At 70.3% G+C, this 110,582-nt stretch carries 112 protein-coding genes and 3 pseudogenes (2 of these 115 only partly in view); 86 read left to right on the forward strand and 29 right to left on the reverse strand.

All coding sequences use genetic code 11. The annotated features are described in order from the left end of the window. Positions 1-733, reverse strand: the 5' portion of a protein-coding gene (locus ACIBST_RS18155; RefSeq protein WP_397172884.1) for an EamA family transporter. It extends 167 nt beyond the left edge of the window; the window shows 733 of its 900 coding nt (coding positions 1-733); the start codon lies at positions 731-733; its stop codon lies off the left edge, out of view. A gap of 183 nt (positions 734-916) precedes the next feature. On the opposite strand from ACIBST_RS18155, the gene ACIBST_RS18160 reads away from it, so the two are divergent. Further along, positions 917-1,837, forward strand: a complete 921-nt coding sequence (locus ACIBST_RS18160; protein ID WP_397172886.1) for a LysR family transcriptional regulator — start codon at positions 917-919, stop codon at positions 1,835-1,837. Positions 1,838-1,910: 73 nt separating this feature from the next. On the opposite strand, the gene ACIBST_RS18165 is transcribed toward ACIBST_RS18160, so the two are convergent. Beyond that, entirely contained in the window at positions 1,911-2,771 is an 861-nt protein-coding gene (locus ACIBST_RS18165) for a DMT family transporter (RefSeq protein ID WP_358290276.1), read from the reverse strand. 243 nt (positions 2,772-3,014) lie between these two features. On the opposite strand from ACIBST_RS18165, the gene ACIBST_RS18170 reads away from it, so the two are divergent. The 5 genes from ACIBST_RS18170 to ccsA all read left to right on the forward strand — a co-directional run bounded on the left by ACIBST_RS18170 (position 3,015) and on the right by ccsA (position 7,514). After that, positions 3,015-3,653 (forward strand): histidine phosphatase family protein, encoded by a 639-nt coding sequence (locus tag ACIBST_RS18170; protein ID WP_397172888.1) that lies wholly within the window; start codon positions 3,015-3,017, stop codon positions 3,651-3,653. 71 nt (positions 3,654-3,724) lie between these two features. After that, positions 3,725-4,288, forward strand: coding sequence for a TlpA disulfide reductase family protein (locus ACIBST_RS18175; RefSeq protein WP_352322525.1), 564 nt, complete (start codon positions 3,725-3,727; stop codon positions 4,286-4,288). Then, positions 4,281-5,003, forward strand: a complete 723-nt coding sequence (locus ACIBST_RS18180; RefSeq protein ID WP_397172889.1) for a cytochrome c biogenesis CcdA family protein — start codon at positions 4,281-4,283, stop codon at positions 5,001-5,003. Before ACIBST_RS18175 ends, ACIBST_RS18180 begins: the two co-directional genes overlap by 8 nt. After that, positions 5,003-6,565, forward strand: coding sequence for a cytochrome c biogenesis protein ResB (locus ACIBST_RS18185; RefSeq protein ID WP_397172891.1), 1,563 nt, complete (start codon positions 5,003-5,005; stop codon positions 6,563-6,565). Before ACIBST_RS18180 ends, ACIBST_RS18185 begins: the two co-directional genes overlap by 1 nt. Further along, positions 6,555-7,514 carry a cytochrome c biogenesis protein CcsA gene (ccsA, locus tag ACIBST_RS18190; protein ID WP_397172893.1) on the forward strand — a complete coding sequence of 320 codons (960 nt, stop codon included), beginning with the start codon at positions 6,555-6,557 and terminating at the stop codon, positions 7,512-7,514. The genes ACIBST_RS18185 and ccsA overlap by 11 nt, the downstream gene beginning before the upstream one ends. Here the strand turns inward: ccsA and ACIBST_RS18195 are convergent. Beyond that, positions 7,511-7,798: a PLDc N-terminal domain-containing protein gene (locus tag ACIBST_RS18195; protein ID WP_352322521.1), complete on the reverse strand. Its 288-nt coding sequence runs from the start codon at positions 7,796-7,798 to the stop codon at positions 7,511-7,513. The two genes, ccsA and ACIBST_RS18195, sit on opposite strands and share 4 nt — an antisense overlap. Positions 7,799-7,921: 123 nt before the next feature. Between ACIBST_RS18195 and ACIBST_RS18200 the strand changes: the two genes are divergently transcribed. Further along, the gene (locus tag ACIBST_RS18200; protein WP_397172895.1) at positions 7,922-8,899 is read left to right on the forward strand and encodes a hypothetical protein; all 978 of its coding nucleotides are present in this window, start codon (positions 7,922-7,924) and stop codon (positions 8,897-8,899) included. Positions 8,900-8,909: 10 nt separating this feature from the next. Then, positions 8,910-9,152, forward strand: coding sequence for a hypothetical protein (locus tag ACIBST_RS18205; RefSeq protein WP_397172897.1), 243 nt, complete (start codon positions 8,910-8,912; stop codon positions 9,150-9,152). Between the two features lie 207 nt (positions 9,153-9,359). Here the strand turns inward: ACIBST_RS18205 and ACIBST_RS18210 are convergent, their stop codons facing one another. Further along, positions 9,360-9,581 (reverse strand): BldC family transcriptional regulator, encoded by a 222-nt coding sequence (locus tag ACIBST_RS18210; RefSeq protein WP_026214226.1) that lies wholly within the window; start codon positions 9,579-9,581, stop codon positions 9,360-9,362. A gap of 257 nt (positions 9,582-9,838) precedes the next feature. On the opposite strand from ACIBST_RS18210, the gene ACIBST_RS18215 reads away from it, so the two are divergent. After that, positions 9,839-10,057: a DUF4229 domain-containing protein gene (locus ACIBST_RS18215; protein ID WP_397172899.1), complete on the forward strand. Its 219-nt coding sequence runs from the start codon at positions 9,839-9,841 to the stop codon at positions 10,055-10,057. Here ACIBST_RS18215 and ACIBST_RS18220 read toward each other — a convergent pair. After that, entirely contained in the window at positions 10,054-11,259 is a 1,206-nt protein-coding gene (locus tag ACIBST_RS18220; RefSeq protein WP_397172901.1) for a hypothetical protein, read from the reverse strand. The genes ACIBST_RS18215 and ACIBST_RS18220 overlap by 4 nt on opposite strands. A 150-nt stretch (positions 11,260-11,409) precedes the next feature. Here ACIBST_RS18220 and ACIBST_RS18225 point away from each other — a divergent pair, with 150 nt between their 5' ends. The 18 genes from ACIBST_RS18225 (at position 11,410) to ACIBST_RS18310 (ending at position 30,685) form a co-directional block, all read left to right on the forward strand. Further along, complete coding sequence (locus ACIBST_RS18225; protein WP_397172903.1) at positions 11,410-12,126, forward strand: demethylmenaquinone methyltransferase; 717 nt, start codon at positions 11,410-11,412, stop codon at positions 12,124-12,126. Positions 12,127-12,734: 608 nt separating this feature from the next. Continuing rightward, a complete protein-coding gene (locus tag ACIBST_RS18230) occupies positions 12,735-12,941 on the forward strand; it encodes a DUF397 domain-containing protein (protein ID WP_397172905.1) in 207 nt (68 codons plus the stop codon). Between the two features lie 183 nt (positions 12,942-13,124). Beyond that, positions 13,125-14,378 (forward strand): geranylgeranyl reductase family protein, encoded by a 1,254-nt coding sequence (locus tag ACIBST_RS18235; RefSeq protein ID WP_352322514.1) that lies wholly within the window; start codon positions 13,125-13,127, stop codon positions 14,376-14,378. A 64-nt stretch (positions 14,379-14,442) separates the two neighbouring features. Next, on the forward strand, positions 14,443-14,838 hold the full coding sequence (locus ACIBST_RS18240) for an NADH-quinone oxidoreductase subunit A (RefSeq protein ID WP_397172907.1): 396 nt from the start codon (positions 14,443-14,445) through the stop codon (positions 14,836-14,838). Positions 14,839-14,840: 2 nt separating this feature from the next. Next, the gene (locus ACIBST_RS18245; RefSeq protein WP_352322512.1) at positions 14,841-15,392 is read left to right on the forward strand and encodes an NADH-quinone oxidoreductase subunit B family protein; all 552 of its coding nucleotides are present in this window, start codon (positions 14,841-14,843) and stop codon (positions 15,390-15,392) included. A 98-nt stretch (positions 15,393-15,490) separates the two neighbouring features. Continuing rightward, positions 15,491-16,096 carry an NADH-quinone oxidoreductase subunit C gene (locus ACIBST_RS18250; protein WP_397173529.1) on the forward strand — a complete coding sequence of 202 codons (606 nt, stop codon included), beginning with the start codon at positions 15,491-15,493 and terminating at the stop codon, positions 16,094-16,096. Then, positions 16,093-17,418, forward strand: coding sequence for an NADH-quinone oxidoreductase subunit D (locus ACIBST_RS18255; RefSeq protein WP_397172909.1), 1,326 nt, complete (start codon positions 16,093-16,095; stop codon positions 17,416-17,418). The genes ACIBST_RS18250 and ACIBST_RS18255 overlap by 4 nt, the downstream gene beginning before the upstream one ends. Continuing rightward, the gene (gene nuoE / locus ACIBST_RS18260) at positions 17,415-18,071 is read left to right on the forward strand and encodes an NADH-quinone oxidoreductase subunit NuoE (RefSeq protein WP_357692398.1); all 657 of its coding nucleotides are present in this window, start codon (positions 17,415-17,417) and stop codon (positions 18,069-18,071) included. The genes ACIBST_RS18255 and nuoE overlap by 4 nt, the downstream gene beginning before the upstream one ends. Next, positions 18,068-19,360: an NADH-quinone oxidoreductase subunit NuoF gene (gene nuoF / locus ACIBST_RS18265; RefSeq protein WP_352322509.1), complete on the forward strand. Its 1,293-nt coding sequence runs from the start codon at positions 18,068-18,070 to the stop codon at positions 19,358-19,360. Before nuoE ends, nuoF begins: the two co-directional genes overlap by 4 nt. Then, on the forward strand, positions 19,357-21,744 hold the full coding sequence (locus ACIBST_RS18270) for an NADH-quinone oxidoreductase subunit G (RefSeq protein WP_397172912.1): 2,388 nt from the start codon (positions 19,357-19,359) through the stop codon (positions 21,742-21,744). The genes nuoF and ACIBST_RS18270 overlap by 4 nt, the downstream gene beginning before the upstream one ends. Continuing rightward, positions 21,741-23,045 (forward strand): NADH-quinone oxidoreductase subunit NuoH, encoded by a 1,305-nt coding sequence (gene nuoH / locus ACIBST_RS18275; RefSeq protein ID WP_397172914.1) that lies wholly within the window; start codon positions 21,741-21,743, stop codon positions 23,043-23,045. Before ACIBST_RS18270 ends, nuoH (ACIBST_RS18275) begins: the two co-directional genes overlap by 4 nt. Continuing rightward, positions 23,032-23,547: an NADH-quinone oxidoreductase subunit NuoI gene (gene nuoI, locus ACIBST_RS18280; protein WP_352357245.1), complete on the forward strand. Its 516-nt coding sequence runs from the start codon at positions 23,032-23,034 to the stop codon at positions 23,545-23,547. Before nuoH (ACIBST_RS18275) ends, nuoI begins: the two co-directional genes overlap by 14 nt. Beyond that, positions 23,540-24,322 carry an NADH-quinone oxidoreductase subunit J gene (locus ACIBST_RS18285; protein ID WP_352357243.1) on the forward strand — a complete coding sequence of 261 codons (783 nt, stop codon included), beginning with the start codon at positions 23,540-23,542 and terminating at the stop codon, positions 24,320-24,322. Before nuoI ends, ACIBST_RS18285 begins: the two co-directional genes overlap by 8 nt. Next, positions 24,319-24,615 carry an NADH-quinone oxidoreductase subunit NuoK gene (nuoK, locus tag ACIBST_RS18290; RefSeq protein WP_352322504.1) on the forward strand — a complete coding sequence of 99 codons (297 nt, stop codon included), beginning with the start codon at positions 24,319-24,321 and terminating at the stop codon, positions 24,613-24,615. Before ACIBST_RS18285 ends, nuoK (ACIBST_RS18290) begins: the two co-directional genes overlap by 4 nt. A 10-nt stretch (positions 24,616-24,625) precedes the next feature. Then, positions 24,626-26,539 (forward strand): NADH-quinone oxidoreductase subunit L, encoded by a 1,914-nt coding sequence (gene nuoL / locus ACIBST_RS18295; RefSeq protein WP_397172916.1) that lies wholly within the window; start codon positions 24,626-24,628, stop codon positions 26,537-26,539. Continuing rightward, positions 26,539-28,098, forward strand: coding sequence for an NADH-quinone oxidoreductase subunit M (locus tag ACIBST_RS18300; protein ID WP_352322502.1), 1,560 nt, complete (start codon positions 26,539-26,541; stop codon positions 28,096-28,098). Before nuoL ends, ACIBST_RS18300 begins: the two co-directional genes overlap by 1 nt. Then, positions 28,095-29,684: an NADH-quinone oxidoreductase subunit NuoN gene (gene nuoN / locus ACIBST_RS18305; protein ID WP_397172918.1), complete on the forward strand. Its 1,590-nt coding sequence runs from the start codon at positions 28,095-28,097 to the stop codon at positions 29,682-29,684. Before ACIBST_RS18300 ends, nuoN begins: the two co-directional genes overlap by 4 nt. A gap of 11 nt (positions 29,685-29,695) precedes the next feature. Further along, the gene (locus tag ACIBST_RS18310) at positions 29,696-30,685 is read left to right on the forward strand and encodes a polyprenyl synthetase family protein (protein ID WP_397172920.1); all 990 of its coding nucleotides are present in this window, start codon (positions 29,696-29,698) and stop codon (positions 30,683-30,685) included. Here ACIBST_RS18310 and rarD read toward each other — a convergent pair. After that, the gene (gene rarD / locus ACIBST_RS18315; RefSeq protein ID WP_397172922.1) at positions 30,647-31,576 is read right to left on the reverse strand and encodes an EamA family transporter RarD; all 930 of its coding nucleotides are present in this window, start codon (positions 31,574-31,576) and stop codon (positions 30,647-30,649) included. The genes ACIBST_RS18310 and rarD overlap by 39 nt on opposite strands. 169 nt (positions 31,577-31,745) lie before the next feature. On the opposite strand from rarD, the gene msrA reads away from it, so the two are divergent. Continuing rightward, positions 31,746-32,408, forward strand: coding sequence for a peptide-methionine (S)-S-oxide reductase MsrA (msrA, locus tag ACIBST_RS18320; protein WP_397172924.1), 663 nt, complete (start codon positions 31,746-31,748; stop codon positions 32,406-32,408). Positions 32,409-32,657: 249 nt separating this feature from the next. Here msrA and ACIBST_RS18325 read toward each other — a convergent pair. Then, positions 32,658-33,695: pseudogene (locus tag ACIBST_RS18325) on the reverse strand (ATP-binding protein); the annotation flags it as partial. 324 nt (positions 33,696-34,019) lie between these two features. On the opposite strand from ACIBST_RS18325, the gene ACIBST_RS18330 reads away from it, so the two are divergent. The 4 genes from ACIBST_RS18330 (at position 34,020) to ACIBST_RS18345 (ending at position 38,411) form a co-directional block, all read left to right on the forward strand. Next, entirely contained in the window at positions 34,020-35,237 is a 1,218-nt protein-coding gene (locus tag ACIBST_RS18330; RefSeq protein ID WP_397172925.1) for a hypothetical protein, read from the forward strand. A gap of 219 nt (positions 35,238-35,456) precedes the next feature. Beyond that, complete coding sequence (locus ACIBST_RS18335) at positions 35,457-35,933, forward strand: hypothetical protein (RefSeq protein ID WP_397172927.1); 477 nt, start codon at positions 35,457-35,459, stop codon at positions 35,931-35,933. Between the two features lie 564 nt (positions 35,934-36,497). Next, a complete protein-coding gene (locus ACIBST_RS18340) occupies positions 36,498-37,007 on the forward strand; it encodes a hypothetical protein (RefSeq protein ID WP_397172929.1) in 510 nt (169 codons plus the stop codon). Positions 37,008-37,322: 315 nt separating this feature from the next. Next, positions 37,323-38,411 carry a hypothetical protein gene (locus tag ACIBST_RS18345; protein WP_397172931.1) on the forward strand — a complete coding sequence of 363 codons (1,089 nt, stop codon included), beginning with the start codon at positions 37,323-37,325 and terminating at the stop codon, positions 38,409-38,411. Positions 38,412-38,467: 56 nt separating this feature from the next. Here the strand turns inward: ACIBST_RS18345 and ACIBST_RS18350 are convergent, their stop codons facing one another. From ACIBST_RS18350 to ACIBST_RS18365, 4 genes and pseudogenes are all read right to left on the reverse strand, one after another. Continuing rightward, positions 38,468-38,947 (reverse strand): erythromycin esterase family protein, encoded by a 480-nt coding sequence (locus ACIBST_RS18350; protein ID WP_397172933.1) that lies wholly within the window; start codon positions 38,945-38,947, stop codon positions 38,468-38,470. After that, positions 38,902-39,192, reverse strand: a pseudogene (locus ACIBST_RS18355) (hypothetical protein); the annotation flags it as partial. The pseudogene ACIBST_RS18355 and the gene ACIBST_RS18350, both read right to left, overlap by 46 nt. Positions 39,193-39,288: 96 nt before the next feature. Further along, positions 39,289-39,861: a DUF4262 domain-containing protein gene (locus tag ACIBST_RS18360; protein ID WP_397172935.1), complete on the reverse strand. Its 573-nt coding sequence runs from the start codon at positions 39,859-39,861 to the stop codon at positions 39,289-39,291. Positions 39,862-39,984: 123 nt separating this feature from the next. Then, positions 39,985-40,581, reverse strand: coding sequence for a hypothetical protein (locus ACIBST_RS18365; protein ID WP_397172937.1), 597 nt, complete (start codon positions 40,579-40,581; stop codon positions 39,985-39,987). 167 nt (positions 40,582-40,748) lie between these two features. Here ACIBST_RS18365 and ACIBST_RS18370 point away from each other — a divergent pair, with 167 nt between their 5' ends. The 4 genes from ACIBST_RS18370 (at position 40,749) to ACIBST_RS18385 (ending at position 42,733) form a co-directional block, all read left to right on the forward strand. Beyond that, positions 40,749-40,946, forward strand: a complete 198-nt coding sequence (locus tag ACIBST_RS18370) for a hypothetical protein (protein ID WP_397172939.1) — start codon at positions 40,749-40,751, stop codon at positions 40,944-40,946. A gap of 320 nt (positions 40,947-41,266) precedes the next feature. Further along, the gene (locus ACIBST_RS18375) at positions 41,267-41,539 is read left to right on the forward strand and encodes a hypothetical protein (RefSeq protein WP_397172941.1); all 273 of its coding nucleotides are present in this window, start codon (positions 41,267-41,269) and stop codon (positions 41,537-41,539) included. Positions 41,540-41,731: 192 nt separating this feature from the next. Then, a complete protein-coding gene (locus tag ACIBST_RS18380; RefSeq protein ID WP_397172943.1) occupies positions 41,732-42,373 on the forward strand; it encodes a GNAT family N-acetyltransferase in 642 nt (213 codons plus the stop codon). Between the two features lie 153 nt (positions 42,374-42,526). Further along, entirely contained in the window at positions 42,527-42,733 is a 207-nt protein-coding gene (locus ACIBST_RS18385) for a hypothetical protein (protein ID WP_397172945.1), read from the forward strand. A 27-nt stretch (positions 42,734-42,760) separates the two neighbouring features. On the opposite strand, the gene ACIBST_RS18390 is transcribed toward ACIBST_RS18385, so the two are convergent. Next, positions 42,761-43,183 carry a MarR family winged helix-turn-helix transcriptional regulator gene (locus ACIBST_RS18390; protein WP_397172946.1) on the reverse strand — a complete coding sequence of 141 codons (423 nt, stop codon included), beginning with the start codon at positions 43,181-43,183 and terminating at the stop codon, positions 42,761-42,763. Positions 43,184-43,253: 70 nt separating this feature from the next. Between ACIBST_RS18390 and ACIBST_RS18395 the strand changes: the two genes are divergently transcribed. Continuing rightward, positions 43,254-43,643, forward strand: coding sequence for a PPOX class F420-dependent oxidoreductase (locus ACIBST_RS18395; RefSeq protein WP_397172948.1), 390 nt, complete (start codon positions 43,254-43,256; stop codon positions 43,641-43,643). Positions 43,644-43,653: 10 nt separating this feature from the next. On the opposite strand, the gene ACIBST_RS18400 is transcribed toward ACIBST_RS18395, so the two are convergent. Further along, entirely contained in the window at positions 43,654-44,247 is a 594-nt protein-coding gene (locus ACIBST_RS18400; RefSeq protein WP_397172950.1) for a helix-turn-helix domain-containing protein, read from the reverse strand. A gap of 93 nt (positions 44,248-44,340) precedes the next feature. On the opposite strand from ACIBST_RS18400, the gene ACIBST_RS18405 reads away from it, so the two are divergent. The 3 genes from ACIBST_RS18405 to ACIBST_RS18415 are packed head-to-tail and all read left to right on the forward strand — an operon-like array spanning position 44,341 to position 46,869. Further along, a complete protein-coding gene (locus ACIBST_RS18405; protein ID WP_397172952.1) occupies positions 44,341-45,294 on the forward strand; it encodes an NAD(P)/FAD-dependent oxidoreductase in 954 nt (317 codons plus the stop codon). Between the two features lie 25 nt (positions 45,295-45,319). Next, positions 45,320-45,679, forward strand: a complete 360-nt coding sequence (locus ACIBST_RS18410; protein ID WP_397172954.1) for a thioredoxin family protein — start codon at positions 45,320-45,322, stop codon at positions 45,677-45,679. Then, the gene (locus ACIBST_RS18415) at positions 45,676-46,869 is read left to right on the forward strand and encodes an MFS transporter (protein ID WP_397172956.1); all 1,194 of its coding nucleotides are present in this window, start codon (positions 45,676-45,678) and stop codon (positions 46,867-46,869) included. Before ACIBST_RS18410 ends, ACIBST_RS18415 begins: the two co-directional genes overlap by 4 nt. 28 nt (positions 46,870-46,897) lie before the next feature. Here ACIBST_RS18415 and ACIBST_RS18420 read toward each other — a convergent pair whose 3' ends face one another. After that, positions 46,898-47,500 (reverse strand): hypothetical protein, encoded by a 603-nt coding sequence (locus ACIBST_RS18420; protein WP_397172957.1) that lies wholly within the window; start codon positions 47,498-47,500, stop codon positions 46,898-46,900. A gap of 159 nt (positions 47,501-47,659) precedes the next feature. Between ACIBST_RS18420 and ACIBST_RS18425 the strand changes: the two genes are divergently transcribed. The 5 genes from ACIBST_RS18425 to ACIBST_RS18445 all read left to right on the forward strand — a co-directional run bounded on the left by ACIBST_RS18425 (position 47,660) and on the right by ACIBST_RS18445 (position 55,426). Continuing rightward, positions 47,660-48,757, forward strand: a complete 1,098-nt coding sequence (locus tag ACIBST_RS18425; protein ID WP_397172959.1) for a helix-turn-helix domain-containing protein — start codon at positions 47,660-47,662, stop codon at positions 48,755-48,757. Further along, on the forward strand, positions 48,754-49,299 hold the full coding sequence (locus ACIBST_RS18430; protein WP_397172961.1) for a DUF3368 domain-containing protein: 546 nt from the start codon (positions 48,754-48,756) through the stop codon (positions 49,297-49,299). The genes ACIBST_RS18425 and ACIBST_RS18430 overlap by 4 nt, the downstream gene beginning before the upstream one ends. A 113-nt stretch (positions 49,300-49,412) precedes the next feature. Continuing rightward, a complete protein-coding gene (locus ACIBST_RS18435; RefSeq protein ID WP_397172963.1) occupies positions 49,413-50,624 on the forward strand; it encodes an NAD(P)/FAD-dependent oxidoreductase in 1,212 nt (403 codons plus the stop codon). After that, positions 50,621-51,538 (forward strand): RNA polymerase sigma-70 factor, encoded by a 918-nt coding sequence (locus ACIBST_RS18440; protein ID WP_397172965.1) that lies wholly within the window; start codon positions 50,621-50,623, stop codon positions 51,536-51,538. The genes ACIBST_RS18435 and ACIBST_RS18440 overlap by 4 nt, the downstream gene beginning before the upstream one ends. Before the next feature lie 144 nt (positions 51,539-51,682). After that, on the forward strand, positions 51,683-55,426 hold the full coding sequence (locus ACIBST_RS18445) for a S8 family serine peptidase (RefSeq protein ID WP_397172967.1): 3,744 nt from the start codon (positions 51,683-51,685) through the stop codon (positions 55,424-55,426). A gap of 35 nt (positions 55,427-55,461) precedes the next feature. Here the strand turns inward: ACIBST_RS18445 and ACIBST_RS18450 are convergent, their stop codons facing one another. From ACIBST_RS18450 to ACIBST_RS18460, 3 genes are read right to left on the reverse strand one after another with little or no spacing between them, the layout of a single operon-like run. Then, positions 55,462-56,415 (reverse strand): helix-turn-helix domain-containing protein, encoded by a 954-nt coding sequence (locus tag ACIBST_RS18450; protein ID WP_397172969.1) that lies wholly within the window; start codon positions 56,413-56,415, stop codon positions 55,462-55,464. Between the two features lie 30 nt (positions 56,416-56,445). Further along, the gene (locus ACIBST_RS18455) at positions 56,446-57,276 is read right to left on the reverse strand and encodes a hypothetical protein (protein ID WP_397172971.1); all 831 of its coding nucleotides are present in this window, start codon (positions 57,274-57,276) and stop codon (positions 56,446-56,448) included. Between the two features lie 32 nt (positions 57,277-57,308). Then, entirely contained in the window at positions 57,309-57,731 is a 423-nt protein-coding gene (locus tag ACIBST_RS18460) for a hypothetical protein (protein ID WP_397172973.1), read from the reverse strand. Positions 57,732-57,885: 154 nt separating this feature from the next. Here ACIBST_RS18460 and ACIBST_RS18465 point away from each other — a divergent pair, with 154 nt between their 5' ends. From ACIBST_RS18465 to ACIBST_RS18535, 15 genes are all read left to right on the forward strand, one after another. Continuing rightward, positions 57,886-58,305 (forward strand): VOC family protein, encoded by a 420-nt coding sequence (locus tag ACIBST_RS18465; protein WP_358290129.1) that lies wholly within the window; start codon positions 57,886-57,888, stop codon positions 58,303-58,305. A gap of 40 nt (positions 58,306-58,345) precedes the next feature. Next, entirely contained in the window at positions 58,346-58,705 is a 360-nt protein-coding gene (locus ACIBST_RS18470) for an MmcQ/YjbR family DNA-binding protein (RefSeq protein WP_397172975.1), read from the forward strand. Positions 58,706-58,727: 22 nt separating this feature from the next. Further along, positions 58,728-59,222, forward strand: a complete 495-nt coding sequence (locus ACIBST_RS18475) for a GNAT family N-acetyltransferase (RefSeq protein ID WP_397172977.1) — start codon at positions 58,728-58,730, stop codon at positions 59,220-59,222. 231 nt (positions 59,223-59,453) lie between these two features. Further along, entirely contained in the window at positions 59,454-59,831 is a 378-nt protein-coding gene (locus tag ACIBST_RS18480) for a hypothetical protein (protein WP_397172979.1), read from the forward strand. Positions 59,832-59,849: 18 nt separating this feature from the next. Next, complete coding sequence (locus tag ACIBST_RS18485) at positions 59,850-60,764, forward strand: DMT family transporter (RefSeq protein ID WP_397172980.1); 915 nt, start codon at positions 59,850-59,852, stop codon at positions 60,762-60,764. Further along, positions 60,764-61,393, forward strand: coding sequence for a GntR family transcriptional regulator (locus ACIBST_RS18490; protein WP_397173531.1), 630 nt, complete (start codon positions 60,764-60,766; stop codon positions 61,391-61,393). Before ACIBST_RS18485 ends, ACIBST_RS18490 begins: the two co-directional genes overlap by 1 nt. Positions 61,394-61,465: 72 nt before the next feature. Beyond that, positions 61,466-61,816, forward strand: a complete 351-nt coding sequence (locus tag ACIBST_RS18495) for a hypothetical protein (RefSeq protein ID WP_352364750.1) — start codon at positions 61,466-61,468, stop codon at positions 61,814-61,816. Between the two features lie 270 nt (positions 61,817-62,086). Beyond that, a complete protein-coding gene (locus tag ACIBST_RS18500; protein ID WP_397172981.1) occupies positions 62,087-63,541 on the forward strand; it encodes a sugar transferase in 1,455 nt (484 codons plus the stop codon). 2 nt (positions 63,542-63,543) lie between these two features. Beyond that, entirely contained in the window at positions 63,544-64,611 is a 1,068-nt protein-coding gene (locus tag ACIBST_RS18505; RefSeq protein WP_397154511.1) for a glucose-1-phosphate thymidylyltransferase, read from the forward strand. Then, positions 64,608-65,537 (forward strand): dTDP-glucose 4,6-dehydratase, encoded by a 930-nt coding sequence (rfbB, locus tag ACIBST_RS18510; RefSeq protein ID WP_397172982.1) that lies wholly within the window; start codon positions 64,608-64,610, stop codon positions 65,535-65,537. Before ACIBST_RS18505 ends, rfbB begins: the two co-directional genes overlap by 4 nt. 13 nt (positions 65,538-65,550) lie before the next feature. Then, positions 65,551-66,402: a dTDP-4-dehydrorhamnose reductase gene (rfbD, locus tag ACIBST_RS18515; protein WP_397172984.1), complete on the forward strand. Its 852-nt coding sequence runs from the start codon at positions 65,551-65,553 to the stop codon at positions 66,400-66,402. Beyond that, positions 66,387-67,346, forward strand: a complete 960-nt coding sequence (locus tag ACIBST_RS18520; protein WP_397172985.1) for an endonuclease/exonuclease/phosphatase family protein — start codon at positions 66,387-66,389, stop codon at positions 67,344-67,346. The genes rfbD and ACIBST_RS18520 overlap by 16 nt, the downstream gene beginning before the upstream one ends. Before the next feature lie 52 nt (positions 67,347-67,398). Further along, complete coding sequence (locus tag ACIBST_RS18525) at positions 67,399-68,169, forward strand: WecB/TagA/CpsF family glycosyltransferase (RefSeq protein ID WP_397172987.1); 771 nt, start codon at positions 67,399-67,401, stop codon at positions 68,167-68,169. Beyond that, positions 68,166-69,281, forward strand: a complete 1,116-nt coding sequence (locus tag ACIBST_RS18530) for a hypothetical protein (protein ID WP_397172989.1) — start codon at positions 68,166-68,168, stop codon at positions 69,279-69,281. The genes ACIBST_RS18525 and ACIBST_RS18530 overlap by 4 nt, the downstream gene beginning before the upstream one ends. Before the next feature lie 69 nt (positions 69,282-69,350). Continuing rightward, entirely contained in the window at positions 69,351-73,163 is a 3,813-nt protein-coding gene (locus ACIBST_RS18535; RefSeq protein ID WP_397172991.1) for a LamG-like jellyroll fold domain-containing protein, read from the forward strand. On the opposite strand, the gene ACIBST_RS18540 is transcribed toward ACIBST_RS18535, so the two are convergent. Continuing rightward, entirely contained in the window at positions 73,160-73,990 is an 831-nt protein-coding gene (locus ACIBST_RS18540) for a glycosyltransferase (RefSeq protein ID WP_397172993.1), read from the reverse strand. The two genes, ACIBST_RS18535 and ACIBST_RS18540, sit on opposite strands and share 4 nt — an antisense overlap. Continuing rightward, positions 73,984-74,541 carry a dTDP-4-dehydrorhamnose 3,5-epimerase gene (rfbC, locus tag ACIBST_RS18545; protein ID WP_397172995.1) on the reverse strand — a complete coding sequence of 186 codons (558 nt, stop codon included), beginning with the start codon at positions 74,539-74,541 and terminating at the stop codon, positions 73,984-73,986. Before rfbC ends, ACIBST_RS18540 begins: the two co-directional genes overlap by 7 nt. 96 nt (positions 74,542-74,637) lie before the next feature. Between rfbC and ACIBST_RS18550 the strand changes: the two genes are divergently transcribed. The 10 genes from ACIBST_RS18550 to ACIBST_RS18595 all read left to right on the forward strand — a co-directional run bounded on the left by ACIBST_RS18550 (position 74,638) and on the right by ACIBST_RS18595 (position 84,701). Then, entirely contained in the window at positions 74,638-75,843 is a 1,206-nt protein-coding gene (locus ACIBST_RS18550; protein WP_397173533.1) for a class I SAM-dependent methyltransferase, read from the forward strand. After that, the gene (locus ACIBST_RS18555; RefSeq protein WP_397172996.1) at positions 75,840-76,619 is read left to right on the forward strand and encodes a sugar phosphate nucleotidyltransferase; all 780 of its coding nucleotides are present in this window, start codon (positions 75,840-75,842) and stop codon (positions 76,617-76,619) included. Before ACIBST_RS18550 ends, ACIBST_RS18555 begins: the two co-directional genes overlap by 4 nt. Then, positions 76,616-77,263: a PIG-L deacetylase family protein gene (locus ACIBST_RS18560; RefSeq protein WP_397172998.1), complete on the forward strand. Its 648-nt coding sequence runs from the start codon at positions 76,616-76,618 to the stop codon at positions 77,261-77,263. Before ACIBST_RS18555 ends, ACIBST_RS18560 begins: the two co-directional genes overlap by 4 nt. After that, complete coding sequence (locus ACIBST_RS18565) at positions 77,263-78,279, forward strand: NAD-dependent epimerase/dehydratase family protein (RefSeq protein ID WP_397173000.1); 1,017 nt, start codon at positions 77,263-77,265, stop codon at positions 78,277-78,279. The genes ACIBST_RS18560 and ACIBST_RS18565 overlap by 1 nt, the downstream gene beginning before the upstream one ends. Then, positions 78,276-79,550 carry a DUF4910 domain-containing protein gene (locus ACIBST_RS18570; RefSeq protein ID WP_397173002.1) on the forward strand — a complete coding sequence of 425 codons (1,275 nt, stop codon included), beginning with the start codon at positions 78,276-78,278 and terminating at the stop codon, positions 79,548-79,550. Before ACIBST_RS18565 ends, ACIBST_RS18570 begins: the two co-directional genes overlap by 4 nt. Further along, a complete protein-coding gene (locus ACIBST_RS18575) occupies positions 79,538-80,527 on the forward strand; it encodes a hypothetical protein (RefSeq protein WP_397173004.1) in 990 nt (329 codons plus the stop codon). The genes ACIBST_RS18570 and ACIBST_RS18575 overlap by 13 nt, the downstream gene beginning before the upstream one ends. Before the next feature lie 68 nt (positions 80,528-80,595). Then, positions 80,596-82,011 (forward strand): oligosaccharide flippase family protein, encoded by a 1,416-nt coding sequence (locus ACIBST_RS18580; protein WP_397173006.1) that lies wholly within the window; start codon positions 80,596-80,598, stop codon positions 82,009-82,011. A gap of 15 nt (positions 82,012-82,026) precedes the next feature. Next, positions 82,027-82,905, forward strand: a complete 879-nt coding sequence (locus ACIBST_RS18585) for a glycosyltransferase family 2 protein (protein ID WP_357994053.1) — start codon at positions 82,027-82,029, stop codon at positions 82,903-82,905. Between the two features lie 7 nt (positions 82,906-82,912). After that, positions 82,913-83,734, forward strand: a complete 822-nt coding sequence (locus ACIBST_RS18590) for a hypothetical protein (RefSeq protein WP_397173008.1) — start codon at positions 82,913-82,915, stop codon at positions 83,732-83,734. Positions 83,735-83,855: 121 nt separating this feature from the next. Further along, on the forward strand, positions 83,856-84,701 hold the full coding sequence (locus ACIBST_RS18595) for a hypothetical protein (protein ID WP_397173009.1): 846 nt from the start codon (positions 83,856-83,858) through the stop codon (positions 84,699-84,701). A gap of 6 nt (positions 84,702-84,707) precedes the next feature. Here the strand turns inward: ACIBST_RS18595 and ACIBST_RS18600 are convergent, their stop codons facing one another. Further along, positions 84,708-85,835: an acyltransferase family protein gene (locus tag ACIBST_RS18600; RefSeq protein WP_397173011.1), complete on the reverse strand. Its 1,128-nt coding sequence runs from the start codon at positions 85,833-85,835 to the stop codon at positions 84,708-84,710. Between the two features lie 142 nt (positions 85,836-85,977). Here ACIBST_RS18600 and ACIBST_RS18605 point away from each other — a divergent pair, with 142 nt between their 5' ends. The 3 genes from ACIBST_RS18605 to ACIBST_RS18615 are packed head-to-tail and all read left to right on the forward strand — an operon-like array spanning position 85,978 to position 88,988. Further along, positions 85,978-86,856: a hypothetical protein gene (locus tag ACIBST_RS18605; protein WP_397173013.1), complete on the forward strand. Its 879-nt coding sequence runs from the start codon at positions 85,978-85,980 to the stop codon at positions 86,854-86,856. A 9-nt stretch (positions 86,857-86,865) separates the two neighbouring features. Further along, positions 86,866-87,597, forward strand: coding sequence for a hypothetical protein (locus ACIBST_RS18610; protein WP_397173015.1), 732 nt, complete (start codon positions 86,866-86,868; stop codon positions 87,595-87,597). After that, positions 87,594-88,988: an O-antigen ligase family protein gene (locus ACIBST_RS18615; protein ID WP_397173017.1), complete on the forward strand. Its 1,395-nt coding sequence runs from the start codon at positions 87,594-87,596 to the stop codon at positions 88,986-88,988. The genes ACIBST_RS18610 and ACIBST_RS18615 overlap by 4 nt, the downstream gene beginning before the upstream one ends. Here ACIBST_RS18615 and ACIBST_RS18620 read toward each other — a convergent pair. Both ACIBST_RS18620 and ACIBST_RS18625 read right to left on the reverse strand, forming a co-directional pair. Then, the gene (locus tag ACIBST_RS18620) at positions 88,877-89,425 is read right to left on the reverse strand and encodes a dTDP-4-dehydrorhamnose 3,5-epimerase family protein (RefSeq protein ID WP_397173018.1); all 549 of its coding nucleotides are present in this window, start codon (positions 89,423-89,425) and stop codon (positions 88,877-88,879) included. The genes ACIBST_RS18615 and ACIBST_RS18620 overlap by 112 nt on opposite strands. A gap of 71 nt (positions 89,426-89,496) precedes the next feature. After that, entirely contained in the window at positions 89,497-90,420 is a 924-nt protein-coding gene (locus tag ACIBST_RS18625) for a glycosyltransferase family 2 protein (RefSeq protein ID WP_397173020.1), read from the reverse strand. 106 nt (positions 90,421-90,526) lie between these two features. On the opposite strand from ACIBST_RS18625, the gene ACIBST_RS18630 reads away from it, so the two are divergent. From ACIBST_RS18630 to ACIBST_RS18640, 3 genes are all read left to right on the forward strand, one after another. After that, positions 90,527-91,342 carry a 2OG-Fe(II) oxygenase gene (locus ACIBST_RS18630; protein WP_397173022.1) on the forward strand — a complete coding sequence of 272 codons (816 nt, stop codon included), beginning with the start codon at positions 90,527-90,529 and terminating at the stop codon, positions 91,340-91,342. Beyond that, positions 91,339-92,259, forward strand: coding sequence for a hypothetical protein (locus ACIBST_RS18635; protein ID WP_397173023.1), 921 nt, complete (start codon positions 91,339-91,341; stop codon positions 92,257-92,259). The genes ACIBST_RS18630 and ACIBST_RS18635 overlap by 4 nt, the downstream gene beginning before the upstream one ends. Positions 92,260-92,422: 163 nt before the next feature. Then, positions 92,423-93,859, forward strand: a complete 1,437-nt coding sequence (locus ACIBST_RS18640; RefSeq protein ID WP_397173025.1) for a hypothetical protein — start codon at positions 92,423-92,425, stop codon at positions 93,857-93,859. Between the two features lie 18 nt (positions 93,860-93,877). Here the strand turns inward: ACIBST_RS18640 and ACIBST_RS18645 are convergent, their stop codons facing one another. The 6 genes from ACIBST_RS18645 to ACIBST_RS18670 all read right to left on the reverse strand — a co-directional run bounded on the left by ACIBST_RS18645 (position 93,878) and on the right by ACIBST_RS18670 (position 100,194). Next, on the reverse strand, positions 93,878-94,534 hold the full coding sequence (locus tag ACIBST_RS18645; protein WP_397173026.1) for a hypothetical protein: 657 nt from the start codon (positions 94,532-94,534) through the stop codon (positions 93,878-93,880). 60 nt (positions 94,535-94,594) lie between these two features. Next, positions 94,595-95,518 (reverse strand): NAD-dependent epimerase/dehydratase family protein, encoded by a 924-nt coding sequence (locus tag ACIBST_RS18650; RefSeq protein WP_397173028.1) that lies wholly within the window; start codon positions 95,516-95,518, stop codon positions 94,595-94,597. 61 nt (positions 95,519-95,579) lie between these two features. Further along, a complete protein-coding gene (locus tag ACIBST_RS18655) occupies positions 95,580-96,626 on the reverse strand; it encodes a 2-oxoacid:ferredoxin oxidoreductase subunit beta (protein ID WP_397173030.1) in 1,047 nt (348 codons plus the stop codon). After that, the gene (locus ACIBST_RS18660) at positions 96,619-98,463 is read right to left on the reverse strand and encodes a 2-oxoacid:acceptor oxidoreductase subunit alpha (protein WP_397173032.1); all 1,845 of its coding nucleotides are present in this window, start codon (positions 98,461-98,463) and stop codon (positions 96,619-96,621) included. Before ACIBST_RS18660 ends, ACIBST_RS18655 begins: the two co-directional genes overlap by 8 nt. A 120-nt stretch (positions 98,464-98,583) precedes the next feature. Then, the gene (locus tag ACIBST_RS18665; protein ID WP_352322479.1) at positions 98,584-98,673 is read right to left on the reverse strand and encodes a putative leader peptide; all 90 of its coding nucleotides are present in this window, start codon (positions 98,671-98,673) and stop codon (positions 98,584-98,586) included. Between the two features lie 33 nt (positions 98,674-98,706). Beyond that, a complete protein-coding gene (locus tag ACIBST_RS18670; protein WP_397173034.1) occupies positions 98,707-100,194 on the reverse strand; it encodes a polysaccharide deacetylase family protein in 1,488 nt (495 codons plus the stop codon). A gap of 85 nt (positions 100,195-100,279) precedes the next feature. On the opposite strand from ACIBST_RS18670, the gene ndhC reads away from it, so the two are divergent. From ndhC to ACIBST_RS18700, 6 genes are all read left to right on the forward strand, one after another. Continuing rightward, complete coding sequence (gene ndhC / locus ACIBST_RS18675) at positions 100,280-100,651, forward strand: NADH-quinone oxidoreductase subunit A (RefSeq protein ID WP_387678251.1); 372 nt, start codon at positions 100,280-100,282, stop codon at positions 100,649-100,651. Between the two features lie 44 nt (positions 100,652-100,695). Further along, a complete protein-coding gene (locus tag ACIBST_RS18680) occupies positions 100,696-101,841 on the forward strand; it encodes a M48 family metallopeptidase (RefSeq protein ID WP_397173036.1) in 1,146 nt (381 codons plus the stop codon). An 86-nt stretch (positions 101,842-101,927) separates the two neighbouring features. Next, the gene (locus ACIBST_RS18685; RefSeq protein ID WP_397173038.1) at positions 101,928-102,443 is read left to right on the forward strand and encodes an NADH-quinone oxidoreductase subunit B; all 516 of its coding nucleotides are present in this window, start codon (positions 101,928-101,930) and stop codon (positions 102,441-102,443) included. Then, positions 102,440-102,982, forward strand: a complete 543-nt coding sequence (locus tag ACIBST_RS18690) for an NADH-quinone oxidoreductase subunit C (protein ID WP_397173039.1) — start codon at positions 102,440-102,442, stop codon at positions 102,980-102,982. The genes ACIBST_RS18685 and ACIBST_RS18690 overlap by 4 nt, the downstream gene beginning before the upstream one ends. Continuing rightward, positions 102,975-103,916 carry an NADH-quinone oxidoreductase subunit NuoH gene (gene nuoH / locus ACIBST_RS18695; protein WP_397173041.1) on the forward strand — a complete coding sequence of 314 codons (942 nt, stop codon included), beginning with the start codon at positions 102,975-102,977 and terminating at the stop codon, positions 103,914-103,916. The genes ACIBST_RS18690 and nuoH (ACIBST_RS18695) overlap by 8 nt, the downstream gene beginning before the upstream one ends. A 79-nt stretch (positions 103,917-103,995) precedes the next feature. Then, a complete protein-coding gene (locus ACIBST_RS18700; RefSeq protein WP_397173043.1) occupies positions 103,996-104,940 on the forward strand; it encodes a hypothetical protein in 945 nt (314 codons plus the stop codon). Positions 104,941-105,516: 576 nt separating this feature from the next. On the opposite strand, the gene ACIBST_RS18705 is transcribed toward ACIBST_RS18700, so the two are convergent. Beyond that, complete coding sequence (locus tag ACIBST_RS18705) at positions 105,517-106,752, reverse strand: serine/threonine-protein kinase (RefSeq protein WP_397173045.1); 1,236 nt, start codon at positions 106,750-106,752, stop codon at positions 105,517-105,519. A gap of 315 nt (positions 106,753-107,067) precedes the next feature. On the opposite strand from ACIBST_RS18705, the gene ACIBST_RS18710 reads away from it, so the two are divergent. From ACIBST_RS18710 to ACIBST_RS18725, 4 genes and pseudogenes are all read left to right on the forward strand, one after another. Beyond that, complete coding sequence (locus ACIBST_RS18710) at positions 107,068-108,585, forward strand: 4Fe-4S binding protein (protein WP_397173535.1); 1,518 nt, start codon at positions 107,068-107,070, stop codon at positions 108,583-108,585. Further along, positions 108,582-109,142, forward strand: a complete 561-nt coding sequence (locus tag ACIBST_RS18715) for an NADH-quinone oxidoreductase subunit J (RefSeq protein ID WP_352322488.1) — start codon at positions 108,582-108,584, stop codon at positions 109,140-109,142. Before ACIBST_RS18710 ends, ACIBST_RS18715 begins: the two co-directional genes overlap by 4 nt. Then, positions 109,142-109,438: pseudogene (gene nuoK, locus ACIBST_RS18720) on the forward strand (NADH-quinone oxidoreductase subunit NuoK); the annotation flags it as partial. The gene ACIBST_RS18715 and the pseudogene nuoK (ACIBST_RS18720), both read left to right, overlap by 1 nt. Positions 109,439-109,599: 161 nt before the next feature. After that, positions 109,600-110,582, forward strand: partial view of an NADH-quinone oxidoreductase subunit L gene (locus ACIBST_RS18725; protein WP_397173047.1) — the 5' portion only. The gene runs 961 nt beyond the window's last position; 983 of the gene's 1,944 nt are visible here — the first part of the coding sequence; it begins with the start codon at positions 109,600-109,602; the stop codon falls past the right edge of the window.

Raw genomic sequence — 110,582 nt, forward strand, 5'->3', positions numbered from 1 at the left:
TGCCGAACACCGGCACCAGCAGCGTGTACGGCGCCACGGTCGAGGCGTCGTACCGGCGCAGCAGCCAGCCCCACACGCCGAACCCGCCGAGCGTCGAGACGAAGGCCACGTAGGCCAGCGACAGCCAGCCCTCGGCGGGGGCCGTCAGCACGGGCGGCCCCTCGACCAGCAGCGACAGCAGCAGCAGGGGCGGCGCCGAGAAGGCGCTCACCCAGACCATGAACCGCAGCGAGTCCGGCGGCGCGGCCCTGCGCTGCACCACGTTGCCGAGCCCCCAGGCCGCGGCGGCGGCCACGCACAGGGCGAAGGCGCCCAGCGGGCCGGACACCCCGAAGTCGAACGCGACCAGGGCCAGGCCGCCGAAGGCGACCGCCAGGCCGAGGACGCGGCGGGCGGTGAGCCGCTCGCCGAGCAGCGTGACCGCGAACAGCACGGTGAACAACGCCTGCATCTGCAGGACGAGAGAGGTCAGTCCGGCCGGCATGCCCGCTCGCATGCCCACCAGCAACAGGCCGAACTGACCCACTCCGAGAGTGGCCGCCACCCCGGCGACCCAGCGCCACGGGACTCCCGGCCGGCCCGCGAGCAGCAGGGCGGGGAACGCCGCCAGGGTGAACCTGATCCCCGCGTACAGCAGGGGAGGGAAGTGCTTCAGGCCGACCTGCATGACGACGAAGTTGAAGCCCCACACGGCCGCGAGGCCGACGGCGAGGGCGAGGTGGCGGGGGCTCACGCAGAGCGGGTCTTCTGGTACCGGTTGCGCTGCTCGCGAGCCTGCTCGGCGAGGACCTTCAGGTACGAGGTGGAACGGATCTCGGGCTTCCTGCTCTTAATGATTCGCATGCATATATTTTCATCTGCTTCAGATACAAGGACAAGCGAGACTTTCTACGCTAAACCCTTTAGTCTGGCTTACATGTTGGACCTGAACCGGCTCAAGGCACTTCACGCCGTGCACGTGTACGGGTCGGTCGGCGCGGCGGCCGACGCGCTCATGGTCACGCCGTCGGCCGTCAGCCAGCAGATCGCCAAGCTGGAGCGGGAGACCGGCGCGCGGCTCATGGAGCGCAGCGGCCGGGGCGTGCGGCTGACCGACGCCGCCGGGCTGCTGGCCGAGCACGCCGAGCGCATCCTGGCCCTGGTCGAGACCGCGGAGGCGGACTTCGAGGCGCTGCGCGGCGAGGTCGTCGGCCGGCTCAGCATCGCCGCCTTCGCCACCGCGACCCGCGGCCTGATGCCGGGCGCGGTCGTCCAGCTCAGGAGGCGCCACCCCGACCTGCACGTGCAGCTCTACGAGCGCGAGCCCGAGCGGGTGCTGCGCGAGGTGGCCAGGGGCGAGCTGGACCTGGGCGTGATGCAGGACTGGCTCAACCGGCCCATCGCCATGCCCGAGGGCCTGTCCAGGGCCACGCTGCTCGACGACGTGGCCGACGTCGCGATCCCCGCCGACCATCCGCTGGCCGGGCGCAGGGAGGTGGGGCTGGCCGAGCTGCACGGCGAGCGGTGGATCAGCTCCTCGCCCGGCACGGTCTGCCACGACTGGCTGGTCTTCACGCTGCGCAACGCCTCGCTGGAGCCGGAGATCGCATGCATGGCCGACGAGTACCCCACCCAGCTCGCGCTGGTCGCCGCCGGGCTCGGCTGCGCGATCGTGCCGCGCCTGGGCCGCGACTGCGTGCCCGACGGCGTGCGGCTGGTCCCGATCATGCCGCGGCAGACGCGCCGCATCTACGCCGTGTGGCGCACCGACGCGGCCCGCCGTCCGGCGATCAGGGCCACGGTCGAGGCCCTGATCGGCGTCAGTCGCGAGCAGGAGAACGCCTGGGCGGTCAGCTGAGCACCCGGCCGGGCCGCGCTCAGCTGAGCACCCGGCCGGGCCGCGCTCAGCTGAGCACCCGGCCGGGCCGCGCTCAGCTGAGCGCGATCGCCACCACGCCGCCGAGGATCACGCCCGCCGCCAGCAGCCGCCGCCGCAGGTCGCCCTCGGCCAGCAGCCGCCCGCCGAGCAGCACCGCGATCAGCACGCTCACCTCGCGCGCCGGCGCCACCACGCTCACCGGCGCCATCGTGAACGCGATCAGGACCAGCAGGTACGACAGGAAGATCAGGAACGCCGCCCCCACGATCCGCGACCGGTGCTCCCGCCACACGGACCCGACCAGCCGCCGCCTGGCCCCCGCGACGAACGGCGTGAGCGCCAGCGCCCGCCCGACCTCGCCGAGGTAGTTGAGCATGATCGGCGCCACCGCGAACGCGCTGACCACCTGCGAGTCCCACACCGTGTACCCGGCGATGAACAACCCCACGACCAGCCCCGACACCAGCCCCCGCAGGTCGCCACGCCCGGCCGCGCCGCCGCTCATCATGAACACCCCGACCCCGACGAGCACGATCCCGGCCACGCCGGCCGGCGCCGGGTGCTCGTCAAGGAACAGCACGGCGACCAGGCTGGCCAGCATCGGCCCCGTCCCGCGGGCGACGGGGTAGACCAGCGACAGGTCGCCGGCGCCGTAGCCGCGCTGGAGCAGCACGAAGTAGCCCAGGTGCAGGGCCGTGCTGCCGCAGATCACCGCGAGGTCGCCCCACGACAGCCGGGCGCCCGTGACCAGCAGGAACCCGGCGAACAGCGGGCTCCACACCACCGTGGCCACGACCCCGACCAGCCAGAGGAAGACGATGCCGTCCGCCTGGGACGCCTTCTTGCTCAGCAGGTTCCAGGTGGCGTGCGCGACGGCGGCGACGAGAATGAGGACCAGCGCCCAAGGGCTCATCCGGGCGACTCCTTCCAGGGGTGACGGAGAGGAGCCTCCAGGCTTTTGTCCCGTCAGCTGTACGGCCCGGCGCGGGCCGCGGCGCCGCTCGGACCTGTCTTCCGGCCCTGGTTGTGTGACGGGGGAGGCGGACCGGACGCGGAACCCTAGGCGCAGTCGTCCCGACCCTACCCCCGCGCGAAATGCCGGACCAGGCAGCCCCTGACTATGACCGGCATCGAAACGGATAGGCTGTGGCACACCATGGCTGAAACCACCGTCGTCCACCTTTTGCGCCACGGTGAGGTGCACAATCCCGGCGGCATCCTGTACGGCAGGCTGCCCGGCTACCACCTGTCCGACACCGGCAGGCTCATGGCCGAGACGGTCGCCAAGGCCGTCGGCGGCCGCGACATCGTCGCGATCCACAGCTCGCCGCTCGAACGCGCGCTGGAGACCGCGGCCCCGCTCGCCGACAAGCTCGGCCTCGACGTGACCAAGGACGACCGCCTGCTCGAAGCGGCGAACATGCTGCAGGGCCGGCCGGTCGGCCAGGGGCTGGCCATCCTTCGCAACCCGCGCAACTACCGCTATTTCTGGAACCCGCTGCGCCCGTCGTGGGGCGAGGCGTACCCGGCGATCGTGGCGCGCATGAAGGCGGCCGTCGACGACGCCAGGGCGGCCGCGCGCGGGCACGAGGCCGTGCTGGTCAGCCACCAGCTCCCGATCTGGACGATCAGGATGGCCGCCGAGGGCCGCCGGCTCTGGCACGACCCGCGCCGCAGGCAGTGCGCGCTGGCCAGCCTCACCACCTTCACCTTCGAGGGCGACCGCCTGGTCAGCGTCGGCTACAGCGAGCCGGCCGGGTCGCTGAGTTCGGGGCCGTCGATACCAGGGGCCTGATGTCCGGGCCATGTGTCCCCGCCGGTAGAGTTGCAAGCTCTACCGGTTGTAGTACAAGGAGATCATCCTCCGTGCGCGCGACGTCCATCTCCCTCGTTCTCCTGGCCGCGCTGGCCGCGGGCTGCGCGGCAAACCAGAGCGGGCAGCCCCAGGTGGGCGACACCCGGTTCGTCGCGGGCGACGGCAAGATGCAGGTCTTCGACGCCGCCGACCGCAAGGCGGCCCCGCCGGTCGAGGGCCCCACGCTCGACGGCGGCACGGCCTCGCTGGCCGCCCACAAGGGCAAGGTCGTGGTGATCAACTTCTGGGCCTCGTGGTGCGGCCCGTGCCGGGCCGAGGCGCCGGTGCTCAAGGAGGTCGCCGCCAAGACCAAGGGCGACGTGCAGTTCCTCGGCATCGACTTCAAGGACCGCCAGGCCGACGCCCTCGCCTTCGAGCGCACCGAGCAGACCGGCTACTCCCACATCTTCGACCAGCCGGGCAAGGTCGCGCTGTCCTTCCAGGGCACCGTGCCGCCCGCGGCGATCCCGTCCACGCTGGTCATCGACAAGCAGGGCCGCATCGCGGCCAGGGCGCTCGGGGCGGTCAAGTACACCGACCTGATGAACACGGTGACCAAGGTGCGCGATGAGTGACGTCGTCGCCTCCGGCTCGTTGCTGCTCGCGGTGCCGATCGCGCTGCTGGCCGGGGTGGTGTCGTTCCTGTCGCCGTGCGTGCTGCCGCTGGTGCCGGGCTATCTGTCGTACGTGACGGGCATGAGCGCCGACCCCAAGCGGGGGCGGCTGGTGCTCGGCACGGTGCTGTTCGTGGCCGGGTTCGCGCTGGTGTTCGTGCTCAGCGGCGCGCTGTTCGGCGGGCTCGGCTCGATCATGCTGGGCAACGCCGAGGTCATCACGCGGGTGCTCGGCGTCCTGACGATCCTGCTCGGGCTGGCCTTCCTCGGCGTGCTGCCCGGCCTGATGCGCGACGTGCGCATCCACAAGCTGCCGGCCGCGGGCCTGGCCGGCGCGCCGCTGCTCGGCGTGGTGTTCGGCCTCGGCTGGACGCCGTGCATCGGCCCCACGCTGGCCGTCGTGCTCACGCTCGGGCTCAACGAGGGCAGCGCCTCGCGCGGCGCGCTGCTGGCCGTGGCCTACGCGCTGGGCCTCGGGCTGCCGTTCGTGGCCGCCGCCCTGGCCTACAGCAAGGCCCTGCGCACGTTCCAGGTCGTGCGCAGGCACACCCGGCTGATCACCAGGATCGGCGGGGGCATGATGGTGGCCGTCGGGCTGCTGCTCGTCACCGGACTGTGGGGTGCGATGATCGCGGCCATGCAGGGGCTCATCGGCGCGTTCGAGCCGGTGATCTGATGAGCGTCGACGAGCTGGTGCGCGAGGAGCGCGAGCCGCGGCAGGCCGGGATGGGGCCGGTCGGCTGGCTCCGGTGGGGCTGGCGCACCCTCACCTCGATGAAGACCGCGCTGATCCTGCTCTTCCTGCTGGCGCTCGGCTCGATCCCGGGCTCGCTGGTGCCCCAGCGCAGCGTCGAACCCGACAAGGTCGCCCAGCTCTACCAGCAGAACCCCACCCTGGCCGAGTGGTACGACCGCTTCCAGCTCTTCGAGGTGTTCACCTCGGTCTGGTTCGCCGCCGTCTACCTGCTGCTGTTCACCTCGCTCGTCGGCTGCATCATCCCGCGCACCGCCACCTACCTGCGCGAGCTGCGCCGCAAGCCGCCCGCCGCGCCCAAGAACCTGTCCCGGCTGCCCCACTCCGACTCCTTCGAGGGCGACCTCACGGTGGAGGAGGCCGCGGGGCGGCTGCGCAAGATGCGCTTCCGCGTCGTCACCGGCGACGGCTGGGTGGCCGCCGAGAAGGGCTACCTGCGCGAGACCGGCAACCTGTTCTTCCACGTCGCGCTCATCGGCATCCTGCTCGCGGTCGGCTTCGGCTCCCTGTACGGCTACCGCGGCAACGTCCTGGTCGTCGAGGGCGACGGCTTCGCCAACACCGTGGCCGCCTACGACCGGTTCATCCCCGGCAGCCGGGTCTCGGCCGAGTCGCTCCAGCCGTTCTCGTTCGAGCTGACCGACTTCAAGGCCACCTACCAGGTCGAGGGCGACAAGAAGGGCCAGGAGCTCGACTACTCCGCCTACCTGAAGGTGCACGACGAGCCCGGCGCGCCCGCCCGCGACTACGAGCTCAAGGTCAACGACCCACTGGAGGTCGACGGGACGCAGACGTACCTGATCGGCCACGGCTACGCGCCCGTCTTCAAGGTCACCGACGGCAAGGGCCAGGTCGCCTACGAAGGGCCCGTGGCCTGCCTGATCGACCAGAAGTCCACGCTGACCTCGTCGTGCGTCGTCAAGGCGCCCGACGCGCAGCCGTCCCAGCTCGGGTTCCTGCTGCGGTTCCTGCCCACCAGCGTGCCGCTGACCGACGGAAACTACGCCTCGGCCTTCCCCGGCGAGCTCCAGCCGCAGGTGCAGCTCCTCGGCGGGTACGTGGGCGACCTCGGCATGCGGTCGGGCAAGCCGCAGTCGGTCTACAAGATCCTGCCCGACGAGCTCGACGGCAAGGTCGTCCCCGTGGTGCGGGGATCGTTCGCGACCAAGCCGCTGTCGGTGGGGGAGTCGACCGAGCTGCCCGGCGGGGCGGGCAAGCTGGAGTTCACCGGCGTCAAGGAGTGGATCACGCTCCAGACCGCCTACGACCCCGGGCGCGTGCCGGCGCTGATCGCCGCCGCCGTCGCGGTGGTCGCCATCGCGCTGTCGTTGATGATCCGCCGCCGGCGCGTCTGGGTGCGGGTCAGGGAAGGGCGGGTCGACGTCGGCGGCCTGACCCGTACCGAGGGCTCCGCGGCGGGCTTCGCCGAGGAGTTCGCCGAGATCGTCAAGGCTCTATCAGCAGGAGAACAGCATGTCCGCTGAGCAATTGGCCGGGCTGAGCGACAACTTCGTCGTCGGCGCCGTCCTGCTCTACATCATCGCCATGGTGGGCTTCGCGATGGAGCTGGCCTTCGGAAGGGCCGTCATGGGCAAGGCGGCCGTGAAGCGGGCGGCCCGGCAGCCCGTCACGGTCGGCGCCCCCTCGGACGGCGAGGCCGCGCCCGAGGCCGAGGCGCCCGTCGCCGAGCCCGAGCCCGTCATGGCGGGCGGGGCCAGGGCCGGGCGGGTCGCGCTCGTGCTGGCCTGGATCGGCTGGGCCGCCAACCTCGGCGCCATCGTCACCCGCGGCCTGGCGGTCGGCCGGTGGCCGTGGGGCAACATGTACGAGTTCGTGGTGGCCATCTGCTTCGCCGCCGTGACCGCGTTCCTGTTCACCCAGGTCCGCCAGAACGTGCGGTTCCTGGGCGCGTTCGTGATGATCGCCGCCACGCTCGGGCTCGGGTTCGCGGTCAAGGTGCTCTACACGGCGGCCGGGCCCGTGGTGCCGGCGCTGAACTCGTACTGGATCGCGATCCACGTCACTGCGGCGATCCTGGCCAGCGGGCTGTTCACGCTGGCCGGCGTGTCGGGCGTGCTGTTCCTGGTGCGCGGCGAGGGGCTCTCGCGCCTGCCCAGCCGCGACGACCTGGAGCGGGTGGCCCACCGAGCGATCGTGCTGGCCTTCCCGCTGTGGACGTTCGCCGTCATCGCCGGCGCGCTGTGGGCCGACCGCGCCTGGGGCCGCTACTGGGGCTGGGACCCCAAGGAGGTCTGGTCGTTCATCACCTGGGTGGCGTACGCGGCTTACCTGCACGCCAGGGTGACGGCCGGCTGGCGGGGCAGGGCCGCCATGATCGTGCAGCTGCTGGCGTTCGGGTGCCTGATCTTCAACCTGGTCGGCGTCAACATCTTCATCTCCGGCCTGCACAGCTACGCCGACGTCAGCGGTTAGTCCTCGCCGCGCATCCGCCGGTCGAGATCTCTCAGGAAGTCGGGGTCGTCGTCCGGGCCCTTCGGCGCGCCCGGGCCCGGCGGCACCGGCCACGGGTCGCGCTCGGCCCTGGGCCGCCCGCGCAGCATCCAGATCACACCGCCGAGCAGCGGGACCAGCACGACGATGAGGACCCACAGCGCCTTTGGTACGTTCCGGACCTCTTCCTCGGGTGCGGTGATGACGTCGAAGAGCGAGAAGAGCCAGAAGGCCAGCAACGCCAGGCCGATCAGAACACCTGCCATGCCCGAACTGTAAGCCATCCGCGACGTGATCGTGTCGGACGATGTCCCGTTTCGGATGACTCGGGAAGATCGGCGTCGTACCGTGGAACCCGGTTCGCCATGGACGCGGCGTGAAGGGGTGCGATGGCCTTTTCTCACGACAAGGGCCGACATCGGCGCGGCCGTTGGTGGCGCCGCGGGTCGTACCTGTTCTCGCGGCGTGACGAGGCTCCTCCAGACGCGGACCGTTCCTTCTGGTCCCGGCGGAAGGAGAGCCGCCCGGAGCCCCCGAGAGAGCAGCTCAAGGGCGCCGAGCGGCGCAGGGAGCAGCAGCCGGAGCGGTTCGCCCGCCCCGGCGCCCCCCAGCGGCGCGAGGTGACCTGGGACGGCCTCTCGCTGCGCGAGCGCGGGGCACGCCTGCCCGCCGCCGTCGCCGAACGCCCCCGCTACACCTGGTACGACTTCGAGCTCGACGACACGCCGCCGAGGGCCCAGCCCAACAGGCCGGAGGCCCCCTCCATCGGCGACGGCCTGCGCCACTGCGGCAAGCTGGAGAAGATCCTCCACCGCCAGTGGGACGCCCGGCACGGCCCGCCCTCCAAGGACGCCGTACGCGCCGTGGAGAGCCTGGCCCGGCTGCCCGAGCGGCTGAAGGAGCTGCTGGCCGCCGGCCTGGAAGGCATCTACGTCGGCCCCGGCGGCGTCCCCGACCTCGACGACATGGGCTACTTACGCGGCGCGCCGCTCCCGTCCGGCCGGGCCACCTGGGACATCTGCGCCGGCGCGTACGGCGACCGCAAGATCGTGGTGGGCGACCGCCCCTCACCCACGCCGGACGTGATGATGCACGAGGTCGGCCACGCCATCGACGACCTGGACTCCTTCCACGGCGAATGGGTGTCGGACTCGCCGGAGTTCGTCCGGCTCTACGAGAACGCCTTCCCCAAGCTGGCCTCGACCTTCCACCGCCAGGGCAACGGCCTGGGCCGCAAGGAGTTCTTCGCCGACGCCTTCGCCGCCATCGCCGCCCGCCAGCGCCCGGCCCTGGTCGACATGCTCGGCGGCGACACGCGGATGGCGCTCGACGTCATGCTCTTCTTCAACCGGCGCTACGGAATCTAGGTGATCAGCCATGTACGTCATCCGGCTCGCTGACGGGACCCTGCGCGTGCCGCAGAGCCTGACCAGCGAAGACGGGCGTCTGATCGGCAACGCGTACGTGGACGTGCAGCCCGGCGATCCCGAATACGACAAGTGGCTGCCCGAGTCGCTGACCGAGGAGGAGGCGGCCGAGCGCCGCAGTCGCTGGGAAGAGGAGAACGACGACCTCGAACGCGAGTTCCTGGCCTTCAAAGCCAGCCAGGAGGACGCCTGAGCGCTTTCAGGGCCGGCCACGAGGACGCCTGAGCGCCTTCGAGAAGGACAGGCGCCAGCCGCGGTCGGCGGTTGGCGCCGCCCCGTGCCTGCCGTCGGGAAGTGTGGCCCGCAGGCACGCTCGACCACGGCCTCACGACGTGAGGCGGATTGAGGTCCCGCCAGCGGTGATCCTGGCGGATCTCAGGATCACCGACTAGACGGAACGTCAGACGCGCGGGGACTCACCTGCTGGCCTGTCGGCCGTGAGAACGTCCTCGCCTCGAAGAAGGGCGTGCACTTCCGACTCGCGGAAGCGCCGGTGCCCTCCGGGGGTGCGGATACTGCTGATGCGGCCTGCCGCAGCCCAGCGCGTAACCGTCTTTGGGTCTACCCGGAAGAGGGCGGCAACCTCTCCTGGGGTCAGCAGACGCTCGCTGCTACTCTCCACCAATCTCTCCCCCTCGCATCCCGCTTCCTGCCAGCGGGCGGACAGGTAACCAGTGTGTCGAGCGAAGCCTGATTTATCCGTGGTTTTCGACAAAGATCACGGGTTGTTATCAGCTGACTGCCCGATTGTTATATGATAGAGCCTCTTTGGGGCTCTCGTGGGTGTTTCTTTACGAAACACCCTTACTGGGAACAGTAGCAGCGCTCGCGTCCGATGCGAAGAGCGACCGCTACGCAGGGACGAGTAACCTCGAACCTGTGCATCCCGTTCTCGTTTACACCGCGTCGCGGATCGGCCTGTTTGTCGTGACCCTGGGTGTTCTGTACCTCGTCGGCCTGCAAAACCCGCTGTTCCTGCTCGCAGCCGCTTTCGTGATCAGCGGCATTGCCAGCTACGTGCTGCTGTCGGGGCAGCGTGACGCAGTCAGCGCACGCCTCAGCGGCCGGATCGACCGGCCTGAGCCGCAGGACGACTAGGGCAGGGGGAACATGCCAATCCGGGCATGGTACTCCCGTCCGAGTCGCGTTGTGTCACTACCGACTAGTAGGCCGGTCTTGTGCGCCAGAAATGCCTTCACGCCGATGCCCCGCTCGCGGCCGGGATTCCAGGCGAGCGCCTTTCCGGTACGCGGATGAATGGCGCCGATGCCCTCGCGGGGCACCGCTCCCGGGCCGGCCGAGTCGCGGCCCTGCGGGTTGTCCAGCCAGCGCTGGTGACCCCCGACATAGACGGCTGAGCCGGTGACCGCCACCGCGTAGAGCGAGTCGCCGCCGGTGGCGTTGGTCCAGGTCGGCCTGACGGCCGGGCCCGCGGCGTACGTCTCGAACCGGGCGGCCGTGTCGCACATGCGGCCTCTCGGGCCCCCGGTCGTGACCACCACGAAGGAGCGGCCGTCGGGGGCGAAGTCGAGGCCGCGCACGTAGGAGGGGAACGCCTCCGCGCAGCGCTGCGCGTAGACCTCGGTGCGCCAGTCGGCGACCCTGGCCACGGGCCCGCTGACGTCGATCAGCCCGAGCTGCGGCCGGGACCGCCCGCCGAGCGTGGTGAACGAGCCGTCGACCGCCAGCCGGTCGCCCGACAGGGCGAGGGCCTGGACCTTCACCCTGGGCGTCAGCGGCTCGCCCGGCGTGACGGCGAAGCCGGGGTCGGCCACGCCGGTCGCGGCGTCGAGCCCGGCCAGGGCGACGCGCGGCCGGACGAAGTCGCCGCCGACGTAGAGCCTGGAGCCGCTCCTGACCAGGGTGGTGACCATGCCCCCCTCGATCCGGGGCATGAAGCCGTCGACGAGCTGCCCGTCGGCGACGTTGATCCGGGCGAGCGCGCGGGCGCCGACGTTGTTGACGCCGGGGAAGGCGCCGCCCACGTAGACCGTGCCGTGGTCGCCGGCGGCCAGCCCGTAGACCGGCCCGGCGACGGACGGCGCGAAGTCGCGCAGGATGCGGCCGCTCGCCAGGTCGTAGGCGAACAGGTTGGCCCGGCGCAGCGTGTACGTGCGCCCGGCGTCGCTGACCTCGCTGAACGAGCCGCCGACGACGACGGTGCCACCGACCAGCGCGATGGCGTTGACGATGCCGTCGAGGACATGGGGGGTGTTGTCGACCGGGTCGGCCGAGACCACGCGGGAGTGCGCGACGGGGGCCGAAGCGATGATCGCCGCAAGGGCGACACGGGCAAGCATTCACCAACAACTAGCAGACGTTCAGTAGTGGTGCCGCTACTTTGCGTCAATTGCCACAAGAGCCGGGCTCGCCGGCGGCCCGGTGGTGGCTGGTCAAAGGCCGTAACGCCCGGCGAATGCCCCGCTGGCCGCGTGAGTACTCTTGTCCGCATGACGCGCGCTCAGTTGGACAAGCAGCCGGACGAGGTCGCCGCGATGTTCGATCGCACCGCCCGGCGCTACGACCTGGTCAACGACGTGGCCTCGCTGTGGCAGGTCAGGCTCTGGCGCAAGGCCGTGGCCGCCGCCGTCGACGCGGGGCCCGGCGAGGTCGTGCTCGACCTGGGAGCGGGCACCGGCACCTCCACCGACAGCTTCACCGGTCTCGGCGCCCGCGCGGTGGCCTCCGACTTCTCCCTCGGCATGTTGCGCACGGGCGTGCAGCGGCACGGCGGCAACGCGCTGAGCGGGCCCGGCATCCCGTTCGTGGCCGGTGACGCGATGCGGCTGCCGTTCGCCGACGACGTCTTCGACGCGGTGACGATCTCGGTGGCGCTGCGCAACGTGCACGACACCTCGCAGGCGCTGCGCGAGATGCTCCGCGTGACCAGGCCGGGCGGCCGGCTGGTGATCCTGGAGTTCTCGCACGTCACGTTCGGGCCGTTCGACCTGGTCTACCGCGAATACCTGATGAGGTTCCTGCCCAAGGTGGCCAAGGTGTTCGGCTCCAACGACGACTCCTACGACTACCTGGCCGAGTCCATCAGGGACTGGCCCGACCAGCGGACGCTGGCCCGGACGATCGGCGAGGCCGGCTGGGAGCGGGTGGCCTGGCGCAACCTGACGATGGGCATCGTCGCCGTCCACCGGGCGTTCAAGCCCGCCTGACCGGCGGGGCGAGGGGCAGGCGGTCGCGCCCGCCATGGCGAAAGTGCCGGGAATCGTCTTCCGCCTTTCCGTCCGTTTCCGGCTTTGCGGGCTGCTCTGAGGATGTGTCGGAGGGAAGCCCTGTGCAATTCCCGCTGGGATGGCGACAGGGCCTCTTTCCGGGATGAAGCCAGGAGGATTGCCATCGCACTTTGTGGGCATATCTCTCGATTTCTCGGAAGGAGCCCCGGGTGATCGGAGAAATCGATCCGACCCCCCGCCGCCGGAAGCTCGCCGCCGAGCCGCGCCGCTCACGCCAGGCCGCAGCCGTCCGAGCAGGACGTCGCCAAGCTGCTGCGGCACTACGGGGTCGGCGGCGAGCGCGGCGACCGGCCCAGCCGCACCCCGCCGACATCCCCGAGGACGAGGAGAGCCTTCGGGTCTTCGCTGGTCTTCGGCCTTCTGGAGGACGCCGCCATGGACGAGGAGGAATCGCGCGAATTCATGGCGTCGTTGGCAGATCAATTGTAACGACATGGTTATCGCGGCGTGTCTTGCAGGCTCGGCCGATCTTCTGTTGGCTACCGTCATTGGTCCAGACCAATGAGACTCGGGAGGTGGTCCGTCCGATGAGCGGCCTTACTGTCTCGCCGGGCGGATGGCGCAGGAGCACTCTCAGCGCGGTCGCCGGCGGGTGCGTCGAGTTCGCCCGACACACGACCGGCGAGGTGCTGTCGCGTGACTCGAAAGACCCCTCGGGTCCGGTCCTGACCTGCACGCCCGGAGAGTGGCGGGCGTTCGTCGGCGGAGTGCGCAACGCCGAGTTCGAAGTCTGACGTTCCCGTGCCCGGCCCTTCGTTGACGACGGAGGGCCTTCTTGTGTCCAGGATCCGTACCCCGACTGCCACTATGTACAGGAAAAGCAGTAGACTGCGGGCCGACAAGTTTGTGAAGGGGTTCACAAAGGAACGAAGGCGCAAGACCCCGAGGCCTTCGAGCGTGTAGGACAGGACAGTCCAGTGACCGTGCCACCAGCCATACAGGCTGACGCCGACGTCATCGTCGTCGGCGCCGGTCCCGCCGGTTCCGCAACCGCCTTTTACCTCGCTCAGGCCGGTCTCGACGTGCTGCTCCTGGAGAAGACCAGGTTCCCCCGCGAGAAGGTCTGCGGCGACGGCCTGACGCCACGTGCCGTCAAGCAGTTGCTCAACATGGGCGTCGACATCGACGCGCCCGGCTGGATCAGGAACAAGGGCCTGCGCGTCGTCGGCGGCGGCCTCCGCTTCGAGCTCGACTGGCCGCAGCTGGAGCGCTTCCCCGACTTCGGCCTGGTCCGCACCCGCAAGGACTTCGACCAGATCGTCGCGGCCAACGCGGTCAAGAACGGCGTGCGCCTCATGGAGGGCGTCACCGTGACCGGGCCGGTGCTCGACGACCGCAGCGGGCACATCGTCGGCGTGCGCACCAAGGACGGCGCGACGTACCGCAGCCGGGTGGTCGTGGCGGCCGACGGCAACAGCACCCGCCTGGCGATCGGCATGGGCCTGCACAAGCGGGAGGACCGGCCCATGGGCGTGGCCGTCCGCACCTACTTCGAGAGCCCCCGCCACGACGACGACTACCTGGAGACCTGGCTGGAGCTGTGGGACGGCGACACCCTGCTGCCCGGCTACGGCTGGGTGTTCGGGGTCGGCGACGGCACCGCCAACGTCGGGCTCGGGCTGCTCAACACCAGCGCCCAGTTCGGCAACATCGACTACCGCGACCTGTTGAAGCGCTGGTGCAGGGCCATGCCGGCCGACTGGGGCTTCACCGAGGAGAACATGACGGCCCCCATCCGCGGCGCCGCTCTCCCGATGGCCTTCAACAGGCAGCCGCACTACACGCGGGGTCTTATCCTCGTGGGTGACTCCGGCGGGTCCATCAACCCGTTCAACGGCGAGGGCATCGCCTACGCCATGGAGACCGGCGAGATCGCCGCCGAGATCATCGCGAAGGCACTCAAGGACACCACTCCCGCACAGCGCGAGCGGATCCTGAGGACCTACCCCCAGGTGATGAAGGACGCCTACGGCGGCTACTTCACACTAGGGAGGTTGTTCGTCGAGGCGATTGGGAAGCCGGGTGTGATGAGCTTCGGGACCAGGCACGGCCTGCCTCACCCGAGGCTGATGCGCTTCGCGCTCAAGCTCCTTGGTAATCTCACCGACCGGCGAGGCGATGCGTCCGACATGATCATCAACGCTCTCTCGAAGGTCGCCCCACCAGCATGATTCCCACGACAGACACATCAAGCTGCGCGCCCGCGCGCGCGGCGACTCCGGAGGAGGCGTAGCGATGGACCTTTACGTGCCCATCCTGGTGCTCGCCGTTCTCGCGGGGGGCTTCGCGATCTTCTCGGTCGCCATCGCCCCCTTCACCGGTCCCAAGCGCTGGAACCGCGCCAAGCTTGACGCCTATGAATGCGGCATCGAGCCGACGCCCCAGCCGGTCGGTGGCGGACGGTTCCCGCTCAAATACATGATCACCGCGATGCTCTTCATCGTGTTCGACATCGAGATCATCTTCCTCTACCCGTGGGCGGTCTCCTTCGCGCCGCTGAAGAACGACGCCGGCGCCGTCATCTCGTCCGGCCTCGGGCTGTTCGCGCTGGTCGAGATGCTGCTGTTCATCGTCACCGTGCTCGTCGCCTACGCGTACGTGTGGCGCCGCAAGGGTCTGGACTGGGACTGAAAATGGGACTTGAAGAGAAACTCCCCAGCGGGTTCATCCTCAGCACGGTCGAAGCCGCCGCAGGATGGGCGCGGAAGAGCTCGGTGTGGCCGGCCACGTTCGGCCTCGCATGTTGCGCCATCGAGCTGATGGCCACCGGTGGCCCCCACTACGACCTGGCGCGCTTCGGCATGGAGCGCGCTTCGGCGTCTCCCCGCCAGGCCGACCTCATGATCGTCGCCGGGCGCGTGTCGCAGAAGATGGCGCCCGTCCTGCGGCAGATCTACGACCAGATGGCCGAGCCCAAGTGGGTCATCGCCATGGGCGTGTGCGCCTCCAGCGGCGGCATGTTCAACAACTACGCCATCGTGCAGGGCGTCGACCACGTCGTGCCGGTCGACATCTACCTGCCCGGCTGCCCGCCGCGGCCGGAGATGCTGATCGACGCGATCGTGAAGCTGCACGACAAGATCCAGAACATGAAGTTCGGCGCCCACCGCGCCAAGCAGATCGAGGACCTCGAACTGCGGGCGCTGCGCACGCTGCCGCTGATCGACCAGGGGGCCGGAAAGTGACCTCGCCCGACCACCTTCCCGGGAGCCCGGAGAGCGGGGAGGCCCCCGAGGCCGCCTCGGTCCCGGCCGTCCCCGAGGCGCCCGTCGCCCGGCACGGCATGTTCGGCGCGCACGACTCCGGCGACACCTCCGGCTACGGCGGTCTCGTCGTGCGCCGGGCGCCGCAGCTCTCGACCCCCCGCCCGTACGGCGGCTACTTCGACGAGCTGGTCGACGCCCTCGCCCTCGACGACGCCATCGAGCGCGTCGTGGTCGACCGCGGCGAGCTGACCCTGCACGTCCGCCGCGAGCGCCTGGTGGAGGTCTGCCAGAAGCTGCGCGACGACCCGGCCCTGCGTTTCGAGCTGTCGCTCGGCGTCTCCGGGGTGCACTACCCGCACCTGAAGGGCGAGGAGCTGCACGCCGTCTACCACCTGTGCTCGATCACCCACAACAGGCGCGTGCGCCTGGAGGTCAGCGCACCGGACGCCGACCCGCACATTCCATCGACCGTGGGCGTTTACCCTGGTCATGACTGGCATGAGCGGGAGACGTACGACTTCTTCGGAATCGTCTTCGACGGCCATCCGTCACTCACCCGGATCATGATGCCGGATGACTGGGACGGTCACCCGCAGCGCAAGGACTACCCGCTCGGCGGCATCCCGGTCGAGTACCGGGGCGCCACCATCCCCTCGCCGGACCAGAGGAGGTCTTACTCATGAGCACCGCTTATGACGAGGCGACAGAGGGCAAGGTCTACTCGGTCACCGGCGGAGACTGGGACGAGGTCGTCGGCGGCGCGCGCGACACCGAGGAAGAGCGCCTGGTCGTCAACATGGGCCCGCAGCACCCGTCCACGCACGGCGTGCTCCGCCTGGTCCTGACGCTCGACGGTGAGACGGTCACCGAGGCGCGCAGCGTCATCGGCTACCTGCACACCGGCATCGAGAAGAACATGGAGTACCGGACGTGGACCCAGGGGACCACGTTCGTGACCCGCATGGACTACCTCTCGCCGATCTTCAACGAGACCGCGTACTGCCTGGGCGTGGAGAAGCTGCTCGGCATCACCGACCGCGTGCCCGAGCGGGCGCAGGCCATCCGCGTGATGATGATGGAGCTCAACCGCATCGCCTCGCACCTGGTCGCGATGGGCACGTTCGGCATGGAGCTGGGCGCGACCACGCCGTTCCTGTTCGGCTACCGCGACCGTGAAATGATCATGGACCTGTTCGAGTACATCACGGGTCTGCGCATGAACCACGCCTACGTCAGGCCGGGCGGCGTCAGCGTCGACCTGCCCGCGGGCGCGGTCGACAAGGTGGGCGAGTTCCTCAAGGAGATGCCCAAGCGGATCAAGGACATCCGCAAGCTCCTCGACGAGAACCCCGTCTACGTGCGCCGCACCAGGGACGTGGGCTACCTCGACCTGACCGGCTGCATGGCGCTCGGCATCACCGGCCCGATCCTGCGCGCCGCCGGGCTGCCCTGGGACCTGCGCAAGTCGCAGCCCTACTCCGGCTACGAGACGTACGAGTTCGAGGTCGCCACCGAGCGCGGCTGCGACGTCTACTCGCGCTACCTCGTGCGCATGCGGGAGATGGAGGAGTCGCTCAAGATCATCGAGCAGGCTCTCGACCGCATCGCCGGCCCGCTCAAGGGCGACCCGGTCATGATCGAGGACAAGAAGATCGGCTGGCCCGCGCAGCTCGCGCTCGGCCCCGACGGCTTCGGCAACTCGCCCGACCACATCGCGCACATCATGGGCAGCTCGATGGAGGCCCTGATCCACCACTTCAAGCTGGTGACCGAGGGCTTCCGGGTCCCGGCCGGCCAGGCGTACGCGAGCATCGAGTCGCCCAAGGGCGAGCTCGGGGCGCACGTCGTCAGCGACGGCGGCACCCGCCCGTACCGCGTGCACTTCCGCGAGCCTTCCTTCTGCAACCTGCAGGGCTTCCCCGCCATGGCGGAGGGCGGCCAGGTCGCCGACGTGATCGCCGCGGTGGCTTCTATCGACCCCGTCATGGGAGGTGTGGACCGGTGACTTATTCACCGGAAGTCCGCGAGCGTCTCGAACAGGACGCCAAGGAGATCATCGGCCGCTACCCCAAGACGCGGTCCGCCCTGCTGCCGCTGCTCCACCTCGTGCAGTCGGCCGACGGCTACGTCTCCGACGACGGCAAGGAGTTCTGCGCCGAGATGCTGGGCCTGAGCAAGGCCGAGGTCACCGGCGTGGCCACCTTCTACACGATGTACAAGCGCAAGCCGGCCGGCGACTACCACGTCGGCGTCTGCATCAACGCGCTGTGCGCCGTCATGGGCGGCGACCAGATCTGGGACGAGCTGTCCGAGCACGTCGGCGTCGGCCACGAGGAGACCACCGGCGACGGCAAGATCTCGCTGGAGCGCCTGGAGTGCAACGCGGCCTGCGACTTCGCCCCGGTCATGATGGTCAACTGGGAGTTCTTCGACAACCAGACCCCCGCCTCGGCCAAGCAGCTCGTCGACGACCTGCGTGACGGCAAGGACGTGCGGCCGACCCGCGGACCGAAGAAGCTCTGCACCTTCAAGGAGGCCTCGCGCGTGCTCGCGGGCCTGCCCGACGACCAGGCGGGCGACGGCCCGTCGGCCGCCGGCCCCTCGCTGGAGGGCCTGAAGGTGGCCAAGGCCAACGGATGGAAGGCCCCCGAGGCATGAGCACCACACTGACCCCGGTCCTGACCGCCAACTGGGACCAGGCCGACTCCTTCACCCTCGACGGCTACGGCGGTGACTACAAGGCGGCCAAGAAGGCGCTGGGCATGGACCCCGACGCCGTCATCCAGGCGGTCAAGGACTCCGGCCTGCGCGGCCGCGGCGGCGCTGGCTTCCCCACCGGCATGAAGTGGGGATTCATCCCGCAGGGCGACGGCAAGCCCCACTACCTCGTCGTCAACGCCGACGAGTCGGAGCCGGGCACCTGCAAGGACATCCCGCTGATGATGGCCAACCCGCACTCGCTGGTCGAGGGCGTCATCATCACCGCGTTCGCGATCAGGGCCAACTACGCCTTCATCTACGTGCGCGGCGAGGTGCTGCACGTCATCCGCCGGCTGCACGCGGCCGTGCGCGAGGCGTACGAGAAGGGCTTCCTGGGCGAGGACATCTTCGGCTCCGGGTACAACCTGGAGCTCGTCGTGCACAGCGGCGCCGGCGCGTACATCTGCGGCGAGGAGACGGCGCTGCTCGACTCGCTGGAGGGCTTCAGAGGTCAACCGCGACTCAAGCCCCCGTTCCCGGCCGTGGCGGGCCTGTACGCCTCGCCGACTGTCGTGAACAACGTCGAGTCGATCGCCAGTGTTCCCTCGATCATCAGCAACGGCGCCGACTGGTTCGCCTCGATGGGCACCGAGAAGTCCAAGGGCTTCGGCATCTTCTCCCTCAGCGGCCACGTCACCAGGCCCGGCCAGTACGAGGCCCCGCTCGGCATCACGCTGCGCGAGCTGCTCGACATGGCCGGCGGCATCCGCGAGGGGCACCAGATCAAGTTCTGGACCCCGGGCGGCTCGTCCACGCCGATCTTCACCGACGAGCACCTCGACGTGCCGCTCGACTTCGAGGCCGTCGGCGCCAAGGGCTCGATGCTCGGCACCCGCGCGCTGCAGATCTTCGACGAGACCACCTGCGTGGTCCGCACGGTGCTGCGCTGGACCGAGTTTTACGCCCACGAGTCCTGCGGCAAGTGCACGCCGTGCCGCGAGGGCACGTACTGGCTCAAGCAGGTGCTCAAGCGCCTGGAGAAGGGCCAGGGCACCGAGGAGGACCTGTCCACGATCACCGACATCGCGGACAACATCCTCGGCCGCTCGTTCTGCGCCCTCGGCGACGGCGCGACCAGCCCGATCCACTCCTCGGTGAAGTACTTCCGCGAGGAGTACCTCAAGCACTTCGAGATCGGCGGCTGCCCGTTCGACCCGAAGAAGTCCACTCTCTGGGGTGAGCAGTGACCGTCGTAGAAACAGAAACCACCCTGGTGACCCTCACCATCGACGGGTTCCAGGTCAGTGTCCCCAAGGGCACCCTGATCATCAGGGCCGCCGAGCTGCTGGGCATCCAGATCCCCCGGTTCTGCGACCACCCGCTGCTCGACCCGGCGGCCAACTGCCGCCAGTGCCTCGTCGACATCCCCGACGCGGGCAACGGCCGCGGCTTCCCCAAGCCGCAGCCGTCCTGCGCGATCGAGGTCGCCGAGGGCATGGTCGTGCAGACCCAGCTCACCTCGCCGGTCGCCGAGAAGGCGCAGCGCGGGGCCATGGAGCTGCTGCTGATGAACCACCCGCTCGACTGCCCGGTCTGCGACAAGGGCGGCGAGTGCCCCCTGCAGAACCAGGCCATGTCGAACGGCCAGGGCGAGTCGCGGTTCCAGGAGCAGAAGCGCACGTTCCCCAAGCCGCTGCCGCTGTCCACGCAGGTGCTGCTCGACCGTGAGCGCTGCGTCCAGTGCGCCCGCTGCATCCGCTTCTCCGACCAGATCGCCGGCGACCCGCTCATCGAGTTCTTCGAGCGCGGCGCCAAGGAGCAGGTCCGGGTCGCCGACGGCAAGCCGTTCAACTCCTACTTCTCCGGCAACACGGTGCAGATCTGCCCGGTCGGCGCGCTCACCGGCGCGGCCTACCGGTTCCGGGCGCGGCCGTTCGACCTGGTCTCCACGCCGAGCGCGTGCGAGCACTGCGCGTCGGGCTGCTCCCTGCGCACCGACCACCGGCGCGGCCGGGTCACCCGCCGCCTGGCGGGCAACGACCCGCAGGTGAACGAGGAGTGGAACTGCGACAAGGGCCGCTGGGCCTTCTCCTACGCCACTCAGCCCGACCGGCTCAAGACGCCTCTGGTGCGCAACGAGGAAGGCGTGCTCGTGCCCGCCTCGTGGCCGGAGGCGCTGGCGGTCGCCGCCGAGGGGCTGGCCGCCGCCCGCGGCAGGGCCGGCGTGCTGGTCGGCGGCCGGGTCACGGTCGAGGACGCCTACGCCTACAGCAAGTTCGCCCGGGTCGCGCTCGGCAGCAACGACATCGACTTCCGCGCCCGTCCGCACTCCGCCGAGGAGGCGCAGTTCCTGGCGCACGCGGTAGCCGGCAAGGGCATCGAGATCAGCTACACCGACCTTGAGAAGGCTCCGGCCGTGCTGCTCGTCGGGTTCGAGCCCGAGGAGGAGTCGCCGATCGTCTTCCTGCGCCTGCGCAAGGCGTGGCAGAAGAAGGGCCTGAAGGTCACCGCGATCGCGCCGTTCGCCTCCGCCGGGCTGGCCAAGATGGGCGGCACGCTCATCGCCACCGCCCCGGGCGCCGAGGCCGACGCGATCGGCGACCTGGTCGGCACGCTGGCCGAGGGCACGATCGTGCTGGCCGGCGAGCGGCTGGCGACCGTGCCGGGCGCGCTGTCGGCGCTCGTCCGCCTCGGCGCCGGCTCCGGCGTCCGGCTGGCCTGGGTGCCGCGCAGGGCCGGTGAGCGCGGCGCGCTCGAAGCCGGCGCGCTGCCCAACCTGCTGCCGATCGGCCGTCCCGTGGACGACGAGGCCGCCAGGACCGAGGTCGCCAGGGTCTGGAACGTGGGCTCGCTGCCCGCCGTGCCCGGCCGCGACACCGACGGCATCATCGCCGCGGCCCGCGCCGGTGAGATCGACGCGCTGGTCGTGGCCGGCGTCGACCCGCACGACCTGGCCGACCCGGTCGCCGCGCTGGAGGCGCTGGAGAACACGCCGTTCATCGTCAGCCTGGAGATCCGCGCCAGCGCCGTCACCGACCGCGCCGACGTGGTGCTGCCGGTCGCGGCGGTGCAGGAGAAGGGCGGCACGTTCGTCAACTGGGAGGGCAGGGGCCGCTCGTTCGATGCGCCGCTGCGCGTGCCCGGCATCCAGAGCGACCTGGCCGTCATCGGCAACCTCGCCGACCGCATGGACGTGCACCTCGGCCTGCCGGACGCCAAGGCCGTCCGGCGCGAGCTGGCCAGCCTCGGCGCCTGGCGCGGGGCCCGCGTCGCCGCGCCGAGCACCGCCACCCGCGCCCAGGCCGCCCCGGCGGCCGGCCAGGCGCTGCTGGCGACCTGGCACCTGCTGCTCGACGAGGGCAGGCTCCAGGACGGCGAGCCGTACCTGGCCGGCACCGCCCGCGCCACCGAGGCGCTGGTGTCGGCGGCCACGGCGGCCGAGATCGGCGTCATCGACGGCGACAAGCTCGTCGTCGGCGGCCCCGGCCCCAACGCGGTCACGCTGCCGGTCCGCGTCGCCGACCTGCCCGACCGGGTGGTCTGGGTGCCGGCGAACTCCGGCGGCTGCTCGGTCACGCGCGACCTGCGCGCGCTGGCCGGCGACATCGTCACCATCGGGAGCGCATCATGACCCACGTTCTCGCGGCCGATCCCACCCTTGCCGACTTCGGCAAGGACCCGCTGTGGATCACCATCATCAAGGCCGTGATGCTGTTCGCCTTCCTGATGCTGGGCATCCTGTTCGGCGTCTGGTACGAGCGCAAGCTGATCTCGCGGATGCAGCACCGCTACGGCCCCAACCGGGCCGGCAAGTTCGGTCTGCTCCAGTCGGTGGCCGACGGCATCAAGATGGGTCTGAAGGAGGACATCTTCCCGCGGACCGTGGACAAGGTGCTCTACCTGCTGGCCCCCGTGATCATGGTCGTGCCGGCGTTCCTGGCCTTCTCGATCGTGCCGTTCGCGCCGATGGTCAACCTGTTCGGCGTCCAGACGCCGCTGCAGCTCGTCGACCTGCCGGTGGCGGTGCTGTTCATGCTGGCCATGGGCGCCATCTCGGTCTACGGCGTGGTGCTGGCCGGCTGGTCGTCGCGCTCGCCGTACGCGCTGCTGGGCGGTCTGCGGTCGGCGGCGCAGGTGGTCTCGTACGAGATCGCGATGGGTCTGTCGTTCGTGGCGATCTTCCTGTTCGCCGGGACGCTGTCCACCTCCGAGATCGTCAAGGCGCAGGGCGAGCAGGGCTGGTTCGTCTTCCTGCTGATCCCGTCGTTCGTGATCTACGTGATCTGCATGTTCGGCGAGGCCGCCCGAATCCCGTTCGACCTGCCCGAGGGCGAGGGCGAGCTGGTCGGCGGCTTCCAGACCGAGTACTCCTCGTCCCTGAAGTTCGCCCTCATCATGATGGGCGAGTACCTGCACACCTTCACCGCCTCGGGCATCGCGGTCACCCTGTTCCTGGGCGGCTGGCGGGCACCGTGGCCGATCTCCATGTGGGACGGCGCCAACACGGGCTGGTGGCCGGTGCTGTGGTTCTTCATCAAGTTCGTGCTGACCTTCAGCTTCATCGTGTGGGTGCGTGCCTCGCTGCCGCGCGTGCGCTACGACCAGCTCATGTCCCTGGGCTGGAAGGTGCTGATCCCGGTGAACCTGGCCTGGATCCTGCTCGTCGCCGCGGCTCGCAACGTGGTCGTCAACGAGGGCAACAAGACGGTCGGCATCGTGATCGGCGCGGTCATCGTGGTCGGCGCGCTGGCCATCTGGATGCGGTTCGACACCGTCAACCAGCGGCGCAAGGAGGCGCGCAAGGCCGAGGTGGAGGCCGAGTTCGAGCAACTGTCCGACGAGCCGACGGCCGGCGGCTTCCCTGTGCCGCCGCTCGATCTGCCGCACTACCACGGGGTGCAGCACAAGGAGATTCCCAGTGGGACTAACTGATTGGCTGAACCCCGTCAAGGGCTTCGGGGTCACCTTCCACACGATGTTCAAGAAGCCCGTCACGACCAACTACCCGGAGGTCAAGAAGCCGACGGCTCCTCGCTTCCACGGTCGTCACCAGCTCAACCGCTGGCCGGACGGGCTGGAGAAGTGCGTCGGGTGCGAGCTGTGCGCGTGGGCGTGTCCGGCGGACGCGATCTACGTCGAGGGCGCGGACAACACCGACGAGGAGCGCTTCTCGCCGGGTGAGCGTTACGGGCGCACCTACCAGATCAACTATCTGCGGTGCATCCTGTGCGGCCTGTGCATCGAGGCCTGCCCGACCCGCGCGCTCACCATGACCAACGAGTACGAGCTCGCCGACAGCAGCCGCGAGAGCCTCATCTACACCAAGGAGATGCTCCTCGCGGACCTGACGCCGGGCATGGAGCAGCCGCCCCACCCGATGCGGCTCGGCGAGACCGAAGAGGACTACTACCGGCTGGGACGAACCAATGGGTGAGACCATCACATTCTGGGTTCTCGCCGTCGTATCGGTCGGCGCGGCGCTCGGCATGGTCTTCAACAGGAAGGCCGTCTACTCGGCGCTGATGCTCGGCACCGTGATGCTCTGCCTCGCGGTGCTCTACGCCGTCCAGGACGCGCCCTTCCTCGCCGCGGTGCAGATCATCGTCTACACCGGCGCCATCATGATGCTGTTCCTGTTCGTGCTCATGCTGGTGGGCGTGGACTCCTCCGACTCCTTCGTGGAGACGCTGAGGGGTCAGCGCTTCTGGGGCGCCCTGGCGGCCCTCGGCTTCGCCGTCCTGATCATCCTGGCGGTGGGCAACGCGATCTTCTCCGGTGAGGCGGGCCTCGCGCAGGCCACGGCGCAGGGCGGCTACGTCCGCTCGATCGCGCTGCTGCTGTTCACCAAGTACGTCTTCGCGTTCGAGGTCACCTCGGCCCTGCTGATCACCGCCGCCCTGGGCGCGATGGTCCTGGCGCACCGGGAGAAGTTCACCGAGAAGGCCACGCAGAAGGACCTCTCGCGCGCCCGGTTCCTCGGCGAGCGTCCCTCGCCGCTGCCCGGCCCCGGCACCTACGCCAGGAACAACGCCATCGACATGCCGGCGCTGCTGCCCGACGGCTCGGTCGCGGAGTCGTCGGTCAACCGCTACATCGCCCGCTACGACGTCGAGCACGGCCACCTCCCCGAGGACCCGAAGCTCGCCGAGGCCATCAAGCACACGGCCGAGGATGACGCCGAGGAGACGACCAACGAGGTGACCAAGTGACGACCCACTACCTGATCCTGTCGGGTGTGCTGTTCGCGATCGGCGCGCTCGGCGTGCTGATCAGGCGCAACGCGATCGTGGTGTTCATGTGCGTCGAGCTCATGCTCAACGCCTGCAACCTCGCGTTCGTCACCTTCGCCAGGCAGAACGGCAACCTGGAGGGCCAGATCATCGCGTTCTTCGTGATGGTGGTGGCCGCGGCCGAGGTCGTCGTCGGCCTGGCCATCATCGTGACGATCTTCCGAACCCGCAGGTCCGCGTCCGTCGACGACGCCAACCTGCTGAAGTACTAAGAGGTGACTGATGCAATCTGAAATCGCTCAGATCACCCCTCACGTCGGCGGTGTGATCGGGAACGCCTGGCTGATGATCGCTCTTCCGCTCGTGGGGGCGTTCATCCTGCTGGTGTTCAACAAGTTCACCAACCGCTGGGGCCATCTGCTGGGCGTGGTCATGTCGCTGGCCTCGTTCGTGGTGGCGGTGCTCGCGTTCTTCGAGCTGATCGGGTTCGGTGCGGAGGAGCGCCGCCGGGCGGTGCACCTGTACGAGTTCATCCCCGGCATGGTCGACATGGGTCTGCTCATCGACCCGCTGTCGATCAGCTTCGCGCTGCTCATCACGGGTGTCGGATCGCTGATCCACATCTACTCCATCGGGTACATGTCGCACGACGAGCACCGGCGCAGGTTCTTCGCGTACCTGAACCTGTTCGTCGCCGCGATGCTCCTGCTGGTGCTGGCCGACAACTACGTGGGCCTGTTCATCGGCTGGGAGGGCGTGGGTCTCGCGTCGTACCTGCTGATCGGGTTCTGGCAGTTCAAGCCCTCGGCGGCGGTCGCGGCGAAGAAGGCGTTCGTCGTCAACCGCGTCGGTGACTTCGGCCTGCTGGTCGGCATGTTCATCATCTGGACGTCGTTCGGCACCCTGGCCTTCAAGGACCTCGGCGCGAAGATCGGCTCCGGCGCCGCCTCCGACGGCACCATGCTCGCCATCGGCCTGCTGCTGCTCCTCGGCGCGTGCGGCAAGTCGGCGCAGCTCCCGCTGCAGTCCTGGCTCCTCGACGCCATGGAGGGCCCGACGCCCGTGTCGGCCCTGATCCACGCGGCGACCATGGTCACCGCCGGCGTCTACCTCGTCGTGCGCTCGGGCGCGTTCTTCTTCCCCGAGGGCTCGGGCGCGGCGCTCGCCGTCGCCATCGTCGGCGCGGCCACGCTGCTCGCCGGTGCGATCATCGGTTGTGCGAAGGACGACATCAAGAAGGGCCTGGCCGGCTCGACGATGTCGCAGATCGGCTACATGATGCTCGGCGCGGGCCTCGGCCCGGCGGGCTACGCCTTCGCGATCGGCCACCTGATCACCCACGGCTTCTTCAAGGCCGACATGTTCCTCGGCGCCGGATCGGTCATGCACGGCATGAACGACGAGGTGAACATGAGGAAGTACGGCGGCCTGCGCAAGTTCATGCCGATCACGTTCGTCACGTTCTTCATCGGCTACCTGGCGATCATCGGGTTCCCGCTGCTGTCCGGCTACTTCACCAAGGACGGCATCATCGAGACCGCGGTCCACCACCAGCCGATCCTGGGCTGGCTGGCCGTGCTCGGCGCGGGCATCACCGGCTTCTACATGTCGCGGATGGTCTTCATGACCTTCTTCGGCCAGAAGCGCTGGGCCGACGACGCCCACCCGCACGAGTCGCCGCTCGTCATGACGGTGCCGCTGATGATCCTGTCGCTGGGCGCGCTCGGCCTGGGCGCCTACCTGGTGCTGAGCAACCGCCTGCTGCTGTTCCTGGCCCCCGCCGTCGGCAGGCCGGAAGTGCTGCCGGAGTTCCAGCCCGCGGCCCCGTCGGGTCTGGCCACCCTCGCGCTCGTCGCCGTCGGCGTGGTCTTCGCCTGGATGAGGTACGGCCGGGCAGAGGTGCCCTCGGTGCAGCCGCGCGGCTCCTTCCTCACCACGTTCGCCCGCCGTGACCTGTACGGCGACGCCCTCAACGAGTCCCTGTTCATGCGTCCCGGCCAGTGGCTGACCCGCATCGCGGTGTTCTTCGACAACCGCGGCGTCGACGGGCTGGTCAACGGTCTGGCGGCAGGCATCGGCGGGAGCTCGGGTCGCCTGCGCAGGCTCCAGACGGGCTTCGCGCGAACGTACGCGCTGTCCATCCTGATCGGTGCCGCCCTGCTGACCGGCGCCCTGCTCCTCGTTGGGAACATCTGATGTCACCCTGGCTCCCGATACTCATGGCGGTGCCCGTTGTGGGCGCCATCGTGGTGGCCCTGCTTCCCAAGGGCGGCGACAAGCTGGCCAAGCAGGTCACGCTGGCGGTCTCGCTGCTGACGATGGTGCTGACGGGCGTCATGGCCGCCGGGTTCAAGCCCGGTGGCGAGCGCTTCCAGTTCAAGGCGGAGTACGACTGGATCCCGAGCTTCGGCGTGAAGTTCGGGGTCGGCGTCGACGGCGTCGCGCTGGTGCTGATCGCCCTGTCGGTCGTGCTGGTGCCGATCGTCGTCCTGGCCTCCTGGCACGACGCCGACGGCGTCAGGACCGCGGACGGCACGCTGATCACGCCCAAGCGGTCGGTCAAGACGTACTTCTCGCTGCTGCTCGTGCTGGAGACGATGATGATCGGCGTCTTCGCGGCGACCGACGTCTTCCTCTTCTACGTGTTCTTCGAAGCCATGCTGATCCCGATGTACTTCATGATCGGGTCGTACGGCGGCGCCCAGCGGTCGTACGCGGCCGTCAAGTTCCTGCTGTACTCGCTCTTCGGCGGCCTGCTCATGCTGGTCGCGGTCATTGGCCTGTACGTGCTGGCGAACAAGGGCACGTTCATGTTCGAGCCGCTCGTCGGGGCCATCAAGGACCCGACGACGCAGAAGTGGCTGTTCGGCGGCTTCTTCATCGCCTTCGCCATCAAGGCGCCGCTCTGGCCGGTGCACACCTGGCTGCCCGACGCGGCCGCCCAGGCCCCGGCCGGCGCCGCCGTGCTGCTCGTGGGCGTGCTGGACAAGGTCGGCACGTTCGGCATGCTCCGCTTCTGCCTGGAGCTGTTCCCCGACGCGGCCAAGGCGTTCACGATGCCGATCGTCGTCCTGGCGGTCATCAGCATCATCTACGGCGCGATCGTGGCCATCGGCCAGACCGACATGAAGCGGCTCATCGCCTACACGTCGATCTCGCACTTCGGCTTCATCGTGCTCGGCGTCTTCGCCATGTCGTCGGTCGCCCAGTCCGGCGCGGCCCTCTACATGGTCAACCACGGCTTCGCCACGGGCGCGCTGTTCCTCGCCGCCGGGTTCCTCATCGCGCGGCGCGGCTCGCCGTTCATCGCCGACTACGGAGGCGTCCAGAAGGTCGCCCCGGTGCTCGCCGGCTTCTTCCTGGTCGCCGGTCTGGCCGGTCTCTCGCTGCCCGGACTGTCGTCCTTCGTCAGCGAGTTCATGGTGATGATCGGCACGTACTCCAGCGAGGCGCACGGCTCCGGCGCGCTGACGGTGGCCGCGATCATCTCCGCGGTGGCCGTCATCCTGGCCGCCGTCTACATCCTGTGGATGGTCCAGCGGACGCTGAACGGCCCGACCGCCGAGCCGGTCAAGGCGTTCAAGGACCTCAACGCCCGGGAGATCTGGGTGCTGGCGCCGCTGGTCGCGCTGATCATCGGGTTCGGCTTCTTCCCCAAGCCGCTGCTCGACGTGATCAACCCGTCCGTGCAGCAGACGCTGACCAACGTGCACGTACCCACTGCCACCATCGCTGAGAAGGGGACAGGTCAGTGAACGACGTCATCCAAGCGCCGACGATCGAGTACGGCACGCTGGCGCCGTTGCTGATCATCTTCGGCGCTGCCTGCATCGGCGTGCTCGTCGAGGCGTTCGCGCCCCGCTACCTGCGCAAGTCCATCCACGTCCCGCTCACGCTGCTCAGCCTGATCGGCGCGTTCGCCCTGGTCATCCTCCAGGTCATGCGCGGCGTGCCCACCCAGGCCGCCGCCATGGGCGCGGTCGCCGTGGACGGTCCCGCGCTGTTCATCTGGGGCGTGATCATCGTCCTGTCGTTCGTGTCGGTGCTGCTGATCAACGACGAGGGCCACTTCGTGGCCTCGGCGGCGGCCGTGCCGGGCAGCGCGGACGAGGAGGAGGCCGAGGCGGCCGACAACGGCGCCGGGCAGACCGAGGTCTACCCGCTGGTGCTGTTCGCGGTCGGCGGCATGCTGCTCTTCCCGGCCTCGCACGACCTGCTGACGATGTTCGTGGCCCTTGAGGTCATGTCGCTCCCGCTGTACCTGCTGTGCGGCCTGGCCCGCCGGCGCCGCCTGCTGTCGCAGGAGGCGTCGATGAAGTACTTCCTGCTGGGCGCGTTCTCCTCGGCGTTCTTCCTGTACGGCACCGCCATGATCTACGGCTACGCGGGCACCGTCTCGCTGCCCGGGATCAACGCCGCCCTGGCCAAGGGCGCGCTGCTCGACCCGCTGCTCATGGCCGGGCTCGCGCTGCTCGGCGTCGGCCTGCTGTTCAAGATCGGCGCCGCGCCCTTCCAGGCGTGGAAGCCCGACGTCTACCAGGGCGCCCCGACCCCCATCACCGCTCTCATGGCCTCCGGCACGCTCGTCGCTGCCGTCGGCGCCCTGCTGCGGGTGTTCTGGGTCGGTCTGGGCAACCTGGACTGGAACTGGCGGCCGGTCATCTGGGCCGTCGCGGCCCTGACGATGATCGTCGGCTCGATCCTGGCGATCACGCAGACCGACATCAAGCGCATGCTGGCCTACTCCTCCATCGCGCACGCAGGCTTCCTGCTCGTCGGCGTGATGGCGACGTTCGGCTCGGCCGGGCAGAACGCCCAGTCGCTCAAGTCGATCCTGTTCTACCTGGCGGTCTACGGCATCACCACGGTCGGCGCGTTCGCGGTGGTCACGCTGGTGCGCGACCCGGGCGGCGAGGCGGGACACCTGTCGCGCTGGGCCGGGCTCGGCAAGCGTTCGCCGATGCTCGCCGGGGTGTTCGCCTTCTTCCTGCTCGCCTTCGCCGGAATCCCGCTGACCAGCGGCTTCTTCGGCAAGTACGCCGTGTTCGCGGCCGCGCTGAACAGCGGCACGCAGCCCGGCGACTCGATGGGCGGCTGGATGGCCGGCCTGGTCGTGGTGGGCGTGGTGGCCTCGGCCATCGCCGCGTTCTTCTACGTCCGGGTGATCGTGCTGATGTTCTTCAGCGAGCCCGCGGCCGACGGCCCGGCGATCGCGGTGCCCAGTATGGGGACCGTGGCCGTCATCGCCGTTTCCCTGCTGGTTACCGTAGGAGTGGGCCTCTACCCGGAGACCCTCCTCGGTGTCGCCAACGACGCCGCTTCGGCTCTGTTCATTAGATAAGGGGATCTCGTATGTCTGCGCCGCCCGTGGTTGACCTTCCCATTGAGGACGAACGGTTGGCGCAGGACGTGGCCACCGGATTGGCCGCGGTCGAGAAGCTCCTGCGCTCGTCGGTGGAGAGCGAGGACGCCTTCGTCACGGAGGCGTCCAAGCACCTCATCGAGGCGGGCGGCAAGCGGTTCCGCACCCTGATGGTGCTGCTCGCGGCCCAGTTCGGCGACCCGTCCGCGCCGGGTGTCGTGCCCGGCGCGGTGGTCATCGAACTGACCCACCTGGGCTCCCTCTACCACGACGACGTCATGGACGAGGCCCCGGTGCGCCGAGGTTCGCCCTCGGCCAACGCCCGGTGGGACAACACCGTGGCGATCCTCACCGGCGACTACCTGTTCGCCCAGGCCTCGGACCTCCTGGCCGACCTCGGCCCCGAGCTGATCCGCATCCAGGCCCAGACGTTCTCCCGCCTCGTCCAGGGGCAGATCCGCGAGACGATCGGCCCGCGCGACGGCGAGGACCCCGTCGGCCACTACCTGAGCGTCCTGGCCGACAAGACGGGCTCGCTCATCGCCGCTTCCGGCCGGTTCGGCGCGCTGCTGTCCGGCGCCCCCGCCGACGTCGAGGAGCGGCTGAGCCGCGCCTGCGAGGCCGTCGGCGTGGCCTGGCAGCTCGGCGACGACCTGCTCGACGTGGCCTCCTCGGGCGCCCAGTCGGGCAAGACGCCCGGCACCGACCTGCGTGAGGGCGTCCGTACCCTGCCGGTCCTCTACGCACTCACCAGCGGCGAGCAGTCGCGGCTGACCGAGCTGCTGTCCGGCCCGGTGCCGGAGGAGCACGTGGAGGAGGCGCTCACCCTGCTGCGGGCCCACCCGGCCATGGAGCGGGCCCGCGCCGAGCTGACCGCGTGGGTCGACCGGGCCCGCGTCGACCTGTCCGCCCTGCCCGACATCCCGGCCAGGGCGGCGTTCCTAGCTCTCTGCGACTACGTGGTCGAGCGTTCGGGCTGACCGCCTGACCCGGGCGGCCGTCCGTGCCGCCCGGAGGCTGTCGTAGGTGAAGATGGCCAGGGCCAGCCACACGATCGAGAACCCGATCCACCGGCTGGGCGGCATGACCTCGCCGGCGATCGTCACCCCCACCACGAACTGCAGGATCGGCGCGATGTACTGCAGCACCCCGACGGTGCTCAACGGCACCCGGATCGCCGCCGCGCCGAAGAAGATCAGCGGCACGGCCGTGATGATGCCGGCCCCCACCAGCAGCAGCGCGTGCCCGATGCCCTCCTGCCCGAACGTGGCCTGCCCCGCGAACTCCAGATAGATCAGGTATCCGAGCGCCGGCAGCAGCAGCACCAGCGTCTCGACGGCCAGGCTCTCGGTGGCGGCCACGTTCGCCTGCTTCTTGGCCAGCCCGTACACGCCGAAGCTGACGGCGAGCGTGAGCGCGATCCAGGGGAGCCTGCCGTAGTCGAGGGTCAGCACGACCACCGCCAGCGCCGCGAACCCGACCGCCGTCCACTGCAGCGGACGCAGCCGCTCCCGCAGCACCAGCACCCCGAACAGCACGCTGACCAGCGGGTTGATGAAGTACCCGAGGGCGCTCTCGACCACGTGACCGGTGTTGACCGCGTAGATGTAGGTGCCCCAGTTGACGGTGATGACGAAGGCGGCGATCGTCAGCAGGATGAGCTTGCGCGGCTGCCGGGCCAGCTCCCTGAACCAGCTCCAGTGCCGGCGCACGGCCAGCACGACGGCGACGGCGACCAGGGACCAGACCATCCGATGAGCCAGGATCTCCACGGCTCCGGACGGTTTGAGCAGCGGCCAGTACAGGGGGAACAGCCCCCACATGGTGTAGGCGGCGATCCCGAACAGTACACCGCGCCGAAGGTCAGGCATGTAACCCATTTTCGGGCCTTACCAGCTTAAATACAAATGTGTGTCACTATACGGGAATGTTTAGGCATCCTTAACTGTTCGGGCGTTGTGTAGGCGCAATCCCGCCACCCACGTCACGCCGCCGCCCGCGACGTTGCGTAGGGTGGAGACACCTGATGGAGGTGGCACGATGGGCTGGCTGTTCGGCGGCAACAAGACATCGATGGTCCGTCCCGAGGACGCTCTGCCGGGTCGCTCGGAGGCGATGCCCGTGCCCGCGCGGCACGCGGTCCTCGACGCCCCGCTCGCCCCGCCGTACCCCTCGGGCCTGGAGGTGGCCGACTTCGGGCTGGGCTGCTTCTGGGGGGCCGAGCGCAAGTTCTGGCAGACGCCAGGGGTGGTGACGACCGCCGTCGGGTACCAGGGCGGCTACACGCCCAACCCGACGTACGAGGAGGTGTGCAGCGGTCTCACCGGGCACACCGAGGCCGTCCGGGTGGTGTTCGACCCGGCGCAGGTGTCGTACGAGGAGCTCCTGAAGGTCTTCTGGGAGGCCCACGACCCGACCCAGGGCATGCGGCAGGGCAACGACACAGGCACGCAGTACCGGTCGGCGATCTACTACCACTCGCCGGAGCAGGAGAAGGCGGCGGAGACGTCCCGCGCCGCCTACCAGCAGGTCCTCGCCCAGGCCGGCTACGGCACCATAACCACCGAAATAGCCCAGGCCAAGCCCTTCTACTACGCCGAGGACTATCACCAGCAATACCTGTACAAAGTCCCCAACGGGTACTGCGGCATCGGTGGAACGGGCGTCGCCTGCCCCGTCGGTCTGACCTCCGGCGAAGCCTGACCTGCCGAACGCGGGCCGTGCCGCCAGGACGGCCCGCCTTCGGGGACACATGAACCCGGTCCATCAGGACGTGGAAGACGCGGTCCACAATGCGGATAGTGGAAGAGCGCGCATGCGGTTCCCGAAGGGGAGCGTTTCCTGGCCCGCGTACAGGACGTACCCGGCCATGAGCCGGTCGCCCAGTTTGCGGGCCAGATGCTGCAAGCCTCTGAAGTCATCGGCACGTACGGTTTCGGTCGCCTTGACTTCTATGCCGATTATCTCGCCAGAGGCTCGTTCGAGTATGCCGTCGACTTCGACCCCATCTCTATCTCGGTAGTGATAGAGCTGTACAGGCTCCTCGGACCACGTGAGCTGGCGGGCCAGCTCGCCGAGGGCGAAGTTCTCGATCAGCGGGCCCACGGGTGCCGTTATGTCGGACACGCGGGACGGGGTCAGGCCTGCCAGATGGGCGCCAAGTCCAGAGTCGACCAGCAGCAGTTTGGGTGTCGCGATCGCGCGTGTGGTCACGTTGGATGACCAGGCCGGAATCCGCCTGATGACGTACACCAGGTCGAGCAGGTCGATATAGCGCTTCACGGTGTTTCGAGGCAGCCCGAGATCGCGGCTGATGTTGTCGATCACAGTCAAGCCGCCCATCCGTCCAGCGAGGATGTTGAGCAGACGCCGCATATCGGCGGGTCGCTCGATATCGGACATCTGCTTGACGTCTCGGTTGATCAGATCGGAGATGTAGGACTCGAAGAAACGGGCTCTTCTGCGATGGGACGGGCGGTGGACGGCCTCCGGATAGCCCCCGCGTAGCGCGCGATGCAGGTAGTCGGGACGACGCAGTCCGGTAGCCGCGACCTTGAGATCAGGACCTTGCCGGAATGCCTCGTCCACGAAGCTGTCGTCGCTCCGTTCGATCTCCCCCTGGGAGAGCGGCCAGAGTTCGATTGTCTCGGATCTGCCAGGAAGCGCGTCCGGCAAGTCCCGGAGGCCCAGAAGCCGGGCGGATCCCGTCAGCAAGAAGCGCCCTGGCCGGGGATCGGCGTCTACTTCCCGCTTGATGGAGAGAAGGAGATCCGGTACGCGCTGGATCTCATCGATGAGGAGGAGTCCGTCATGATGCACAACCCCATCGGGGTCCTGTCGCGCCGCCGCGCGTACGGCTGCCTGATCCAGGTAGATCTCGCCGGCTCCTGCCGTCTGACGCACGATCGCCTGAGCCAGAGTGCTCTTGCCGACCTGCCGGGCGCCATTGATCACCACCACACGGGTGTCGGTAAGGGCTGCCATCGCCATGGCCCCCGCGCGACGCGAGAAGAGCGCGAGTTCATCCGTGTCGACGGTGCGGAGAATACTCCCGCACCGACAGCTGATGATGGCAGATTTGCCGTACGGGCCTTGGCGGATCTGCCGCAGCTCTAATGGCGGGTCTGCCGAGCAGCGGCCCGGTTTTCCGGTGGGAAGTGTGGGAGGGGACGCCGAACAAGATTGCGAGATGTTCGCCCCGACCTCGGAGAGGCTCTGTCAAGGGTGCCGTCCACTTCAGCCTTACGCCACAGGACGCGCGGAAGCCGTTCAGAGGGCGGCCCCCGTTGTGAGTGCCCGGGTGGGCGGCATTTGATGCCTGCTGACCTCGACCGTGTCACCGCATGGGTCGTGACCGAGCCGGTCGGCTGGATCCCCGCCGACCGCTACCTCGCAGAGCTGGCCGAGAACATGTACCGGCCGGAGTGGACGTGGATCGCCGAGGTCGGCGAGCGAGTCGTGGGACGGGCGTTGTGGTGGGGGCCGAGGGACAGCGCGCACCCGGTGGCGCTTGACTGCCTCGATGTGGATCCCGCGGTGGGTGAGCGTACCGCCATCGCCGCCGAACTGATCAGACGCGCGCTGGCCGTGTTCCCGCGGCCCGTGCAGTATGCGATCAAGGTGGCCGGCGGTTGGCGTGCGGATCCGGCCACCTCGGCGGCTGTGGAGTGGCGGCGGGCGGCGGCGCGCGCGGCCGGCCTCACCCAGGAGGTGGAACGGCTGCAGTTCAAGTGGACGCCGGCCGACGGGGTACCCACGGTGGGCGGGGCGCTGCGTTTCGTCGAGGCGTCCGATGAGGAGTTCCTGGCGGTTTTCGCGAGGATCGCCGAGGGCAGCCTGGACTTCCAGACCCGTACGAGCGTGGCGGCCAAGGGCGTGGACGCGACTGCGCGCGAGGAGATGGACTTCGATCTCGGTGCGCCGGGCAAGCGGGAGTGGTGGCGGATCGCCTGGACGCCCGAGGGCGAGGTGGCAGGCATGGCGATCCCGTCGGCGACACCGTACAGCGTGAACGTGGGGTATCTCGGGGTGGTCCACGTATCCGCGGGCGCGGATACGTGGACGAGATACTCGGCGAGATCACCCGCATACGCGCGGCCAACGGAGCGCCGCGCATCACCGCCACCACCGACATGGGCAACGCGCCGGTGGCGGCCGCGTTCCTGCGTGCCGGTTACCGCAACACGGAAATCCGGATCAACCTCTCCAACGACCACCAGCCCTAAGGTCTTGTCGCCCGAAGCGGAGTGTCACCGGCGGTACCTGTACAAGTTCCTAACGGGCACGCCGCCAAATCCTGAAGCTCAGCAGTGCTCCTCGACGAGCAACAGGCGCTCACCGCTCGGCCGTGCCCACTCCGTCACCTCGATGGCCACACCGGGTTCACTCCCGGAGTGGCCGTATCGGTGCCGCTGGCGCTCTCGCTCCGCAGGAGAGTCCGCCCACGTGACCGGCCCCGACATCCGCCAGGAACCCATGCGTACCGAACGGTCAGCGAACAACTCGGCTGCGCGTTGGGCGCTGGTGCCATAGGTACGCCCGACGACCCGCGTCCACTCCTGGCCCCTGTCGTCCCACAGCCGGTCTTTGAGACGGCGATTATGGTTGCCGCCCTTCCGTTTCGCCACGGTGCCACCTTAGATCCGGAGAGACGTCTCCGGCTCTGGGCGATCACCAGTGCCTTGATGAAGGTCGTGGGTGGCTCGGGGAGGAGGCGGGCGGAGCGCGCGTGTCCGGGAAAGTGAGGGGATCATGGTTCGCATCGCTGTGTCCGGTCATCGAGGCTTGCCGGAGGAGACCGCCGTACTGGTTGACGGGGCGGTACGTGAGGCGCTTGCTGAGTACGGTCCTGGAGTCGCCGGGTTGTCCTGTCTGGCGGTTGGGGCTGATCAGATCTTCGCTCGTGCGGTGCTCGATCTCGGTGGTGTGCTGGAGGTTGTGATCCCGGCCAAGGAGTATCGGGACGGGCTGCCGGGGGAGTGCCATGCTGCGTACGACGAGTTGCTGGGCCGGGCGGTCCGGACTCACCGGCTGGACTTTGTGGAGTCCACCGCGGAGCCGCACATGACGGCCAGCGCGCGGATGCTGGACGACGCCGAGGCGTTGTTCGCCGTCTGGGACGGGCAGCCGGCCCGAGGCTACGGCGGCACTGCTGACGTCGTGGCCGAGGCACGGCGACGGGAGGTGCCCGTACGGGTGATCTGGCCCGATGGAGCTCGACGAGATTAGGAGTTCCTGGATAGGCGCTTGATGCGTCTCCAGGTGAGCTCCTGGACCTAGACATGATCTTTCTAGGCCCAGAGGCACAGGGCCCCATCGGTACTCGCCTGCTTTGCCGAGGTGCGCTCCTGTGAGCGGTGGCGATTTGTTGGCGGGCTACCTCGGCCCAGAATGCCTCTCCGTGGCGGTGGCCGCTTCTGGCATGGTGTCGTTTGCTCATCGTCACGGTCTTCTCCGGGGCGGGAGGCGGGGTGCCGGTGATCAGCCCGCCTTGCTCGGCGTGAGGTCGGCCAGGGCCTGCCGAATGTCTCCGAGTCTGATGACAGGTGTAGATCAGGCGGCGCAGAACAACTGACCGCGCTCCGGCCAGGGGGTCACGCCGCCGCACAGATAGAGCCCTACGATCGCCACTGCATTGCCGGCCGTCGCAAATGACGGGGGGCGTTCGACGATCCGGTGCTCAGTTTCTCAGCGCCGGCTCACCCAATATCGACCACCTGTCCGTACTTCCAGCCGTATCCCGTAATCCCATAGCGTCGTTTCACTCGCGACCTCATCGACAGGAGCGCACACATGAGCGCCATGCACGACTACTACCGGGCTCCCAATCGCGCCACCGCAACTTGGCGGCCGAGCGAGTTACGGGCACCGGCCAAACCCCTCTCCGACGCTCCGGCGTTCGACGTCGTGGAAACCAAGTGGATCGATCCCACCGGGTCCCTCGGCGAACTCGTGGCCGTCATCAAGGGCGTCCCCTACTCGAACGATCTGGTCGAGACCGTCACCTTGTTCCCGCCGTCCGAAGGGGCGCCGAAGACCGAAGACGAATGGCTGGCGCTGCCGGAGGATTCGCCCTATCGCGAGGGGCCGGAGATCGATGAACTCTCGGTGAGCGTGCGCGATGCACTGGCCGAGGTCGATGACGACCGCCTGCCCGAAATTGCCCAGCGATGGATGAAGGAGGATGTCTCCAGCTTCCACGATGGCGATTACGTGCTTGATCTGGTCAAGGAATTCGTCGCGCTGGCGCGAAGGGCCAAGGAGAGCGATGAACTGCTCTACTGCTGGTGGATTCCCGGCTAGTCATGATCCTGCGCAGATGCTGGATGCCGCGACGCGTGCAAAATAGCTTGCCGATGGGGCTGGCGGTATGTGCTCCGTTCCCTGTGCACCGCCGAACGGCGATCCCATGTGCCAGCTCCGCGCGTAGGCCACGACCGTGTCTGACGCAGACGGGCCAGCCTTTCCAGATCGGCTCCTTCGATCACTTCATGCGTGGCCTCGGCCACGCATGTAGCGCTGCTTGAAGCCTGCCTCCGCCATGGGCGGCGTGTATGTGGACAGCGGACATGCAGCGCTGTTGATCGAACTCGGGGAAGGCTGGGGCATACTTCCTCGATGAGGATCGATGCCCCGACATCGCTGGGGTCCATCACGTGCCCGTCCGCACGGCTGGTGGTCGCCGATACCGGTTACCTGAACTTGTGGTCAGCGGACGCGCCTCCGGCAGTGGACGAGGTCATGCTCTCCGCGATAGACGATCCCGCGTTGCGTGAGAGTATCCGCGCGTCGGCTGACCTGGCCGTGGTAGGCCCTGACGCCGAGACTGCCGCTCGCTCCTTCGATCGCCAGCGGGGTACGTGGCTCTATGACGTCCCCGGACATGCGGTCGAGCAACTGGGTGCCATATTCGCCCAGCACTGCCAGGCGCATGAATTCGATGCCTGGCTGGAACGTCAAGAACCTCGGGTGGCGCATCGTGAACGGGTCGAACGCGCGGTGCGGGCTGGCGGTTCGGAGTTCATCATGAACGGCGTTCCCATTGTGGCGATCGGCGATGTACCCACCGATCAGGAAATCGCCGTGACAGCAACCTCCCGGGATTACGGGAGCATCGGTGTGCGATGGGAGTCGGTCATCCTGACGATGCGCTCCACGCAGCCCACATCGACCAGACTCCTGGGCCATGTCGGGGTGGACGCGGCACGGCTCAGCCTCATCGATGCCGATGGATTGGCATCGTGGCGACATGAGGAGCCGATCGACGGCATGGCCGACGTCGCGTTCTGGGGACGATCGGTACAGGAGGCCGCTGCCGGCTTCGGCGCCTCGCTTCTCACCCACCCAGGGGAGGACGGAGTGTACGGATGGGCGGATCTGCCTGTCAGAGAGGCAGCCGACCGTGCCATCGCTCTGCAGGAGTGGAAACAGGCTGGTGCCGGACGGATGATCGCGGTGGATTTCCGGCCGCACTCCCACCACTGGCAGATCATGGCCCAGGTCAGAGCCGCGAAGCACGAGGCCGGAACGATCGAGGTCGATGGCACTCGGACGATGTGCCTCATGACCAGTTGGGGAGACGGGTTCTTCCCCGTCTCTGCCGACCATGACGCCGATGGACACCTTGTCCAAGTCCGGATCACGCTTGGCGACTCGCAACGTCAGGCGCAACTTGAGGAGATGTACGACCGGTCCGGTCTGGACTGATCACCATCATGGTTGCCCTGTGAAGGAGCCGTCCGAAGGCTGGAAAGCGTATGCCGTCATCGGCTCAGTGTGGCCGCCTTGACCTGGTGGAGGTGGATCACTAGGTCGTAGGAGCGGCTCAGGGGGGGGGCATGGACGGCATGGTCGGGGGACCAGAAGCCGCCGCCGATGAGGCGGGTGGGCCGGGCCTGCGCCGGCCACGTCCGAGCCGACCGCGGAGCGGTGCGCGTGTCCAGCAGGAAGTCGCGGTAGCGCACCCGGTCCAGGACATACTCGTTGTAGTCGGGGCCTGCGGCGGGGACCCACCCCTTGCAGGTCATTGGTCGTTCGGCGGGCTTGGTGTCGTCCGGGCAGGCGGCCTCGGAGGGGGAGAAGTCGTAGCCGCCCTGGCTGGAGCTGGTGCTGACGGTGACGAAACGGTCGTCGAGCCGCTTGCGCTGCTCACCGCCCATGCGAATGCGGTGTCGATCGGGGTGTAGCTCAGGTGTGCGTTCAGCCCGGACACCTGGATCTTGGCGCCCGTCGTACGGTTCCACCAGGTGACGTTGTCGGCCAGCGTTCGGTCCCGGTAGATCGCCGCCTGGCGGCGGCCGTCCGCGGGGGCCTGGTCGAAGGCGAAGACGGTGAAGGTTTGCGACAGCGCGCGGGCGTGCTGGACCGTCCATCGGTCGGCGCCCTGCTTCTGGAGGAGCTTCAGGGCCTGGGCGGCCCGCCTGGCACTGTCCTGTTCACGGAACCGCGTCTGCCGGCTGTGGCCGCCGACGACGAACTCACACGGCACACGTGGCCTGCTGGAGATGCTCGCCGATTTCCCGCATGTGGCCGCCCCGTCCAGGCCTGCCTACTGGGCGGACAGCTTCCTCCGACATCGAGATGATCAGGACGCAGAGGGATTGGGTGGCTGCATGAGCTGTGTCCAGACGCCGATGGGGTGATCCTCCGGCTTCAGCCACAGGTGAGGTTGAAGCTCGCGGTACTGCTCGTCGTATCCAGTGTCCCAGGGGAAGCGGCCTTCGCGATCGGGCCAGAGGACTTCCAGGACCGGGAAGGGCGGTCGGCGATAGAACGAGATGGCGCGACCGAAGAACTCGCGGTACCACCTGAGATCGACGTTCTTGAGGACCACGGGATGGCGGTCGAGGATATCGTGCCGCTCCTGCTCGGCCTGTGCCGGTCGGCCGGCGGCGATGTCGTTGCCGAGGTCGTTCAGCAGTTCGTGCATGAGATGTACGTCCAGGCCGAACATGGACAGTTCGGGGGAGCGGTGGGTGTGCCACAGGCCGACCGTGTAGGCGAAGCCGGGACCATGGTCGTCCTCTGGGATCATCTTCACACTCCAGCCGTGTGCCCGAATGTGTTCGACGGTCTGCTGATCCGCGCGGTCCAGCTCATCCCGATCCCCATGGTCATGGCAGAGGATGCAACGGCATTCGGGGTTGTCGGTGGGCATAGCCAGAGATTACGGGAGACTCCCGGCAGAGAAGCAGTCGGGATGCTGCCTTGTTGACGGTGTGCCCCACTGATCGATGGGGTGAGGTTTCTCGACTCCGACAGTGCCGGGACGGGCGGGGTGTCAGAACTTGCCTGTCTGTATTTCGATGTGGTGGCCCAGTTGCTTGCTCAGCTCCGAGTGGAAGCTGACGCTCAGAGGCGGCCAGCCCCAGAAGTCGAGTGCGAGCGCTCCGAGGTCGAAACCCGAGCCGAACTGCCACTCGGTGACCGGGACGGAGGCTCCGCACGAGGAGCAGGTGACACTTCCTTCGCCGGTCTCCTTCCAGGTGTCGATGCCGTCGCTGAACGGCTGCCAGGCCGCCTGGTCCGCCTCCCAGGCGTTCGGGTAGTCGATGATCACGGTGGTGGTGTCACAGCGCGGGCAGGTCGCGGAGTCCGCCTCGCTCATTCCCTGGCCGCCGACGTGGGAATCGCGTCCGACGATGACCGCCACCGGGCCCGGGATCCAGGACGGATCCGAGGAATCGGCCACTGCCCGTTGCCAGTTGGGGCCGGGCTCGTATCCGTCGTCCACTTGCAGGCTGTACATGCCGTCACTGGATCTTTCGCGCGTGATCAGCCCTTCGGCAACCATCCAGTCGACCACGCGCTCTGCGAGCGGCTCAGCCTCTTGGCCGGTCACCTCGACGTCGACGATCCGCTCGAAGTAGTCACCCATGGTTCTTCAACTCCTCCTCGATCACTGATGTCCACTGTGCCACCCCTCTGTCGACTGCGGCGGCGCAGGCGGTCGGGCTCGCGTGGGGATCAGGACGCGGGGACGAGCGGCCGACCACAGGTCGTCGAGAAGGAGGGGTCGATCGGTGATCGCCTAGCATCGTGAACATGGACGAGGCCACCACCGTAAGGCTCCCGCACGGGCAGAACCTCAGGTGCGACACGTGCCAGGGCGAGATCTTCGAGTCCCGCCAGTGGAAGCTGCAGACGACCGGAATGACCTTCATGGGCCTGGACTGGGCCAACCGAGACGCGACCTGCTTCGTCTGCACCACCTGTCGGCGGATTCACTGGTTCCACCTGTAAGAGTGCCGTGCCGCGTACGACGAGCTGCGGGGTCGGGCTCACCGGCCGGGGTTCGTGGAGTCCGGCAGGTGTGCGACTGCTGCGTGAGGGTGATCTGGCCCGACGGGGCTCGGCGCGGTTGCGGGTTTTCGGGTAGTTCGGCTGCGTTTGTGGTCGGGGGGCTGGTGAGAAACCGCATCCCCGGGAGGAAAGACGCCTGGCGGCAGGAGAAAGGAACTACACCTTGCGTCGGACCGCGGCTCGGTTCTTTGCCTTCCACCTGTCACTGTGCTGACGTCAGCGCACGTGCCGGGCCACCGGTGCGGCATCTTCTTCCCTGCGTGGAACAGGCAGGAGCCGTGAACCTAGAGGCGCAGATCCTTGAGGTGATGCTACGCGTCAAGGCGCTCGAGAGGAGCACCCGCACCGCGGACGACCTCACCATGATCAGCATCGTTCTGATGATGACCGAACTCGCCGCCTTCCAGGCCGAGCTGAAACAGGACTACGAGGCCCTGGTCGACGAGCTCGCCGTCCTGCGGCGCCAGATGAACAGCCAGGGCTGCAGTCTCCTGCGCCGTCCGGACGTTCGGCAGCGGCCGGAGAGCAACTAGCGGGCCGGTGCCGGTCGAGAAGACCTCCTGTTGTGGGGGAGACGGCGTCGTCGTCACAACAGGAGGGCTCATGTCCGGCGGTGCTCGTGGCGCTGTTTGGGATCATTGAGTGTGCAGCGAGATTTGGCGGGACGGTTGTGGGCGGACCTGGCTCGGGTTCCTGTCGTGTTTCCCGGGCGGGGAGAGGTCGCGGTGGTGGTCTCCGCCGGGTCGGGGATGTGTCCGCCCGGATGGACGGGGATCGTCGTGCTGGACGGCGGGGCGCTGGTCACGGTGCCTGACGCCGGGTTGGGCGAGCCGTTGCGTCAGGCCCTGCGCGCCGCTGTCAGCGACGACGGCGATGATCTGGCGCGGCTGTCCGAGCGGCTTTCAGAGGGGCTGGTGGTTCGCGAGGTTCTGGGGCCGGCGACGCTCGCGTACGTCGATGCCGACGCGTTCGTCCCCTGCCATGCCGGGGCGGAGGTCGAATCGCTGACGCCGGGGGACCCGGAGGTCGGCGCGCTGCTGGCGGCGGTGAGTGAGCGGGATGCCGACGAGAGCGGGCTGGCGGAGGCCGGTTCGGCGGTCTGGGTGGTTCGTGCGGGTGGGGAGGTGGTCGCCGCCGCCGGGTATCGGACGTGGCTGGACACGGCGGCGCATCTGTCCGTACTGACTGCAGAGGGGTTTCGGGGGCGGGGGCTGGCTCGGGCGGTGGCGTCGGCGGCGGTGGCCGACGCGCTCGGTGCGGGGTTGCTGCCGCAGTGGAGGGCGCGTCCGGAGGCGTCGCGGCGGGTGGCGCGGGCTCTCGGGTTCCGCGAGCTGGGGTCTCAGGTGAGCCTTCGCGTGGAGCGGTGACCGTATCGTTGGCGCGTGGGCAAAGTGTCGCCTGAGGTGTTCGAAGAAGTGTCGGTGCTTTGGGAAGAGCATCGGCACGTTCCGTTTCCCGGGCTGGCTGATCGGGATCTGTTCGCGGACCTGGTCCTGGCGGACGACGGAGTCGCGGGTGTCATGTTCTGGTACATCCGCAATGAGGGCAGGGCGCTCGACGGCCAGTTCCGGGAACGGCTCATCAGGAGCGCCCGCGACCTGCGCTGGATCCGGCGGCGGGCGCGCGGCCGGGAGGCGAGGGCGTACGTGGACCGGCTGCTGCGGATGGCCGACCTGGTCCTCGGCAGGGCCGCTGCGGACGAGCGCCACGCGCCCCCGGCCGGATGAGCAGCTTGCCCGGCGCCGGGTGCCTGGTCAGATCGCTTCGGTGAAACGGGCGAGGAGGGCGCGGAGGGTGGCGCGTTCCTCGGGGGTGAACGCGGTGGAGATGCGGCGTTCGATGATCACGGCTGCCTCGTCCGCCACCCGCAGGGCTTCGCGTCCGGCGTCCGTGAGGTGGGTTTCGAGCATGGTGCGGTGCCACTGATGGGGTGAACGCTCGATCAGGCCGTGTTCGAGCAGGTTCTTCAGTACGACGTTCATGGCCTGCGGCGTGACCAGGCACGCCCTGGCCAGGGCGGCGGCGGAGATGCCCGGGTTGGCGTCGAGGGCGAGCAGGGCGGCGTACTGGGGCACGGTCAGCCCTGCGGTCCTGACCGCGGCGTGCTTGGCCGCCATGAGTCGCTGCTCGGCGCGCTTGACGTCGAGGCCGAGCCGCTCCTCCGGGGGCATGTCCATGCATGGAGCCTACAAGTCGACAGAGGCTCAAAGCTCTTATGGTCATAAAAGCTTTGATAGTGTTCCGGGCATGTCTGTGATTCCGGAGAGCCATCTCGACCTGCTGACCCGTCCCCTGTACGTCCATCTGGCGACGTTGATGCCCGACGGCACCCCGCAGGTGACGCCCGTGTGGACCATCTGGGACGGCGAGTTCCTGCGCTTCACCACCACGAGCGACCGGCAGAAGGGGCGCAACGCCAGCGCCCGCCCGCACGTGGCCGTCTCGGTCAACGATCCCGAGCAGCCGTACCGCTACCTGGAGGTGCGGGGGACGGTCGAGCGGGTCGAACCCGACTCCCAGGGTGACTTCTTCGACGTGCTGGCCAGGCGGTACGGCCTCGACTACGCGCGGCCGGTCGGCGACGCCGAGCGCAGGGTGGTCATCGTGGTGCGGCCCACCCGCTGCACCAGCCAGTGACCGGACCCCTCTAGGAAGGCTGCCGGGGGCGCGGCTGGGCGCGCATGTGCATGCGTTCGCCCTGCCGTCCGAACAGGTTGAGCACCTCCACCGGATGATCGCCCGCGGGGCCGAACCAGTGGGGCAGGTGGGTGTCGAACTCGGCGGCCTCGCCGGGCCCCATCACCAGGTCGTGGTCGCCCACGATCAGGCGGACGCGTCCCGAGAGCACGTACATCCACTCATATCCCTCGTGCGTGACAGGCTGCGGCTGGTTCTGGTCGGCGGGGATGACCGACTTCCACGCCTGGAGCGGGCCGGGCTGGGCGGTCAGGGGCAGCACGGTCCGGCCGTTGCGGACCACCGGCTTGAGTCGGACCCGCGGGTCGCCGACCTCCGGCGCGCCGACCAGCTCGTCCAGCGGCACCTGGTGCGCCTCCGCGATCGGCAGCAGCAGCTCCAGGCTGGGCCGGCGCTGCCCCGCCTCCAGCCGCGAGAGCGTGCTCTTGGAGATGCCGGTGGCCTCGGCCAGGGCCGACAGGGTCACGCCGCGCTGCGTGCGCAGGTGTCTGAGCCGGGCGCCGACCTGGGCCAGCGTGGCGTCGATCCGGGATTGCTGCTCCATGAGGCCCATTCCACCGCCGCTTTCCCAGAAATGGCAACAGAAGTTGTCATCTCCGCGTGCCGGATCGCACCATCGGGGCCGGAGGTGATCGCCATGACTACGGCGATGAACAGCAAGGACACCGATCACGACGTGGTGGTGGTCGGGGCGGGGGCGGCCGGACTGAGCGCGGCCCTGCTCCTCGGGCGCGCGCGCCGCAAGGTGGTCGTGGTCGACGCGGGCGCGCCGCGCAACGCCCCGGCCGCGCACATGCACGGCTTCCTGTCCCGCGACGGCCTGCCGCCCGCGACCCTGCTGGAGCTCGGCCGGGCCGAGATCGACCGGTACGGCGTGCGGCTCGTGCGGGGGCGCGTGGAGGAGGTCGAACCGGGCTTCGCGGTGCGGCTGGAGGGCGGCCCGGTGCTCGGCGCCCGCCGCCTCCTGGTCGCCACCGGCCTGTACGACGAGCTGCCCGCCATCCCCGGCGTGCGCGAGCGGTGGGGCAAGGACGTCCTGCACTGCCCCTACTGCCACGGCCACGAGGTCGGCGGCCAGGCGCTGGGCGTGCTCGGCACGCATCCGGGAGCGGTCCACCAGGCCCTGCTCCTGCGCCAGTGGAGCGACGACGTCGTCCTGCTGGCCCACACTCTCGACCTGACGCCGGAGGACCGCGACCGCCTGGAGGCCCGCGGCGTGCGCGTCGTCGAAGGCCCGATCGACCACCTCGTCGTCGAAGACGGACGGCTGCGCGGCGTCGAGCTCGCCGACGGGCGGGTCCTGCCGCGCGCCGCCGTGTTCCTGTTCCCGCGCATGGTGCCGCAGGACCAGGTGCTCACCGCCCTGGGCTGCGCCAAGGACGACGCCGGCTGGGTCGTCACCGACCGGACGGGACGGACCAGCGTCCCCGGCGTCTGGGCGGCGGGCAACGTCGTCGACCCGCGCGCGCAGGTCGTCACGGCGGCGGGGATGGGCTCGGCCGCCGCGTCCGCCGTCAACGCCGACCTGGTGGACGAAGAGGTGCGGGACGCCGTCGCCCGGCGCCGCGCGACCTCCGTCCCGGCTCGCTAGCCCCCACACGCAAGGAAACCTCGTCATGCCCGCGCATGCTCCCGGCTCGGTGCGCAGCGTCACCGAGCAGAACTTCACCGAACGCGTCCTTGAGGCGGAACGTCCGGTCCTGATCCAGTTCTGGGCGGCCTGGTGCCGTCCGTGCCGGCTCGTCACCCCGATCGTGGAGAGCCTGGCGGCCGACCGCGCGGGCGAGGTGGACGTCGTCCGGGCCGACCTGGACGACCAGCCCGGCCTGGCCGCCCGGCACGGCATCAACGCCGTCCCCGCCTTCGTGGTGTACGCCGGCGGACGGCCCGCCGGTTCCTGGACGGGAGCCGCTCCCCGGCACGTACTGGACCAATACCTCACCTCGGCCCTGCGCGAGGCGGGGGCGGACCGATGAGCGCCACGGCTACCGGGCGGCCGGCGGTCGCCCGCGGCAGGCTGCCGCTGGGGGTCTACCTGCTGTCCTTCAGCCTGTTCTCGATGGGCAGCGCGGAGTTCCTGCTCGCCGGCGTCCTGCCGGCGGTCGCCGCGGACCTGCGGATCACGCTGGCCTCCGCCGGCGGGCTGATCTCGGCGTTCGCGGCGGGGGTCGTGATCGGCGGGCCGCCGCTGGCCATCATGACCCTCCGCTGGCCGCGCCGGACGACGCTGGTGGTCGCCCAGGCGGTCTTCGCCGCCTGCGTGGCGATCGGCATCCTCACCGACAGCTATCCGGTGCTGCTGGTCACGCGCTTTCTGTCCGGTCTGGCGTACGCGGGGTTCTGGGCGGTGGCGGCGGTCACCGCGATCGGGCTGGTCCCGGCGGACCGCACCGCCCGCGCGTCCGGGGTGGTCGTCAGCGGGCTGAGCCTGGCGATGATCGCGGGCGGGCCGGCCGGGGCGATGATCAGCTACTTCACCGGGTGGCGTGGCGGGTTCTGGGCGGTGACCGCCCTCACCGTCGCCGGCGCGATCCTGACGCTCGTGGCGCTGCCCGCCACGGGCGGGCACGGGCAGGCGAGCGTCCGCGGCGAGCTGCGCACGATGCGCCGGCCGCAGCTGTGGATCGTGTACGCCGTCACCCTGCTGAGCACCGCGGCCTACATGATCACCTACAACTACCTGGCGGCGTTCCTGACGGAGGTCACGGGCGTGCCCGGGGTCTGGGTGCCGGTGATCCTGACGCTGTTCGGCGTGGGGGCCTTCGCCGGATTGTCGGTCGGGGGCCGCATCGCCGACCGGCTGCCCACCCACGCGCTCCTGGCGGGGGCGCTCGGGATCGCGGTCTGCTCGGTGCTGCTGGCCGTGCTCGGGCGGCACGTCGCGGCCGTCGTGCCGCTGGTGCTGCTGCTGGGCGTCGCCGGGTTCGTGCTGAACCCGGCCATTTACGGGCGGGTGTTCGCCATCGCGTCGGGGGCGCCGACGCTCGCCGGGGCCACCACCGTCTCGGCCTTCCAACTGGGCATCAGCCTCGTGCCGGTGCTGGCCGCCGCGGCGCTGGACGCGGGGGCGGGGGTCACCGCCGTCCCGTGGATCGGCGCGGGGCTGGCCGCGCTCACGGTCGTCCCCGTCCTGCTGGACCGGTTGTCGTCGCGCAGGACGGGCTAGCAGTCGGACGGGCTAGCAGTCGGACGGGCTAGCAGACGCCGGGCAGGCCGCAGACCTTGACGGCCATCTTCCTGGCGTTCCTGGTGAGCCGGCCGGGGTCGTAGTCGCCCTCGTCGGTCCGGTAGATGATCAGCGCGCTGCCCCTGCGCGCGACGACCCCGGTGATCGTCTGGTTCACGTTGCCGTCCTGCCGGGTCCGGTAGCCCATGCCCACGGCCTCGTCCCCCGCCTTGACCCTGGTCGTCCGCCACTGGATCTTGAGCGTGGGCGCGGACGGGTCGCCCTTGCGCGCGCACCGCGCGGCCTCGGCCCGCAGGCCGGCGAGCGCGGCATGGGCGGCCCGCGGGCTCCTGTAGAGGACGAGCTGCTCGGCCGACTTGCTGGGCCCGGTGGTCCAGTGGCTGATCGTGCGGGCGGCCGTCCGGCCGCGGTCGACGGCCCGCCGATGCCCGCACGGGTTCAGCTCGAAGGGCGCGGCGAGCTTGTCGCTGATCTGGTATCCCTGCTCGGCGGCGTCGTCCGGGCTCAGCGGCACGCGCGCCTCGCGCTCGGTCAACAGGAAGTTCTTCGAAATCTCGGCCACGGCCGCCGGTGACAGGGCCAGCAGCAGGGAGAGCGTCACGCCGATCATGAACAGTTGGATGCCGCCGTAGGCGACTTCGTTCGCCGAAAAGGTCAGGCAAACGGGCGAAAGTGCGAATAGGCGGATGAATGTTTATTGGAGCGATGATTGCCGGGATTCGACTTTCCGGTCTCGCGCCTTCATCTGTAGGTGTGCGATTATCGCACTATGAAGGAGCCGGGAGAGTGGCTGGACATCGGCGAGCGCGTACGCGAGGGCCGCATGGCCGCCGACATGTCCCAGGAGGAGCTGGCCTCGGAGCTGAAGCTCGACCGGACGATGATCGCGAAGATCGAGAGAGGCGTCCGCCGGGTCGACGCGCTCGAACTGGCCAGATTGTCGGCGGTTCTCCGGGTTCCTCTTAGCTATTTCCTCGATCCGGCGCCCCTGGTGGTGTCCCGGCGCGCGGAGTTGGCCGACGACACGGTGACCGACGCGTCACGGCAGTCCCACCGCTTGGAGGTGGCGCTCTCCGCGTGGCTGGCCGACATTCGGCAGCTTGTGGACCTGGGAGTGTTCAGTCCTCCCGAAACAAGGCGCTGCCCGGAGCCGGTTCAGGACATTGCGGGTGCCCGCCGTGCGGCCCTTTGGGTGCGAGAGCGCCTGGGGCACAGGGCCGAACCCATCGATTCGCTCATGAGCGTGTGCGAACGGCTCGGGCAGTTGGTCGCGGTCGTCGAAGTGCCGGGCGAAGGCGCGTCACTGGTTGAGGGCGACATGGCCGTGGCGGTCGTCAGCAAGCACGGCGATCCCGGCCGCCGGCGCGCGACCGCGGCCCATGAGCTGGGGCATCTGATCGTCGGAGACGAATACTCGACCGACATCGGCGTCCACGCCTCCCGTGACGACAGGGAAGCGATCATCGACGCGTTCGCAGCCGAACTTCTGCTTCCGGTCGAGGCGTTCCGCGCAGCGGCCCGTACGGACGGGGCGGCGAGGCGTGAGGATCTGGTGGTTCTCGCGGCCCGGTTCAGGGCGTCCTGGTCTTTGACCGTACGGCAGGCGGTGGAGGCGGGAGCCGTCACCAGAGGCGTCGCCAAAGAGATGCGCAGGAGGAACCCCACCCGGGCGGAGCTCATGGAAGCGGTCGGCTGGGCGCCCCAGCCCGACCTGGAAGCGGTGCGAGTGCCCCCGAGCTTCGCGCATGCCGTGCTGGAAGCGTTCAAGAGATCGCTCATAACGGAGTCCCGTGCGGTCGAGCTCATGCGCGGCCAGATCGTGGCAGGCGACCTGCCGGTGCGCGAGGACACGGATTGCGAGCTGTGAGCGACCCGGGCCCGGAGCCCGTCCTGGTGTTCGACGCGATGTGCCTGAACCATTTCGCCCGCGCCGAGCGCCTCGACGTCTTGCGCGATCTCCTGGCCGGCACCGCGTGCCTGACCACCCATGTCGTCCGGGAAGAGATCCGCGCGGGGATGGAGGAGCATCCTCTCCTTCGGACGGTGCTGGACGCCGACTGGCTGGGCCTGGCGCGGCTCGACTCGCTGGAGGAGCTCAGGTGCTTCATGAAGTGGGCGCAGCGCATCGGGTCTGCTGAGCGCAACCTCGGCGAGGCCAGCGTCTTCTCCGCTGCGGAGCTGGTCCGGGGCATCGCCGTCCCGGACGATCGCGAGGCGGTGACGGTGGGGAGGGCGCACGGCCTGGACGTGCACGGCACCTTGTGGCTGCTCGCCCGCGCCACCCAGGACGGCAAGCTCAACGAAGTCGCCGCGGGGAACCTCGTGGACGCTCTGATCGCGACGGGCATGCGCCTGCCCTGCAGCGGCTCGACCTTCGGGTCCTGCATCCGGCGTAACGGCCGGGCCTGACAGGCCTGCCGTCGGGGCGTCGGGCTGTGGCGCGGATCACAGTGGGGGCGTGTCACGGAACGGGCGGGGACTTGCATCACGTGGTCGGACGCACTGGAGGAAAGGGAACGGCGATGACCACGCAGCGCGAGAACGGTAAGGCCCCGCACCACGTCCTGGTGCTGGGGGCGGGGTATGCGGGGATGGCGGCGGCGGTTCAGCTCGCGGCGCGGACCAAGGATCGGGCGGACGTCCGGGTGACCCTGGTCAATGCGCAGGAGCGGTTCACCGAGCGGTTGCGGATGCACGTCGTGGCGAGCGGGCAGCAGGTCGCCGAGATGCGCATCCCGGACCTGCTGGAGGGCACCGGGGCCCGGTTCGTGCGCGGCTGGGTGACGGCCGTGGACGTGGAGGCCAGGAGCGTGCGGATCGACGACGACCAGGTCCTGCACTACGACACCCTCGTGTACGGGCTGGGCAGCGTGGCCGACACGGTGACGGTGCCGGGGGTGGAGGAGCACGCGTACACGCTGGACAGCGTGCCGGACGCCGAGGCGCTGGCCGTCCGGCTGGCCCGGCTGGGCAGCGTGGGGGGTGGCACGGTGGTCGTCTGCGGCAGCGGGCTGACCGGCGTCGAGTCGGCCGCCGAGATCGCCGAGCGCCACCCCGGGCTGGACGTCGTGCTGCTCGGCAGGCAGGAGCCAGGCGCGGCCATGGCGGCCGGGCCCAGGGAGTACGTGCGGAAGGCGCTGGCCCGGCTGGGCGTCCGGGTGCGCGGCGGCGTCGAGGTCACGAAGGTGCTGCCGGACTCGGTCGAGGTGGCGGGCGGGGAGAGCATCCCGGCCGACGTCGTCCTGTGGACGAGCGGCACGCGGGTCTCGCCGCTGGCGGCGTCAGCCGGGCTGACCGTGGACGACCGCGGCCGGATCGTCACCGACGCCTTCCTGCGCTCGGTGTCGCACCCGGACGTGTACGCCCTCGGCGACGCCGCCGCGATCCGCCAGGGTTACGGCGTCATGCACGGCACCTGCCAGAGCGGCATGCCGACCGGCGTGCACGCCGCGGTGTCGATCCTGCGCGCCCTGGACGGCCGGCGGCTCAGGCCGTTCCGCTTCGGCTACTACCACACCCCCGTGAGCCTCGGCCGCAACGACGGGGTCGTGCAGTTCACCCACCCCGACGACAGCCCGCGCAGGGTGTATCTCACCGGCCGCACGGCCGCGCGGTATAAGGAGACGGTGACCGCAGCGCCCTGGCCGACGTACCTCCGCATGAAGAAGATGCCGGTCTCCGGCGCGCTCTGGCCGCGTGGCGGCCGGTTCACCAGGATCGGCGCCGGGCGATGAGCCGGGCGTACTCGGAGCAGGACCAGCAGGTCTTCGACGAGCATCGCAAGCTGCTGTTCTCGGTGGCCTACCGGGTGCTCGGCTCGGCGGCCGACGCCGAGGACGCCGTCCAGGACGCCTGGATCAGGTGGTCGGCCGACGACCGTTCGCAGGTGGCCGATCCGAAGGCGTACCTGGCGCGGATCGTGTCGAACGTGGCCCTGCAGCGGCTGCGGTCCACGCAGTACCAGCGCGAGACGTACGTGGGGCCGTGGTTGCCGGAGCCGATCCTGACCAGCGGCGACACCGCCGACGACGTCGCGGGCGCCGATTCGGTCTCGACGGCGATGCTGGTGGTCCTGGAGACCCTGAGCCCGCTCGAACGCGCGGTGTTCGTGCTCAAGGAGGTCTTCGGGTTCAGCCACGCCGAGATCGCCGAGGCGGTGGAGCGTTCCGAGGCGGCGGTGCGCCAGGTCGCGCATCGGGCGCGGGAGCACGTCCAGGCCCGGCGGCCGCGCTTCACGGCGGACCGGACGCGGCAGCGGGACGTCACGCGGCGCTTCCTGGCCGCCGCGACCGGCGGCGACATCAACACGCTCATGGAACTGCTGTCCCCTGACGTCACCCTGTGGACCGACGGGGGCGGGAAGGTGCGCCAGGCGCTGCGTCCGGTCGTGGGCGCGAAGACGGTGGCCGCGTGGTTCGCCGCGATCGGCACGGTCGCCTACCAGGGCGTCGAGCCGGGCGACATGCGGGCCGAGCTCGCCGAGCTCAACGGCGGCCCCGGCGTGGTGTTCAGCGGCCAGGGCCGGGTCGTCGCCACCGTGACCTTCGACTTCGACGCCGACGGGCACATCACCGCCGTCCACAACGTCGCCAACCCCGACAAGCTGGGCGCGGTCGCGGCCGGGACCGCGCACGACGTCCAGCCTTGACAAGGGTCGCTGACCCGGCGGGTGGCGACGACCTGACATGTCGGTTGTCCGCCATGCCCTAGTCATGGTGTGTACGTCCCTTTCTGGCAAAACTTTCTTCTGCCGGTTGCGCAACCCCCCAACCGGTAGAAGGAGAGCCACCCCATGCCATTCAGTCGTAGAGCGGCGCTGCTCAGCGCCGCCCTCGCCGCCACGCTCGTCGCGGCCGGCACCGGAAGCGCGCACGGTGACGCGACGGCCCCCGTCGCCGGTGTCACCGGCGTCCCGGCGTCGCCGGTCACCACCGCGCGGGTCACCCTCATCACCGGGGACGAGGTCACCGTGGCCAGCCAGGCCGGCCGTCCCGTCTCGGTCAGCGTCACCCCCGGCGAACGGTCAGCCGGCGACCTGCGCACCTACACGATCGGCTCCGACGTGTACGTGCTGCCCCGCGAGGCCGCGCCGCTGGTCGCCTCGGGCCAGGTGGACAAGCGGCTGTTCAACGTCACCCAGCTCATCGCCCAGGGTTACGACGACGCCCGCAGCGAGTCGATCCCGACCATCGTGCGGTACTCCGGCAAGGGCCTGGCGAAGGCCGCTCCGCCCGACGGCGGCCGGGTCACCCGGTCGCTGCCCGGCATCCGGGGAGCGGCCGTCGCCGCGGACAAGAAGCGCGGCGGCGCGTTCTGGGAGGCCGTGGACGACGACACCGCCAAGGCGGGGACGCCCAAGGCCCGGCTCTCCGGCGGCATCGAGAAGCTCTGGCTGGACGGCAAGGTCAAGGCGCTGCTCGACAAGAGCGTGCCGCAGATCGGCGCCCCCGAGGCATGGGCCGCCGGTTACGACGGGACCGGGGTCAAGGTCGCCGTCCTGGACACCGGCGTGGACGCCAAGCACCCCGACCTGGCCGACCGGATCGCCGACAGCCGCAGCTTCGTCCCCGACCAGACGACGCAGGACGGCCACGGGCACGGCACGCACGTCGCCTCCACGATCGCGGGCAGCGGCGCGGGCTCGGGCGGCAGGTACAAGGGCGTGGCGCCCGGCGCCCGGCTGATCGTGGGCAAGGTGCTGGCCGACGAGGGCGTCGGCATGGAGTCGTGGATCCTCGACGGGATGAGCTGGGCGGCCCACTCGGGCGCCAAGGTCGTCTCGATGAGCCTGGGCGGCCAGGAGGGCGCCGACGGCACCGACCCCTTGGCCGTGGCCGTCAACGAGCTGACCGCCGAGACGGGCGTGCTGTTCACCATCGCCGCGGGCAACAGCGGCCCGGGGGCGACCACGGTCGGCTCGCCGGGCGTGGCCGAGGCGGCGCTCACCGTCGGCGCGGTCGACTCGGCGGACGCGGTCACCGACTTCTCCAGCCGCGGTCCCCGCGGCGGCGACGGGGCGCTCAAGCCGGAGATCACCGCTCCCGGCTTCAAGATCGTGGCCGCCCGAGCCGCGGGCACCTCGATGGGCACGCCGGTGGACGACACCTACACAGCAGCGAGCGGCACGTCGATGGCCACGCCGCACGTGGCGGGCGCCGCCGCGATCCTCGCCCAGCGGCACCCCGACTGGACCGCCGCGAGGCTGAAGAGCCAGCTCGTCAGCACGGCCCGGACGACGGCCGGCACCCCCGTGCACAGCCAGGGCGCCGGCCGCGTGGACGTGAGCCGCGCCGTGCGCCAGCCCGTCTCGGGCTCCGGCGTGCTCGACTTCAGGCTCGCCGACTGGGACGCCGGAGGGCCGGCCACCAAGCAGATCGAGTACGTCAACGACGGCGACCAGCCCGTCACCCTGACGCTCGCCGCCAAGGGCGCGGGCGAGGACCTGCCGGCCGCGGCGCTGGCCCTGGGCGCGCAGACGGTGACCGTGCCGGCGCACGGCACCGCGTCGGCGGCCGTCACCGTGGACACCTCGGCGGTGCCGGCGGGGGCGCACGGCGCGCACGTCACCGCGGCCACCGCCGACGGCCAGACAGTCGTGACCACGGCCGTCGGCTTCGTCCGGGACGTCGAGCGCTTCGACGTCACCCTCAAGGTGCTCGACCGGGACGGCAAGCCGACCACCGGCGTCGCCGTCGTGCACGACTTCAACCTGGACAAGCTGGCTCTTCCGGACAGCTATCCGGTCGGCGCGGACGGCACCGTCAAGGCCCGGCTGCCCCGGGGCGAGCACGCGTTCATGGCGGAGATCTTCCACATGGCCGCCGAGGGCAACCGGATCTGGGAGTACACCTACGGCGCCGAGCCGGGCACGGTCATCGACTCCGGCCGGACCATCACGTTCGACGGCGCCAAGGCCGGTCCGGTCACCATGGACACCCCGAAGCCGAACCAGACGAACAGGCTCCGGGTCGGCCTGGTGATGCAGAGCTCGGCCGGACCCGGCAGGCTCGGCCTCGAACAGTGGATGAACGGCGAGACGAAGGTGTACTCCGTCCCGTCCCAGGGCACGAGCAGCGGCTTCGAGTCACGTGTCCAGTGGTCGCTCGCCGCGCCGGAGCTGACGGCGCAGGCCCTCGGCGCCGGTGCCGGGCCGATCGAGCCGGCGTACTTCCGGGGCCGGGCCGGGTCCGCGCGCATCGACGGCACCCACGTCATGCGGGCCACGGACGCCGGGACCGGGCGTACCGAGGACTACGCGGGCCGGTCGGTCCGGGGACGGCTCGCGCTGGTCAAGCGCAGCGCAGGGCTCACGCCGCAGCAGCAGGTCGACAACGCCGCCGCCGCGGGCGCGGGCGCGGTCATCATCTACAACGACAAGCCCGACAACTGGGGCACCGAGAACTGGAGCACGACGCCGACCAGGATCCCGGCGATGACGCTGTCGGGCGAGCAGGGCGCCCGGCTGGTCGCGGCGGCGGCCCGGGGCGGGCTGCAGGTCCGCTTCACGGGCACGGCGGCGAGCCCGTACGCCTACGAGCTGGTCAAGTACCGCAATGGCGGCGTCCCGGCCGACCAGCGGTACAAGGTGCGCGAGGCCGAGCTGGCCACGGTGCAGTCGTCGTTCCACGCCTCGGCGCCGGCCACGGAGGCCGGGTACGCCCGGCTGCTCTACTCGCCGATGCAGACCGCGGGCTACCAGGTCTTCAGCCGGATGATCATCCCGCGGCCGCTCACCGAGTACGTCACGCCCGACCTGCCGACCGTGGAGTCGATGCAGGTGGGCACGGTCTGGGAGGGCGGTCAGGCGTGGCAGCAGACCGCGCCGTCCGTGCTCAGGGCCGGTCAGCGGGTGTCGCGCGACTGGAACAAGGCGGTGGTCCGCACGGCGCTGCCGGCCGCGGTGGACAAGTCCGCGGTCCGCGACGGCGCGGTCGGCGTGGTCTTCGCGGGCGGCCTGTTCGACACCGCGCCCGGCCAGGTGTACCTGTTCCGCGCCGCCGCCGACAAGGAGCTGGCGACGGTCTACCGCGACGGCGAGCTGCTGGGCTCCGTGTCGTCGGCGGCGGTCGCCTTCCCGATGGTGCCGGAACGCGCCCAGTACCGCGTGGTGACCGACGTGCAGCGGGACCTGCCCTTCTGGACCACCTCCACCAAGGTGCGCACCGACTGGACGTTCCGCTCGGAGCAGGCCGCCGCCCCGGCCCTGCTGCCGGTCCTGTCGATCGACTACGACCTCGACGTGGACGAGGCCAACAGCGCCCGCGCGAACGCCGTCACCCGCGTCGGCCTCGGCCTGCGCTACCCCAAGGGCCTGGCGGGGCCGCGCATCACCCGGGCCGCCCTGTGGACCTCCACCGACGACGGCGCCACCTGGCAGCCGGTACGGCTCGCCGGGGCCGGTGATCGGGCCTTCACCGGCACGATCAGGAACCCCGCCAAGCCAGGCGGATTCGTCTCGCTGCGCGTGCAGGCCACCGACGCCGACGGCGCCACCGTCGAGCAGACCGTGACCCGCGCGTACCAGCTACGCCGGTAGTTCCAGGCGAGGGGCGTCCCCGGCGGGGGCGCCCCTCACAGCGGGATCATGCCGGACCGGGCCGCGTACCAGGCGAGCTGCATGCGGCTGTCGGTCCCGGCCAGCTTCATCAGCCGCCGGATCCGGCGCTGGACGGTGCGCTCGCTGGTGCCGAGCCGGCTGGCGACCGTCTTGTCCGGCATCCCGGCCAGCAGGTACGTCATCAGCGTGACGTCGGTGTCGTCCCAGGCCGCGACCCCTTCGGTCACGCTCGTGGCGGTGAGCCGCAGCGGGGTCGCCGCCTGCCACACCCGCTCGAACAACTCCACCAGAAGGTGAACCAGGGACTGCCCCCTGACCAGGAGGAAGCCCGGCTCCACGCTCGTCTGGTCGGGCAGGACGGGCAGGAGCACGACCTCCCGGTCCACGATGATCATCTTGCTGGGCAGCTCGACGGCGATCCTGATCTCGTAGCCGCCCTTCAGGAACCTGGCGATCTCGGCCGGGGCCCTGGGGTCGTCCAGCGCGGCGCGTTCGTACACGTAGCGGTAGGTGGCCAGGGCGTTGGTGGAGTCGTCGAGGTTGACGTCGAGCACGTACGGAGGCCGGAAGAAGGCCAGCACCTCCCGCCGGGCGCCGCGTTCCAGGTTGCCCAGCCAGGTCGCGAGCTGTTCCGGCGTCGTGAGCGCCTCGATCTCGCCCGCGGGCGAGGCCGCGCCCGTGCGGTACACCTCCACCAGCTCGGCCAGCCTGCCCTGCATCTGCTGCAACGCGGCCTGGCGCTCGGCGATCAGCGTGCCGAGGCCCACGTCGGGGGGCACGGCCATGTACAACCCGGTGTTGTCGCGGCTGGCCAGGCCGAGCGCGACGAGCCGCGTCACGGCCGCCGTCACGGCCGTCACCGGCAGGTCGAGCGCCTCGCCCACGTCGGGGATCGTCACCCGGCGGCGGCGCAGGAGCTCCAGGTAGACGACCTCCTCCTCGTCGCTGAACCCGAGCCTATCCAGCATCTCTCATCACTTTCCGGCTGCCTGGCAGCATCACGGTCGCTCGTACGCGGGCGCGGCCAGCTCCCAGAGGCCGATGGGACGCAGGGCGCGTGCGGCGGCGAGCAACTGCTTCTCGGGCACGTTCCCGCCGTCGAGCCGCACCAGGGTGTTCCCATGGGCGGTGAACACGGTGCTGCCGTAGTCGTACCTCAGGATCCAGAGGTCCGGCGCCGCCTCCACGCAGGTCATGTCCTCCTGGAGATCGACTGCGTCGTCGCAGGCATGCTCCGGGGACATGGTCTCCGGCAGGACGTCGACCACGAGGGTGGCGGCGTCGGCGCGCTTGTACGTGAGGCTGAGGTCCGGGTGGCGGATCTCCACCTCGGTCAGCCGGAACCCGGGCAGGTCGGGCGCGACGTTCGTGGCGTTCCGGGCGGCCATGGCCTGGGCCTGGGCGGCGAGCACGGTCACGTCGTGGTTCGACCAGGCCGCCAGGAACACGGACGCGGCCACGCCGACCGCCGACAGGCGCACGGGCGTGGCCAGGGGCAGAGCCATCCCTCCTCCCAGCGCGTAGCCGCACGCCCCGGCGGCCATGCTGATCAGGCCGACGCGCCAGGCGCCGAAGGCGAGGAGGTCGGAGACGGGGGCGGTCATGGTCAGGCCGACGTACAGCGCGATGAGGGCGAACTGCCCCAGCAGCGCCACGAGCCACCAGTTCCGCAGCATGGCGTACCAGGACAGCAACATCCCGGCCGGAAGGGTCGCGAACAACATCAACAGCAGGTTGCCCGCGGCGTCCTCAGGGCCGTGAAAGGCGATGACGGCCTGTGCCAGGCCCACGACGGCCCCCACGAGGGCCGCCCGGATCAACGCGTTCATGCCCGATCATGGACGATCTTCGCCCATTCCTGTCAAGAGGCGGCATCCGTCCGCTTCCGCCGCGAGAACCAGCGCCAGGACGGCGGCAGCAGCAGCAGGACGACGACGGGCAGCGGCCCGGTGGCGTTCTGGGGGAGCAGCCTCAGCAGATCGAGGCGGCCGGAGTCGGCCACGTCGATCACGACGGACGCGAGGACCTCCAGCAGTTCCAGGGCGACGACCGCCCAGAGCACCCACGTGCGGCGGCCGCCGAAGCGCCCCATCAGCCAGCCGGCCGACCAGAGGAACGCCACTTCCCACGCGATCAGGAGGAGCAGGGCGGGCGCGAAGCTAGACAACGCCGCGCCGCCCAGGAAGACCAGCCCCACCATGCCGAACGCCACCTGGAGCGTCATGACGAACCGGGCGGCCCGTACGACCCAGGGCATCGGCTCGGTCCGCACGGTCGCCGTCATAGGACAGATGATGACGGATCGGCCCCCGCCGGAACAGGGGAACCCCGCGTGAATCCCGCCTTTCGATCAGGGGACGATCGCCCGTCCGGGGGGCCCTCAATTGGACAGCGGCATGCGCGCAACGGATATTGGACGGGAATGGAGGATCTATTACATGGATGCGCGTCTGGACCATCTCGTTCTCTGGGTCTCCGACCAGCTTGCCGCCCTGCGTTTCTACGAGCAGGTGGTGGGCCTGCCGGGGGTCCGGGGGGAGGAATTCCGCGAAGGCGAAGCGGGGTTCCCGAGCGTACGGATCGCCGAGGGGACGATCATCGACCTGATGGCGCACGACGTGTCGAAGGGCGTGGAGGAGGGCACGGGGGTGACGGGCAGCGCCGGGCACCAGATCAACCACTTCTGCCTGTCGGTGAGCAGGGAGGACTTCGAGGCGCTCAAGGTGCGGCTGAAGGACCACGGGGTCGAGGTCACCGGCACCGGCTCCAACTCCTTCGGCGCCCAGGGCATCGCCCCCGAGACCATCTTCTTCCCCGACCCGGACCGCAACGTCATCGAGGTCCGCTACTACCGCTGAGCCGGCGGAGTTGTCGGTCGGGTTTGGTAGACAGGTCGGCATGGGTGTGAGCGTCGACGAGTTCCTCGATCTGGTCCGCGGGCTGCCGGAGGTCACCGAGCATCCCGGCCCCGAGTGGGTCGGTTTCAAGGTCCACGGCAAGGGCTTCGGCTACCTGTGGGAGAAGACCGAGACCGTCGGGGTCAAGTCCACGATCGACGAGCAGCTCGCGCTGGTGGCCGAGCGACCCGAGGTGTTCGAGGTGCAGTTCACCGCCGGGCGCTTCGGGTGGGTCGTGGTGCACCTCGACAAGATCGACGCCGACGAGCTGTTCGAGCTGATGGCCGAGGCGTGGTGCCTGACCGCGCCCCGGCCGCTGGTCAGCGCGTTCGAGGCGGAGCACCAGATCGCGCCGTCGTGAGCCGGCGGTAGTCTCGGGCAGCGTGGCCCCCATCGACATCCGCCTTCGCGAGTGGCGCGAGGACGACGCCCCGGCCGTGCTGAGCGCGTTCCGTACGCCCGATCTGCGCCGCCAGTCGTCCTTCCCCGTCGTCACGCTCAAGGACGCGGTGGGCTGGATCACGTCCTGGACGGGCGTCGGGCACGCGTTCGCGGTGACCGTCGAGGGGGGTGCGGTGGTCGGCAACGTGGCCGTGGCCGGGATCGACGCCCACGACAACGGGTGGGTGTCCTACTGGGTGCTGCCCGCGTACCGGGGGCTCGGGATCGCGACGGCGGCCACCGAGGAGCTGGCCCGGTGGGCGTTCGGCGAGCGCGGGCTGTTCCGGCTGGAGCTGGGGCACCGCACCGATAACCCGGCGTCGTGCCGGGTGGCGACCAAGGCGGGGTTCCGGGCGGAGGGCATCGAGCGCGGCAAGCTCTGTCACGAGGGCGTGCGCCTCGACGTCGAACGCCACGCCCGCCTCGCCATCGACTGACCCGCCCGGTCTGACCCGCCCGGTCTGACCCGCCCGGTCTGACCCGCCCGGTCTGACCCGCCCGGTCTGACCCGCCCGGTCTGACCCGCCCGGTCTGACCCGCCGCAGGGGGCCTCGGGGCGATCGGCGGTCGCGCCGGGGGAGGGCTCGGTGGTCGCAGGCCCCGGTGCGGGAGGGTGGGGTGATCGGGGCGCTGGTCACGTGGTGGCGGGGTGAACTACCCTTTTTCGGGTGGACAGCGAGAGCCGGGCCGCGGCCGGGCTGCTGGCGGCCCTGAGCAGGGCGGCCGAGATCCTCGCCGGCTTACGCCACCCGTTCGTGCGCGGGCGTCCCTTCTCCTGCTTCGTCCCGCCCTCGGGAGTGCGCACCGGCGCCGAGTTCGTCCTGCCCGACGGCCGCGAGGTGCGTTTCGAGGTGTCCCTCACCGTCTCCGGGGACGCCTTCCACGTGGAGGGCGGGATCACCGCGGAGGGCGAGCCGCTGCTGGAGCTGCCGCGCCGGAGCCTGCCGGACGTGCACGACGCGCTCGCCGTCCTGGACGACTACGCCGGCGACATCGCCGCCCCCGCTGACCGCATGCTGGACGACCTGCTGGACGAAATTGTCTAATTGTCTGACAATGTAGGCATGAAGAACGGACCTCTCGCCGTCGTGGGCGCCTCCGCGCTCTGGGGCACCGCGGGCACCGCGGGGCTGCTGGTCTCGGCCGACTCGGTCGCCCTGGCCGCGGCCCGGCTGGTCATCGGCGGCGCCGCGCTCGGCCTGCTCGCGCGGGCGGGCATCCGGCGGTCGTTCCGGCCGGGGCTGGTGCCGGCGGCCCTGGCGGTGGCGGCGTACCAACTGTGCTTCTTCGCGGCGGTCGGGCGCACGGGCGTGGCCATCGGCACGGTGGTCGCGATCGGCAGCGGGCCGGTCTTCACGGGTCTGCTGTCCTGGGCGCTGCACGGCCGGCGGCCGAGCGGGCGGTGGGCGCTGGCGACCACGGCGGCGGTCTGCGGGTGCGCGGCGCTGATCGTCGGCGGCGGCGCGCAGGCGGGCGGGCAGATGGTGTCGGGCGTGCTGTTCGCGCTGCTCGGCGGCCTGCTCTACGCCTTCTACGCGGTCTCCGCGGCCAGGGCCATCGAGCAGGGCGCCGAGTCGGACGCCGTGATGGGGGTGCTGTTCGGCGGCGCCGCCCTGGTCATGCTGCCGGTGCTGCTGATCAACGGCGTCGGCTGGGTGGGGGAGCCGCGCGGGCTGCTCGCCGTGCTCTACCTGGGCCTCGGCACCACCGCGCTGTCCTACATCCTGTACGGCCGCGGCCTGCGCACCACGCCGGTCGCCACGGCCTCGACGCTGGCGCTGACCGAGCCGGCCGTCGCCGCGCTGCTGGGCCTGCTGGTGCTGGGCGAGCGGCTGGCCCCGCTGTCGATCGCCGGGCTGGTGATGCTGGTGCTCGGGCTGGTGGCGGTGGCCGTGCCGGAACGCGGCAGGGGCAGGGGACAGGGCAGGGAGCCGGGCAGGGAGCCGGGCAGGGAAACGGCACTAGCATCACAGCCGTGATGCTGCCCCTCAAACCCGTCTCCACGGTCGGCGCGCTCGCCGACGCCCTGCGCACCCGGGTGCTCTCCGGCGAGATCGCGCCGGGCACGCCGCTGCCCGAGCAGGAGATCGCCGCGTCGTACGGCGTGGCCAGGCCGACCGTGCGCGAGGCGCTGGCGGGCCTGGTGCACGAGGGACTGCTCAGGCGGGAGCGCAACCGCAGCGCCTATGTCCCCGAGGTGACGATCTCGGACCTCCAGGACCTCATGTACGTGCGCCGCCCCCTGGAGGACCTGATGGCCCAGGCCGTGGCCGGCCGCCGGGTGCCCGACGCCGAGGCCGCGCTGCTCAGGTGGGAGGCGCTGCCGGCCGACGCGCCGTGGTCGGCGACCGTCGCCGAGCACATGGCCCTGCACGAGGCGCTGATCGAGGCGGCCGGCAGCCGGCGGCTCGAACGCCTCTACGCCACGCTCGCCGCCGAGACCAGGCTCGGCATGGTGCGCCTGCGCCGGGTCTACCGCGACCGGGAGGTCCTGATCCGCGAGCACCGCGAGCTGCTGGACGCCATCGCGGCGGGTCCGGTGGAGGCGGCGCGGGCGGCCGTCGCGGCGCATCTCAGCCACAACTGGGGCGATCCCGAACTGCCCTGAACGGGTGGGTCGGATGCGTCATTGGGCGCGAACCCTTGCGGGACGGCCCCGGAACTCGCAAGAATCGCGGCCATGCACGGCAACCCGATGCCGGACTCCTACGTATATGTCACCGAAGAGGGCGTCACCCGCCACTACGCCGACGGCAGCGTCGAAGCCCTCGCGTGGGAGGACGTGGTGGAGGTCCGTGTCGCCACCGAATCCGGGGAAGACGTCCTCTACATCCTGCTCGACCGGGACGGCGAAGGCTGCGTGGTGCCGCGTTCCGCGACCGATGCCACCTTTGTCGCCCGGCTACGCTACTTGCCCGATTTCGATCTCGACCGGCTGAACCTGGCGGCCGATTCCGCGCGTGACGGAGTTGTGGTCGTGTGGCGCAGCCCTGATCCGCCGTCCGCATTGCCGGACCTGGAGTACGACTAGCGGCTCAGTTTCCCGGTCACCTGGCGAAATGTCGCCATAAACCTCACATTTTCTCGCCCGTACGCTGCACTTTTGGATCGTTCCGTCAACCCCCGAAACCCCTAGATCGACGTCCGATTGTGGACATTTCCCGTTATTCCCCAGGTTGGAATCGATCTTTACTCTTTAGTGGGGGCCGCCGCCCTTGATAACGCATGGGTCATTGTCAACCTATGCGGCACAAGGAACGTCCTGTTATCGCGGTGAAAGCAGTTATCACAGGGTGGTGCTATGAGGGTGGGGACTGGGGAGTCCACTGCTGTGCTCCTCGAGGCCGCGCCACGCCTTGAGTCCAACATCTGGACGCGGGCGTACCTGCGGCTCCTGTTAGGCGGGGACACGGCGTGCGCGCTGCTGGCGTGCGCGTGCGTGCTGGGCGTACGCCTGGCCTCCGGCGTGTACGTGCCGATCGCCGAGTACGTGCTCGGGCTCGGCCTGCTCGTCGCCTGGCCGGTCGCGCTCAGGATGGCGGGCGCGTACCGGCAACGCGCCAACGGCGAGGGCACCGAGGAGTTCAAGGCCGTCTTCACCGGCGGCATCGGGCTGATGGCCACCACGGCCATCCTGGCCTACGCCACGCAGACGGCCATCGCGCGCAGCTTCGTCATGGCGATGCTGCCGCTGGTGCTGCTGGCCACGCTCTACTTCCGTTACCGCATGCGCAAGCGGCTTCATCGCAGGCGGGCGATCGGCGAGTACATGCGGCAGGTGATCGCGGTCGGGCACCGGGAGTCGATCCTCGACCTCGTCGTGCAGTTCCGCCGCCAGCCGCACCACGGCATGCAGGTGGTGGGAGCCTGCCTGCCGCACGACACGCTCGACGTCGACCTCGACGGCATCCCGGTGATGGGCTCCTTCGGCGACGTCGCCGAGGTCGTGGCCCATTCGCGGGCCGACGCGGTGGCCGTCCTGGCCTGTCCCGAGCTGGACGGCGCTGCGCTGCGCCGGCTGGCCTGGAGCCTGGAGACCGCGCGCACCGACCTGTTCGTCGCGCCCGCGCTCATGGACGTCGCCGGCCCGCGCATCAGCATCAGGCCGGTGGCCGGGATGCCGCTGCTGCACGTCGAGCACCCGGAGTTCGACGGCACCCGGCAGCTCGTGAAGGCGGCCTTCGACCGGCTGGTGGCCGGCGCGGCCCTGCTGGTGCTCGCGCTGCCGCTGCTGACGCTCGCCCTGGTGATCAGGCTCACCAGCCAGGGGCCCGCGCTGTTCCACCAGACCAGGGTGGGCAGGGGCGGCCGGGAGTTCCGGGTGGTGAAGTTCCGCACGATGGTGGTCGACGCCGAACGGCTCAAGCACCAGCTTCTCGCGTCGAACGAGTTCGACGGCGTGCTGTTCAAGATAAGGAACGATCCAAGGATCACCCGGGTCGGCGCGTTCCTGCGCCGCTACTCGCTGGACGAGCTGCCGCAGCTGCTCAACGTCATCCGTGGTGAGATGTCCCTCGTCGGCCCCCGGCCGCCGCTGCCGGAGGAGGTCGCCAGCTACGGCGCCGACGTGCGCCGCCGTCTGGTGGTCAAGCCGGGCATGACCGGCCTCTGGCAGGTCAGCGGGCGATCCGACCTGACGTGGGAGGAATCCGTCCGGCTGGACCTGCGCTACGTGGAGAACTGGTCGCTCCTGCTCGACCTGCAGATCCTGTGGAAGACCTGGTCCGTCGTCACCCGTGGAGAAGGGGCTTACTAGCAGTGAAGGCACTCGTGCTCGCCGGAGGGTCGGGCACACGGCTCCGGCCCATCACGCACACCTCGGCCAAGCAGCTGGTCCCCGTCGCCAACAAGCCGGTCCTGTTCTACGGGCTGGAGGCCATCGCGGCGGCCGGGATCCGGGAGCTCGGCCTGGTGGTCGGGGACACGCAGGCGGAGATCGAGACGGCCGTGGGGGACGGCTCGGCGTTCGGGCTGCAGGTCACCTACCTCCGCCAGGAGGCGCCGCTCGGGCTGGCCCACGGCGTGCTGATCGCCCGCGAGTTCCTGGGCGACGACGACTTCGTCATGTACCTGGGCGACAACTTCGTCGTCGGCGGCATCAACGACCTGGTGGACAGGTTCGCCAGGGAGCGGCCCGCCGCGCAGATCATGCTGACCAGGGTCGGCGATCCCGGCCAGTTCGGGGTCGCCGAGCTGGACGCGAAGGGCCGGGTGGTCGGCCTGGAGGAGAAGCCGGCCCGGCCCAAGAGCGACCTGGCGCTGGTCGGCGTCTACCTGTTCAGCCCGGCGATCCACGCCGCCGTCGCCGAGCTCAAGCCGTCGTGGCGGGGGGAGCTGGAGATCACCGACGCCATCCAGTGGCTGATCGAGGCCGGGCTGCGCGTGGAGTCGTCGGTGATCTCGGGATACTGGAAGGACACCGGCAACGTCACCGACATGCTGGAGGTCAACCGGCTGGTCCTGGAGTCGGTCGAGCCCGGCGTGCGCGGGCGGGTCGACGAGGCCAGCGAGCTGATCGGCCGGGTCGTGGTCGAGCCGGACGCGGTGGTCGAGCGCTCCCGCGTGGTCGGCCCGGCGATCATCGGCCGGGGGGCGCGCGTCCAGGACAGCTACGTCGGGCCGTTCACCTCGGTCGGCGCGTCGTGCGTGGTCACCGGCAGCGAGATCGAATACTCGATCCTGCTGCCCCGGGCGTCCATCGACGGCGTCGGCCGGATCGAGGCGTCACTGATCGGCCACGACGTCGAGGTCACCCGAGCGCCCAACACGCCCAGAGCCCACCGCCTCGTGCTGGGCGATCACAGCAAGGTACAGATCACTACATGACAAGAATTCTGGTGACGGGCGGCGCGGGATTCATCGGCTCCCACTTCGTCCGGGGGCTGCACGACGCGTACGTCACGGTCCTCGACAAGCTCACCTACGCGGGGAACCGGGCCAACCTCGAAGGGGTGCGGCACGAGTTCGTCCACGGCGACATCTGCGACGCCGAGCTGCTGCGCGAGGTCGTCCCCGGCCACGACCTGGTGGTGAACTTCGCCGCCGAGTCGCACGTCGACCGGTCGATCGAGGGCGCCGCCGCCGAGTTCATGCGGACCAACGTGCTCGGCACCCAGACGCTGCTGCAGGCGTGCCTGGACGCGGGCACGCCGAAGGTCGTCCAGGTCTCGACGGACGAGGTCTACGGGTCGATCGACATCGGCTCCTGGGACGAGTCCGCGCCGGTGCGCCCGCGGTCGCCGTACGCGGCCAGCAAGGCGGGCGGCGACCTGATCGCCCGCTCGTACGCCATCACCTACGGCCTGAACGTGTCGATCACCCGCTGCGGCAACAACTACGGCCCCCGGCAGTACCCGGAGAAGCTGATCCCGCTGTTCGTCACGAACCTGCTGCGCGGCCGCCCGGTCCCGCTGTACGGCGACGGCGGGAACGTGCGCGACTGGATCCACGCCGAGGACCACTGCGCCGGCATCCGCCTGGTCGCCGAGAAGGGCGAGCCCGGCGAGATCTACCACATCGCCGGCACCGCCGAGCTGACGAACAAGGAGCTGACCGCCCGCCTGCTCGAAGCCTGCGGCCGCGGCTGGGACTCGGTGCGCCACGTCGAGGACCGCAAGGGCCACGACCGCAGGTACTCCCTGGACGACAGCAAGCTGCGCAAGCTCGGCTACCGCCCGGAGATCCCGTTCGACCAGGGGCTGAAGGACACGATCCGCTGGTACGCCGAGCACCGCGACTGGTGGCCCGCGTGACCGGGCGCCTGCCATGAGGTGGCTCGTCACGGGCGGCGGCGGGATGCTGGCCGCCGACGTCCTGGAACGGGCCGGGCTGACCGGCGAGCCGGTGCTCGCGCTCGGCCGGTCCGAGCTCGACCTGTGCGACCGGCGCGCGGTCCGCGACTTCGTCGCCGCCTACCGGCCGGGCGTGGTGGTCAACTGCGCCGCCTGGACCGCCGTGGACGACGCCGAGACCCACGAGACCGAGGCGCTGGAGATCAACGGGCACGCGGTGGGCTGGCTGGCCGAGAGCTGCGCGCGGGCCGGGGCGCGGCTCGTGCACGTCTCCACCGACTACGTCTTCGACGGCGCCGCGCCGGACCCGTACCCGGAGGACGCGCCGACCGCGCCGGTGAACGCGTACGGCAGGACCAAGCTCGCCGGCGAGCGGGCGGCGCTGGAGCACGGGCACCACGTGGTGCGCAGCGCCTGGCTGTACGGCGCGGCCGGCCCCAACTTCGTCCGGACCATGATCAGGCTGGCGGCCGAGCGCGACACCGTGGACGTGGTCGACGACCAGCACGGCCAGCCGACGTGGACCGCCGACCTGGCCGACTACCTGGTACGGCTGGCGCGCTCCGACCTGCCGCCGGGCGTCTACCACGGCACCAGCTCCGGGGAGACGACATGGTGCGGCCTGGCCAAGGAGATCTTCACGCTGCTCGGCCTGGACCCCGAACGGGTGCGCCCGGTGAGCTCGGCGGGCTTCCCCCGGCCGGCCCGGCGTCCGGCCAACAGCGTTCTCGCGCACACGAAGGGAGAGCCGATCCGGCACTGGCGTCAGGCGCTGCGCGCGGCCTGGCCGGTGCTGACGCGCGGGCGCCGGTGCGGCGCCGCGTAGGCGGCGCGGTGCTGTGGCTCATGGTGTGCGGCCTCGCGGGATGGGCGGGGCTGCGGCTGCTGGGGTGGGAGCCGAAGTTCCTGTGGTCGCAGCTCGTGTCGTTCACGCCGTACGCGGCGGCGCTGTCGGTGGTGCCGCTGGCGTTCGCGCTCTACCTGCGCGCCGGGGCGCTGATCGCCGCTGCACTCGCCGTGACGTGCGCGTTCGCGGTGGCCGTCGTGCCGCGCGCGGTGCCCGAGGGCAACCCGCCGGCCGCCGGGCCGGTGCTGCGGGTGCTGGCGGTCAACCTGCTGCACTCCTCCGTGCTGCCGCCGGTGCTGGTGGAGACGGTCGAGCGCGAGCGGCCCGACGTGCTGCACCTGCTGGAGTTCACCGGCCTGATGCGGGAGCGGGTGGAGGAGCTGGGGCTGACGCGGCTGCTGCCGTACCGGATCGTGCTGCCGGGGGAGGACTCGTCGGGCGCGGCGATCTACTCGCGCTACCCGTTGCGGGCCGCGGACTCGCCGATCGCGGCGCCGCCCTTCGAGGAGAGCCCGCGCCACCTGCCCGCCGTCGTCACGCTGCCGGGCGGGCGGGAGGCCGAGATCGTCGCCGTGCACGCGTGCGCGCCCTCGGAGGGCTGGCGCACGGCCTGCTGGGCGTCGAGCATCCGGGCGCTGCCGCCCGCCGGCGGCCGCCTGCGGATCCTGGCCGGGGACTTCAACTCCACGCTCGACCACGCGGTGCTGCGCGACCTGATCGCCACCGGCTACCGGGACGCCGCCGACGTCACCGGAAAGGGTCTCTCCATGACCTGGCCCTACTACGAGCAGCCGCGGCTGTTCCCGAAGGTGGCCATCGACCACGTGCTGGCCGACCGGCGGATCGCGGTCCGGAGCTTCCAGACCCTGCGGGTGCCGCGGACCGACCACCGGGCCACGCTCACCGAGCTGGTCCTTCCTTGATGTGACGTTTCCGGAGCTGAGACCGATATGTCATGGACACCCAGGGGGACGGATGACGAGGTTGCCGGAGCGGAGGACGGTGTTCGGCACCGTGCTGGACGCCCTCACCATGAACCAGGTGATCGCCCGCTGCGTGGCGGCCGTCGCGGACGGCGGCAGGCTGACCATCGGCGTGGTGAACGCCGCCAAGGTCGTCAACATGCGCGCGGACGCCGCCCTGCGCCAGTCGGTGCTGGACAGCGACCTCGTGCTGGCCGACGGACAGGCGGTGGTCTGGGCGGCGCGGGCGCTCGGGCACCGGATCCCCGAGCGGGTGGCGGGCATCGACCTGTTCACCGAGCTGATGGCCGAGGGCGCCCGGCGCGGCTACCGGGCCTACTTCCTCGGCGCGACCGCCGAGGTGCTGGCCGGGGTGCTGGACGAGGTGCGTGCCCGCTACCCGGGCCTGGCCGTCGCCGGGTCCCGCGACGGCTACTTCGCGCCGGAGGAGTCGGCCGAGGTCGCCGCCGAGATCGCCGCCTCGCGGGCCGACCTGCTGTTCCTGGGCATCACCTCGCCGAAGAAGGAGATCTTCATCCGAGAGTGGGGCGAGCGCACCGGGGCGCGGATCATCCACGGCGTGGGCGGCTCGTTCGACGTGCTGGCCGGACGCACCCGCAGGGCGCCGGTGCGCTGGCAGCGATTAGGGCTGGAATGGCTCTACCGCATGCTCCAGGAGCCGCTGCGGCTCGGGCCGCGCTACGTGCGCACCAACGGCAGTTTCCTGCTCCTGGTGGTCAGGGAGTGGGCCGGTGTCAGACGCAGGATCGAGGAGACGACGTGACGGATCACCGGATCGCTCTGCTGAGCTCCGGCCACCAGGACTTCGTGCGGGGCATGCTGGACCTGTCGGTACGCGGCCTGCCCCCCGGCTACGGCGACGGCGGCTTCGTCTTCACCCGCCGGGGCCGCCGACAGGCCGACGGCACGTGGACGGCGGTGCCCGAGGGGCGCAGCATCCGCTACTCCGCGATCGTCGCGCTCGGCGTGGCCACCCTGGAGGAGGCCCGGCAGCGGGCGGCGCTGGCCGGTGACGACGTCCTCGACCTGGTGGGGAACCTGGTCAAGCGGCTTCCCGAGGTGACCGGCGCCGGCGACGCGGCGCTGATCTGCTGGGCGGCGGCCGAGACCGGGCACGCCGACCTCGACCTGGCCCTGCGCCGCCTGGCCGAGCTGGACGCGGGCGGGCAGATCCACACCGTCGAGGCGGCGTGGGCGCTGGCCGCCCTGGTCGCGGCCGGGGTGCGCGACGGCCGGACGGAACGCGCCCGCGAGCGGCTGCTCGGCGGCCTGGCCGGCAACCGGCTCTACCCGCACGCGCTCGGCCGGGGCCCGCTGGTGCCGCGCTACCGCGCCCACGTGGGGTGCTTCGCCGACCAGGTCTACCCGCTGCAGGCGCTGGCCCGGCTACACGCCGCCACCGGGGACGCCGAGGCGCTGCGGGCCGCCGAGCAGGTGGCCGCGGGCATCTGCCGGGCCCAGGGGCCGGAGGGGGAGTGGTGGTGGCACTACGACGCCCGTACCGGCTCGGTGGTGGAGGGGTATCCGGTCTACAGCGTCCACCAGCTGTCCATGGGGCCGATGGCGCTGCTGGACCTGGCCGACGCGGGCGGCACGGCGTACGTGGCGGAGATCTCCAAGGGGCTCGACTGGATGATCGGGCGGCCCTCGTTCGTGCTCGACGACCTGGCGCTGACCTGGCGGAAGGAGGCCAGGGCCGATCCGCGCAAGCTGGTGCGCGGGCTGCGGGCGATGGCGACGGGCGTGCACAAGGAGATGCGGCTGGGCGTCCTGGACCGGGTCTACCCGCCGGTCGCCGTGGACCGGGAGTGCCGGCCGTACGAGCTGGGGTGGCTGCTGTACGCGTGGCTGGCCAGATGCGGACAAAGCGCGTGACTTAGCCCTGAATCGGTGCGATAGATCGATCCAGGGCTCGGGGGATTTTTCCGTTTCAAGGGGGTTCCCGTGTTACGGCGGCTTCGCCATGCGCTTTTATCCGTCCTGCTGATCACGCCCGGGCTGGCGATCGTCGCGCCGCCGCCCGCGCAGGCACTGCCGGGCAGCTTTCAAAGACAGGTGGTCTTCAGCGGCCTGACCAATCCGACCAACATCGAGTTCGCCTCGGACGGCCGGGTGTTCGTCGCCGAGAAGAGCGGCCTGATCAAGGTCTTCGACTCCCTCGCCGACACCACGCCGGCGATCTACGCCGACCTGCGCACGCAGGTGCACAACTTCTGGGACCGCGGGCTCCTCGGCCTGGCCCTGCACCCGGACTTCCCGGCCGACCCGCGCATCTACGTGCTGTACTCCTACGACGCGGTGCCCGGCGGCAGCGCGCCGCGCTGGGGCGCGGCGGGCGTCAGCGCCGACCCGTGCCCGACCCCGCCCGGCGCGACCGGGGACGGCTGCCTGATCACCGGGCGGCTGTCCGTGCTGGCGCCCTCGGGCGGCTCGGTCGCCGAGACCCCGCTGATCACCGGCTGGTGCCAGCAGCACCCCAGCCACTCCGTCGGCGACCTGGCGTTCGGCCCCGACGGCATGCTCTACGCCAGCGGCGGCGACGGCGCCAGCTTCAACTTCGCCGACTACGGTCAGGACAACCTGACCAGCTCCGACGTCACCCCGGACAACCCCTGCGGCGACCCGCCCTCGCCCGTGGGCACCGCGCTCGCCCCGCCGGCCGCCGAGGGCGGCGCGCTGCGCTCGCAGGACCTGCGCACCGGCGGCGACCCGGCGGGCCTGAACGGCAGCATCATCCGGGTCGACCCGGACACCGGCGCGGCGGCCCCCGGCAACCCGAACGCGGGGAGCAGCGACCCCAACGCGGCCCGGATCATCGCCTACGGCCAGCGCAACCCGTTCCGCATCACCGTACGGCCCGGCACGAACGAGATCTGGGCGGGCGAGGTCGGCTGGAACACCTACGAGGAGATCAACCGGATCACCTCGCCCACCGGCCCGGTCAGCAACTTCGGCTGGCCCTGCTACGAGGGCCCGGCCCGGCAGGGCGGCTACGACAACCTGAACCTGACCCTCTGCGAGAACCTGTACGCGGCGGGCCCGGCGGCGGTGACGCAGCCGTACTTCGCCTGGAACCACGCCTCCAAGCCCGCGCCGAACGACCCGTGCCCGTCGGGCGGGTCGTCCTCCAGCGGCGTCGCGTTCTACGAGGGCGGCTCCTACCCGGCCGCCTACGACGGAGCTCTGTTCTTCTCCGACTTCAGCAGGTCGTGCGTCTGGGTCATGACCAAGGGCGCGAACGGCCTGCCCGACCCGGCGACGGTGACCACGTTCGACTCGGGGATGCCCGCCGTGGAGGTGCAGACCGGCCCCGGCGGCGACCTGTTCGCGGTCGACTACACCAACGGGCAGATCATCCGGTACCTGTACAACAACACCCCGCCGACCGCCGTCATCGGCGCGAGCGCGACCTCGGGCAACGCGCCGCTCACGGTGAACTTCACCTCCGCCGGCTCCGCCGACGCCGACGGCGACCCGCTCACCTTCCGCTGGGACCTGGACGGCGACGGCGACTACGACGACTCCACCTCGGCCACGCCGTCCCGCACCTACGCGCAACCCGGCTCCTACGTGGTGAAGCTGCTGGCCGACGACGGGCGAGGCGGCCAGGGAACCGCGACCGTGACGATCAACGTGAACAACACGGCGCCGACGGCGACGATCAACTCGCCGTCGCCCTCGCTGACGTGGGCCGTCGGCGACACGATCACGTTCTCCGGCACCGGCACCGACGCCCAGGACGGCACGATCCCCGGCTCGCGGATGCAGTGGAAGCTGATCATGCATCACTGCCCCAGCACCTGCCACGAGCACGAGATCACCACCTTCACCGGCACCGGCGGCTCCTTCGCGCCGCCGGACCACGAATACCCGTCGCACCTGGAGCTCCGGCTGACCGTGACCGACGCGCACGGCCTGACCGACACCAAGAGCGTGCTGCTGCAGCCGAAGACGGTGAACCTGACCTTCCAGACCGTGCCCGCCGGGCTGCAGCTCGGCTTCAACAGCGAGCAGACCGTCGCCCCCTTCACCAGGACGGTGATCGTCGGCTCCCACAACTCGGTCTCCGCACCCTCGCCGCAGAGCTCCGGCGGCTCCAGCTACACGCTCGCCTCCTGGTCCGACGGCGGCGCGGCCACCCACAACGTCACGGCGCCGGCCACCGCGGCGACCTACACCGCGACCTACCAGCAGTCCCAGGTGCCGGACGGCCTGGTGGCGGCGTACGGCATGGACGCGGGCGCCGGGACGGCGGTCGCCGACGCCTCGGGCAAGGGCAACAACGGCACGGCCGCGAACACCACGTGGTCCCTGACCGGCAAGTACGGCCAGGCGTTGTCGTTCGACGGCACGTCGAGCTGGGTGACGGTGGCCGACTCCAGCTCTCTGCGTCTGACCGGCGGGATGACGTTGGAGGCGTGGGTGCGTCCGTCGAGTGTGACGGGGTGGCGGACGGTGCTGATGAAGGAGTTCGGGGCTGATCTGGCGTACGCGATCATGGGGAGTGGCGGCAGCGGTCCTGCGGCGTTCGTCTACACGTCGTCGGGGGCGAATGCTCCGGCGGCGGGCAATCTGCCGTTGAACGTCTGGAGTCATGTGGCGGCGACCTATGACGGTTCGACGTTGCGGATGTTCGTCAACGGCACGCAGGTGGCGACGAATCCGACGGTCGGCAACCTGCGTACCGGGACGAGCCCGTTGCGGATCGGCGGGAACAGCGGTTCGGGCGAGTACTTCAGCGGCCTGATCGACGAGGTGCGGGTCTACAACAAGGCGCTGACCGCCGCCCAGATCGCCACCGACATGAACACCCCGGTCGGGCAGCAGGGACCGCCCGACACGCAGCCGCCCACCGCCCCCGGCTCGCTGGCCGCGACCGGCGGTCAGGGCAGCGCCCAGCTCACCTGGACGGCCTCGACCGACAACGTGGCCGTCACCGGGTACACCGTCCACCGGTCGGCGACCGCCGGGTTCACGCCGTCCGGGGCCAACCAGGTGGGCTCGACCGCGAGCACGTCGTTCACGGACTCGGGGGTCGCGGCGGGCACGTACTACTACCGCGTCGTGGCCTTCGACGGCTCCAGCAACACGGGGCCGCCGTCCAACGAGGCGTCCGCGGTGGTCACCCAGCCGCCGACGGTCAGCGGGCTGGTGGCGGCGTACGGCATGAACGCGGGCACCGGGACGGCCGTCGCCGACGCCTCCGGCAACGGCAACAACGGCACCCTCACCGCGGCGACCTGGACGGCCGGCAAGTACGGCCAGGCGTTGTCGTTCGACGGCACGTCGAGCTGGGTGACGGTGGCCGACTCCAGCTCTCTGCGTCTGACCGGCGGGATGACGTTGGAGGCGTGGGTGCGTCCGTCGAGTGTGACGGGGTGGCGGACGGTGCTGATGAAGGAGTTCGGGGCTGATCTGGCGTACGCGATCATGGGGAGTGGCGGCAGCGGTCCTGCGGCGTTCGTCTACACGTCGTCGGGGGCGAATGCTCCGGCGGCGGGCAATCTGCCGTTGAACGTCTGGAGTCATGTGGCGGCGACCTATGACGGTTCGACGTTGCGGATGTTCGTCAACGGCACGCAGGTGGCGACGAATCCGACGGTCGGCAACCTGCGTACCGGGACGAGCCCGTTGCGGATCGGCGGGAACAGCGGCTCGGGCGAGTACTTCAGCGGCCTGATCGACGAGGTGCGGGTCTACAACAAGGCGCTGACCGCCGCCCAGATCACCACCGACATGAACACGCCGGTCAGCTAGCTCCGGCTGCTCTCGTCGCGCAGCCAGGTGGTGTAGTCGCCCGCGCGGATCGCGCGGGCGGCCCGCCGCCTGGCCAGCACGGCCATCGCGGCGAAGACCGCCGCCGCGCCCGCCAGGCGCGGCTCCTTCGCCACGATGGCCGCCAGGTCGCGCGGGCCGGTGCGCTCGCCCGCGCCGGCCGAGGTCCGCTCCAGCTCGGTGACGCTGGTCATGGCCCGGACCCGGCGGCGCAGCAGGTCGCCGACCGTGCGCGGCGGATGGATCACCGCGCGGGCCGTGCCGACGATCACGCGTTCGTCGGGCGTGAAGGCCAGCGAGGCGGTCAGGTCGTCGGCCATCACCGGCGGCAGCGCGCGCAGCCGTTCGTTGCCTGCGGCGTTCACCGCGATCACGCCCCGGGCGAACAGCCCCGCGCGGACGTGCGGCAGCCGGGTCCAGATCGCGTAGTAGGCGCGCACCGGCCACGGGCGGTCGGCCAGCGTCAGGTCCCGCTCCGGCGCGGCGGCGAGCGGCCCGTCCGGCGCGGCCAGCACGGCCGCCAGCGCGCGCGCCGAGGCCGTGCTGAGCTCGATGTCGGCGTCGACGTACAGGCGGGGGTAGCCGCGGGCGGCCGCGTCGCCCATGCGCAGCGCCGCGCTCTTGGAGGGGACGGGCGTCGTCAGCACCCGGACGTCGTACGGCCGGGCCACCTCGGCCGTGCCGTCGGTGCAGCCGTTGGCCACGACCACCACGTCGAACTCGCCGGGCGCCGCCTCGCCGAGCAGGCCGTCCAGCAGCCGGCCGAGCACCTTGGCCTCGTTGTGGGCCGGGATCACGACGCTCACCACGACGGCAGTATCCCCGCGTCGCGGGCCTGCTTGAGCGTGGGGGCGGCGGCGTCCTTCGCCGACAGGACCGGCTCCACGTCGATCGGCCACTCGATGGCGAGATCGGGGTCGAGCGGGTGGATGCCGTGCTCGTGGGCCGGGTCGTACGGGGAGGAGCAGAGGTAGACGACCGTGGCCGACTCGCTGAGGGCCATGAAGCCATGGCCTAATCCCTCCATCAGGAAGATGCCCTGGCGCGAGACGTCGTCCAGCCGCACCGCCTCCCACCGCCCGTACGTCGGCGACCCCACGCGGACGTCCACCACGACGTCGAGGGCCTCGCCCGCCACGCACATGACGTATTTGGCCTGGCCGGGCGGCACGTCGGCGAAGTGGATGCCGCGCAGCACTCCGCGGCTGGAGACCGAGCAGTTGACCTGGGCCAGCTCGATCGAGCGCCCGGTCGCCTCCCGCAGGTCGGCGGCGCGGAAGCTTTCCAGGAAAACGCCCCGGGGATCGCTGAGGATGCGGGGGGTGTAGAGCAATGCTCCATCGATGCTCAGGCGTTTCATGAAGACACTTGTAACACTCATTGCCGCCCACCCGAAGTATGGCTGTGGGTTTCCAAAGGGGGAAATCTTGTCATTTCTGGGTGGGGCCCTTTGTTGATGACATCGTGCCGGTTGTGCGGCTCGACGGACCTGGTCGGCGTGGTGGATCTCGGGGCGACACCGCCCTGTGAGCTCTTCCTCACGGCGGAACAACTGGATCAGCCCGAGCTCACCTATCCCCTTCATCTGCGGGTTTGCACGGGCTGCTGGCTGGCCCAGATCCCGCCGTTGATCACGCCGGAAGAAACTTTCACCGAATACGCCTACTTCGCGTCATTTTCCGCCTCCTGGGTGGAGCACGCGCGGCGGTTCGTCGACACGGCCGTGGAACGGTTGAAGCCGTCGTTCGTGGTCGAGGTGGCCAGCAACGACGGCTACCTCCTGCAGCACGTGGTCGCACGCGGCATCCGGTGCCTCGGCATCGAGCCGTCGGCCAACGTGGGGCAGGCGGCCAAGGACAAGGGCGTGCCGACGCTCACCGCGTTCCTGACCCCGGAGACGGGCGCGTCGGTGCGGGACGGGAACGGTCCCGCCGACCTGGTGGTGGCCAACAACGTCTACGCGCACATCCCCGACGTCATCGGCTTCACCAAGGGGCTGCGCGCCCTGGTGGCCGACGACGGATGGGTCTCGATCGAGGTCCAGCACCTGCTCACGCTCGTGGAGCTGAACCAGTACGACACGATCTACCACGAGCACTTCCAGTACTACACGGTGGCCTCCGCGCAGCGGGCGCTGGCGAGCGGCGGCCTGACCCTGGTCGACGTCGAGCTGCTGCCCACCCACGGCGGGTCGATCCGGCTGTGGGCGCGGCCCTCGGGCAGCCCGTCCGGCCGGGTGCTCGACGTGCTCGCCAGGGAGAAGGCCGCCGGGCTGCACGACCTCTCCGGTTACGCGGGGTTCGCGGAGCGGGTCGCCCGCGTCCGCCGCGACCTGCTCCGATTCCTGATCACCGCCGCCGAGGAGGGCAAGACGGTCGCCGGGTACGGCGCGCCGGGCAAGGGCAACACGCTGCTCAACCACTGTGGCGTCCGGCCGGATCTGCTGGCCTACACGGTGGATCGCAATCCGTACAAACACGGCAGGTTCACGCCGGGCACCAGGATCCCGATCGCTCCGCCGGAGCGCATCGCCCAGGACCGCCCGGACTATGTGCTGGTCCTGCCGTGGAACCTGCGCGAAGAGCTCACCGCTCAGCTCTCCTATGTGCACGAATGGGGAGGCCGGCTGGTCTTCCCGATCCCACACCTGGAGGTCGTGTGAAGGTTGTCCTGTTCTGCGGAGGATTCGGCACCCGGATGCGGACCGGTGTGCCGGGCGAGGTGCCCAAACCGATGGCGCTCGTCGGTCCGCGACCGCTGCTCTGGCACGTGATGCGCTACTACGCCCACTTCGGACACAAGGAGTTCATCCTGTGCCTGGGGTACGGCGCCCACCACATCAAGGACTTCTTCCTCGGCTACCAGGAGGCCACGTCCAACGACTTCGTGCTGCGCGGCGGCAAGGTCGAGCTGCTGTCGAGCGACATCTCCGACTGGTCCATCTCGTTCGTGCAGACCGGGACGGACTCCCCGATCGGGGAGCGGTTACGCCGGGTCCGCCGCCATCTGGGCGACGACGAGGTGTTCCTCGCCAACTACGCCGACGTGCTCACCGACGCGCCGCTGCCCGAGATCATCGACCGGTTCGCCGAGTCCGGCGCGGCCGCCTCGATGATGGTGGTGCCGCCGTCCCAGACCTTCCACTGCGTGGACGTCGGCGAGAACGGACTGGTCGGCGGCATCTCGCCGGTCAGCGAGATGCCGGTGTGGGTCAACGGCGGCTACTTCGTGCTGACCCAGGAGATCTTCGAGCACATCCCGGAGAACGGCGACCTGGTCGCCGACGGCTGCGCCGAGCTGGCCAAGCGCGGACGCCTGCTGGCCTACCCCCATCGCGGCTACTGGCGGCCCACCGACACCGTCAACCAGCGCATGGAGCTGGACGAGGCGTACTCGCGCGGCGTGCGCCCGTGGGCTCTGTGGGAACGGTCCCGGTGATCGGACTGCGTCCCGGGGGCGTGACCTCCGTCGTGGCGCTCGCCGCGCACTGCGACGACCTGGCGATCGGAGCCGGCGGCAGCCTGCTGACGATCTGCGCCGCCCGTCCCGGCCTGCGCGTGGACGCGCTGGTGCTGTCCGGCGGCGGGACCGAGCGGGAGGAGGAGGAACGCGCCGCGCTGGCCGACTTCTGCCCCGGCGCGGACCTGCGGGCGAGCGTGCTCAAGCTGCCCGACGGCTACCTGCCGGCCCGCTGGGAGGAGGCCAAGGCCGCGGTCGAGGAGCTGCGGGCCCGCACCGAGCCCGATCTGATCCTGGCGCCCTGGCGCGGCGACGCCCACCAGGACCACCGGGGGCTGGCCGAGCTGGTGCCCACCGCCTTCCGCGACCACCTGACGCTCGGCTACGAGATCGTCAAGTGGGACGGCGACCTGGCCGTCCCCGCCGTCTACCAGCCGCTCACCCCGGAGGTGGCCGGGCGCAAGGCGGACCTGCTCCAGCGCCACTACGCCTCCCAGCGGCACCGCCCGTGGTACGACCGCGAGGCGTTCCTGGGCCTGGCCCGCATCCGGGGCATCGAATGCCACGCGCGGTACGCCGAGGCGTTCCACGTGTCCAAGCTGACCGTCGATCTGGAGAACTGATGCGGGTACTGCTCACCGGCCACCAGGGCTACCTGGGCAGCGTGATGGCCCCCGTCCTGGCCGAGGCCGGGCACCAGGTCGTCGGCCTGGACTCCGGCCTGTTCGCCGACTGCGTGCTCGGGCCAGAGCCCGAGCCGGTCGAGGCGCACGCCGTGGACCTGCGCGACGCCGGGCCCGAGCACGTCGCCGGGGTCGACGCGGTGATCCACCTGGCCGCCCTGTCCAACGACCCGCTCGGCGCGCTCGCGCCCGACCTGACCTACGACATCAACCACCACGCCTCCGTACGGCTGGCCAGGCTGGCCAGGGACGCGGGCGTGCGACGCTTCCTGTACGCCTCCACCTGCTCGGTCTACGGCGCCTCCGGCGGCGCGGACCTGCTGGACGAGGAGGCCCCGCTGCGCCCGGTCACGCCGTACGCCGAGTCGAAGGTGCGGGTCGAGGACGACCTGACCGCGCTGGCCGACGACGACTTCACCCCGGTGTTCCTGCGCAACGCCACCGCCTTCGGGTTCTCGCCGCGGCTGCGCGCCGACATCGTGCTGAACAACCTGGTGGGCCACGCGCACCTGACCGGCGAGGTCCGGGTGTTGTCCGACGGCACCCCGTGGCGTCCGCTGGTGCACGCCAGGGACATCGCCGACGCGTTCGCCGCCGCCCTGACCGCGCCGCGCGAAGCCGTGCACGCCACGGCCTTCAACGTGGGCACCGAGGTCAACAACGTGACCGTGGCCGAGATCGCGGCCGAGGTGGTCGCGGCCGTCCCCGGCTCGACGCTGACGATCACCGGCGAGACGGGCGCCGACCCGCGCTCCTACCGCGTCGACTTCTCCCGGATCAGGTCCGCCCTGGGTTACGAGGCCCGCTGGACGGTCAAGGCGGGCGCCGTCGAGCTCATCGACGCCTACCGCGAGCACGGGCTGACCAGGCACGACTTCGACCGCCGCTTCACCAGGCTGGCCCGGCTCGCCGACCGGCGCGAGGCCGGCACCGTCGACGCCACCCTGCGGCCATGACCGGCCCGGAGATGCACGACCTGGTACGGCGGCTCTACCCGCTGTGCCGCAGCATCACCGGCGACGGACTGCGCCGCACCCTGGAGATCATCAGCGGGTCGGCCCCGCTGGAGATCACCGAGGTGCCGACGGGCACGCAGGTGCTCGACTGGACGATCCCCCGCGAGTGGAACATCCGCGACGCCTACGTCAAGGACGCCGCCGGGAACCGGGTCGTCGACTTCCGGAAGAGCAACCTGCACGTCGTCGGCTACAGCGCGCCGGTCGAGGCCACCATGCCGCTGGCGGAGCTGCGCGGGCGCCTGCACACGCTGCCCGGCCAGCCGGACCTGGTGCCGTACCGGACCAGCTACTACGCCGAGACCTGGGGCTTCTGCCTGAGCCAGAACACCCTGGACGGGCTGGCGGACGGGCCGTACGAGGTCAGGATCGACTCCACGCTCGCCGACGGCCACCTGACCTACGGCGAGCACGTGATCCGGGGCCGCAGCTCGGAGGAGGTGCTGATCTCCTGCCACGTGTGCCATCCCTCGCTGGCCAACGACAACCTGGCCGGGGTGGCGGTGGCGGTGTCGCTGGCGGCGCTGGTCAGGGAGCTGGCCGAGCCCTGGTACACCTACCGGTTCGTGTTCGCCCCCGGCACCATCGGCGCGATCACCTGGCTGGCGCTCAACCGCGAGCGCGTGGACCGGATCAGGCACGGCCTCACCCTGGCCTGCGCCGGGGACGCCGGGACGGTCACCTACAAGCGCAGCAGGCGCGGCGACGCCGAGATCGACCAGGTCTTCGCGCACGTGCTCAAGGACCGGCCGCACACCCTCCTGGACTTCTCGCCCTACGGCTACGACGAGCGGCAGTACTGCTCGCCGGGGTTCGACCTGCCCGTGGGCTCGCTGACCAGGACGCCCTACGGGAGTTACCCGGAGTACCACACCTCGGCCGACGATCCGGACTTCGTGCGGCCCGAGGCCATGGAGGACACCCTGGAGACGCTGTGGGGCGCCGTACGGGTCCTGGAGGGCAACCGCCGCTACCAGAACCTCAGCCCGTACGGCGAGCCCCAGCTCGGGGCGCGCGGCCTGTACGGCTCGCTGGGCGGCCGCAGTGACACGAAACAGGCCCAGATGGCGATGTTGTGGGTGCTCAACCTTTCCGACGGGCGGCACAGCCTGCTCGACATCGCGGAACGGTCGAACCTGCCGTTCCAGGCATTGGCGGACGCGGCGAACGCCCTGCAGAACGCGGGCCTGCTGAAGGAGTGGGTGGATTGAGCCTGGCGCTGAAAGTCGGCGACGTGGTCGAGGTTCTCAGTGCTGAAGAGATCCTGGCGACCCTCGATGAGCGCGGAGAGCTGGACAGCCTTCCGTTCATGCCGGAGATGCTGCGGTTCTGCGGGCAACGGCTCACCGTCCACAAGGTGGCCAACAAGCTCTGCGACACGATGACCAGGACCGGGATGCGGAAGATGGTGGACGCCGTCCACCTGACCGGCTCCCGCTGCGACGGCACGGCCCACGGCGGCTGCCAGACGGCCTGCCTGCTCTACTGGAAGACGTCCTGGCTGCGGAAGGTCGACGGGCCGCCGACGGCCGAGGGGCAGGTCCGTCCCGAGCGGCCGCTGCTGCCGCTGCTGGAGGTCAACACCCGCAAGGAGCCCGCGCCGGACGGCGAGGAACGGTTCCGCTGCCAGGCGACCGAGCTGCTGCGGGCCGCCCCCGAGCTGCTCCCGTTCCGCGACCTGGGCCAGTACGTCACGGACGTCCGGGTGGGCAACGCCGGGATCGCCTCGACCGTCCGGACGCTGTTCTTCGGCCTGTTCAACCGCTACCAGCGGCTGTCCAGGAAGTTCCCCCGGGCGCTGCGCTTCAGGGGCGGCCTGGACTGGGGGTTCGTGCAGCCCGGCCCGCACACCGGCCCGGCCCCGACCGGGACGACCGACCTCCAGCCGGGCGAGCTGGTCCGCGTCAAGTCCAAGGACGAGATCGTCGCCACGCTCACCACCAAGGGGTTCAACCGGGGGCTGGGCTTCGAGGAGGACATGGCCCGGTCGTGCGGCAAGGTCGCCCGGGTCACCGCGCGGGTCGAGCGCTGCATCGACGAGAAGACCGGAAAGCTGCTTGAGATGAAAAATCCGTGCATCGCCTTGGACGGAATCATCTGCGACGGTGTGTACAAGTCCAACTGCCCCCGCGCGTTCATCCCGTTCTGGCGGGAGATCTGGCTGGAGCGGGTCAACGAGCAAAAGTAGGGCACAGCATGGTTGATCAGGCGAGCCCGGACATCAGTGACATTGGGCGCAAAGCGGGTCGAGGGGCGGTGTGGAGCCTGCTCGGCACGCTGGTCACCCGTGCGGGCTCGTTCATCCTCGGGCTGATCCTGGCCCGGCTCCTCGCACCCGCGGACTTCGGCACGTACGCCGTCGCGCTCGCGGCCACCCAGTTCGTCATGGTGGTCAAGGACGTCGGCGTCATGTCGGCCGTCGTGCAGTGGCGCGGCCGGCTGGAGGACATCGCGCCCACGGCCACGACGCTCACGATGATCTCCGCGCTCGGCCTGTACGGGATCTTCTGGGTCGGGGCGCCGTACTTCTCGGCGCTGGCCGGCAGCGCGGAGGCCACCTCCGTGGTGCGCATTCTCACCGCGGTCATCCTGGTCGAGGCGGTCACGGCGGTGCGCAGCGCGGCCCTGCTGCGCTGGTTCCGCACCGGCAAGAACGCCAAGGCGGTGCTCGCGGGCTTCCTGGTCAACGCGCCGGTGGCCATCGTGCTCGCGGTCAACGGCGCCGGCGCCTACAGCTTCGCCTGGGGGCAGCTCGCCGGGGCCGTGGTCACCGGCGTCTTCATGCTGATCTACGCCCGGCTGCCCTACCGGTTCGGCTTCGACCGGCAGATCGCGGGCCGGCTGCTGAGGTTCGGGATCCCCTCCGCGGCCGGGATCGCCCTGGAGGTCCTGCTGCTCAACGTGGGCTACATCATCGTCGGCAACATCATGGGCGATGCGTGGCTGGGCTTCTACCTGATGGCGTTCAACGTGTCGAGCTGGGTGCCGGGCATCATCGGCAGCGCCATCCGCATGGTGTCGATCGCCGGCTTCTCCCGGCTGGCCGAGCGCGACGAGGAGTCGTTGTCGATCGGCGTCCAGCGCAGCGTGCCGCTGCTCGTCGCCATGGTGCTGCCGCTGGCGGTGTTCATGGCGGTGCTGGCGCACTCGATGATCATCTTCATCTACGGCCCGGAGTGGGAGCAGTCCGCCGGGGTGCTGCGCTTCCTGGCGGTCCTGATGGTGGTGCGCATGCTCACCGCCTTCGCGCTCGACATCCTGAACGGCCAGGGCGCCACCCGCTCGACCGTCTGGATGAACCTCGGCCACGCCGCGGCGATGATCCCGGCGGTCATCGCCGGCACGCACCTCGACGGCATCCGCGGCGCCGCGATCGGCCAGGCCGCCGCCGCCGTGCTGGTCGCGCTGCCGCTCGCGATGATCGCCGTGCAGCGGGCCGGGGTCCGGCTCGGGCCGGTGCTGCCGGGTCTCGTACGGCCGGCGGTCGGGGCGGTGGTCTGCGCCGCCGTCATGCTCGGCCTGGCGAGCCTGACCCACGGCAGCCCGTTCGTCCAGCTCGCCCTGGCCGGCGGCGGCGGGCTGCTGGCGTACGTGCTGGTCGTGGTGACCCGCGACCAGTTCCACCTAGTGAGCGCCCGTCTGGTGCGGCTGCTGCCCGCCCGCGCGCGCTGACCCCGAGGAGAGACGATGCTGGTGTCCATCGGAATCCCGGTCCGCAACGGCGCGGACCGGCTGGAGACGGCCGTGCGCTCCGCGCTCGCCCAGGATCACGCCGAGCTGGAGGTCGTGATCTCGGACAACGCCTCCACCGACGGCACGCAGGAGCTCTGCCGCGAGCTGGCCCGCCAGGACGGCCGCATCGCCTACCACCGCCAGCCCCACGACCTGCACGTCGTCGGGAACTTCGTGGAGGTGCTGCGCCGCGCGCGCGGCGAGTTCTTCCGCTGGATGGGCGACGACGACCTGCTCGAACCCGACTACGTCTCGCGCACGCTGGAGCCGTTCCTGGCCGACGAGCGGCTCATCCTGGTCACCTCCGACGTCCGGTACACCGGCGCGGACGGGACCGTCCACGAGCCGCGCTACCGCGGCACCCGGATGCTCTCCGACGACCCGGTCGACCGCCTCGACGAGCTGTGGGACGTGGTCACCACCCAGCACCACGGCCTCGACCCCCTCTACGGGCTGATGCGGCGCGAGCGGGTGGCCGCCGTGCCCAGACCGCTGATGATCCGCGAGGACGAGGTCTACGCCACCATGCTCGCGCTGACCGCGCCCTGGGGGCACGTCCCGCGGGTGCTGGCCCATCGCAACCTGCGCGAACGCCGCCTGTCCGGGATCGCCGCGGCGCTCGGCGTGCCCGCCTGGACCGCTCATTTCGCCACCACGCTGCAGTTCCGGGCCATGCACCGGGCCCTCGGCGGCACGGAACTGTCGGCGGAGCAACGCGCCCGCGCGCGGGCCGTGCTGCTGCGCACGTACTGGCGGCGCCAGCAGCAGATGCTGACGCACCGCAGCCGCAAGATCGCCGGGTTGGCCGCCCGACTCGTCTCCTCGAAAGGGTGAAACTCTCGTGCTGATTCGCATCGTGCGGCTGCTCATGCAGCCGGGCCGCATCCTGCTGGCCGTCATGCGGCGCCTGCCGTTCGGCTCCCACGAGCTGCGCTGCGCGCTCGACCTCTATCCGCGCCCGCACTACGCGTACGGCGTCCAGCAGGCGGCCGAGCTGGCCAGGCGGCTCGGCGTCGGCCGGATCAGCGTGGTCGAGTTCGGCGTCGCCGGCGGCGCGGGCATGGTCGAGCTCAACCGCATGGCGGCGCTGGCGACGGCCGCGACCGGCGTCAAGATCGACGTGTACGGCTTCGACACCGGCGCCGGCCTGCCCAAGCCCACCGACTACCGCGACCTGCCCTACATCTGGCGCGAGGGCGACTTCGTCATGGACGTCGAGGCCCTGCGCGCCCGCCTGGGAGCGGCGCAGCTGATCCTGGGCAACATCGAGGACACCGTCGGGGAGTTCCTGGACGGCGAGCGCCCCGCGCCCATCGGCTTCGTCTCCATCGACGTGGACTTCTACTCCTCGACGGCGGCGGCGCTGCGGCTGTTCGCCGGCGACCACCGCTACTTCCTGCCCCGCGTGTTCGTCTACCTGGACGACACCGTCGGCGACGACGACCAGGTCATCCACAACGACTACGTCGGCGAGCTGAGCGCGATCCGGGAGTTCAACGAGGACAACAAGGCGATGAAGCTGGCCCCGATCCACGGCCTGCGGCACAAGCGCCCGGTCCCGGCCCCCTGGAACGACAACATCCAGGCGCTGCACCGGTTCGACCACCCCGACTACTCGACTTATGTCGCCCGTCCGGACACCGAGACACAATTGCCGCTGTAAGTCCCTGTAACGAAGAAGCGGGCACCGGCGAGAGAAAGGAAAAGAACGACGCGAGGGGGTAAATCTCGCTATGTCCGTTATATTAACCAATAGCCGAATTCGGGATGATGTTCGGCGCCAAATGATCTTCAAAGGGGACGTGTTCCTCTACTCCGCCACCCCCGCCTCGACCAAGCTGATCGAGTTCGCCCGCGAGCTGATCGAGGAGGCGTTCGGAGCACGCGACCCGCAGACCGCCCAGTACGAGATGCCGGTGGAGGACTTCGCCGCGCTGCTCGCCGAGCTCAAGCCCCGCTTCATCCATCATCCCACCAGCAAGAAGCTGATCGGCGCCCTGCTGGCGGAGCTCGGCATGGCGCTGGACCAGACCTACTTCGACGTGCCGCGGCTGCGCACCTCGACCGCCGACCACTACCTCGACTCGGGCATCTCCTACGCCTACCACGCGCACAGGGACTGCTGGTACTCCGCGCCGTTCTGCCAGGTCAACTGGTGGATGCCCATCTACGAGGTGGTCCCGGAGAACGTCTTCGCCCTGCACCCGCAGTACTTCGACCGTCCCGTGCGCAACGGCAGCGGGCGCTACGACTACGCGGAATGGACCGCGGTGAGCCGGCCCACCGCCGCGCAGCACGTCCACAGCGACACCAGGGAGCAGCCCAAGCCGGAGGAGGCGCTCGACCTCGACCCCGAGCTGCGGCTCGTCCCCGAGCCGGGCGGCATGATGCTGTTCTCCGGCGCGCACCTGCACTCCACCGTCGCCAACACCTCCGGCAGGACCCGCTTCAGCATCGACTTCCGCACCGTCCACATCGACGACGTCCGCTCGCGCGCCGCCGCCCCCAACGTGGACGCCGCCTGCCGCGGCACCACCCTGCGCGACTTCCACCGGGCCGACGACCTGTCGCGCATCCCCGAGGAACTCGCGGCGGCCTACGAGGCCGAGGCGCTGGCGAAGATCACCTGATCCGGGTCACCTGAACCGCGCCCGCGCGGCCTCGCGCAGGCTCCGCCAGCCTCTGTGCCGCTGGAAGGGCAGCTCGAAGACGGACGCGAACAACCACGCCACTCCCACGCTCGCCGGCACGGCCAGGGCGAGCGTGAGGAGGAAGGCGGGCATCCCCGGCGGCACGCGCGGGGCGACGACCAGCCGGTTGACCATGACGACCAGCGGCGCGTGGATCAGGTAGAGGCTGTAGGAGAACGAGCCGAGCCGCCGTACCGGACGGGTGTCCAGCAGCCGGACGAGCCAGGACGGCCGGCCCGTCGCCACGCCGGCCAGCAGCAGGCCGGCGGCGGGCCCGACCGCGAGGTCCACCCAGAAGAAGTGCCCGACCACCCACTCGGGACCGGCCACCACGACCAGCGCGAGCACCGGCAGCGCGGCCGCCGCGGCCAGCCAGTGCCAGGGCGGCCCCCCGGAACGTTCCGAGGCCCGCACCACCCCGGCGCACACCGCGCCCACGGCGAACAGCGCGGCGAACTGCGGGGTCAGCCGCATCAGCAGCTCCACGGCCGGCACGTACGGCGCCAGCGCCCCCACGGCCACCACGACCAGCGTCACCGCGCCCAGCATCACCGCCGCGCCCCACCGGCGCAGCACCAGGATCATCAGCGGGAACACCAGGTAGAGCTGCGCCTCGACGGCGATCGACCACATGGCGCCGTTGGGGCTGGGGGAGCCGAAGACGTCCTGGAGCAGCAGGCCGTAGATGAGCACCGACTGCCCGGTGGGGACCTGCTGCCCCGGCTGCGGGATGACAGTCCACGCGATCACCAGGCTGAACGCCAGCGCCGCCCAGTACGGCGGCAGGATGCGCCAGGCCCGCCGGTTGAAGAACGCCGGGATGCCGCCGAGCCGCCAGCCGGACCGGGCGGGCGAGACCGCGAGCGAGAACCCGGACAGCACGATGAACACCACGACCGCGAAGTGCCCGTAGAGCAGCCACCCCGTCCACCAGGGCGCGTCGTTGACCGGGAACCCGGGGAACGACAGCAGCCAGCAGTGGTGCAGGACCACGAACAGCGCGGCCAGCCCCCGTAACCCGTCGAGCCCGGCGAGCCTGCTCCGCGTCGCCGGACGCTCAGTTGTCAGCCCCACCGAAAGCCCCCGTCGCCGTAGTCGTAGGTCTATCGCGGCGATCACGTCCGATGTAACCGATCTGGGGGGATGTAACGTCTGCCAGCGATTGGGCGATGGTCCGCTATAGGGCAAGTTCGCTGATGCGGGGGAACGTACCAAAATGGAGTTCTGGAAGGCGATCCTTGGTCTTCTCCGACGAATTCTGATAGGCCCGCCGCTGATCCTCCTGTCGATCCTGGTGGGCGGTGTCGTGTACCTCGTCCTCCCGGCCCACTACACGACCGACGTCTCCCTCGTCCTCGCCACCCCGGTGAACGGCGGCACAGTCAACAGCGACAAGACCAAGCAAGGGCTGACCAACCCCTTCCTGTCCTTCAACGACGCGCTCAAGACCGGGGCCAGCATCGTCATCCTCGCGATGAACACCCAGGACGTCTGGACCGAGCTCGGCGCCCCCAAGGACGGCCCGACCGAGATCACCATCGACGACGGGCGCACCAACCCCAACGTCCTGGACATCAACGGGCCCTACATCTACATCAGGGTGGACAGCGAGTCCCCCCGGCAGGCCACGACCGTGCTCATGGCGGCCCGCGAGCGCGTGGCGACCGAGCTGTACAAATGGCAGAAGACGCTCGGCGCGCCGCCGAACACCTTCATCACCTCCACCGACATCGTGCCGCCGTCCAAGCCCGAGGCCGACCACAGCGTGAACTGGCAGGGGGCGATCGGCGGCGCGCTGCTCACCCTGTTCCTGGGCCTCGGCATCGCCTACGGCGTGGTGGTCCGGCGCGAGCCCCGGCAGCGCCGGCAGCCCGAACCCGCCGCCCCGCCCGCGCCCCCGATCGCCGCCCCCGTTCCGGTTCCCGTCCCGGTTGCGGCGCCCGAGCCGGTCGAGGCCCAGGCGGGCGAGCCCGCCGAGCTCCCGGTCCTCGACGAGGACAGCTCGGCCACCATGGAGTTCCCCGCCTACCGGGCCGGCCCGCTGTCGCCCGTTCCGGGGCCGAGGAAGGCGAACCAGGACGACGGCGAGGAGTGAGGGCCCGCCATGGACTTCTGGGCGACGGCGAAGATCCTGTTCAAGCGCTGGTACGTGACGGTCCCCGCGTTCCTGCTCACGGTCGTCACGGCCCTCGGCGTCTTCGCCGTCGCGCCCAAGACCTTCATCTCCACCTCGGCGCTCGTGCTGACCCTGCCGGTGACCGGCGGCAGCGTGCCGAGCGACCCCAAGTTCCCCAACCCGCGCACCAACCCCCTGGTCTCCTTCGACCAGGGGCTCAGCATGACCTCCTCGATCCTCATCCAGGCGCTCAACACGCCCCGGACGGCCGCCGAGCTCGGCGCGCCCATCGGCGGCGACGTCACCCTCAAGATCACCAGCGGCGGCACCAACCCCGAGCTGATGCCCGCGACGCCGTTCATCGTGATCATCTGTGAGGCGCCGACCGCCGAGCTGGCCCACGGCATCGTCGTGAAGGTCACCGCCCTGGCCCAGAAGGAGCTCCGGGCCCGCCAGCAGCAGGTCAAGGCGCCGCCCAGCACGTACGTGACCGCCACCGTCGTGGTGCCGCCGACCGCGCCCGACGAGAAGAAGGGCAGCCGCATGCGCAGCGCCGTCATCACCGGCGCGCTGGCGTTCTTCATGAGCCTGTTCGCCGCCTTCGCCGTCGAGAGCCTCGCCCGGCACCGCCGGGCGCGCCGCCGGTCCGGGAGCGGTCCCGTGCGGTTCGAGCCCGCGCTCGCCAACGGCGCCAGGACGCCGGCGGGACACGAAGGATGACCGCGACCGTCCTGCCGCGGCGCGCCGACGGCGCCACCCTGGCCTGCCTGTTCGTGCTGTTCCTGCTGATCCTGCCGGCCCGCCTGGCGGTCGCCGGGCTGCCGCTCTCGCTCACCCCCGCCGAGATCATGGCCCTGTTCATGGGCGTGGTGTGGGTGTGCGCCCAGATGGTCGGCACGACCGGCGTCGCCAAGGGCGGCAACCCCGTCCGCACCTCGATCTTCGTCTACGGCATGCTCCTGCTGGCCGTCTACGGCTACACGACCTACCGCTACCTGCCCTCCGACGAGCTCAACCTCGCCGACCACACGCTGGTGCTCTACCTGGGGTACGCGAGCCTGCTGCTGGTCATGTGCGACGGGATCGGCAGCCGCGAGCGCCTCGACTTCGTGCTCAAGGCGGTCGTCATCGGCGGCACGTTCGCCGCGATCGTCGCGTTGCTGCAGTTCCGGCTGGACTTCGACCTGACCGAGTACATGCGCGTCCCCGGCCTGCGCCACTCCTCGGTCGAGGAGGTGCCGACCGTGATCTCCCGGTCCGACCTGCGCAGGGTCGCCGGCACGCTCGGCCACCCGATCGAGTTCGGCGCGCTGTCGGCGATGCTGCTGCCGCTGGCCGCCCACCTCGGCTTCCAGGCGCGCAGCCGGGGCCAGGCCGCGGGCCGCTGGTGGGTCTGCGCGGCCGTCATCGCGGCCGGCCTGATGTTCTCGGTCTCCAGGACGGCCGTGCTCGGCCTGGCCGGGGCCGGGCTGATCCTGCTGCTTGGCTGGTCCAACCGGCGGCGGATCGTCACCATCGGCGCGTTCGTGGTGTTCCTGGGCTTCATGAAGGTCCTGGCGCCGGGCCTGATCGGCACGTTCTACAACCTGTTCGCCGGCGCGGGCGAGGACAGCAGCGTCATCTACCGCACCCACGACTACCCCTTCGCGATGCGGGAGTTCGCCAAGAGCCCGGTCTTCGGCCGCGGCCTGGGCACCTGGTACCCCTTCAAGCACCAGGTGTTCGACAACCAGTACCTGCTGTCCCTGGTGGAGACCGGGGTGGTCGGCGTGCTCGGGTTCGTCGGCGTGATCGTGTGCGGGATCGTCGTCGCCCTGCGGGTGCGCCGGATGAGCACCGACCCGAACGTGCGCAACCTCGGCCTGACCATCGCCGCCTGCCTGGTGATCCCGCTGCTCGGCGCGGCCACCTTCGACCTGCTGTCCTTCCCCGGCATCACCAGCGTGCTGTTCCTGCTCGTCGGCGCGGCCGGGGCGCTGATGCGGTTCGAACGCCGCGATCAGGCGGCCAGGACGGCCCTGAGCTCCTTCCACGAGCCCGCCGACCTGTCGCGCTCGCTGATCGCGGTCACCGGCAACGGCCACGGCAGCGCGAGGTCGGGGTCGTCGTAGCGGACCGCCAGGTCCTCGGCCGGGTCGTGCTCCCTGTCGATGCGGTAGCAGACGTCGGCCTGCTCGGTCAGCGCCTGGTAGCCGTGCAGGACGCCCGGCGGCACGTACAGGTTGGCGAAGGTCACGTCGTCGAGCCGGACGGCGACGTGCGAGCCGAACGTCGGCGACCCCGGCCGCGCGTCCACCAGGACGTCCAGCACCGCGCCCCGGGCGGCGCGCACCAGCTTGGCCTCGCCGCGCCCCGACCGGCCGTGCATGCCCCTGACCGTGCCGAGCCGCGAGCGCGACTGGCTGTCCTGGACGAACGCCGTGTGGTCCAGCCCGTGCTCGGCCGCGATCACGGCGTCGAAGGTCCTGGTGAACAGGCCGCGGTCGTCGTGGCTCGGCGTCGGCACGAACAGCAGCGCGCCTTCGAGCCCCAGTCGCTCGACTCTCATCGTGTTCCTCTCCTGTGGAAGGGCCGGCGTCCCGCGGACGGGCCCGCGGCTGCGGTGGAAGGGCCCGCGGCTCAGCCCGGCAGGGCCCGCAACCGGCGGGACGGCCTGAGCAGCGCCACGACCGAGGCCCTGGCCGTACGCCGTCCGGCCGCCGCCCGCATCGCCTCGCCGAGCAGCACCGCCAGGTAGAAGCCCGCGGTCGCGACCCGGCCCCGCCGCCGCCGGAACAGCCGGACGCGGTTGACGGTGAGCAGCGCGGCCAGCATCGGGCTGGTCTTGGCCTCGCCGCCGATGTGCTCGACCACCGCGGCCGGCTCGTACCAGAGGGTCCAGCCGGCGTCCGCGGCGCGCAGGGCGTACTCGGTCTCCTCGCTGTAGAGCAGGAAGGACTCGTCCCAGGGGCCGAGCCGGGCCAGCGCCGTGGCCGAGACGAGCATGGCGGCGCCGGTGGCCCAGTCGGCCGGCCCAGGACGCTCGTAGCGGGCCGGGTCGACGACCATCTCGCCCAGCGTGCCGATCCGGCCCGCCAATCGGCCGCCGACCAGCGACTCGGCCAGCGCGCGGCGTACCGCGGGCGTGCGGCGCAGCGAGTGGTGGAGCACCCCCTCGGTGCTGACCAGCCGGGGGACCGCGATGCCGGTGCCGGGCCGGTCGAGTGCCGCGGCCAGCACGGCCAGCGCGCCGGGGCGCAGGCGGCAGTCCGGGTTCAGGACGAGCACCGCGTCGAGGCCGTCCAGGTCGAGCGAGGCGACCCCGGCGTTGATCGCCGCGGCGTACCCGGCGTTCCGGCCCACCTGGAGGGGCCGTACGGGCAGGCCGGCGGCCTGTTCGGCGATGGCGAGCGAGTCGTCCTTGGAGGCGTTGTCGGCCACGACGACGTCGGTGAGCCGGACCCCCTTCGCGCCCTCGGGCAGGGAGGCCAGGCAACCGCCGAGGACCGGCGCGCTGTTGTAGGTCACGATCACGATCGCGACTCGGGGAGAGCCGGGCGTCACATGTCGCCATCGGCGGCCGGGAATGGATCGTTACAGGTAACAGAAGGCACTGCTGAGGCGATGAGGAGGTAGGGGCCGGGTGTCGTAGGAGACGGAGACACATTCCATGCAGGATCTGCAGGCTTTCACCTTCCACCGGGACGAGCTGTTCCCGCTGGCGGACAAGTACTCCGAGCAGTTCCGTACCGCCTCGCCGTTCCGTCACGTCGTCATCGACGACTTCCTGCCGCCCGAGGTGCTGGAGCCCGTCCTGGACGAGTTCCCCGAGCCGCGCGACGCCACCTGGCAGCGGTTCGACAGCGCGCGCGAGGTGAAGCTGGCCCTGGCCGACACCGAGCGCATGGGGCCGGCCACCCGGCGCCTGCTGGCCGAGTTCAACAGCGGTGTGTTCGTCGAGTTCCTGGAGCGGCTGACCGGCATCACGCAGCTGGTCTCCGACCCGCACTTCGAGGGCGGCGGCCTGCACCAGATCCGGCCCGGCGGCTTCCTGAAGGTGCACGCCGACTTCAACCGCAGCCGCCGGCTCAACCTCGACCGCCGGCTCAACGGCCTGCTCTACCTCAACAAGGACTGGCAGGAGAGCTACGGCGGCCACCTGCAGCTGTGGAACAAGGACATGACCGAGTGCGAGGGCAAGATCCTCCCGGTCTTCAACCGGTTCGTGCTGTTCGCCACGACCGACGACGCCAACCACGGCCACCCCGACCCGCTCACCTGCCCGGACGACCGGGCCCGCCGCTCGATGGCGCTCTACTACTACTCCAACGGCAGACCCGAGGACGAGGTCACCGACGACCACACCACGCTGTTCAAGCAGCGGCCGGGCGAGGCGTGGAAGAGCAACCTGCGCCAGGTCGCCAAGCGCTGGACGCCGCCCGCGCTGGCCGACCTCGTCGGCGGCCGGAGGACCAAGGGCGAGTGAGGCCGTACGTCCGAGGGGGCTGGTGCCTCGTCGCGGTCCTGGTCGTGCTGCTGGGCGGCTGCACCGGGTCCCCGGGCGGGCCCGAGGTCACCCGGTCGCCCGCCGTGGGCACGTCCAGGCCGGGCACGCCGTCGCCGTCGAAGCCGGCCGAGCAGGGCTGGCCGGGCGCGCACAACACCGGCGTCCCCGAGGGGGTGACGCTGCGCAAGTCGGGATCGATCCGGGTGACCAGGAACGGCACGGTGATCGACGGCGTCGAGGTGACCGGCTACATCACGGTCGAGGCCGACGACGTGGTCATCCGCAACACGCGGGTGCGCGGCACCAAGGGCTGGTGGGGCATCCTCCAGCGCGAGGGACGCACGGGCCTGACGGTCGAGGACACCGAGATCTTCGGCAACGGCAAGGCGCGCACCCAGTTCGGCATCCTCAACCAGGGCAAGCTGATCACCGTCCGCCGCGTGGACGTCCACACGATCTCCAACGGCATCCTGACCCAGCAGGGCCTGGTCGAGGACTCGTACGTGCACGACCCGAAGTACTACTCCGGCGACCACACCGACATGATCATGTCCACCGGCCCGCCCGCGCCCGGCACCGAGCTGGTCATCCGGCGCAACACGGTGATCAACACCCTCGACCAGACCGGCGCCATCGCCCTCTTCCAGGACTTCGGCGTGGTCAAGGACGTGACGGTCGAGGGCAACCTGCTGGCCGGCGGCGGCTGGTCGCTGTACGCCGGGGCCGGGGTGAAGGGGAAGTCGTCCAACATCAAGGTGATCGACAACGTCTTCAGCCGCCGCGTCTGGCCCAAGGGCGGAGCGGCGGGGCCGGTTTCATATTGGGATAAAGACGGGCCCGGAAATCGGTGGCACGGGAACACCTGGGAAAACGGCGGCACGGTAACGCCGGGATAACGACCTTTTGTCGGATTCGCCGCGATAGATGTGAAACATGAGCTTGTTGGGAATTTGGAGGATAACGAGTTTATTTCGGTAAAAGGCACTACTTCTTCTTTCGGCATGGCTACTCTCTCCCCTTGGGGGACTCGGACTCGGCCACGATCGGAAGGAGTCGCCTGTGTCGCGGCATCGAAGAGGCAAGAGACGCACCGGCTGGTTATCCCTGGCCGGGGTCTCCGTGGTGGCGGTGCTGGCCGGCGGGTACGGCCTCGTCGTCTCCGACGTACTGGAGCCCAGGGCCGTCCTGACGGAGGCGAGCGGGGCGAGCGGCGCGACCTCGCCGCAGGCCGCCGCCGGCCGGCGTGCCCGGCCGCGTCCCACCACCCACAAGCCCCGGCCCGCCAGGACCAGGAGCCAGGAACCCTGGTGGTGGCCCAGGCGGCCGACGAGGAAGCCGACCGCGCGCCCGACGCGCCGTCCCACCCACCGGCCCACGCACCGCCCGACGCCGACCGGCACCCCCACCGCGACGCCCGGCACCCCCACCGCGACGCCCGGGACGCCCACGACGACGCCCACAGTGACGCCCACGGTGAGCCCTCCCGCCACGCCGACCGTCACGGCCACCCGCACCCCGACCCCGACGGGCCCGCCGCCCAGCGAGTCGCCGACCCCGACGCCCACCGCGACACCCACCAAGACACCCACCGGCACCCCGACGGCGACCCATACGGCGCCCCCCACGGCCACCAAGACCCCGCCGCAGACCCCGACGCACACCCCGACACAGACGCCGACCCAGACCCCCACCAAGACCCCCACCTCCACCCCGCCCCCCGGCGGCGGCTGGCCCGGGGCGGGCAACACCGGCGTCCCCGACGGCACCGACCTGGTCAAGAAGACCGGCTCGATCGTCATCAAGGAGGACGGCAAGGTCATCGACGGCTGGGACGTCACCGGTGACATCACCGTCGAGGCCGACAACGTGACCATCCGCAACACCCGCGTCCGCGGCCAGAGCGACTACTGGGGCATCCTCCAGCGCGAGGGCTTCTCCGGCCTGAAGGTCGAGGACAGCGAGATCTTCGGCAACGGCAAGGTGCGCACCCAGTTCGGCATCCTCAACCAGGGCAAGCTGATCACCATCCGCCGCGTGGACATCCACACCATCTCCAACGGCATCCTCACCGACCAGGGCCTGGTCGAGGACTCCTACGTGCACGACCCGAAGTACTACTCCGGCGACCACACGGACATGATCATGTCCACCGGCACCGCCGCCCCCGGCACCGAGCTGGTCATCCGGCGCAACACGGTGATCAACACCCTCGACCAGACCGGCGCCATCGCCCTCTTCCAGGACTTCGGCGTCACGAGGAACGTCACCGTCCAGGGCAACTACCTCGCCGGCGGCGGCTGGTCGCTGTACGCGGGCGCCGGGCGGAAGGGCCTGTCGTCCAACATCAAGGTGATCGACAACGTCTTCAGCCGCAAGGTCTGGCCGAAGGGCGGCTACGCCGGCCCGGTGTCGTACTGGGACGCGAACGGGCCGGGCAACGTCTGGAAGGGCAACTCCTGGGAGGGCGGCGGCGCGAGCATCATGGGCACGGACTGACCCCGCCGAGCCCGGACGCTAGCTGCGGACCGCGATGACCGACTTCACCAGCCCGGCCAGCCGCTCGAAGCGCAGCCGCGACTTCGGGAAGTAGTGCCGCATCTCGGTCACGCTCAGCAGTTCGACCTCCATGGCGATCATCCGGGCGGCGTCCCGGTCGGAGGTCGGCGTGTGGACGAGCGGCCAGCGGCGCAGGATCGTCGTCCGCGCGGCGAGCGGCAGGAACTGGAAGCCGGGGAACAGGAAGTGCGGTTCGACCGGGAAGTACCGGTAGGGCGTCTGCACCCAGTGGCGGTCGGCCATCTCGTGCACGGTGTCGGCGAACCGCTGCCGGCGCTGGTGCCCGCCGACGTGCTCGATGACGGCGTTGGAGAAGACCAGGTCGTAGCGGGCGCCGCGGATCGCGGGCGGCAGGTCGCAGGCGTCGGCGACGTCGGCCCGCAGCCAGGACGGCAGGTCGGCGGGCGGCTGTTCGAGGTTGACGATGTGCACGTGCGCGGGCCTGACCGGGGCGCGCATCCAGGCCCCGGCCGTGCCGCCGAGGTCGAGGACGCTCATCCGGTCGAGGTCGGGGAAACGGGCGGCGAACCACTGCCACCTGCGTGCCCGCGCCTTGGCCCCCAGCGAGTCGGGAGCGTCCACGAAACGACTGCGCAGGGCGTTCAGGCGGCTCATAAAGGCGACTCCTCCGGCCGGAATAAGTAGCCCCATGCTCCCAGAATTTCGCCTGCCCGGCTAAGGACGCCTTTCTTCGTGACATTCTTGGGATGCGTACCAATTGACCGTCCGGCGCAACCCTTCGTCCAATTCCGTGGCAGGGCGCCAGCCGAGCCGGTCCGCCGCCGGGACGATGTCGGCGACCTGCGTGATGTCGTGCGGGCGGTCCGGCGCGGTGCCGAACTCGGGCCGGGTGCCCGCGCCCGTGATGCGGTAGAGCCGCTCGACGACCTCGTGGGCGGCGGTCCGTACGCCGGTGCCGACGTCGAGCGTGTGGCCGACCGCCTTGTCGGACTCGCCGGCCAGCACGAACGCGTCGACGACGTCGTCCACGTAGATCCAGTCGGCGAGCTTGGCGCCCTTGGTGAGCCGGGGACGTTCGCCGCGCAGCAGGCTGAGCGTCACGTACGGCACCAGCTTGGTGGTGTCGGGCTGGGCCGGGCCGTAGACCATGCTGGGACGCAGCACGGTGACGGGAAGGTCCCAGAGCCGGTGGTAGAGCCGCGCGTAGCCGGTGGCGGCCCACTTGGACATCGCGTACGCCGACGAGGGCGGCGCATGGTCGTTGCCCGGACGCGGCTCCTCGATCGAGCCGGTGAACACGGTCCGGACGCCGTGCTCGCGCGCGGCCGACAGCACGTTGACCGCGCCCACGACGTTGCTCTCCAGCGTGGCCCGGACGACCTCGTCGCCGCGCGACCCCGTGACCTCGCCGGCCAGGTGGAACAGCAGATCGGGGCGTACCGACCGGAACAGCCGCGCGGTGTCGCCGGCGTCGTCGAGCCGGGCCTGGTGCCAGATCTCCCCGTGGCGGGCGCGCTGGGGCCGCCGGCTGACCGTGTGCACCTGCGCGCCGAGCACGCGTAAGCGCGCGGCCAGGTGCGATCCGATGAACCCGGCCGCACCCGTCACCAGCACCACGGCCTCAGGCCAATACGACATCGTGGATTGACCTCCGTGGAAGATGGAGCCGTCGGGCCGACGGCTCCATCTAATACACGAACTAGCCGATGCGCCAGGTGTCTCCACCCATGAGCAGCTCGCTCAGGTCGCCGGGGCCCTTCTGCGCCACGGCCTCCTCCAGCTGGTCGGCCATGAGCACGTCGTAGGCCGGGCGGTCGACCTGGCGGAAGATGCCGATCGGCACGTGCTCGAAGGCCGGCTCGTCGAGCCTGCTGAGGGCGAAGGCCACCGACGGGTCGGGGTTGTGGGCGTCGTGCACGAGGATCTGCTCCTCGCTCACGCCGTCCCTGGCGACGACCTCGATGCCGCCGTTCGCGCCGCGCACGACGGCCTTGGACGCGCTCACGATCGGCTCGCCGTGCTCCAGGCGCAGCGTGATGTCGTCGCGGACCGCCGGGTCCTTGAGCTGCTCGAAGGCGTTGTCGTTGAAGATGTTGCAGTTCTGGTAGATCTCCACCAGCGACGTGCCGCGGTGGGCCGTGGCCTCGCGCAGCACCGACTGCAGGTGCTTGCGGTCGGAGTCGATCGTGCGGGCCACGAACGACGCCTCGGCGCCGATGGCCAGCGAGATCGGGTTGAACGGCTTGTCCAGCGAGCCCATCGGCGTCGACTTGGTGATCTTGCCGACCTCGGAGGTGGGCGAGTACTGGCCCTTGGTCAGACCGTAGATCCTGTTGTTGAACAGCAGGATGTTCAGGTTGACGTTGCGGCGCAGCGCGTGGATCAGGTGGTTGCCGCCGATCGACAGCGCGTCGCCGTCACCGGTGATCACCCACACCGACAGGTCGGGCCGCGAGGCGGCCAGGCCGGTCGCGATCGCGGGCGCGCGGCCGTGGATCGAGTGGAAGCCGTAGGTGTCGAGGTAGTACGGGAAGCGCGAGGAGCAGCCGATGCCGGAGACGAACACGATGTTCTCGCGCCGCAACCCCAGCTCGGGCAGGAAGCTCTGCACCGCGGCCAGGATCGCGTAGTCGCCGCAACCCGGGCACCAGCGCACCTCCTGGTCGGACTTGAAGTCCTTCAGCCCCTGCTTGACGTCGGTCTTGGGAACCAGGCTCAGGCCCTTCCCGTTCACCAGCTCAGTCACTGTCGATCACGTCCTGAATGACTCCGGCCAGCTCCTCGGCCTTGAACGGGAGCCCGCGCACGCGGTTGTAGCTGATCACGTCGACGAGGTAGCGGGCCCGCAGCAGCAGCGCGAGCTGGCCGAGGTTGATCTCGGGCAGCAGCACCTTGTCGTAGCTCTTGAGCACCTCGCCGGTGTTGGCCGGCAGCGGGTTGAGGTGGCGCAGGTGCGCCTGGGCGACCTTGCCGCCGTTGCGCCTGATGCGCCGCACGGCCGCCGCGATCGGCCCGTACGTCGAGCCCCAGCCGATGACCAGGACCTTGGCGTCGCCGTCGGGGTCGTCGACCTCCAGGTCGGGCACGTCGATCCCGGCGATCTTGGCGGCCCGGGTGCGGACCATCAGGTCGTGGTTGTCCGGGTCGTAGGAGATGTTGCCGGTGCCGTCGGCCTTCTCGATGCCGCCGATGCGGTGTTCGAGGCCGGGGGTGCCGGGGATGGCCCAGGGGCGGGCCAGCGTCTCGGTGTCACGCTTGAACGGCAGGAACTCGCCGCCCTCACCGTTGGGCTCGGTCGTAAATTCCTGCGAAATGTCGGGCAAGTCGGAAACTTCGGGCAGGCGCCACGGCTCCGAGCCGTTGGCCAGGTAGCCGTCCGAGAGCAACATGACCGGCGTGCGGTACTTGACCGCGATGCGGGCCGCCTCGACGGCCGCGTCGAAGCAGTCGCTCGGCGAGAGCGGCGCGACGATCGGCACCGGCGACTCGCCGTTGCGGCCGAACATGGCCATCAGCAGGTCGGTCTGCTCGGTCTTGGTCGGCATGCCCGTGCTGGGACCGGCGCGCTGGACGTCAACGATGATCAACGGCAGCTCGGTGGTGACCGCCAGGCCGACCGTCTCCGCCTTCAGCGCCACGCCGGGGCCGGAGGTGGTGGTCACGCCCAGCGCCCCGCCGAACGCGGCCCCCAGCGCCGCGCCGACGCCCGCGATCTCGTCCTCCGCCTGGAAGGTGCGGATGCCGAACCGCTTGTGCTTGGACAACTCGTGCAGGATGTCGCTGGCCGGCGTGATCGGGTACGAGCCCAGGAACAGCGGCAGCTTCGACTGCACGCTGGCCGCGATCAGCCCGTAGGCGAGGGCCTGGTTCCCGGAGATGTTGCGATAGACGCCGGGAGCCAGCCTGGCCGGCTTGACCTCGTAGGAGACCGAGAACGACTCGGTCGTCTCGCCGTAGTTCCAGCCCGCCTGGAAGGCCGCGATGTTCGCCTTGGCGATGTCGGGCTTCTTGGCGAACTTCTGCTGCAGGAACGAGATCGTCTGCTCGGTCGGCCGGTGGTAGAGCCACGACAGCAGGCCGAGGGCGAACATGTTCTTGGCGCGCTCGGCGTCCTTCTTCGAGATCTCGAAGCCTTCGAGCGCCTTGACCGTCAGCGAGGTCAGCGGCACCGCGTGCACGCGCCACTCGCTCAGGGAGTCGTCCTCCAGCGGGTTGGCCGCGTAGCCGACCTTCTGCAGGTTGCGCTTGGAGAACTCGTCGGTGTTGGCGATGATGTCGGCGCCGCGCGGCAGGTCGCCGAGGTTGGCCTTCAGCGCCGCCGGGTTCATGGCCACGAGCACGTTGGGCGCGTCGCCGGGGGTCAGGATGTCGTGGTCGGCGAAGTGGAGCTGGAAGCTCGACACGCCGGGCAGGGTTCCTGCGGGGGCGCGGATCTCGGCGGGGAAGTTGGGCAGCGTCGACAGGTCGTTGCCGAACTCCGCCGTCCCCGCGGTGAAGCGGTCGCCGGTGAGCTGCATGCCGTCGCCGGAGTCGCCGGCGAACCTGATGATCACGCGGTCGAGTTGCTGGACCTGCTTCGTCACAGCTCAGTCCTCCTCGACGCGCCAAGGCGCGGTTGCTTTGGGCGCGTTCTCTGTTTCCATGCTAGATCCTCGGAAGGTCACGCGTTTGCCAGCCGCGAAAGCGGGTAACGCGGTCGGAAGTCAGGGTGAGGCGGGAGAACGACGACACAGCCCTGACGCGAGCCTGCAGAGGTCTACATGCAGGCGTGCGAAGAGGACGGTTCGGGTCACGAGCGCCAATGATACGTCCCCCCAACACGTGTGCTACGTCAGGGGCTGCTTACGCGACTGCTGGTTCCCCGACTCGTACAGGCGTCCGGCGCGCATCGATGCGGAGCCGTACAACTCTGGAACGGTCACGAAGGTGTAACCCTTCCCGCTGAGTTCTTTCAGGATGCCCGGAATCGCGTCGATCGACTCGGGGTTGGTGTCGTGCATCAGGATGATCGCGCCCGGATGGGCCTTGCGCACGACGCGGTCGGTGATCTCCGAGGCCGTCGCGCCCGGCTCGTCCCTGGAGTTCACGTCCCAGCCGACCAGCGACAGGCCCAGGTCGCGGGCGACGTCGCGCACGTCCTTGCTGATCGCGCCGTAGGGCGGGCGGGCCAGCGTGGGCTCCTGCGCGATCGCCGCCCGGACGGCGTCGTCGGTACGCCGGAAGGAGTCGGCGATCTTGCTGGTCGCCTGCTTGGACAGGTCCCGGTGCGACCAGGAGTGGTTGCCGACCAGGTGGCCTTCGGCGCTCATCCGGCGCAGCAGGCCCGGCTGGGCGACGGCGTTCGTCCCGACGGCGAAGAAGGTGGCCCGCGCCTTGCCCGCGGCCAGCAGGTCGAGCAGCCGCCCGGTGCGCGGCCCCGGCCCGTCGTCGAACGTCAGCGCCACGCACTTGGTCCTGGCGCAGTTCACGCTCCCGGCCTGGTTGCTGGACGCCTCGGGGCTCGCCGTCGGCCCCGTCTTCGGCGTCGTCGTCGGCCCGGCCGGAGGGGCGCTGCGGGCGGCCTCCCGCACGCTCTCCTGCGCCCGGCGGCCCAGCTCGGACAGCAGCGGCGCGACCCGTCCGGCCTGGACGGCCACCGCGACCCGGCCGAGCGAGCACGGCCCGACCTGGCAGTCGTCGAACTCGACCACCAGGTCACCGCTGCGGTTGAAGGCCATGGAGTCGAACTGGCCGGGGTCGGCCCGCACGCCGTCCCGCTCGACCTGCGGCCCGCGTCCCTTGAGCTGCTCCTTGACCAGCACCGCGAGCCGGTCCAGCGCCTGCGTCCCGCCCAGCAGCGCCGTGGACCCGCCCGCCTTGCCGGTACGCGGGTCGAACCAGAAGGTACGAGTGGAGTTGCCCCAGCTCGCGCCCAGGAACTCGCCGGTGCGCAGCCGTACCGCGACGGCCTCCGGGGAACGGGCGGCGAGCTGCCAGTCCACGTTCAGCTCCGGACGCGGGTAGTCGCCGTTGACGCTCTTGGCGGCCCGGAAGTCCCGCAGCTGCCGCTCGGCGTCGGCGCGCAGCGCGCGGTTGAGGCCCGGCGCGTCGGCCAGTTCCGGGTAGCTGATGTGCACGTATCTGCTGTGGTCGTCGTCCTCGTTCGTGATGGTCGCGGTGGACAGGCCGACGACTGTCGCGGGGTCGACGAAGTCGATCGCGGTCGGCTCTGCCGGGACCAGCACGTCCCGCTCGGGTGCGGCGGCGGCCAGCCCGCAGCCCCCGGCCGAGAGGGCCAGCAGAGCGATTCCAGCAAAGAATCGCGTTTGATGCATGTCTGTCAGGGTATGTGGGGGATCTTACCTTTTGCCCCGTCTTGGGGTTATGGGGTCTGAGGTTTGACTGGGTTACGATCACGTCATGGAGGGCTACTTCGGGTCCTACGTGCTGGTCGCCGCGCTGCTCGCGATCGGTGTCGCCATCGTCGCCGGGGCCCTCATGGCCAACCGGCTCCTGCGGCCCACCAGGCCGACCCCCGAGAAGCTGACCACCTACGAATGCGGCGTCGACCCCGTCGGCGACGGCTGGGCGCAGTCGCAGGTCCGCTACTACGTCTTCACCTATCTCTACGTCGTCTTCGCCGTCGACGCCGTCTTCCTCTTCCCGTGGGCCACGATCTTCGACGCGCCCGGCTACGGGGTCACGACGCTGGTGGAGATGTTCGTGTTCCTCGGCTTCATCGCCCTCGGCATCCTGTACGCCTGGCGCAAACGCGTCCTGTCCTGGACGTAGATCACCCTTGACGTTCTCGTGCCGCCTCGGCACATTTGTCTGCCGTGTCCAGCACCGGCAAGGGATGGGCGGCGCGCCGGCAGGCGGCCGTGATCCACGGCCTCCACCGTGACGTGATGCGCGCCGCCCGCGAAGGAGACGCCGCTCGGGCGGGCGGATCGGCCGGGGCCGCGCGGGCGGCCGGTTACGCGCTCGCCGCGCTGGTCCATCTGCTCCCGTTCGCCTTCCTCGTCCTCGGCGGCTACCTGGTGACCAGGTTCACCCTGCTCAGCGTGCCGTTTGGGGTGATCGCGCTCGACGTCGCCTGGTTGCTGCGTCCCCGCGTCATGGGCGTCCCGGGCGGAGCCGAGACCCTCACCCGGAAGAACGCCCCGCGCCTGTACGAGCTGATCGACCGGATCGGCGCGGAGGTCGGCGCGCCGCCCACCGACCTCGTAGTGCTCAGCGGCGTCCCGAACGCCGCCTTCGCCACGTACGGCTGGCGCAGACGCCGCCTGGTGGAGATCGGTTACCCCCTCTGGATGCTGCTGACCCCGGCCGAACGCGTGTCGGTGATCGCCCACGAGATGGCCCACTCGCGCAACGGCGACGCCAGGCACGGGCTTGTCGTGGGCGGCGCGCTGTACTCGCTGGACGAGCTGCGGGAGGTGACCCGGTTCTGCTGGCAGCCGGGCGACGGCCTGTCCCGGCTGGCCGCCGAATGCCTGCTCGCGGTCGTCGGGCTGCCGGTGCGGGGGCTCATCCTCGTCCTGGAGCTGATGGTCCACCGGTCGTCGCAGCGGGCCGAGTACCGCGCCGACGCCATCCAGGCCCGCGTCGGCGGGACCGAGGCGGCGCTCTCCTCGATGGACGCCGTGCGCACGCGGGTCGTGCCCGCCGACCGGTTCCTGGAGGCGCAGACCCTCGCGGTGGGCCGGCAGGACCTGTGGGCGGAGCTGCGGGCCCACGTCGCCGGCATCTCTGAGGCGGAGATCGAACGGCTGTGCGCGGAAGCCGGGCTGGACGAACTACGGGTGGACAGGACGCACCCGCCCACGCACCTGCGGAAGGAGCATCTGGCGGCGCTGCCGTACGCGGAGGCGCGGGTGCTGGCGGAGGCCATGGAGGAGATCGAGGAGGAGCTGGCGCGGCCGGCCGAACGCGTGGCGCTCGGCCTCAAGGAAGACGTCCAGTCGGCTCTGTACCGCTGAGCAAGCCGCCGGCCGCCGCGGGCGCGTCCTTTGCCTGACCTGCGATTCGCGCAAGAATGGGCGACATGGCAGCAACGGATCTCCCGATGCCCACCGTCGGACCTGTCTCCAGGCTCGCGCCCAAACCCATGCGGTTCGTGCTCAACTGGGGGCGGCGCTATTCGCTGTGGGTGTTCAACTTCGGGCTGGCCTGCTGCGCCATCGAGTTCATCGCGACCTCCATGAGCAGGCACGACTTCATCCGGTTCGGGGTCATCCCGTTCGCCAACGGCCCCCGTCAGGCCGACCTGATGATCGTCTCCGGCACGGTCACCGACAAGATGGCCCCCGCCGTGAAGCGCCTCTACGAGCAGATGCCCGACCCCAAGTACGTGATCTCCTTCGGCGCCTGCTCCAACACCGGCGGCCCCTACTGGGACTCCTACTGCGTGACCAACGGCGTCGACCAGATCATCCCCGTCGACGTCTACGTGCCCGGCTGCCCGCCCCGTCCCGAGGCGCTGCTCTACGGGATCATGAAGCTCCAGGAGAAGATCGCGGGGGAGAAGCTCAGCGACCGCTACGTCTGGTCCCGCTCCCACGGCTCCGAGGACGAGGCGTGAACGCCGCCGTCGCCGCCCGGTTCGGCGAGCGCGCCGAGATCAGCGAGTCCTACGGCGAGACCACGGTCGACGTCGCCCCCGCCGACTGGATCGAGCTGCTGACCTTCGCCCGCGACGACCTCGGCCACGCCTTCTTCGACTGGCTGACCGGCGTGGACGAGCCGCCCGACGCCTTCGTCGTCGTCGCCCACGTCTACAACCCGGACGCCCGCGAGCGGCTGCTGCTGCGCACCCGCGTGCCGCGCGCCGACCCGCGCCTGCCCTCCGCCGTCGGCGTCTACCGGGGGGCGAACTGGTACGAGCGCGAGACGTACGAGATGTTCGGGGTGATCTTCGAGGAGCACCCCCACCTGGTGCCGCTGCTCCTGCCCGACGGCTTCGAGGGCCATCCGCTGCGCAAGGACTTCGTGCTGGCCGCCCGCGTGGCCAAGCCGTGGCCGGGCGCCAAGGAGCCGGGCGAGTCAGGGCATGGCGCCCCGAGCCGCCGCAAGACGCTTCCGCCCGGAGTACCGGCCGATTGGGGTCCGCCTGATGCTTGAAGTGGTGCTGAGCTTCGTCGTCATCCTCGTCGTGTTCCTGGTGCTGCCGCTGATCGTCGGCCAGACCGAGCACAAGGTCATGGCCCACATGCAGTCGAGGCTCGGCCCCATGTACGCCGGCGGCTTCCACGGCTGGGCGCAGCTCATCGCCGACGGCGTGAAGTTCATGCAGAAGGAGGACGTCATCCCGGCCGCGGCCGACCGCCGCGTCTTCATGATCGCGCCGGGCGTGGCGCTGGTCCCGTACCTGCTCGTGCTGATCGTCATTCCGCTCGACCGCGGCCTGGTCGCCGTCGACCTCGATCTCGGGCTGTTCTTCGTGCTCGCCGTCATGGGCGTCGGGGTGCTCGGCGCGATCATGGCGGGGTGGGCGTCGGCCAACAAGTATTCGGTGCTCGGCGGCATGCGCGCGGCCGCCCAGCTCATGTCGTACGAGCTGCCGCTGGTGCTGGCGGCCTCGTCCGTGGCGATGGCGGCGGGCACGCTGTCGATGCCCGGCATCGTCGAGGCGTGGCAGTGGTGGTGGCTGCCCTGGCAGGCGATCGGCGGCGTGGTGTTCTTCGTGGCGGGGCTGGCCGAGTTGCGCCGTCCGCCGTTCGACATGCCGATCGCCGAGTCCGAGATCATCATGGGCCCGATGACCGAGTACACCGGCATGCGTTTCGCCCTGTTCATGCTCTCCGAGTACGTCGGGATCGTCGTCCTGTCCTTCCTGACCACCGTGCTCTTCCTGGGCGGCTGGCACGGGCCGTTCCTGCCCGGCTGGATCTGGACCCTGATCAAGGTGTTCGCGCTGGCGTTCGTGGTGATCTGGCTGCGCGTCACCTTTCCGCGGCTGCGTGAGGACCAGCTCCAGAAGCTCGCCTGGGCCGGACTGGTGCCGCTGGCGCTCGTGCAGCTAGCGCTCACCGGAGTGGTGAAGGTTCTCATCTGAGCTTCGTCCCGACGGAAACTTTATGCCGCGCTTATCCGTCGTATCCGGCATAGGGGGCCCCAAATGAAGGGGACGATTCGTGAACGCGCAAATCCTGCCCGTCGCGGGTGCGATGAAAGGCGCCCGCTGCCCGAAAGTCAGCCTCACCTCCGACGGCCGCACCTTGACCGTCACCGACGAAGCCAGGGGCCGTTCCACGACCCTGTCGCCCGCGTCGCTCTACCGTTACGACTATTCGACGGACGGCTCCGGGAAGAGGTCGCGCTTCCTGAGAGGGGTCGCCGCCCTCGACCCCGACGGGCTCGTCCTGCTGGACCTCCCCGGCGACTGGGACCCACCCCACCTGCGGGACTTCGCCGCCAAGGCCGGCATCCCGCTCCGCGACGGCCGGGACGACAGCTCCGGACGGGCGCGCCGGATCCTCGCCGCCCGCGCCCCCGGCTGGGAACGCATCCGCGGAATTCCGGCGCCTCGGACGGCCCGATGGGACATGGCGCTGGGGGTGTGCGCGGGAATCGCCGGGCTGGCGTTGATGGTGTATCTGGGGGCTGCCGGAATGTGGGGCGCCTGGCGCGGCTTCTCGACCGTCGGCCATTTCCTGACGGACCTGATCCATGCCAAATGGCTGGTGGTGGCTTTCAGTCCCGCACTGCTCGTAGTACGGCCTGTGCTGGGCGGGGTGCATCGGTGGCAGGAGAGGCGTGGTCTGGTCGTGGGGCTGCCTGGAGGGCCGTACCTGCGGATGAAGTCGTCCCGGACGCTGTCGGTGTACCGCCGTTCGGAGGTCGTCGCCGAACTTCCGGTCGAACCGGGCAGCAGCCTCCTCCGGTACCGCCACGACGACCTGTGCGGCGTCCTCCTCCTCGACCCCGCAGGGAACCCCCTGCTCCACCTGCCCGGCCGCTGGCCCCCGGCTTCGCTCCACCGCTTCACCGAACGGCACGGGCTGGGGCTGGCGATGCACCGGGTCTCGCGCGAGGAATACCTCACCCTCACCACCCACTCCCCCCAAGCCTTCCCCTGACCGTTCCCCCGTCGCGCCGCCCTCCCGAACCCTCCGGCCAGACCACGACGGCCCTCCCCACTCCACTGTTCCCATCCTTTTGGATAGGCGGTGACCGCTTTCGTCGTACGGCGCCTCGGAGTGGGATGACCCGCTTCGAGCCCTCCTGACCCGGTTGGACAGGCCCGCCGCGGGCGGTCGTGGTCACGTCCGTGAACGGCCGGTGAGTGGTCGATGGGTCGGCGGCGGCCACCCGTCCGCCGCCGTGCAGCGGCCACCACTGGCCTCCGGCGGTACGAGGGCGATCGTTGGCCTGCGGTCGTACGGCGGCGGCCACTGGTCTGTGGATGGTTGGCGGTGGCTCTTGGTCGGCCACCGGTCTTCGGTGGCTGGGCGGCGATCGTCGGTCCGCGGTTGTACGGCGGCGGCCACTGGCCTTCGGTGGTGTTGCGGCGATCACCGGTTCGCGGTCGTTCGGTGGAGTTACCAGTGGGTGGTCGCTCGGTCGCAGCCACCGGTGGGCGATGGGTGAGCGGTGGTCAGCCGTCTGTGGTCGGTTGCGTGGCAGTTGCCAGCCTGTACGGGGGCGATCGGCCGTTAGTGGACGATTGCGACCATCACGTCCGAAGCCGAAGGGCGTTCCTCGGGGCGTTTGTTCAGGCATGCCCCGACCACGCCGCGCAAGGCGGGCGGCAGCGGCGACAGGTCCGGATGGAACGTGAGCACCCGGTTGAAGACGGCAGGCACGGTGTCCTCGCCGAACGCAGGACGCCCGGTGGCCGCGAACATCATCGTCACCGCCCAGCTGAACACGTCGGACGCCGGCCCCACAGGCTCCCCGGTCAGCTGCTCCGGCGACATGTACGGCGGCGTCCCCACCATCTTCCCGGACGTCATGGTCATCCGGTCGAGCGCCCTGGCGATCCCGAAGTCGATCACCCGCGGCCCGTCGTGCCCGATCAGGACGTTGCTCGGCTTGAAGTCACGATGCACCACCCCGGCCTTGTGGATGGCCGCCAGCGCTCCGGCTGTGGATAACGCCAGCCGCGTCAGGCCGTCCTCGTCGCGGGGCCCGTGGCGCCGTACGAGTTGCTCCAGCGACGGCCCCTCCACGTACTCCGAGACGATGTACGCGTGCTGCCCGTTGATGTTCACATCGAGCACCCGAGCTGTGGAGAACGTGGCGACCCGCCGAGCCGCGTCCACCTCCCGCGCGAACCGGGTGCGGGCCGTCTCGTCGACCAGGTCGTGCAGCACCTTGACCGCCACCCGCGCCCCGTTGGGCGCCATGGCCAGGTAGACGGCGCCCTGCCCGCCGCGCCCGAGCTGGTGCAGCACCCGGTAGTGCCCGATCCACTCCGGCTGCCCGCGATGCTGCTGATGGGTGGGGGCCGTGGTCCGTTGATGCAGGTCGGCGGGCCGGTGCTGCGGCCCGGGCGTCTGGGCGGGGGCGTGCATGGGCGCCTGCGTGCGTACGGTGGCCTGCGCGTGCACCGGCGGCCGGTGGCGCGCCCGCGCCATCGCCGGCACCAGGACGGCCGAATGGGCGATCCCGCCGATCCAGGCGATCACGAACCCGAACGAGATCAAAGTCGACATCGGCTCGGGGATGTTGTCGAAGTCCTCGTACAGCATGATGGCGATGACGAACGAGCCGATCAGGACCAGGTAGACGCAGGCCCCGATGGCCTGCCAGGTGCTCCGCAGCCAGAATGCCGCGAACCCGATCGTGAACGGGGTCGCCAGCCCGCACGAGATGAGGGCCAGGCTGGCCCACCCGATGGCGGCCGCCCACGCCCCGCTGCTGGGACGGACCGGATGGCTGTACGGCATGGCCGAGAGACTATCGCCATGCAGTCGTTCATATCGGACAGTCATCCAGCCTGTGGATAACTTCCACCGAACCTGTGGACGGCTGTGGAAAAACTGGGGACAACGGTCTTGGCTCATTCACCTCCGCCGCCAAGTACGTCATGATGTTGAACCATGGCGCGGATACCGGGAGTCGGACTGGCGAAAGGGTTGTCCATCACTCTTCGCCACATGCTGCGCAAATCCGTCACCCAGCAGTATCCCGAGGTCAAGCCGGCTCTTCCGCCGCGCAGTCGAGGTGTCATCGCCCTCGTTGAGGAAAATTGCACCTCTTGCATGCTCTGTGCCCGAGAGTGCCCCGACTGGTGCATCTACATCGACTCCCACAAGGAGACGATCCCGGCGCCGGAGGGCGGGCGTCCCCGTCAGCGCAACGTGCTCGACCGGTTCGCCATCGACTTCGCGCTGTGCATGTACTGCGGCATCTGCATCGAGGTCTGCCCCTTCGACGCGCTCTTCTGGTCTCCGGAGTTCGAGTACGCCGAGGGTGACATCCGGAACCTTCTTCACGAGAAGGACAAGCTGGCGTCCTGGACCCAGACCGTCCCGCCGCCGCCCGCCCACGATCCCGGCGCCGAACCTCCCAAGGAGCTCACGGCGGCCCCTCGCCGTCCCGCCGCCCGTACCGGAACCACCCGCCCCGGAGCGGCGCCTGAGGCCCCCGGCCCCGCCGGAGCCGGGCGCCGCGCCCCGCGAGAGCGGGCGGACGCCACGGGCGAAGCAGCGGCCCCCCTGGGGACGGGCACCGCGCGACCGGGGGCGGCCCCGCAGGGCGAGCGTGCCCGCAGGGGAGCGACGGGCGTCCCGGGCGAGGGCGCCACCGAGCCGGGAGCCGTGCCACCGGGGAGCGGAGAACCTGGGGCGGCTGCCTCCGGTGCGACGCCGGGCGCCGACTCCGAGACCGGCACCACATCGACGCTCGGCCCCGACTCCGCCGTGAGCGCAACCTCCGGCACCGGCCCCGCCGTGAGCGCAACCCCCGACGCGGGCTCCGCCACAAGCGCAACTCCCGGCCCCGAAGCAGCGCGCCGTCCTGAAGGCGGGGAAGCCGCCCCTGCCCCCGAGGGCGCCGCAGCAGGTGACGCCGGACGGGCCGCCGCGACTCCGCCTTCTGGCAGCACCGACGCGGGCCCGTCGGCCGGAGGCGTCGAAGAGCGTGCCGGCGCCGACCGGGAAGAGCAGGCAGGTGAGAAGGCCGGCTCCGCGGAAGCTCCCGAGGCCGCCCCCGGCGAAGGCCCGGCCGCGCCTCCGCCCCCCGCGGGCCGCCGCGAGCGCACGCGCAGGCCCATGTCCAACGTACGAGGCATCCGTCCTCCAGGCGCTCTCCCGCCCAGCCCGCAGCCGTCCGAACCGTCCTCCGCAACTCCCGCCCCCGCAGAGGGCCAGGAACCGGAAGACACTCGCCCGTCCGACACAAAGCCCCCGAAACCACCGACAGCGGCAAGCCCGTCAGACGTGACGGAAGGCGACGTTCCCCCCGCGGCGGAGGGCGCCGCGCCGCGCGTCCATGAGGACGACGCCGCAGCTCCGGCAGGCGAGGAGCCGAACCGCCGCCCGCCCGGCCAGGGCACCCCAGCCCCGGACGAGCACCCGCCGGGAACGCCTTCATCCACAGGCGAGCGGCCCTCGAACGGGTTTTCCACAGGCGCGGGTGAACCGTCTCCGGAACCCGGCCCGGACGAGCAGACTTCTTCCGCGAGCCCCCGCAGGCGCCGGATGGCGGACCCGAGGTCCATCCGACCGCCGGGGCGGCTTGGCCCTGACGACACAGAGGAGTCCGAGGAGGAGTCGTGACCGAGGCGGTGCCCTCCTACCTGTCACCCACCGGGCAAGAGATCGTCTTCTTGCTGCTGGGAGCGGTAGCGGTTGGATCGGCGCTGCTCGTCGTCACGACCCGGCAACTCGTCCACGCCGCCCTGTGGCTCGTGGTGTCCTTCGGCGCGCTCGCGGGCGGCTACCTGGTGCTGACGGCCGAGTTCGTGGCCTGGGTCCAGGTGCTCATCTACGTGGGCGCGGTGGTGGTCCTGATGCTGTTCGGCATCATGCTCACCCGTGCCCCGATCGGCCGTTCCGCCGACCTCGACAGCGGCAACCGGCCGGTGGCCGCCCTGGTGGCGGTGGCGACCGCCGCGGTCCTGGTCACGGTCGTGATCGACGGTTTCCGCACGGCGTACACCCCGCTCACGCCGGGCCAGGGGGCGGCCAAGGAACTGGGCGCCAGCGTCTTCGCCACCTGGGTGCTGCCGTTCGAGGCGTTGTCCGTGCTGCTGCTCGCCGCATTGATCGGAGCCATCGTGCTGTCCCGTACGGACATCCCCGGCTCGCCGCCCGATCAGACCGGGGGTCACTAGTGCACATCGTCTACCCGGCGGTCGTCTCCGCGCTGCTGTTCTCCGTGGGCGTCTACGGCGTGCTGGCCAGGCGCAACACGATCCTCGTGCTGATGTCGGTCGAGCTGATGCTCAACGCCGTCAACCTCAACCTGGTGGCGTTCGACGTGTGGCTGCGCGACCGGCTGCACAGCGGCCAGGTGCTCACCCTCTTCGTCATCGTCATCGCCGCCGCCGAGGTCGGTCTCGGCCTGGCGATCGTCCTGGCCCTCTACCGCAACCGCCGCACCGTCGACCTCGACCACCTCCGTGAGCTGTCCGAGCCTGCCGACGAACGCCCTGCCCTGGTCCCGAGCGGCGTCCGCCCGACCGCCACCCCCGCCGCTGACACCATGCCGCCCTCTCCCGACGACCACCGTCCGGCCGGCTCGGGCCGGCCCCTCTCGGACGACCACCGCGCCGGGCGAGGGGGCGAGCTGTGACGACGTTCCCGCTGCTGGCCGTGTTGCTGCCGGCCATCGCCGCCGCCACCGGCCTGCTGCTCTCCCGCTGGCCGCACGGCCGCCCCGCTGTCCAGGGACAACCGCCGGGCCGAGCGCGGCTGGCGGCGGCCGAGAAGACTGCCGGCGAACGCGCCAACACCCGAGCCGCCTGGATCGCCGTCATCCCGACCGCGGCGTCGGCCGTCCTGGCTCTCCGGCTGGCCTGGGGGCCGGGCTTCACGTTCCTCGAAGGCGGCGCCCCCACACAGCCCGTGGGCCGCACGTACGGCTCGATCGTCACCGGCGGGGTCCCGATCTCGCTGACCCTGCTGGCCGACGACCTGTCGGCCGTCCTCGGCGTCCTGGTGACGCTGGTGGCGCTCGCCGTGCAGGTCTACTCGGTCGGCTACCTCAAAGACGATCCCCGCTACCCCTCCTACAGCGCGTTCATCAGCCTGTTCACCAGTGCCATGCTCCTGGTGGTCTACGCGGGCGACCTCCTGGTCCTCTACGTGGGCTGGGAGATCATGGGCCTGTGCTCCTACCTGCTCATCGGTCACTGGTGGGAAGACCGGGGCAATTCGCGCGCGGCGGTCAAGGCGTTCCTCGTCACCCGGCTCGGCGACGTCGGCTTCCTGTTCGGCATCTTCGTCCTCGGCACGGCGGCGGGCAGCTTCCGCGTCGCCGACGTGCTGGCGAAGGTGCCCGACATGTCCGCGGCCACCCTGACGACGGCCACCATGCTGCTGCTGTGCGGCGTCGCCGGCAAGAGCGCCCAGGTGCCGCTGCACTCCTGGCTCCCGGACGCCATGGCCGGCCCGACCCCGATCAGCGCCCTGATCCACGCCGCCACCATGGTCGCCGCGGGCATCTTCATCGTGGCCAGGCTCTTTCCCGCCTTCCTCGCCGCCCGTCCCACGCTCGACGTCCTGGCCGTCATCGCCGCGATCGGCATGCTGGGCGCCGCACTGGCCGCGTT

The sequence above is a fragment of the Nonomuraea sp. NPDC049684 genome (assembly GCF_044465345.1).
Lineage (GTDB): Bacteria > Actinomycetota > Actinomycetes > Streptosporangiales > Streptosporangiaceae > Nonomuraea.

What these genes read in the sequence shown, in the direction of transcription:
- ACIBST_RS18160 (WP_397172886.1), top strand. Translation starts at nt 917, where the DNA reads ATGTTGGACCTGAACCGGCTCAAGGCACTTCACGCCGTGCACGTGTAC.
- ACIBST_RS18165 (WP_358290276.1), bottom strand. Translation starts at nt 2,771, where the DNA reads ATGAGCCCTTGGGCGCTGGTCCTCATTCTCGTCGCCGCCGTCGCGCAC.
- ACIBST_RS18170 (WP_397172888.1), top strand. Translation starts at nt 3,015, where the DNA reads ATGGCTGAAACCACCGTCGTCCACCTTTTGCGCCACGGTGAGGTGCAC.
- ACIBST_RS18180 (WP_397172889.1), top strand. Translation starts at nt 4,281, where the DNA reads ATGAGTGACGTCGTCGCCTCCGGCTCGTTGCTGCTCGCGGTGCCGATC.
- ACIBST_RS18185 (WP_397172891.1), top strand. Translation starts at nt 5,003, where the DNA reads ATGAGCGTCGACGAGCTGGTGCGCGAGGAGCGCGAGCCGCGGCAGGCC.
- ccsA (WP_397172893.1), top strand. Translation starts at nt 6,555, where the DNA reads ATGTCCGCTGAGCAATTGGCCGGGCTGAGCGACAACTTCGTCGTCGGC.
- ACIBST_RS18195 (WP_352322521.1), bottom strand. Translation starts at nt 7,798, where the DNA reads ATGGCAGGTGTTCTGATCGGCCTGGCGTTGCTGGCCTTCTGGCTCTTC.
- ACIBST_RS18200 (WP_397172895.1), top strand. Translation starts at nt 7,922, where the DNA reads ATGGCCTTTTCTCACGACAAGGGCCGACATCGGCGCGGCCGTTGGTGG.
- ACIBST_RS18205 (WP_397172897.1), top strand. Translation starts at nt 8,910, where the DNA reads ATGTACGTCATCCGGCTCGCTGACGGGACCCTGCGCGTGCCGCAGAGC.
- ACIBST_RS18220 (WP_397172901.1), bottom strand. Translation starts at nt 11,259, where the DNA reads ATGCTTGCCCGTGTCGCCCTTGCGGCGATCATCGCTTCGGCCCCCGTC.
- ACIBST_RS18225 (WP_397172903.1), top strand. Translation starts at nt 11,410, where the DNA reads ATGACGCGCGCTCAGTTGGACAAGCAGCCGGACGAGGTCGCCGCGATG.
- ACIBST_RS18230 (WP_397172905.1), top strand. Translation starts at nt 12,735, where the DNA reads ATGAGCGGCCTTACTGTCTCGCCGGGCGGATGGCGCAGGAGCACTCTC.
- ACIBST_RS18240 (WP_397172907.1), top strand. Translation starts at nt 14,443, where the DNA reads ATGGACCTTTACGTGCCCATCCTGGTGCTCGCCGTTCTCGCGGGGGGC.
- ACIBST_RS18245 (WP_352322512.1), top strand. Translation starts at nt 14,841, where the DNA reads ATGGGACTTGAAGAGAAACTCCCCAGCGGGTTCATCCTCAGCACGGTC.
- ACIBST_RS18250 (WP_397173529.1), top strand. Translation starts at nt 15,491, where the DNA reads ATGTTCGGCGCGCACGACTCCGGCGACACCTCCGGCTACGGCGGTCTC.
- ACIBST_RS18255 (WP_397172909.1), top strand. Translation starts at nt 16,093, where the DNA reads ATGAGCACCGCTTATGACGAGGCGACAGAGGGCAAGGTCTACTCGGTC.
- nuoF (WP_352322509.1), top strand. Translation starts at nt 18,068, where the DNA reads ATGAGCACCACACTGACCCCGGTCCTGACCGCCAACTGGGACCAGGCC.
- nuoH (WP_397172914.1), top strand. Translation starts at nt 21,741, where the DNA reads ATGACCCACGTTCTCGCGGCCGATCCCACCCTTGCCGACTTCGGCAAG.
- ACIBST_RS18285 (WP_352357243.1), top strand. Translation starts at nt 23,540, where the DNA reads ATGGGTGAGACCATCACATTCTGGGTTCTCGCCGTCGTATCGGTCGGC.
- nuoL (WP_397172916.1), top strand. Translation starts at nt 24,626, where the DNA reads ATGCAATCTGAAATCGCTCAGATCACCCCTCACGTCGGCGGTGTGATC.
- ACIBST_RS18300 (WP_352322502.1), top strand. Translation starts at nt 26,539, where the DNA reads ATGTCACCCTGGCTCCCGATACTCATGGCGGTGCCCGTTGTGGGCGCC.
- ACIBST_RS18310 (WP_397172920.1), top strand. Translation starts at nt 29,696, where the DNA reads ATGTCTGCGCCGCCCGTGGTTGACCTTCCCATTGAGGACGAACGGTTG.
- rarD (WP_397172922.1), bottom strand. Translation starts at nt 31,576, where the DNA reads ATGCCTGACCTTCGGCGCGGTGTACTGTTCGGGATCGCCGCCTACACC.
- msrA (WP_397172924.1), top strand. Translation starts at nt 31,746, where the DNA reads ATGGGCTGGCTGTTCGGCGGCAACAAGACATCGATGGTCCGTCCCGAG.
- ACIBST_RS18330 (WP_397172925.1), top strand. Translation starts at nt 34,020, where the DNA reads ATGCCTGCTGACCTCGACCGTGTCACCGCATGGGTCGTGACCGAGCCG.
- ACIBST_RS18335 (WP_397172927.1), top strand. Translation starts at nt 35,457, where the DNA reads ATGGTTCGCATCGCTGTGTCCGGTCATCGAGGCTTGCCGGAGGAGACC.
- ACIBST_RS18340 (WP_397172929.1), top strand. Translation starts at nt 36,498, where the DNA reads ATGAGCGCCATGCACGACTACTACCGGGCTCCCAATCGCGCCACCGCA.
- ACIBST_RS18345 (WP_397172931.1), top strand. Translation starts at nt 37,323, where the DNA reads ATGAGGATCGATGCCCCGACATCGCTGGGGTCCATCACGTGCCCGTCC.
- ACIBST_RS18360 (WP_397172935.1), bottom strand. Translation starts at nt 39,861, where the DNA reads ATGCCCACCGACAACCCCGAATGCCGTTGCATCCTCTGCCATGACCAT.
- ACIBST_RS18365 (WP_397172937.1), bottom strand. Translation starts at nt 40,581, where the DNA reads ATGGGTGACTACTTCGAGCGGATCGTCGACGTCGAGGTGACCGGCCAA.
- ACIBST_RS18370 (WP_397172939.1), top strand. Translation starts at nt 40,749, where the DNA reads ATGGACGAGGCCACCACCGTAAGGCTCCCGCACGGGCAGAACCTCAGG.
- ACIBST_RS18385 (WP_397172945.1), top strand. Translation starts at nt 42,527, where the DNA reads ATGTTCTGGTACATCCGCAATGAGGGCAGGGCGCTCGACGGCCAGTTC.
- ACIBST_RS18390 (WP_397172946.1), bottom strand. Translation starts at nt 43,183, where the DNA reads ATGGACATGCCCCCGGAGGAGCGGCTCGGCCTCGACGTCAAGCGCGCC.
- ACIBST_RS18395 (WP_397172948.1), top strand. Translation starts at nt 43,254, where the DNA reads ATGTCTGTGATTCCGGAGAGCCATCTCGACCTGCTGACCCGTCCCCTG.
- ACIBST_RS18400 (WP_397172950.1), bottom strand. Translation starts at nt 44,247, where the DNA reads ATGGAGCAGCAATCCCGGATCGACGCCACGCTGGCCCAGGTCGGCGCC.
- ACIBST_RS18405 (WP_397172952.1), top strand. Translation starts at nt 44,341, where the DNA reads ATGACTACGGCGATGAACAGCAAGGACACCGATCACGACGTGGTGGTG.
- ACIBST_RS18410 (WP_397172954.1), top strand. Translation starts at nt 45,320, where the DNA reads ATGCCCGCGCATGCTCCCGGCTCGGTGCGCAGCGTCACCGAGCAGAAC.
- ACIBST_RS18415 (WP_397172956.1), top strand. Translation starts at nt 45,676, where the DNA reads ATGAGCGCCACGGCTACCGGGCGGCCGGCGGTCGCCCGCGGCAGGCTG.
- ACIBST_RS18420 (WP_397172957.1), bottom strand. Translation starts at nt 47,500, where the DNA reads ATGATCGGCGTGACGCTCTCCCTGCTGCTGGCCCTGTCACCGGCGGCC.
- ACIBST_RS18425 (WP_397172959.1), top strand. Translation starts at nt 47,660, where the DNA reads ATGAAGGAGCCGGGAGAGTGGCTGGACATCGGCGAGCGCGTACGCGAG.
- ACIBST_RS18435 (WP_397172963.1), top strand. Translation starts at nt 49,413, where the DNA reads ATGACCACGCAGCGCGAGAACGGTAAGGCCCCGCACCACGTCCTGGTG.
- ACIBST_RS18440 (WP_397172965.1), top strand. Translation starts at nt 50,621, where the DNA reads ATGAGCCGGGCGTACTCGGAGCAGGACCAGCAGGTCTTCGACGAGCAT.
- ACIBST_RS18445 (WP_397172967.1), top strand. Translation starts at nt 51,683, where the DNA reads ATGCCATTCAGTCGTAGAGCGGCGCTGCTCAGCGCCGCCCTCGCCGCC.
- ACIBST_RS18450 (WP_397172969.1), bottom strand. Translation starts at nt 56,415, where the DNA reads ATGCTGGATAGGCTCGGGTTCAGCGACGAGGAGGAGGTCGTCTACCTG.
- ACIBST_RS18455 (WP_397172971.1), bottom strand. Translation starts at nt 57,276, where the DNA reads ATGAACGCGTTGATCCGGGCGGCCCTCGTGGGGGCCGTCGTGGGCCTG.
- ACIBST_RS18460 (WP_397172973.1), bottom strand. Translation starts at nt 57,731, where the DNA reads ATGACGGCGACCGTGCGGACCGAGCCGATGCCCTGGGTCGTACGGGCC.
- ACIBST_RS18465 (WP_358290129.1), top strand. Translation starts at nt 57,886, where the DNA reads ATGGATGCGCGTCTGGACCATCTCGTTCTCTGGGTCTCCGACCAGCTT.
- ACIBST_RS18470 (WP_397172975.1), top strand. Translation starts at nt 58,346, where the DNA reads ATGGGTGTGAGCGTCGACGAGTTCCTCGATCTGGTCCGCGGGCTGCCG.
- ACIBST_RS18485 (WP_397172980.1), top strand. Translation starts at nt 59,850, where the DNA reads ATGAAGAACGGACCTCTCGCCGTCGTGGGCGCCTCCGCGCTCTGGGGC.
- ACIBST_RS18490 (WP_397173531.1), top strand. Translation starts at nt 60,764, where the DNA reads ATGCTGCCCCTCAAACCCGTCTCCACGGTCGGCGCGCTCGCCGACGCC.
- ACIBST_RS18495 (WP_352364750.1), top strand. Translation starts at nt 61,466, where the DNA reads ATGCACGGCAACCCGATGCCGGACTCCTACGTATATGTCACCGAAGAG.
- ACIBST_RS18500 (WP_397172981.1), top strand. Translation starts at nt 62,087, where the DNA reads ATGAGGGTGGGGACTGGGGAGTCCACTGCTGTGCTCCTCGAGGCCGCG.
- rfbB (WP_397172982.1), top strand. Translation starts at nt 64,608, where the DNA reads ATGACAAGAATTCTGGTGACGGGCGGCGCGGGATTCATCGGCTCCCAC.
- rfbD (WP_397172984.1), top strand. Translation starts at nt 65,551, where the DNA reads ATGAGGTGGCTCGTCACGGGCGGCGGCGGGATGCTGGCCGCCGACGTC.
- ACIBST_RS18525 (WP_397172987.1), top strand. Translation starts at nt 67,399, where the DNA reads ATGACGAGGTTGCCGGAGCGGAGGACGGTGTTCGGCACCGTGCTGGAC.
- rfbC (WP_397172995.1), bottom strand. Translation starts at nt 74,541, where the DNA reads ATGAAACGCCTGAGCATCGATGGAGCATTGCTCTACACCCCCCGCATC.
- ACIBST_RS18550 (WP_397173533.1), top strand. Translation starts at nt 74,638, where the DNA reads ATGACATCGTGCCGGTTGTGCGGCTCGACGGACCTGGTCGGCGTGGTG.
- ACIBST_RS18565 (WP_397173000.1), top strand. Translation starts at nt 77,263, where the DNA reads ATGCGGGTACTGCTCACCGGCCACCAGGGCTACCTGGGCAGCGTGATG.
- ACIBST_RS18570 (WP_397173002.1), top strand. Translation starts at nt 78,276, where the DNA reads ATGACCGGCCCGGAGATGCACGACCTGGTACGGCGGCTCTACCCGCTG.
- ACIBST_RS18585 (WP_357994053.1), top strand. Translation starts at nt 82,027, where the DNA reads ATGCTGGTGTCCATCGGAATCCCGGTCCGCAACGGCGCGGACCGGCTG.
- ACIBST_RS18595 (WP_397173009.1), top strand. Translation starts at nt 83,856, where the DNA reads ATGATCTTCAAAGGGGACGTGTTCCTCTACTCCGCCACCCCCGCCTCG.
- ACIBST_RS18605 (WP_397173013.1), top strand. Translation starts at nt 85,978, where the DNA reads ATGGAGTTCTGGAAGGCGATCCTTGGTCTTCTCCGACGAATTCTGATA.
- ACIBST_RS18610 (WP_397173015.1), top strand. Translation starts at nt 86,866, where the DNA reads ATGGACTTCTGGGCGACGGCGAAGATCCTGTTCAAGCGCTGGTACGTG.
- ACIBST_RS18615 (WP_397173017.1), top strand. Translation starts at nt 87,594, where the DNA reads ATGACCGCGACCGTCCTGCCGCGGCGCGCCGACGGCGCCACCCTGGCC.
- ACIBST_RS18620 (WP_397173018.1), bottom strand. Translation starts at nt 89,425, where the DNA reads ATGAGAGTCGAGCGACTGGGGCTCGAAGGCGCGCTGCTGTTCGTGCCG.
- ACIBST_RS18630 (WP_397173022.1), top strand. Translation starts at nt 90,527, where the DNA reads ATGCAGGATCTGCAGGCTTTCACCTTCCACCGGGACGAGCTGTTCCCG.
- ACIBST_RS18645 (WP_397173026.1), bottom strand. Translation starts at nt 94,534, where the DNA reads ATGAGCCGCCTGAACGCCCTGCGCAGTCGTTTCGTGGACGCTCCCGAC.
- ACIBST_RS18650 (WP_397173028.1), bottom strand. Translation starts at nt 95,518, where the DNA reads ATGTCGTATTGGCCTGAGGCCGTGGTGCTGGTGACGGGTGCGGCCGGG.
- ACIBST_RS18670 (WP_397173034.1), bottom strand. Translation starts at nt 100,194, where the DNA reads ATGCATCAAACGCGATTCTTTGCTGGAATCGCTCTGCTGGCCCTCTCG.
- ndhC (WP_387678251.1), top strand. Translation starts at nt 100,280, where the DNA reads ATGGAGGGCTACTTCGGGTCCTACGTGCTGGTCGCCGCGCTGCTCGCG.
- ACIBST_RS18685 (WP_397173038.1), top strand. Translation starts at nt 101,928, where the DNA reads ATGCCCACCGTCGGACCTGTCTCCAGGCTCGCGCCCAAACCCATGCGG.
- nuoH (WP_397173041.1), top strand. Translation starts at nt 102,975, where the DNA reads ATGCTTGAAGTGGTGCTGAGCTTCGTCGTCATCCTCGTCGTGTTCCTG.
- ACIBST_RS18705 (WP_397173045.1), bottom strand. Translation starts at nt 106,752, where the DNA reads ATGCCGTACAGCCATCCGGTCCGTCCCAGCAGCGGGGCGTGGGCGGCC.
- ACIBST_RS18710 (WP_397173535.1), top strand. Translation starts at nt 107,068, where the DNA reads ATGCTCTGTGCCCGAGAGTGCCCCGACTGGTGCATCTACATCGACTCC.